Below are 112,614 nucleotides of genomic sequence, written 5' to 3'. Positions count from 1 at the left end.
TTCGAGCCAGACCTCCACGATGCACTGTTCCGTGAGCGAAGATTGATTCTTCAGGAAGGGCGCTTCTCCCGTGATGGCCGACGGGAGGTAGACCAGGCAGCGGCGAAGGAGCTTCTTGAGATCGTGTCGGAGGAGCGCCGCGATATCGTTCGTGACGCGCTCAAAAACTTATTCCCTCCCCTCGAATGGGCATATGGGGGGACGAACTATGCAGACAGCTTCCATCGCCGGTGGTTGATGGAGAAACGCGTATGCACATCGCGCTACTTTCCACGTTACTTTGAACTCCAGACAGCGGTCGGAGAAATGTCTGAGCGCCGTTTCGTTGATTTTCTCGATGCAACAGCGACAGAGGTGGAGCTCTCTGCGGCAATCGCTGCCATCGAAGCTGACGGCCTGCTGAATTCGCTCGTTGCAAGACTTCACGAATCCGTAGACCGATTACCGACCGATAATGCTGCTGTTCTGCTCCCGGGGATATTTGGACTTGCTGAAAAACTCGCAGGTACGAACAGCGGCACCTTCAACTCGTCATATGTGGCAGCATGGGGAACCACAAGTTGTTTTCTGAAACGGATTCCAGAGGATGTTCGAGGTGGTTTGGCTCTCGAAGCACTCCGTAAAACGAAAGCGCTATCCGTCGCCTCGATCCTGATCCATCTCAGCGATCCCACCAATCGGAATGAGGGCGAGAGTAGAACCTTCGAACCAGCGTTAGATCTCAACACAGTTGGGGCAATGAAGACTGAATGGCTGCGGTTGATAAGGATCCGCGCAGCAGACGGCGACGCGCTGATTGCAGAACCGGATCTCATATCCCAGCTCTATCGCTGGAAAGACTATACAGATTCAGTGAACGAACCACGAGAGTGGATGATGAAAGCAATTCAAACCGACCAGGGCTTCGCAACCATGGTCACACGCCTGATGAGCCGAGGTACGAGCCATACGTACGGTGATCGGGTCTCCACGCAGCACAACAGTTTCAACAAAGAGACAATTGACGACTTTATTGGCATTGATATGGCAAAGGCCAAGTGTGATGCGATTAATCCCGCCCATTACCCTGAGCACGAAGAGGCACTGCGAACGCTGCTTAGATATCTCGAAAAGTGGCTCGGATTGAGAGCAAACGACATTTTCGATTTCTAGATTGTTGGAACAGCAACAGCTCAAGCACGGAGTACTGCTGTAAATCTCTCACTTAAGCGGACCATGCGCTTTTAGATATCTGACCTAACGTGCCATAACGTCCGCAATGTCTGCTTATGGCATTAGCTGCCATAATACGGTCAAGCAACTCACAGAATATTTCTGTCTCGCAATAAAGGTGCCTTTTCTGCTTTGCGTTGACAGATTCGCCAGTGCCTGGTTTATTACAGTCAGGTACCCAGGCTTTGCGTTATTCAACGAGGCCGTAACGTTAACCCGTTTTTAGCATTCGTCGAAGTTCATGATCCATATATTCATCTACAGCATTGGCATCAATTCCACCGGCTTTATACCAGACACGGAGCTCTTTAATCGCCAGAGTTCCAAACCTCGCCCAGCCTATGAGGTTCGTTCTCAGGAGGAACTGAATCATTTCTCCTCCTGAACGAAGTGCCGCATCTCCTGCATCCATCAAACACAAGGTTCCATGCGCAACCAGCAACATTCGCCTGAGTTCAGGGTTATTTGCAGAAGGAATACATTCACCCCAGGCCTTCTTATGGTAGTAACGTTGTTTAACCGTCCAGGTGATCCGCACAAGTAGCTCAGTAATAAGCACAGGGATCGCCATCGCTAATCCATGCCGTAAGTCGTATCCTTTCTCAAAAACCTGGACGGCGACAGTCGCGAAAGACTGGCGATGCTGACCAAATTCACCCACGTTAATAAACTGAAGTAATGAAAAGAAAGGAATAGGGATACCGGAGCCTCTTCCTGCTGCACCGGAAGAGCCCGCCATATCAGAGAAAAGGTGGCCCAGCCAGTTTACGAAACCGCTGAATACCTTAGAGACAACGTTATTCCCTTTAAGCTCAAAAGTTTCGGTATCCACGGAAACCAACTTTCCATCGGCAACAAAATGTGCCGTGCTGGTAAATTGGTCAAGGATCGAGAAAAATAAACCGACCAAGTCCGGGGAGTGGGCGAGACTTTTAATATGGTGATTTGTTGTGCTCATCCTGAACAGACCGTCAACATCGCTGCCATGTCGATGGTCATAATTCACCTTGAATTTACCCTCAAGAAAACCGATAGCGCTTTTTGTCGGATTTTGTGCGTTTTTACCTCCCTTCCACCCAAATGCTGAGGCGAATTTCTCGACAGCACCGTCCACTGCATTATCTGCAAGCTGCGTTAGTTTTCCTTCACCAGGTGCGCCCACCAGAAAAATATCGATAAGCCCGCCAATAACGCCACAGGTGCCAGCGATCATGTAATCATATTTGTCGCAGCGGGCCGTCTTTAACGTAAAGTCTTCCTGAATGCGTTTCTCAAGGGCAATTCTCTGGGTTGGGGACATCAGGGCACTAAACGGATCGACTGTTAAATCGATATTGTGCTTATGGGCATAATGCGAGACGGACTGAGAATAGGTTTCCCAGTCCATATCGCTGGTGAACGCTATTGTTTCTATCATTGACAGTTTACTGATACTGGACGATGACGGAGTCAAACCGGATTCAAGGTAATCGCTGAATTCACTGGAGACCGTTGTGTGGATGTTCTCATCAAACGTGATACCTGAGCGTTCCAAAACATCATCCATAGCCAGAATCATTTCATCTAAAGCAGCATCGGTGTCAGTTTGCAAAGCGTTAAGCGCTTCCAGAGCGGTATCAAGGTCACCCAATTGACGCTCGCTTTGTTCAAGCTGGCGCTTCTGCACCAGCAAGGCCGATACCTGAGTATCCGGTTTTTTCATTATGAGAACAGCCCAGTCAGTTTGCCTTTGATAACGTCCCCCGCTCTGAAATACCCGATACCTTCAAAGATGGCGGAAAGTTTTTCTAATTGTTGAGTGGATGCGTTTTCTTTTATCTTAAGTTTTTTCACTTCAATGCTCTTACCATCGTGCTGCTCTTCAACAATACATTCTTCATAGAATGAAAGAACAATATCATGGAATTGTTTTTTGATGGGCTCGCGGGTCAGCGAACTGAGTTTGGCTTCATCAAGATATACAGGACACTTAAGTTTGAGTGCACTGTTTTGCATTTTATTAGATTTCTTATTCAATTCATCCGCCGCACCGGTCAGTACATTCATCATTTTTTGAAGTTTTTGAATTTTTTCTCCTTGACGATTATGCGCATCCAGAGCTTCATTAAACTTTCCAGAAATATAATTGAGGTCATTGATCAGGACAGACAAAGTAGATTGTGTTTGCTTGATGACTTCATTAAGCATGAGTTCCCGGCGCTTGGTTTTATCCAGTTCATTGGCACCCGTAAGATGACGAATCCCTTTATAGGCACCCACACCTAATAACACCGCAACACCGATACCTGTAGCCATACTTGAAAAACCCAACACGCCGCCAAGTCCAAGTGTTGCAAGGCCAGAAGTGATGCCGGCCGCGGACATACCGATGACAGAGCCAGAGAGATAGACAGCAGCGAGCGGCACACCTACCGCGCCTGCTTTTGCCGTAAGTTCTTTCATGCTGCGTTTCAGCGCATCGTCGGAAAAATCTTCCAGCAACAACTTAAAGTCTTGCTGAATAGCCATCACTGCGAGCTCTATTTCTTCATCAGTTACGCCCAGCAAGGGTTGCACTTGCTGAAGAAATGGAAAGTTTTTATATTCACCGTCATTAACACTCATGAAAATACTAATCAGATCTTTAACAAGAGAGATTTTTATTGATTTGTTATGGCCAGGTACGCATTCCTGGTCAATGATCGCAATTAATTCTTCAACCGGTATCAGACTGGATTCTGCCCCGATATAGCTACGCAACATAAATCGGGATTCTGTCGTTAACTCAAGTCGGGTCATCAATAAGAGAATTTCGGCAAACTCTTTTTTATCAACCTGATCGTCATCGGAGAATGCCATGTTCACAATGACTTTGACATAAGCCACTTTGAGCGCTTCTGACATTTCGGCAAGGGTGATGAGCTGATCTTCTTCTTCGAACTCGTCAAAGTCACTGATGGTATGCTCAAGAACGTCGCTCAGTTTTTTGTAGTCGCACTCCATCAAACTTTTGAGTTGTTTTACCTCGCCACTTTTTAGTCTGAGGAAAACAGACTCTGTTCGCTTCTCCTTACCTTTATCATTTACCGTAACATCTTCTTTATATTCTACTGCTTCAATATTGCTGTAGAACACGCCATAAGGACTTTCAAAAGTTTCTTTTATGACCAGTTTTTCACCCGTAAAAACGATACCATCTTTTGCACTGCCAAATACTGTATTGTCATAAATGGCCAGCACCGCATTTAAGTTATCTGCAACATTGAATGCTTTAGCGACGTTATTAAGTTTTTTTTCAGGAATTCCAGGTGCAACAAAAACATTTTTACTTACTAGAGGCAAATTTTCCTTAAGAAAGGCATTAACGTTACTCAAAACTTTCTCCTTATTCGTTGCAGTGGATCGACGAATAATCGACCCTGGATTATTTCAACGCGTGATTATCTCCACCTAGAGTGTCACATTTTGTCATTAGTGCATGGGTATATGACTGAAAATATAAAAAGGAGTATGTCATTGGGCAAGTAAATCATTCACGAAATGACTGACCCGCCCCGGTAGACGATCCTGCCCTATAGTTTGACCGTATCAGGACGGTAGTAAGGAACAGTCTTCCGGTTCCGTTTGACGCCAAAAACCGGGAGAGGTTTCTGTTCCGCATGATAAACGAACTGGAACACACTCCCGTCAGCCACGACTAAATGCCGTCGATGAGGAAATCTATTGCGGCCTTTACCTGAGTACGGTACTGCGACGCATCACAAAACACCGCACCCAGGGCCTGCACAGGGATACTTGCCAGCTCGTGCGTCATTACGGCGTATTCTTTGCCGTCCGTCAGCCTGACGACGGGGACAAGGCGATCCGGTCGGCGGCCTGCCGGGTACTTTTCAACCGGGAGCAACGGGATCACTATCCGACGATTTAACTGCCCAATAATATCGCTCGTGACATCGAGCAACAGCGGGTAAATGGCGCTTTTCCCGGTATTACCGTATACGGTGAATTGCATGGTTAAAACGTCCGGTATTCATCGCTGAAACACCCCTGCTCATCATGAAAACGATTTAATGCGTCGATGGCCTCCCTGTTCTCTTCCTGCCATTTTTTCGCTTCATGGTGGCGAAGCTCTGCATCCAGGGCGGTTGACAGGGTGGCACTCAGGTTAATCCCCGCTTCACGCGCCCGGACCAGTAAGGCACGCTCCACCGTCATGGTCACGCTCTGTGTGTTGCGTTGTTTCGCGGTCATGATTGCTCTCCTGCATGAGATACGTGCGTATTACACGGCACAATACACTTATCATAACACCAAAAACAGGCCCGGCTACCGTTGCCGTCCTGCAAACGTCACCGTCAGCCGTCATACCTGAGCCGTCGTTTACAGCAATCACCGGTGTAAAAACGCCGTTTGCGGGATGCACGGGCTCTTTGCCGCCCGCACCCGCAGCCTGAGAATATTCCGGGCATTGAATGCCCAGAATATTCTCAGGGAAATTGAAAACGCCGTCACGCTGCCTGTCCTGATATCAGGTTAACGCCACCTTCCTGTGCGGTGTCTTGGGCTTCAACTCAAACCGTATCCATCAGATAACGATGCGCTTTCGATGCCGCGCTGGCGGCTTTGAAAATATAGCGCTTGTCGTTCTTCAATGCTTTCAGCCAGGAAGCGATATAGCTTTCATGCTGAACCTCTCCGACGATCCCCAGATCCGCCATCAGGAATGCGCTTCCCAGCTCGGCGATCAACTCTTCAAACGCGTACCCCTCACTGCCAAACTTCCCTTTCATTTCACGGTTAAGACGCGCTCTTGCTCCGCTCCAGTGAACCAGCTCATGCAGGCCGGTGGCGTAGAAATTAGCAGCATCGGAAAAAAGGTGGCGCTCCGGCAACCAGACTTCATCCGTTAATGGCTTGAAAAAGGCATTTTGACCTTTCTCTACGATGCGGGCACCACTGCGGCGAAACAGGTTTTCAGCCTGCGGTAACGGTTCGATCGTCTCAGCGGGGCTAACAACCTCAGTAGTCAGGGGAAGGCCATCAATTTGTTCAACGTTAAACACGGTGAAGGTTTTCAGCATCGGGATAGCGTCGATTTCTCCTTCTTCGTTTTCTTTTTCCAGGGTTGTATAAAAAATGGCGGTCGTGCCGTGCTCGCCTTTGCGAACCTGCCCGCCCACTGCCTGTGACTGCTTGTAGGTCATCCAGCGTGGATCACCGAAGCCCTGTTCTGACGCACTGCACCACAACAGCATGATGTTCATTCCGCTATACGTGATACCGGTTGCGAAGTTGGAAGGCAAACCGGACATGCCTGGCACTCGCTGCCACGGACACGTCCAGGGCTTCACTCCGGCTTCCAGCGCGGTAATGATGCTGTCGGTGACAGTCTGATAAATATCGGTTTTGGTTTTGGAAAATTTCGTTTTTGAGGAGCCTGACTGCTCCAGCGGGGATACGCTGGTCGCCGCTGCGGTGTTAGGGACGCTAGTGTGGGTATGCAGGGAAATGGTCATGGTTTTTTCTCCGTCAGTGGTGTGATTTTCGTCTTCGTATCGCCTGACGGTTCGCTTTCCCGGCATCGTTCCGGCACGCAAGGGCGCAGAATGCGTGCCATTTACCCTTGCGGGACGGGTTGTGTTGGGAAACGATTAACCGGAAGCTGATACGGGAACGGAAAGCACGCGGGAGAAAAAACCACCCCTGCATAGCCGGGTGTAGCGCCCCTTAGGCCGCAGCGGTGAAATGGGTTTGAACTTGGGTTGGAATATTTTAAAAAACAGCTGATAGCGATCAGTAATGTTGTTAAAGGGAGATAGTGATCCTTAAATGACCATTTTGCTCAGATATTCATAAGAGGAGGTTATCCACGATTCCGTGTTGTTGAAATTAAGATTAATAATTCCCGATTACGCCACCGGTTGAATAGGATGTAAACAGTTTTCCATGAACCAAGTACCTAAAACATCCCGTTAATGACCTTGCGATGCTGAACATAATGGTGACCGACTTTTTGCGATCGTTAAGAGGAAAGCAAAGGTGAAATTAGTTCCCATGCGGCGTTGGGATTTTCGTAACGAACAATCAATGTATCCACATGAAAAATACACTAAAATATATTGCTGAACACAGTGTGGCAATGTCCGCATCTGGTGCAGAGTTGACTGTCAGATTCGATTGATCACAGTTCCGTTGTAGAGGCATAGCTGTTCGGCGCTGGACTCTGGTAACGTGCCGCCTCAGCCACGCCCCGTTACCAGTTAGCTCCCCTGCATCAAATTTTCTGGTAGCTGATTCCAGCAGCCCGGACTTTCGCTGTCGAAAAACTCTATGAGGACATGTGGTCCCAGATTATCTCTGATTAATTGGTTAACTCTGGTGCAATAAGCCTGATCCCCCCGAAAAACAGATACGGCGACGCGTTGTATTCTTGTTCTCGCCATGCGTTTTAGCAGATGTACGTCATGCTCACCCATCCCCCAACCTAAAATCACCAGATTTTCACGCGGTTCGGTGAGAATTTCACGGTAAACTGTTGAAAGATAATAGCTACTCTGAATAGAGCTAACCTTCTGCTCATACGTTCCTTCGCTGACAAATAGCGGAACAACTTCCTCGCTTTGCCAACTTTCCAGAATTGATTCGAGCAGGCCAGATCCTCGGATATGGATTTTATGTTCCTGTTCAACACGGTTTCGACATAGTATAAGGCTGCCGTGTGGATAAAAAACAAGTGTATTAGATTGTTCATTTCCAAGCATCCCTCTTAACCGTTGCCAGTCCTGCTCAAAAAGACCTCTGGTAAGAAAGCAGTCCTTAAATCGATGATGATCGTTGATATCCAGACCATATGTCATTGTCCAGTAAACGATCAGGTCATAATTAAGCGAAATAACCGTGTTGAATCTTTTCAGAAACTCGTAAATATATGGCAGTTGTTCATTCACTTCATCATGTTCAGGATGCACATCGCGTACAGCCTGAATAAGGCATTCGCGGATTCGGAGGTAGGCCTCATGGGTACGAGCATCCTCAATTTCTAAAGATTTATTGACGTTAGACGCCTGCCAGACGATACGCAGAATAAGTTCGAAATCTTTGGTTTTAAAAAAGTCAAACAGCCTACGGACATCTTCCGCCAGACTCTCTCTTTGCGTGACGTGTTCAAGCAGAGATCCATATGCAAAACGAGGACTGACGGCGATGCTTGCGCCGTTGCCCAGTAAAATAGTCCCATCGTATCGTTGCGCGAGTTCAGACCACTGCTGAATGGTAAATGACATTTTAGCTTTCCACTCCACTAGTGAATTCTTTTCCTTAAATGAAAAACATTTTACAGCGAAGGTTCTAACTGTTTGCGTTTTTTAGTGGCAGTTTCAACAACCTCATTCGCCGAAAGCGAAAATTATCTTTATTTTCAGTCATTAACCGAAATTAGGCATATAGCCCAGCCATTTACCCATATAGATATTATCTTCATGATTTTATAGACTATCCAGTTAAGAATATTCTTTTCAGGAAATTGAGCGATGCCCCCGATTCATCAATACTATTTTATGGTGAGGTCATGAGCGTTAAAGCCGTCACGAGCGACAATCATTTAATGGAACCTCACGAGGCGGGATTCAGTTTCTATGAGTTTTTCGCGGGCGGCGGTATGGCCAGGGCTGGGCTGGGAAAACAGTGGCAATGCCTGTTCGCCAACGATATGGACCCCATAAAAGCATCGACCTACATCGACAACTGGGGCGACGAACATTTCGACATACGCGATGTACGCGAAGTTGCCCCCGATGAACTGCCGCTCCACGCTGATTTAAGCTGGGCCTCATTTCCCTGCCAGGATTTATCGCTGGCCGGCAATGGCCTGGGAATTGGCGAAAGAGATTCCAGCGCGGATGAAACCACGCGTTCCGGCGCGGTATGGCCGTTTCTCGATTTAATAAGCAGGCTCGGTGAGGAAAACCGTAAGCCGCCGATTCTTGTTCTTGAAAATGTTCTCGGGTTGCTGACGCTGGATCAAGGGAGTCATTTCGCCGCGATATGCCATCAGTTAAGTAAAACGGGCTACCGATATGGCGCAATAATCATTGATGCAAAGCACTTTCTTCCACAGTCTAGGCCCCGCGTATTTCTTGTGGCGATTAGTCGCCATGTTTCCATTCCCGAATGTTTGGTTTCAGAAGAACCTTTGTCGCAATGGCATTCACCTTCGCTCCTTCGCGCCTGCGATGCGCTGGCGAAGGATGCTCGCAACGACTGGATCTGGTGGTCGCCTGGCAATATGCCAGACGCCAGAACGAAGGAGCTGGACGACTTAATCGATTTTGAAGACGAAAACGCGCTATGGCATTCTGTCGATGAAACACAACGGCTTATCAGTATGATGGCACCGGCGAACCTGGCGCGCCTGGCGAACGTGCAGGCATCTGGCGCGACAATAACAGGCAGCCTTTATTTACGCATGCGCAAAGAAAAAGGCGTTAACAGGCAACGGACTGAAATTACGTTCTCGGCCGTTCTTGGTTGCCTTAGAACGCCAAAAGGCGGGGCTTCTCGTCCTCGTATTATCGTTGTCAAGGGCAATCAGGTGAAAACGCGCTTGTTGTCGGTCAAAGAAGCGGCAGCGTTAATGGGGTTGCCGGATGATTTTATTCTCCCGGCGGCGTATCAGTCGGCGTTTAAAGTGATCGGTGACGGCCTCGCCGTTCCTTCCGTCCGTTTTCTGGCCGAACGTATTCTGGAGCCACTGGCTATGGCCGTCCGAATTAATACCCACCGGACGGAGGATATTCGCGAATGAACTGGACGTCGCCCGTTACGCCCGATGGCTGGGAAAGTAAACTGATCGATTATTTTCTCCGGTTCGGTGCCAACGGCGATGCGCAGGATATCCGCTGGTTTGAAGTTACGCCGGAGACGCTTGCGGCGGCATTCGCCGACAGCGGCGTTAGCGCGGATGAAATTGAAGAAGCGTTTCGAACCTGTATGTCAAAAATACGGGATCTGCCGCAGCGCCTTGAAGGCGGCATGATGGAAAAGTCGACTCGTCGATCGCCCGGATATTTTACTTATCTTGTCATGACCTTGCTTATTAGCAGTCAATTCGACGCACAGGAAGAACGTAATGATTTTCGTCTGAAGCTACAGAACTGGTTGCGAACCGGGCATAGCTTTCAGAACTTATCCGGCGTCAACGCGATGTGGGAGGCATTAGCCGAATGGCTTAACCAACGTATTCAGGAAGGCGAACCCTACAGGCGTCTTGTCCTGCCGCCGCGGGATGGCTGGGTTCAGATCGGTCACACCTTGCGGTTGGCATTCCCGAATAAAGCCGATCTGCGTCTGATGAGCGAATGTCTCGAAAGCTATCCGCAAGCCGCCGATAACCCACGCCAGTTAATCGAATACTTTCAGATTGTTATTCAAAGACAAGGCGTTTCTCATGCGATGAAGGAGGCTTTCGCCGAATTCAGAGACGCGTGGTTGTTGGGGCGCCGCGCGCTGTTCGATATGCCTTTCTGGCGCCTGCGTCAACGGGCGGTCGGGATATCGTCCTGTATAACGAAGCATCAGACCATCATTGATATGTATGTCGACTTCGACGGTTCGCGGTGTTATTTCAGTAATGCAGGCGAGAGAGACGAAAGCGTTTTTCATCCTACGTTATCCAAAGCCCTTAACGCCCGCGACGCCGGGAGCAGCGAAAATCTGGGGAAGGCGACGCAGGCCGGTTTACTATTTTTTTATGAGATCGGGCACGGGCGCTGGAGAGCGAAACCGTCTCCCGACGTATACTCGCAACGGTTTCATATCGCCTTATCCAGTAAACATTCCGTACAGATGAGCAAGCGCCTCAACGGTTATATTGCAGAGGACGATTGGATTTTAACGGCTCAGCCACTGAACCAAGTTTCAGCGATGGATATATTTCGCTCACTAAGGTCCTCTTTGGGTATTCAGGATGATGACGTTACGCGCCCTCAGCTATACGGTGGAATACGAGTACCTGGCGGATGGCTGGGATTACCAGCGTTTTTGCCTTCTGTTGAGTCAGATACGCGACGCTACAAAATATATTCATCCCGGAATGATGGAGCAGGAACCAACGTTTCTATAATAGATAGTCGTCTGATTTCTTCTGTGTCGCTTAGTGGTGAGTTCTTCATCGAGCCGATGCTTGAAGTGGGGGAAAAAACGCCGCCGTGGCGGCGTCGCGCGCGCTTTTTCACCCGCGCCGTACCGCACCCAACTTTAGGCGAAATCGCAAGATACCGGTTTGAACCTCTTTGTGACTGGTCGACGCCTTCACTAAAGGCACCGATGTTTAATTTCGAAGAACTGTTACAGTGGGAAGATAGCGAAGCATGTTGCGATCATCTTCTGGAGGCGATTTACGCCAGCGGAGCCAGCGGCTGGGAAGAAGCCGAGTTATTCGCGCTTCTCAGGCATGTGGCTGGCAGCATCAACGTATGGCATTTGATTCGTTGTTTACATCATGCGGGTCTGATCCAGCCACGCCTGCGCCCTGGCTGGAAAGGTCGGGCATGGACGCTGGTTAAACCTTCGTTGCTTCATATTTGCAACGGAGAAAATTCTCTGGTTATTGTGGAAGGCGCTGTCTGCGCCAGTCTGATGGATAATTTTCAAAAAGCGGTCACCGGGCTGGGCGGGGAAAGTTTCCGTCGTCGTGGCGTAAGCCTCTGGTCGCCCCCTGTATTTGGGGCCGTACTCGCTAATCCTGTTGCATTATCTCAGCGTCTGGGATGGCCGCTTATCGAAGCCCCATCGTCATCCGCTACAATACCGCTTTCACTGGTCACGACGGAACGCACCGCTGAACTATACGAGCCTGCGGCAGTCTGGAACTGGCGTTCAGGAAGATTCCAGCCGCATAGCCCCACGGATAAAGACGTGGCATTACTGTCGCTTCATATTCATCCAGGCGGGCGAGATCATGATATCTATCGGGTCGTTTCCGGGCGAAAAACGACGCATTATCTTTCCCGAACCGCCGCTATTATCGTCGCAGGCGCGAAAAACAGGGAACCCGTGTTTGAACGAGTTGCCAAAAACCATCTGCTATGTCTTATCAATGATTGCGGCCTACCCGATGCGCTGGCCGCGGGAATACGGCGTCACACGCTCAGAAACGGAGGTCCGGTGGATTCCGGCTACGCCTATCCTGTCGATGACGTCTCATTCCGCTGGCTGGAATCACTGCTTCCGGGGTGTTTCTATTCCCTCTCTCCAGACGGCGAGGGCGATATAAACCGCTTAGTTTCCGCTAGTCGCCATTCCGGCGGAAAAATACGTCCGATATGGCGAAACGGTCGGCTAACGCTGACGCAGGGATTATAAGGAAAATGAAAGATGAGCAAAATCCCTTGGTATCTTGGTCAATTTGATCGCAGAAATTATCAGTCTTTCCTTAAAGCCATCGCGCAGGAAACGCCTGACGGTTGGCGTACGATCGAGAACCCTAAGAAATTGTTCCCTCGTACGGGTGAAGTTGAGTTTAACGAGACTGACGCTTTGCCGCTTCGTAAGGGCGAATGGGCCGCTTTTCATGTTGGGCCCGGAATACGCAACAGAGCGCAGGCGAAACATGCTCGCCGTATTTATCCTTATTATGATTTATCTTCCGGCCAGTCGCTGCTGGAAGTGCGTCGCCAATTAAATTTCGATGGCATAACGACAGATGGCGAACCGGGATTATGGGCTATCCGTTTTGGGCCGGATGCTCTGATTCTTGCGAATCTGGCTGAGTCGAAATCAGGTTGTCTGATCCTGTCCAAAAGCCAGAACGTTTATGAATATGATTTCCATGAGGGTGGCGTGATTTCCGTATCCGGCATATCTGAAAGCGGAAAATCGTTTTATATGCCCGATGTCGATTCGTCACCTGCCCGAATACATGACTGGACGCCGGATAAGCAGTATATCGAAAACGTCATTCAACTCCTTTCCTGCGCTGATTCGACAGCCGCGATCGCTTCATGGCTTCGGGTGCATACAAATGAGCAAAACGGGAAATTAACTTCCGGCGTCGATGCTCTTCTGGCTGCCGCTCAAACGCTCCGGGCAGGAGAGCTAGCTAAGAAACTGGAGGAAGAGGATTCGCTGACTCGTCAGTTTACCGAAGCGATGTTGAAGAACCAGCATATCGCCCGCCTTCTCGACCATCAAATACAAAACATTGCGGAAGAAGAACGAGTCGCGTTGCGCGCCGAACAGCATAAGTCGCTCGATAAAGAGTTTTCTGCTGAACGCCTGCGACGTTGGGAATCTATTGAAGCGGAAATGGTCGTTTTTGAGAAGACAAGGAAAAGCGAGATCGAAGAGGAGATCGCACAATTACGGCAGCTCGAAGAAGAAAAATTACATTCTGATTTTGCAGAAAAGAAAACGGGTATAGAACAAACGCTCAAACAGGAAAAAGCGTATCTCGAAAGCGAAATTAGCTGTCTGAAAGACGCCAACGCTGATTTATGCGCTCAGAACGAAAACGAGCGTCAGATATTGGCAGCCCTGACCTGCGAGCGTGAAGCATTTTTGGCGTTTTTAACGGATGCTGAAGAACGTACCGCTCAGGCGCAAATTGAACTCAAAAAAATGGATATAGCTATTGCTGAAAAGGCGCGCCGCATGGCTTACTCAGCGATTCCTGAAGTACGCCTCCCGGCGCAAGCGAGAGTCGTATCCTGCGAAGAATTCGGTCACACCGTCAGAGAGAACAAGTTGCTGACACCTGACGGAAAGATACTCATGACGCAATTTCTGGCGTTAATGTTGGCAGGAGAATGTCCATTGTTATCTGGCCCTGAAACGCAGGACTTCCTTGCTGTTGCCGAATCGCTGATTTCTTCGGGCCGCTCCATCCGACAGATCGCCGATCCAACGATGATTTCCTGCGAAGATCTTTGGGTTCGTGCGGGAAATAATATGGCGACGCTGCTTTATCAGGGATTATTGTTGAGCGAGGCTTCTTGCCCCCGAACGATCCTCGCCGTCATTGAACGTGTCGAATGTTCCGCCGCGCGTTTCTGGTTGCCAGCGCTGAAAGACCGATTGCACGGCGGCGATTTGCCCCGACGCTTTCTGATTTGCGGCACCATTGAAAACGAAGATTGTGAAGAGACGGAGAAAATGAAGGAACAACATCTTCGCCTGCGGATGGAAAACGTCGTCATCCGGAATGCGATTGCGCTGTCCCCTTTACATCTTTCTTTAGAAAATCATAGCGAGCTGGATCCCGGCCCGGCATCGCAAGGTTCGCTCCCGGATAAACTTGCTATCGCGGATGAAATGTCAGCAGGACGTCTGGATCTGGTAAATACCCTACGGGCGATGAGAACGGCGCATGAAGCGGTGCCGTTCGATGATGAAAACAAAGCGCATCAGAAGTATTTAGTCGATTTATACGCCGATTTACAGAATAACGATCTATGTGCCCATTAAATGGCAGGAGAAGGAAATCATGTTAGACCCGATAGGCGGTTTTCGCCGCATTCAGGACTTCTTCATTTCGTATATAGAAACTAACTTCCGAATTGCCGATCCTTTCGTTACTGCCTCAAGACGCAATCTTTTGAATAGCAGTGGAGAATTTGCCGCGGAGCCCTACATTGAGCCTGTTTTACGGTATGAGTCTTCTGATAAAACGCTTGAAGCTCTGGCCGAGATGGACGGTGGGCCGCTGAATAGCTTGTCTCGCAAAGGCCGTAAGGCGTTCGCCGAACTAGCGTTATCCGGTCTGTTCGATTCGAAACCTGGTGATGAAGTCTGGCCGCGTCGTTCGGTCCATGCGCCGTATAGCCATCAGACTGAAATGCTTAAGCGCGGTATTCGTCCTGGTAGCCCGGGAATTGTGACATCGGGAACAGGTTCGGGAAAAACGGAAAGTTTTATGTTGCCTATACTGGCTGCACTATCGAATGAGGCTGTCAGCTGGGCCGCGCCTTGCGACGGTTATCTGCAAAATCGATGGTGGAACGGCGAAAAAACAAGCTGGATTTCTCGTCGCGAAGGAGAAAAACGTCAGGCGGCAGTCAGGGCGCTGGTGCTTTACCCGATGAACGCTCTGGTTGAAGATCAAATGGCGCGTTTACGTAAAACGTTGGATTCAGATGACGCGCGGCAGGTGATGGAGCATCACTTTGCCGGGAATCGAATTTTCTTTGGGCAATATACCAGCGCAACACCGATTACTGGCTATGCCAGCCATCCACGTCTTTCCGGAGTCAAATCGGAAAAAAGTCGCCGTGCTCGTAATCTTGAAAAATTACGTAAGGCGTTGAAGCGAATTGATAGCGATCAGCAGGCTGCGCGCGCATTCGACGAAAAAGAAAACCCTTCGGAAAAGACCCGATATATATTTCCTTCGACAGACGGCGGGGAAATGATGTCTCGCTGGGATATGCAGGCTGCCCCGCCTGACGTTCTCGTCACTAACGCCTCAATGCTAGGGGCAATGCTTTCGCGCGAAGTCGAAGACGGTATATTTGATGCTACGCGCGAATGGCTGATGAATAACAACGACGCGTACTTCTATCTGGTATTCGACGAGCTGCATTTAATGCGTGGTTCCGCTGGAACCGAAACCGCGATGTTGATTAAGTCGCTGATTATCAGACTTGGGCTTGACGACCCGAAACATCGCTACAAACTGCGTCTGCTGGCGTCTTCCGCATCGCTGCCGATGGATGGCGTGGATGGAGAGCAATCACGGAAATACCTACGCGATCTATTTGCGCCCTTCGGCACTTGCAGCGATTCTCTGGATCCCGGTAGCGATAAGCCTGATTTCTGGCGTAACTGCGTCATTCAGGGAAAACCTTATATACCATCGAAACCAGAAGGAAAAATCGCCGTGCGGCCTTTCGCCGCATTAATGCGGGTTGCCCTTGAGGGGCAGGGAAATGTCGTTCGCAATCTGAACATGACGAACGCGCTGAGTCAGGCTTTGTCTGATGTCTTCCTGGCTCTGGGCGTGAAAGCGCAAAATGATATGCAAGGCATTAAACAAGCGGCGGAAAAAGCGGCTGCGCTGTTGACCAACGCTTGTATAGAAGAAGGCAGCGAGTTGCCGCGAGCAATGTCTCCTGGACTTATCATTGATAAGATTTTTCTGAAGGAAGACCCGGCTAAACAAGATGAATTGGAATTAGCATTACGCGGGTTAATGCTGGTGCGCGCGCTGCCGGAATCCGGGATGGATTGCGAGAAACCCGCCAACGTCACACCAGCTTTTCGCGTGCATACATTCGTCAGAAATATTGAAGGTTTCTTCGCCTCCGTATCGCCGGGAGAGCAAAAGGCGAAATTCGCCGATTTTTGCCTCGAGCGAGGCCTGTCGCATGCACCATCAACACCAGACGGAAAACGTGGTCGCCGTTTGTTCGAAATGCTGTATTGTGAAGCGTGCGGCGAGTTACTGATCGGCGGTCAGAAGGGACAGAATCGCGGTAAAACCATCGAATTATTACCTTCGGCGACCAATCTGGAAAATCTTCCCGAACGCCCCGGCGCTGAATATTACGATGATATGACGTGGGATGAATTTGCGGTTTTCTGGCCTGTCGATATAGCCGATAAAATTCCGGCATGCTGCGAAAAAGGTTGGGATGCCTGGGATAAGGCGGCGCTTAATCCTGTTACAGGCATTGTGACGATTGAGCAGGAAATATCGCCGACAAATACTGACGTGGTTCGCGGGTATCTTTATTTCCAGAAAACAATTCCGGCTAAAAAAGGCGAGCTGACAAAGCAACCCTCCGCACAGCCTTTCTGCTGTCCTAACTGCGGCATTGACTATTCCAGCCGACCTGCCAGCAATCGTTCCAGAACGCCCATTCGCGCATTTCGTACCGGTGTGACTAAGTCATCCCAGCTTGTGGCGACAGAGTTATTTGAATTGCTGCATGCGATCGGTGCGGAAGCAAAGAGTATTGTTTTTTCCGATAGTCGACAGGATGCGGCATCGATGGCGCTGGAAATTGAACGTTTGCACTTGCGCGATCTGCGCAGGGAAATATTGGTCGCAGCAGCCAGAACGATGCTTAAAGAAGCAGAAAACAATTACATATCAGAAGATATTATTAAAGAGAAAATGAACAAAGCCATGCTGGCTAGTGATGGTGATGAATACGGTCGGCTATATGCTCTCAAAAAATATCAAGAGGGCATTGCCAATCTTTGTAAGTATAAACGCATAAAAATAGACAGACTATTAGAATCTGAAGGTGATTCAATCGGAAGAATTACATCTGAGCTGGTTGGGTTGGGAATATCACCCTATAAGTATCGTTCCAGTTCAGATGAGGACGATAGCAATGTTTGGCATGCTAATTTCACTAAAGAAGATGCGGCTATTAAATATAGCGAAAGACTTTCTTCTCATGAAAAAATGAAGATAAAAACAAAAATCTCCGGAGATCAATTTGAGCTGATAGATGACGTTATTTTTGCTAATACCTTCTTCGCGCTGGAAGAGACAGGTCTGGCATATCCATGCATATCAGATAAAGATGACTCACCAGAATTAGATGCATGGTTAAGGGTATTTTCAGGTGCCTATCGCGTTACGGATAATAAATATTTTGACTCTACACGTACCCGTGATTGGTATGAAGGAAGTCATGTCGAAAAAGAGAAAGTTAAGCGTGTCGCCAGAGTCTTATTCGGTGATAGCGGGTATCAAGATGGTTTAACGCGTATTTTAAATCAATTTTCTCTGCTTGAGCATAAGGCAGGACTAATCAATATCGGTAAGTTGTTCCTCAAAATCAGTAAACCAGGCGATGATTACTGGCAATGCGGAAAATGTGGGCGAATTCACTTACATTTAGGGTTTAAGAATTGTACTCGCTGCTTAACCCCACTCGACATTGAACCCAGCGGAGTTGTCGAAAAGCTGTGGAAGGAAAATTTTCTTGGTAAACGCATTGTACGTGGAGAGCAAGACGGAGTTAAACGTTTCAGGCTGAACGTCGAAGAATTGACGGGGCAGACGGATGATTTCTCCGATCGTCTACGTAAGTTCAAGGGGATTTTCGTCGATGAAATGAGTGAACTCGAAAAATTAGATGCGGAAATCGATATGCTTGCCGTTACCACAACGATGGAAGTCGGGATCGATATCGGTTCGCTTCAGTCGGTTTATCAGGCCAACATGCCGCCTCAGCGTTTTAATTACCAGCAGCGCGTTGGTCGTGCCGGACGACGCGGTCAGGCCTTTTCTTTCGTGATCACATTTTGTCGTGGACGTACTCATGATGCTTACTATTTCGCTCATCCTCATGCGATCACCGGAGATCCGCCGCCGCCGCCTTTTCTGGCGGTAGATCACAATGCCATTCCATTAAGACTTATGCGGAAAGTATGGCTTAGAGCTGCATTTAATCTTTTACGTGAAGAGGATCATAAAAACGGAACAACTTTCCCTGGAGATAAACTCGTTCCGCCTGATATTCATGGCGAATATGTTTCTACGCATGATTACTATCATAGCGATGAAACTAATTGGGCTGAACGATTGCTGGGAGCGTTGAAAGCAACTCAGAATATACATGATCGCTTTATTGAAGCAGCAACGTTCAATCCAGAGCAAAGACAACGTCTTTATTCCACATTAAATGCGGAAAAAATAATTGATGAAATCGCTGAATTGAACGCTTACGTCCCTGAAGAAGATATGGGACTTGCACGTTTCCTGGCCGAGCACGGTAAACTGCCGATGTATGGAATGCCGACTCGGGTGCGCAACCTTTATTTGGGATTGCGTAAAACAAAAGGTCTAAACGCTCAAGAAGAATACGAATGGTCGACGATGGATCGCGATCTTGATCTCGCAGTTTTCGAGTATGCTCCAGGCTCGGTATTGATTAAGGATAAGAAAAAGCATGAGGTAATAGGCTTTACAGGCAATTACCAAGAACCACAGGTCCAGAACAACCGAATATCGGATCTCTCGACAGTAGGCTCGTGGCAGGAGTCATGCAGCCATGTAGCAATTTGCCCGGCATGTGGTTCCGCCAAGCTAGAGTTACATAAACCTGACAACGACATTAATTGCGAGGATTGCCGCACGCCTATCAGTCCTGAAGAATTCAGGCTTTATATCACGCCAGCCGCTTTTCGTACGGATTTCAAACCCAAAGACGATATGGATAGTTTTATCCGCATGTCGTTGAAAACCACGGCAACAGTGTTGCATGAAGGCGTTCCAACAAAATGCGATTCTTTCACTGTGCAACGCGGCGAAGTGACCATTCTACGCCTCAACGATGGTCCCATTAACGGAGAAAAGGAAGGCGAACGATTTACTGTTGACTTGGTGAACGATCAAAAAGCGCCGATGCCCTTTTCTACTTATTGTCCGTCAGTTAAAGGCGAACAGGCAATCGATTCAGGCTGGCTGAAATCGCACAATAACCCGCGCTGGCAGTTTCGTGGCGAGAAAAAAAGTTTTGGCCTCGTATCAAGTAAAGAAACGGAATCTCTTCATCTCGAATTAACGAAATTCGATACTCGTCTTAATCTGGATATGGTTGCCAGATACGGCGAGTACATGAATTTGCCTACGCGTGCGGCGGCTATCAGCGCGTCCCAGATATTGACGCATAAGGCAGCGCTCTATCTGGATGTTTCGCCAGATGAATTCGAAATGCTTGAACCCCGACTGCATCTTGGTAAACCCATATTGCAAATCGCCGACGCGTTAATCAACGGTTCAGGATTATGCAGACGGCTTGCCGAACCAGCAAATGCTGACGGCTTACCTTTGATAGTCAAATTATTGCATGAGATTCTCGAAGAGAATAGCGGCTGGCCGATGGCTGATTTTCTGAAAAAGGATCACCCGACTCAATGCAAAACCGCATGTTACAAGTGCATACAGCGCTACGGCAACCGCAGGTATCACGGTTTGCTGGACTGGCGTTTAGGTATAGCCTACTTACGGGCGATGGTTATGCCCGAATTCGCATGTGGTCTGAACGCCGCCGACTGGAATCAGCCAGAGATGAAAGGATGGCTAGAAAGAGCGTTTGAGTTAGCGGAAGACGTCGAGGCTCTACGACCAGCAACAATCAAATTGTCAAAAGAGTATTCGTTACCTGTTCTTATCGAAATACAGGATGGGAAAGAGCTTTGGAGAGCGGCCGTAACGCATCCTTTATGGCAATGGAGAGATGACGAACGTGATGCCCTGATTGCCTCTTTTGGATTGGCTGGCGGGGAGTCGCCGCTACGATTCATTAATACATTTGAACTGGAAAGACGACCGTTGCGTGCGCTGGCGAACCTTAAACGGAGTTAAAATATCACAATAGCGTTTATTGTTACTGGTTGATGTTTTTAGCCGAAGGCGCTTTCAATGTGAAAGCGCTTTTAAACTACGCCATAACATAGCGAGGTTTTCTCATGGATACACTGACTCCGGCCAAACGAAGCTATGTTATGTCTAGGGTTAAAGGGAGAGATACCAGCCCGGAGCGAATCGTTAGACGCCTCGTCTACCATGCCGGATTTCGTTATCGCTTATGCGATCCGCGATTACCGGGCAAGCCAGACTTAGTGTTTTGGGGAAAACGTAAAGTTATCTTCGTGCATGGCTGCTTTTGGCATGGCCATGAGGGATGTCGGCGACATCGTATGCCAAAGTCAAATCAGGAATATTGGTTTGCTAAGTTGGAAAAAAACAAAGTCAGGGATTCTCTATATTTATCAAAGCTACACGAAATGGGCTGGCGGGCGTTGGTAGTGTGGGAGTGCGAACTTAAAGAGACGGATATCCTTCTGGAAAGATTGAAAACGTTTTTAAAAGAATGAATGGTGCTGCTTTAAACGCTTTTTCATGGGTTAAAATGGTGGTCATTCTGGTGGTCTTGACAGAACGGCAATTCAGGTTTAGCTTACTTATTAGCCAGTTACTGGCAAAGGCGATCCCAGTCAGAGGAGCCAAATTTAAGAAGCCTGCTTAGGGAACTAAGCAGGCTTCTTGCTTTTATCACGCCATCTCATCAATGGCGTTTTTATCCGATAGGCTCACCGTCAGGATTTACCCGCTGGAAGCGGACTGGGAGATTATATTGCCATCAGTTCAGTAAATCGCTCAGGAAACGCCTTGCGCGAGGGTGCTGCGGTGCGCTAAAGAATTGTTCCGGCTTGGCCTTTTCCAGAATTTCGCCCTGATCCATAAACCAGATGGTATCCGCCACATCGCGGGCAAAATGCATCTCATGCGTAACGCACATCATGGTCATGCCTTCCTGCGCCAGCGAACGCATCACGCTTAAGACCTCCCCCACCATTTCCGGATCCAGCGCCGATGTGGGTTCATCAAACAGCATCACCGGCGGCTTCATCGCCAACGCTCGGGCAATGGCGACTCGCTGCTGTTGCCCGCCGGAAAGCTGCGCCGGATAGGCGTTGGCTTTGTGCGACAATCCGACGCGCTCCAGCAATTCTCCGGCATGTTTGCGCGCTTCGGAACGTCTGGTACCCAGTACTTTCACTGGCGACATCATGATGTTGTCCATCACCGACACATGCGGGAATAGATTGAAGTTCTGGAAAACAAACCCAATACGCGTACGCAGCTGATTCAATCGCGTGCTGCTGCCGTGAATATCTACGCCATCAAACAGAATCTGCCCTTGCTCAATAGGCTCAAGACGGTTGACCGTGCGAATCAGCGTGGACTTACCTGAGCCGGACGGCCCGCACACCACCACCACTTCACCCACTTTGACTTCGGCGCTAAGATCGGTCAGCGCATGGTAGTCGCCGTACCACTTGTTGACCTGATTAAACAAAATCATCGGGATCATGATGTTTCCTTATTAAGATTGCGGTTGGCGAAGAAAAGGGAATTGTTCTGCGCATCGCCCTGCGGTGGTTGTTCGTTGAGTCTTTTGTTAGCAATATAGTTTTCGAGCTTATTCGCCAGCCACGTCAGGCTAAAACAGATGATGTAATAGCTTAGGGCGACAATAGCGAACACCTGAAACGGCTTGGTCAACAACTGATTACTAACCTGATTTGCCGCATAGGTCAGTTCCGGCACGTTAATGACATAGCCAAGCGTACTGTCTTTGATAATCGACACCAGTTGGCTCACCAGACTGGGCAGAGAATTGAAAAAAGCCTGCGGTAAAACCACCAGCCGCAGGGTTTTCAGGTAACTCATCCCCAGCGCCCGCGAAGCTTCGTACTGGCCGTGGGGCAGCGCCTGAATACCGCCGCGGACAATCTCGGCGATATATGCGCTTTCGTAGATAACCAGCGTGCAGAGCATGGTGGAAAAGCCGCTGATATTCTGCCCAATCAGCAGCGGTACGCAGAAGTAAGTCCAGAACACCACCATCATTAACGGAATACCACGCAGCGTGTAGACCCAGCAGGCGGCGGCCCAGCGTAACCCGCGCCACGGCGACAGGCGAGCCAGCCCCACCAGCACGCCAAGCGGAAAGGAGAGCGCCACCGCCAACAGCGAGATTAACAGCGTGCAAAGCACGCCGCCCAGCGGCCCGTTCGGGTATTGTCCCATCAGGAACAGCATGCTGTGGTCGTGCAAAATAGTTAAAACGTCAAACATAGCGATTACCTCGCATACACGCGTTGAAAATGACGCCCCAACAGCGCGCCCAGTCCCATCAACAACAGTGAAAATGCCAGATATCCCAGCGTTCCAATCACATAGGCTTCGAAGGTACGGAAGGTCTGATTTTCAATGTCGCGCGTGACGTAGGTCAGTTCGGTCACGCCGATGACCATCGCCAGGCTGGTGTTTTTAAACAGCAAAACGGTATGGTTAATCAGCGCAGGCAGCGCGTTGCGGATCCCCTGCGGCAAAATAACCGCCCCCATCGCCCGCATATAGCTCATTCCTAATGCCCGCGCGGCCTCATTCTGCCCGTCAGGTATGGCGCGCAGGCCGCTGCGGATATCTTCGGAGAAGTAGGCCGCCTGGCATAACCCCAATGCGAACATCGAGAAAAGAAACTCGGCATTGAACGCGTTGATCCAGCTCTGCACCGATTCCGGCAGCAGCGTCGGAATGGCGAAATACCACATCATCAATTGGATCAGCGTGGGCACATTACGGTGATAGGAGATGTAAGCCGCCACCAGCCGCGTAGCGAAGCGGTTTTCCGTCAGACGGACAACCAGCAGCAGTAGCGCGATAAACATGGCCAGCAGCCAGGCGCCCAGCGCCAGTTCCAGCGTAATAGTCGCGCCCTGCACGATCATCCCGCCATAATGGCCTGTTAACACAGCACTAAAATCGAGCGCCATAATGAGCCTCCTGTAAACCCGCTCAGACTACGCTTTCGCCGGGGCGCATCGTAGAAAGCCCGCCGGGAACCTGCAGCGTCGGCGTGATTTCTATATTGCCGATATTCACCGCCACCGGCGCGCTAACGGCAAAGGCCACGCAATCTGCAATGTCTTTTGCCTGAGGCAGCTCAAAGCCATCGATAAAACGCCTGCGGGCGTCCTCATGATCGCCGGACACGTTGCCAAAAATATCGGTCGCCACACGCCCCGGACAAATCTCCGTGATACGAACGCGTTTGCCGTAGCAGTCAACGCGCAGTTGTCGCGACAAGGCATGCACGCCCGCCTTGGTCGCGTGATACACCGAGTTGCCGTTAAAGTTATAAATAGCGGCGATGGAGGTGATGTTGATGACGTGGCCGCAGTCGCGCGCCACCATGCCCGGAACCAGCAGGCGACACAGATGCAGTACCGCGCGCAGGTTAACGTTCAACTGGGTTTCAATCACATCTTCACTGGCATTCAGAATGGAGCCGGGGTGCGAAACCCCGGCGTTATTCACCAGAATATCAACCTGCAAATCGCTGCACAGGCGGGTCAGCGCATCGAGGTCGGCCACGTCCAGCGCATGAGGAATGCAGCCGGTGCGATCGGCCAGCGCAACCAGTTGTTCCCGCCGGCGGGCAACCGCATGTACGGTGATGCCTTCCTGGCATAAACGTTCAACAATCGCTTCACCCATACCGGCGGACGCGCCAGTCACCAGTGCGACTTTGTAATCTGAAAATGGCATGTTGCCTCTCCTGTCATGACTGCGGTCATCAATGCCGCATCGTATTTATTGCGTATTTTTGACTCTATTCAGTTATGTCCCGGCGGTATAAGACATAAATGGTTTGAGGCGATAAGGGGGACTTATAATCCTGATGCCAGAGGGGCATGGTTTTGAATTTTCGCGATTTCCTGACCAAATCCCACGACGTCGCCATCGTTGACGACGAAGGAAATCAGCCGCCCTGACACCGGGCTTCGCACGGGTAAATAGAGGGCGCCTACCTTCACCATCGCCAGCAAATCGCGTGGGTTAACCGCTACGCCCGGCACAGCGAAATTGCCGTCAAGAAGAGGATGGCGCAGCAGCACTCGCCCCGGAGCAGGGGCGCATAGCGGCGTTAACGGCGGCATTAGGCAAGAAGGTTTCTCTGTCGCTGGAGGCGGCGCAATGCGGGGAGAGGCGGTGAGATGAACTGACCACGTTCTGCCCTTTAGCGCAACATGCGAAATTGACGTGGCGCGCAGACTGTGCGCCAGCTGCTGTAACACCTTAAGTGTGAGCGTTTTTTCCATATCCGGACCCGGTTACTGGCTAGTGTTTTCGGTGAATGTCTTCACTCTATCCCGTGTACGCTGCCGGCCAGTAAGAGGGTTTCGCTTTACGGTAATAAGGGAGACTTATTAACTCACCAGCGTTAAGGGACGGTTGTCCGGCGTGCGGTTCGACACCAGTGAAAGCAGAATGGATTTCACCGCTTCCGCCGGTTCCGAGAGCGGCAAATGGTCCGAGATGCAAAACGAGAGCGAGGCATGTACATCCGGTTCGATAATTTTCGCCATCCACGCATCGGATGCTTTCAGCATCGCGCGCGCAGCGGACTCCGGCATGATCGTGCAGCCCAGCCCCGCCGCCAGCGCCGCATTGAGCGTAGTTTGCGACTCGATTTCACAGGCGACCCGGTAATCCAGCCCTTCTTTAACAAAGGCGTCATCCACACATTTACGCATGATGTTGTAAATGCGCGGCACGAACAGGTCGTAGCGCGCCACATCGGCAAGCGCAATCTCTTTTACCGGCTTATCAAGGCCATTCGGGCAGACAAAATACAGGTGCTCCTTCATTAAAGGAATAAAGCGCAGCCCGTGGATCGCACGGTTATCGTAGATCACCGCCATATCCATCCTCCCGTTCATGATCAGCTCGCTTAAGGTAGTGCCGAAGTTTTCGTTGAAGTAGAGCACAATGCCAGGATGCTGGCGCTGCACCTCTTTCATCAGCGGAATAGCCAGCTGCTGCGCCGCCGTGCCGGGAGCAAGGCCCACGGAAACATTGCCGCACAGCTCCATTCCCGAACGGTCGATAGCGCTCTGCGCCTGCGCGCACTGGCGCAAAATCGCCTGGGCATGGGTATAAAGAATGTTGCCAGCGGTGGTTGGCGTTACCCCGCGCTTGGTACGGATCAGCAGTTGTTGATTCACCTCCCCTTCCAGCGTCGCCAGCTGCTGGCTGAGCGCGGGCTGAGCGATATGCAGAATATCCGCCGCCTGGGTTAAGCTGCCCACATCGACAATTTTGATGAAATATTTCAGGCGACGTAGATTCATGGCATTTCTCCAGTGATGGCTTTCTCATCAATTAAGCAATGGATGTGCCAGTTCTAATGATTGCGGAACCACACAGGCTACTTATGGTTTGATTAGCGCATAATCTGTGCAACTGCCGCCCAGGCCGCATTCCACCGTGAGCGCCCCGCACCGCTGCGGTGCAAACGGGCATGGCATTGCATCGTTGCAGTGTCTTACGGTGGTCTCCGTCATTGCTTTGTATTATGTCCCCACAACAAAGCGGTATTATCCGCCCGCCAGGCCGGTTCCCTATCCTCAGACATGCATCACCCTCCACCGTGCGCAAGCGCGGTTCCCGCTGAACCAACTGGAACACCTGTGATATGCCAGAAATTGCCGATCGACTTAAAAACATAGTCATTTCAGCGTCCGTTGCGATGACGCAAAAGGCGCGGGATCTCGCCGCGCAGGGTATTGATGTGGTTGGGCTCTCCACCGGAGAGCCGGACTTTCCCACCCCCATGCACGCGATTGAAGCGGCTCATGCCGCCGCCCTCGCCGGAGACACGCGCTACCCTCCCACCGACGGAACACCGGCGCTGCGGGCGGCTATCCAGCGCAAATTCAAACGCGACAACGGCCTGGATTACGACGTTAGTCAAATAATCACCGCCGGCGGCGCCCGACAGATAATCTTCAACGCCATGATGGCCACGCTTAACCCCGGCGATGAGGTGGTGATCCCCACGCCGTCGTGGATTAGCTATGCGGACATCGTAAAATTCGCCGGCGCCACGCCGATCCCCGTGCCCTGCCATGAAGAAAACGGCTTTAAGCCGCTGCCTGCGGATATCGCCGCGGCGATAACAGCCAAAACCAAATGGCTGTTGCTGAACTATCCCAGCAATCCCACCGGCTCCGTCGCCAGCCGCGAAGAATTGCAGGGCATCGCCGATGTGATGCTCGATAACCCGCACGTCTGGATCCTGACCGACGATATTTATGAGCACCTGATTTATGACGACTGCGTTTTCCTGACGCTGGCGCAGGTGGAACCGCGTCTGTACGACCGCGTGCTGACGGTAAATGGCGTGTCGAAAGCATATTCCATGACCGGCTGGCGTCTGGGCTTTTGCGGCGGTCCCGCGCCGCTTATCAAAGCGATGAGCAATGTGAACACCCAGAACTCAGGCGGCATTACGACGCTGGCGCAGGCGGCGGCCATCGCCGTGCTGGATGGCCCGCAGGATTTACTCAAAGAGCGCGCCGCCATTTACCGCGAGCGCCGCGATTTTGTGCTGGCGAAACTGGCCGCCATTCCGGGGCTGACGTGCCATAAGCCGCAGGGGGCGTTTTATCTGTTTGTGAATATCGCGGCGTTTATCGGAAAAACCAGCGCGGCCGGGCGACTGATTGCCAGCGATGCCGATTTTGTGATGGCATTAATTGAAGAGCAGCATGTGGTGACCGTTCAGGGCGCGGCCTACGGTATCAGCCCTTATCTTCGCCTCTCTTACGCCACCAGCATGGAGCGCCTGCAAACCGGTTGCGAGCGCCTCGCCGCGTTTTGCGAAGGATGCCGGTAAGCTTCACATTCCCTCCCCGGCGGCGCTGGCGCTGACCGGGGCTACACGAACGCTCCCTCCCACCCGACATTAAAATAAACCGCCGGTTGTTCCACAGGCGGCTTTGTTCCATTAACCGGTCACATACAGGAAAAATATTCTATTAATGGAATAAGGTCATTATCATCACTTTGCCACCATGCTCTATAAATAGGTTATAATTATTCAATATGACCTATTAATGAAACACGAGGTAAGTTATGGCAAAGCCGGCCACTCGAACATATTCTCGCTATAGCAGTGATGCGGCTCGATTACTTGGACTGATGATTCGCACTGCGCGCATTGAGCGCAAACTCACCGTCGAGGAACTCGCCGAGCGGGCAGGGGTATCCCGGGGGCTTGTCTATCGTGCCGAAGAAGGCGATATGGGGTGTACAATCGGCGCAGTATTTGAGCTTGCCACTATCATCGGAGTTCCGCTTTTTACGCCCGAGCACGCGGCAATGACAATGCATATAGCGAACGCAGAGAAAACCCTGTCACTTATGCCACGTGCAGTACATCGCTCCCGAAAAGAGATAAATGATGATTTCTGATAATAATGTCAGGCAGGCCTACGTATGGATCTGGTTGCCAGGCGCGACTCAACCTGTTGTTGCTGGCGTATTAAACCGCGACGGCAATCGGTTTATCTTCAATTACGGGCGTAGCTATCTGGAGCGTGAAGACGCAATATCTATCTATGGGCCAGAACTCCCTCTGGTTCGTGGCGCCATTTTACCGGGTCCGGACCTACAGCAAGCCAGCGCTCTACGCGATGCAGCGCCTGATGCATGGGGCCGACGTGTCATTCTCAACAGGCTGGTTGGTACCCAGAGCAAGGATGCCGATCCCGATAAACTGGACGAACTGACATACTTACTCGAATCTGGCTCTGACAGAATAGGCGGGCTCGATTTTCAATTATCAGCGACACAATATGTCCCACGAGCGGCCCAGAGCGCATCTCTTGAAGAGCTGATGCAAGCGGCGGCCATGGTTGAAAATGGTATCCCTCTCACGCCGGAACTGGACCTTGCGCTTTTTCATGGCAGTTCGCTTGGCGGAGCGCGACCAAAAGCAATGATCGAATCTGACGATCGTAAGTTCATCGCTAAATTCTCTTCTTCAACGGATACTTATAATGTAGTGAAGGCGGAATACATTGCCATGAAATTGGCGGTCAGAGCCGGTTTAAACGTCGCTTCTGTACGCTTTCGTCATACTGCAGGTAAGGATGTCATATTGGTCGAGCGATTTGATCGCATGAAGAAAGATATGGGATGGGAGCGTCGTCTGATGGTGTCGGCCCTGACTATTTTTGGTCTGGATGAAATGATGGCGAGATATGCAAGCTACGAGGATTTAACAGACATTATCCGCCAGCGCTTCGACGCGCCGAAGGAAACATTGCGCGAGCTATTCAATCGTCTGATTTTCAATATCATCTGTGGCAATACCGACGATCATGCCAGAAATCATGCAGCGTTCTGGAATGGCAAGACACTGAGTCTAACTCCTGCCTATGACATTTGCCCTCAGAGCCGTTCAGGTAATGAGGCGACGCAAGCGATGCTCATCGCAGGTGAAAACCGCATGAGTAATCTCTCTGTCTGTCTGAGAGCCGCACCCAAATTCCTGCTGAACGAACAGGAAGCCATCAGGATCATTATCCAGTGCATTGACGCTGTGCGCACAAACTGGACAGAGGTGTGTGACGAAGTTGCATTAAGCGAAGTAGACCGGCGCTTGTTCTGGGGGCGAATGTTCCTCAACCCGTTCATATTTGAAGGCACTCCTTCTGTCATCATGCAATTACGTAATCTGTCGGGCTGATCTTGCGGTTGAAACGGTATTGGCATGTCGGATAAGCGCCGCGCCTCCCCGACAAACCACCGACAGGGCTACTGCTGCAACACCTCCGCAGCCGGCGCCACCACCGCCCCGCAGGCTTCAATCTCACTGCGCACAATCTTCGCAAGCGTCAGCGAACCCGGCGTATCGCTATGAATCAGAATGGACCGGGCGCGCACGGCAAGCCGGTGCCCCTCAATGCTGGTGACCGTGCCTTCCTGCAGGAACTGCCGCACCCGACCGCGCACCGCCCCTTCTTCTTTAATGACCGCGCCGGGCTTGCCGCGCGGCACCAGACGCCCTGCCGCATCGCAGGCGCGGTCGGCCAGAAACAGCGTCAGGCTCCGCAGGCCCACGCTTTGGGCTGCACGCTCAATAATGGTATCCGCCTGACAAAAGATAATCAGAGCCGGATCAAGGTGAGAAATCGCCTGCATCACCTGCCGCGCCAGCGCCTCATCCCGATTAATCATATTGCCCATCGCCGCGTGAAAACTGACATGCGACACGCTCACGCCTTCGGTTCTGGCAATCGCCTGCAGCGCGCCGATCTGATAAATCACCTGCTGGCAAATCTCATCGGGGCTAAAGGCAATTTCTTTACGCCCGAACCCTAACCGGTCCGGCAAGCCAGGATGCGCGCCAATGCCCACGCCCCGGCGTTTTGCCAGCCGTACCATTTGCGTCATGATGGCCGGATCCCCCGCATGAAAACCGCAGGCGATATTCGCCGATGAAACCACTTGCATCAGGGCTTCGTCATCACACAGCTGATAGACGCCAAACCCTTCTCCCATATCGGAGTTCACATCTATTTTCATCATCTGTCGTTATCCGTTCACGCGGTCAAAGAACGCGAAAAATCACGCAGTTGCGCCAGCCAGCGTTCAATCGCCCGCCGCGCAACGATGGCCTGTTTCGCATCGCTTTGAATTAATTGAATCGACTGTCCGGCCTGTAGCTGTCCGAGCCGCCATAAATCTTCCTCAATCACGCAGGCGATTTTAGGGTATCCGCCTGCCGTATTGGCGTCGCTTAACTGAATGATCGGTTCCCCGGCGGGGGGAACCTGCACAATGCCGGGGATCAGCCCGTACGAGCGCATCTCAATGGTGCGCGAAGGGTAAATCGGTTCTCCGGAAAGCCGGTAGCCGGTACGGTTGCTTTGTCTGGAGATCTGCCAGGATTGCTGCCAGAAACGCGCATGATCGGCTGCGAACAGCGCATATTCGCCGGACGGAATCGCCCGCACCGCTACCACGCCATTGTTCGCCGCCGGGAACGCGTCGCGCAGCGCCAGTTCAGGCGGTTCGATGCCCAACCCGCCCTGCGGCAAGGTCGCCCGGCAAGCACCTGACGGCAAGGTGTCGCCGGCCCGCAGCGGACGCCCGTCAACGCCGCCGAACCCGCCACGCAGCGCCGTGCTGCGCGAACCTAACACCTCGGGAACCGCGATTCCGCCCGCCACGCAGAGGTAGCCGCGCGTGCCGGAACGCGGATAGCGCATCTCCAGCACCTGTCCTTTGGCAACCCGGCAACCCCACCAGGGCGGCAGGTCAACATCATCAAGCCGCGCACGGCAATCCGCCCCCGTTAGCGCAATCGCCGTATCTTGTTGAAAACGGATGCGAAAGGGAAACATCTGCACCTCAACGGCGGCGGCGTTATCGTCATTACCCAGAAGCGCATTGCCCGCCCGCAGCGCCAGCGGATCCATCACGCCGCTCACCGACACCCCAAGGTGGCGAAAGCCAAAGCGCCCCAAATCCTGCACCGTGTTCAGCGCACCCGTGCGCTCAATTTCAATCACAGCTCTATCCTTTCGGGTAAAAAACGGATGTTGTCGCCGGGCGCCATCAATGCGGGACTGGCCGCGTACGGGTCAAAGACTTCCAGCTCCGCATAGCCAATGGCGTTCCAGCCGTTGGGGCCGGTCAGCACCGATACGCCCGTCTGCGCCCCGCCAATAGTGACCGTGCCTTTTAGCATATTGAGCGACGGTACTTTTTTACGCGGCGTGGCGAGCAGCGGATCAAGGCCATGCAGATAACCGAAACCGGGGGCGCTGCCCAGCGCGACAACGGTGTACTGCCCCTGATAATGGCGGCGAATCACCTCGTTTTCGCCAAAACCGGTATGACGACAGACCGCTTCCAGATCGCTTGCCAGCGCGCCGCCGTAGTGAACCGGAATTTCAATCAACCGCCCCTGCGGGTGCACTTCCTGTGCCTGTCGCCAGTATTCACGCAGCCGCTGCGGGAAGGCATCCGCCTCTTCCGGGGTACGTTTGAGCAATACCAGTAAATTGGTGACGCCGGGAATCAGCGTTTCGACGTCGTCACAGTGAGAGAGCATTTGCGCCAGTGACCAGATGCGCCGTTGGGCGGCCAGGCTAAATGCGCCTGGCGCTTCCACCAGCCAGGCCCGGCTACCCATGGTCGAGAGGGTGACATCCGCCCCCAGAGAAACCGACGCGTGTTGCTCTAACCAGGCCATAACTTATTCCAGCGGTTCAAATTTCAGGTTCGACAGAGGCTGCACGCGCTCTTCGCGCACCATTTTGTATTCGGTGTTCGGCCCAATCCAGGTGTCCCAGATTTTGTCGATGGCGCCATTGTCATCCATGGTTTTCAGGCCGGTGTTGACGGCGGTAAGCAGCGCAGGTTCGTCGCGTTTCATACCCACGCCAATGGGTTCCAGCGCCATCGGTTCTTTGATCATCGCCAGTTCAATACCGTCTTTTTTCGCCTGCGAGATCATTTTGATGCCGGTCATCGTGTTGGTAACAAAGCCCACCGCCTTGTTTTGCTCAAGCGCGAGAAACGCGGAAGCCGCGTCCTGGAAGGTGACCGCTTTACCGCCTTTAATGTTGATCGACTGCTCAGAGGTAGTTCCTTTGGTCGCGCTGATGCGTTTTCCTTTGAAATACTCAAGGGGTTTATCTGCGTTCTCTTTTTTCACCAGCAGCATCTCTTTTGCCACGTAGTATGGGTCGCTGAACTGGATTTGGTTACCGCGTGTTTTCGTGTAGGCCAGGTTGGCGATCAGCACATCGGCGCGTCCGGTGGCAATCACCGCGATGCGGGCTTCTACCGATGTCGGCACCAGCGTCAGCTTCAGCCCCATTTGCTTCGCCAGCGCATTGCAGAGGTCAACATCCATTCCCACCAACTGACGTGTATTCGCATCCGGTGATGAAAAAGGCGGGACATCCGAATAAACCGCACATCTCAAATCCCCCCGGGCAGTCATGTCTGAAAGCAGGTCCGCCTTCGCCCCGACGCTGGCGAATACAAGTGGCAACGCCAGCGCGGCAGATAATTTTTTCACGGTCATGATGTTTCCCCCAAAGTATTAATTCGTTGAATACACGACTTTTATTACCAGACCCACCCAGTATGGCAGCCCGTATTCTCTGAAATATACGGGCTTTGCTTTCGACGGCATAAGAGGGAAACCGTGTTGCGAGATACACAATTTATATGACCAATATCACGCCGCATCGACAGCATCGGGTAATAAGAAAAGGTTATTCAGGCAGAGGGAAATTATCTTATCGACGCACGTTGCGGGCGTTCTAAGGTTAGGGCTCATCCACACCTGCATGTAGTAAAGGTAAGACCATGAATGCCAAACTTGGGATGTTGCTGAAAATAATGTCGGCGCTGTGCGCGACATTAATGCTGGCCTGCGTCAAAGGGCTAAACGGCGCCATACCCACCGGAGAAGTCATCTTTTTCCGCTCGTTCGTTGCGCTCTTTCCTCTGTTGCTGTGGCTGAAAATACAAGGCAGCGTCATCAACAGCATCAAAACCCACAATATCTTCGGCCATTTTATTCGCGGTTTCTCCGGTACCGGCGGCATGTATTTCAACTATCTGGCGCTGGTTTATATCTCGCTGGCCGACGCCACGGCCATCAGTTACGCCGCACCGTTATTTACCGTGCTTATGGCCGCGATGCTGCTGAAAGAGAAGGTGCGCTTTTATCGCTGGCTGGCGGTCCTGGTCGGCTTTAGCGGCATTGTGATTATGCTGTCGTCAAACCTCACGCTCGGTCACGCGTTACGGGCATCCGGCTTCACCCTTGACGACGCAGCGCTGGGGGCGGTATTTGCCCTGCTGGCCGCCGTCTGCTCCGCGACATCCAATGTGCAAATCCGCTTCTTGAATGGCGTCGAAACGCCGGGAGCGATCGTTTTTTATTTTTCGCTGATGACCACGTTGATTGGCCTCTCGACGGCCCTTTTGGGCTGGGCACGCCCTACCGGCTGGCAGTGGGCGCTGCTGATGGGCTGCGGTTTGTTTGGCGGGCTGGCGCAAATTCTGGTCACGCTCAGTCTGCGTTATGCCGATGCCTCGCTACTCGCGCCGTTTGATTACACGACGCTGGTATGGTCTATGGTGATTGGTTATTTGTTTCTCGACAGCTTGCCCGGACACGCCACGCTTCTCGGCGCGTCTATCGTCGTCATGGCCGGGGTCTTCACCATCTGGTGCGATCAGCGCCAGCGCAAAGGGCAGATAATCCGCTCGTTATCATGAACCATCGTCACGCAATACGCTTCATCCTCCGGTCCGGGTAAGCATCGCTCTACCTGGGCAAAATGATGGGCATTTAACTGGCTTCAGGGTACTTCATTGTCTGTATCCCGGTAATCCACACGACAGACTATTCAGGCATAGCCGCTGAAGAACAGCAATCAATCCAATTGGCCGTCTTCCGCCGCCTTGACCAGCGCATCAACCACGTGGCGTATTTTGGGCAGTAGCTGACGGCTTTTGGGCCATAGTGCGCTGATCGGCATTTCGCCGCCGGAATGACCAGCAAGAACCGCTTTCAACTCGCCGCGCTCCAGGTAATTACCGACCAGCCAAAGCGGCAACTGAGACAAACCACATCCGGCGAGCGTAGCGGCCAGCATCGCGTCACCGTCGGCAAATTCATGCGTAGGCGTTGGCGTATAGCGCGTTATTTGCCCGTTATTTTCCTTCAAAAGCCAGGAGATCGGCTGATTTCGGCGAAATCCCACCACACACTGGTGTTGACTCAGTTCATCCGCCGAGGTGGGTTCACCGTGATTAAGCAGATAATCCGGCGAAGCACAGATGACCAGTTTCTGGGTTGTTAGCCGTCTCGCCACCAGACCACTGCTGTCGGCGAGCTCGCCAATACGGATAAGCAGGTCAATACCTTCTTCGATCGGATCAACAAATCGCTCACTGAAGGTGACGGTCAGCGCCAGCTCAGGGTAGCTGCGGGTGATTTTAAGTAGCAGCGGAAGAATGCGCTGTCTGCCGAATGCGGCGGGTAAATCCATCTTGAGCCTGCCCGCAGGGCGGCAAATGTGAGACGTCAGCTCAGCTTCTGCCTGCTCAAGGGTATCTATTGCGCTCTGGCAACTGATCAGAAAGCGTTCGCCATCCGGCGTAAGGCTGAGACGGCGCGTGGATCGCTGGAACAGCTTCAGCCCAAGCCGATCCTCAAGGCGACTAACGCTCTTTCCCACCGCCGATTTGGTCAGGCCCAGCCGCTCAGCCGCTGCGGTAAAGCTCCCCTGCTGCGCAGTGGTAACAAACGCAGTAATACCGCCCAGATGATCGGTTGTACGCATACTCAATTTTCCGTTACGTGCCTCATACCCAGTCTGTGTGCATGCCTGATTGAAAGAGGACGCCGGCTGGTCCCAGGCTGAACCCGCATCACGGGATCCTTAACCTCTCACCGTGATTGTTGAATCTATGTCCACACAGAAGCGAATGAAACCCGATTTATCATGAAATAAAAACAATCATAGTTATTTCCGGATTTATTGTGATGCCCCGAAACGAAAAATCGTCAGGCTGAGACAGTGATAAGGCATGGCCGTCCCCGGTCATTTGCGGGCCAGGCCCCGATTGAATCAACAGCAGAGAACATGATGACGTCAGTAACAGGTTTTAAACACGTGGGTTTTATCACCCGCAAGAACGGTCAGAGCTTTGAAGAATTTGTGCAGCACTGGGATAAGATCCACACCGAAATTGCCCTGCGCCTGCCCGGCTTAAAAGGGTATGTGCTGAATCCTATCGATCGTGAAAAATACCCAGAGTCACCGGTAGACGGCTTTTCAGAACTGTGGTTTGACTCAATCGAAGCGGCTGTTGCCGCTTTCAATTCGCCTACCGGTAAAGAAGCTTTTGAGGATGTCCCGAATTTTGCCGATCACGTTGCCGTCACTTACATTACCGAAATTAAAAAACGCTGAAATACAAAGGATTTTTACCTGAAAGCGTTTGATGTAAGAGGCAAAGACGAAACCGAGCCATCAGAATGACTGAATTGAATACATCGTTTGCAAGCCGCTGTCGAAAGACAGCGGGTTACCCTCGCCCTCTCATCTATACCCGCCCGGTAAAAACGCCCACCAGCTCCGCATCCTGTTTCCCGGTTTATTGATGGCTGCAGTCAGCTACGGATCACCTCCAACCAACGGGTCACCGTTTCTGTCGTTTTTCTTTCCTGATCGCATTCAATGACCAGCGGTTTTTCTCGTTTGGCTCGCGATATATGGCCGCAGGCGCTATCCCGAACCTTCGACAAAAATAGCTAACCGGCCGTTTTCGCTACACGAGTGGTCAACGCAATTACCGCGCTGATCGCGGTAAACAAGGCGATAATCCAGGCCATCGTCCACGGCGTGCCGTCCCCTGACAGGGCAAGCAGCAAGGAGGAAATAATGCCGCTACCGTATTGTAGCGAGCCGATTAATGCCGACGCGGAACCCGCAATGTTTGGCACGGTATCAAGCGCGGCGGCGGTCGATGTTGCAGCGATAATCCCGTTCATCGCAAAGAAAACAAACACCGAAACCACAATCAGGATCATCCCGCCGATATTGAGTTTTGTGCCTAACGCAAGAACGAGTGAGGCGGCGGTGGCGATCAGCACGGCAAATTTAAGCAACTTCTCAAGCGGATAACGTTGAACCAAACGGCGGTTCACGATACTCATTCCCACCACGCCGACAATATTCAGCGCAAATAACCAGCCGTAATGTTGTGGATCGATACCGAAGTAAGTGATGTAGACAAAGGCTGACCCGGTAATAAAAGCGTAGGCGGCGACATAATAGGATGTCAGGCACAGGGTGAAACGCATAAAAGCGGTATTCGTCAGCAATGCATAATAGTTGTGAAAGGCGCTGGATAAAGAAGCCTTTACGCGTTTGTCTTCGGCTAACGTTTCAGGCAGCCAATATAATGAAATGAACATGAGCAGGCCAATCACCGCCAGCAGCCAGAAAATCGAGTGCCATGACGTCACTTTGATCAATTGCCCGCCGAGCAGCGGCCCGGCAATCGGCGCAATCGCCATAATGATGATTAGCGTAGAGAGCATTTGCGCGGCCCGGATACGGCTAAATAGATCGCGGATCATCGCACGAGCCAGCATCGGCCCAGTGCATGCACCCAGCGCCTGAAAGATACGCCAGAAAACAATCTGCGAAATAGTCGCTGAAAGTGCGCAGCCCACGGAGCCGATGATAAATAGCGCCATACCAATAAACAGCGGCGTCCGTCGCCCCCAGTGGTCGCTTAATGGCCCCCAAATCAGCTGTGCGATGCAAAAGCCGATTAAAAAGCCAGTAATGGTCAGTTCCACATCACCCTGTAAATCCTTCCCCATGATCGGCATGGCAGGCAGGTAAATATCTGTCGATAAAGAAGTAAACGCCATCAGGGCGCTAAGAATGGCAATAAAAAATAGCTCTGGGATTTTTTTCGATCGCATCTGGGGTTGAGTCATATCCGTCATGTAAGCGTAAATTCTTTGCGCTATATTACCGGCATTGAACCCGATGATAATCATACGCTACAGAATGGCTTTATGAATAAGACTCATGAATCAGGCATTACTGAGCAGCCCTGGCATCCAGGATAATAAAAGATGGCGCTATGACCACAAATTACAGGCCCAGTGAATTTAGAATTCCGAAACAAGGCCGCGGATCATAGCGCAATAATACTTAAACGGAGATTGACTGAACAATACCCCTCCACATCGAATAGATATATAAGGAGTATTTACTACCTCAACACGGCCCGCTACCAGCCGCAAACATTAGTTTCCTCGTCTGACTCGTAGCCTCGCACAATATTAATCAGTTCTTTGACGGCATCGGCGGCAATAGCCGGGTCTTTCAGTTCAGAAAGAGCAGCGAAATCTTTATCTACTGACACGCCATTATTTTGATTGGTAACGGTCAGCACAAAATCTTTACCCTTTTGACTTGTTTCCGACAGTTCGTCGATCAGCGCGGCAACCGCCTGAGCCGCGACGTCCGGCACATATAAAGACATGGGTTTCAAAAAAATCTTTTCTTTTTTTTCACTATTATCGCGATTAGCTATCGCTAAGGAATACCCTTTATTTTCGCTTTCCATTATTAACACCTCAGCCTTCGATCAAAATTTTTGGATCGACATAAAAATCAACGTTGAATAGCGTATCATCAGATAATGCTTCTATTCGGTGCCATTTTTCGGGCGGGAATACGCCAAACTGCCCGGCTTCTATCGTCAAGGTGTCAACAGGATCAGGGCTTGTCTCATCAGCGTAACCATAATAACGGATAGCCCCTTGCATCACGCATAAACGCGGGTAAACGCCCTGGCGGGTACCCGCATCCAGGTGTCGCTGCCAAATAGACGCAGGCGCAGTGTCCCTGGTCCAAAAAGGTGTTGTTCGTGTATGAACATAATTAGCAGGTATTACGATTCGTTGCATGTTTTAACCTCATTTTTCCCAGTTTAAAAGTGATGGGAGGATAAAGTCATATGATGCATATCATATACCTCTTTTTGGGTTTGTGGATTATTTTTTTCCGATCTATTTTTCACAGCAGCGCAACACGCATACCCCGTAAATACTCAATTGTGGTTATTGTTAAAGACAAGCTGGAAGAGTAGAAATGGACGCCATCTAAGCCTTCACATAATGGGTTCCATGCTGAAATGAAGAAGAATGTGAAATTAAGTTCATTTTATTACGGCTTCCCGGTTTTTCTTGTCACCACGACAGACAGCCGTAACGGAAATACCAATATCGCCCCCGTCTCCTCTTCGATCTCTCTTGGCGATAAAATTATTATCGGGGTCAGCAAAGGCAGCAAGACGCACAGCAACCTAATATCGGGGTCCGATGCGGTCATCAATATCCCTGATTCTACGCTTTGGGAAAAAGTGGAAGAAATCGGTAAGCTGACAGGTGGAGATACGTTATCTGAAAGCCAAATCAAATGGGGCGTTCAGGTATGTCACGATAAATTCGCCAGAACCGGGCTTCACATGGAAGAATCAGCCGGAATTGCACCACCGCGCGTAGTTGAATGCCCAATTCAGGCGGAATGCAAAACAGTAAGCACAACGGACAAAGGGCGTTTTATACTCGTTGAGCTTGATATTCTGAATATCTGGGTGGAAAGCCATCTATTGGGTCACAACGACACCATTGATTCGTCAAAATGGAAGCCGTTGATATATAACTTCCGCGAGTACGATACCACTGGCGATGCGCTAGGCTTTAATTTTAAATACGGTCACTAACCATGGCGCATTACCCCGACCAGACGCTATCAATGCCGCGCGCTGGTCGGGGATTTTCCGTCAGGAAATAAACTTCACGCCTTGCTTTAATACGATATCACACGCTTTGGCTTTGACTTTTTCCGCCAGCGGGGTATTGCCCAACGTACTCAGGTTTACCTGTTTCCCCTCCCCCGTATTCAGCAGGCCGGCCAACCCTTGCACATAATCGGTCTGTTTCTGCTGCTCCTGTTGCGAGCTCAGGCCCAGTTTATTCAGCAACTGGTTTTTGACATTTTCGGTGTTTGTCGCCGAAACCAGCTTCTGCTTCAGGCAATATTGCAGGATACCCGCCGCATTGTTCATGCTGCCGGCGCTCAACGACTGAGTTTCGCCATTAAGCAAGCCGGTCAGCCCACTCAGGTTGCCGGATGAAGCGCCGTTCTGGCTTAACTGGCTGGCAGCGCTGGAAAGGGAATCCTGCCAGCCGGCCGCCTGAACGTAACTCGCTGCCGTTATCAGAGCGGCCACACCCACGATGTTCACTGCACGTTTGATTAATGTCATAACACGCTTACTCTTTTGTGATCGAAAACTGCGATGCAGTATACCTTCGCAGCCATCAGGCACCATCCGATAAAACCGAAATCGCCCGCTGAAACAGCGCCATGATTATCCGATGCACGTTTTTCGCAATTCGGCACGCCAGCGCCGGTCCCATGCACATAATCGCGTCCCTTCATTACTGCACGGTGTTGCGCATTTCAATCGACTGAGAAATGGTGTGCAGTAAATCCGGTATGTCCATCTTAGGTAAAACCACCTCGATAAACGACAGGCGATGTTCTCCCTCAATGTCGGCCAGAACCTGAGCCAGTTGGTCTGGCGTACGGGTTTGCTTGATGAACACCTTGCCTTCATCGCAGCCAAGCGCCATCGGAAGCTGCGTCCAGTTCCAGGCCGCGATGTCGTTATAGCGCTGTTTCGGGCCGTGTATCGCCCGTTCGACGGTATAGCCCTGATTATTCAGCACAAATACCACCATGCTGAGTTCGTTGCGAATAATCGAACCGAGTTCCTGCACGGTAAGCTGGAGAGAGCCGTCGCCAATCAGCAGGATGACCCGGCGATCGGGTGAGGCGGTCTTGGCGCCAAGCGCGGCGGGCAACGTGTAGCCTATCGATCCCCATAACGGCTGGGCAATAAACTGGCACCCCTGCGGCAGCGTGAGCATCGCCGCCCCGAAGCAGGAGGTTCCCTGCTCGGCCACGATGATGTCGCCGGGGCGAATGAAATGCTGAATTTGCAGCCAGAACTCGCGTTGGTCCAGTCGGTTTTTCGCCTGCGGGGAAGGCAGCGCCGGCGGTGTAATAAAGCCGGGGTTCCAGCGGGCCGCTTGCGCCGCGGTGATCGTTTCCAGCGCGTCAATCGCCTTCAGCATCGGGACGGCAGGAAACGTCTGATGCCCTACCCGTGCGAACGTCGGCTGAATATCAATGTTTTTTTCCGCGGGAATTCGGTGGCTGAACCCGGCGGTAATGGTATCGACAAACAGAACGCCGACGCTGATGATGACGTCAGCGTCTTCAATGCGCGACCTGACGCTTTCACTGCTGCCGCCCCCGGCATACGTGCCGATAAAGCACGGATGCTGCTCATTCAGCGTGCCTTTTCCCATCAGCAAGGTTGAATGCGGTAACGGCACACGCTCCAGCCAGCGTTGTAAGGCAGCCGACGCGCCAAAGCGGTGCGCCAGAAAATCCGCGAGCAGCGAAACCGTCCCGGCGCGGTCCAGCAGCGCGGTTGCCGCCGCGATGAACGCGTTCAGCGAAGCCTCATCGCACCAGGGGTCCGGCAGAGCCAGTGGAGAGGGGCGATCGTCGGTTGGCGCCGCAGCCACGTCTAACGGCAAAAACAAATAGACCGGACGGCGAAGCCTGAGCGCGGCGCTAACAACCCGATCGATTTCTGCCGTAGCGTTGTCGACGGTCAGGCTGGCGCTGACTGCGGTGACTTCGGCCGCCATGCGCAGAAAGTGGCGGAAATCGCCATCCCCCAGCGTATGGTGCATGCGTTCGCCTTTTTGTTGCGACTGTTGTCTGGGCGCCGCCGCGATATGAATGACGGGAACGTATTCGGCATAGCTGCCGGCAATACCGTTAATCGCGCTCAATTCTCCAACGCCGAACGTCGTCAGTAATGCCGCGGCGGATTTGCAGCGGGCGTAGCCATCGGCGGCATAGGCGGCATTGAGTTCATTGGCGCAACCTACCCAGGAAATAGCGGGATGGCTGATGACATGATCAAGAAATTGCAAATTGTAGTCACCGGGAACGCCAAAAAGATGCTGAATACCACTCTGCGCCAGACGATCCAATAAATAATCGCCAATTGTATAGTTTCTATTCATCACGTTATCTTCTCCATGTTGTTCGTCCTGTTTACTGGAAAGTATTAACGATCAGATAAAAACTTCTCATATTTTTATTGCATGAGATGAATAAGACACGCTAAATATCGGATATTATGTCGTAAAAAATCATGACGGAAATTACTTTAACGTAAAAATACATAGCCACACGGAGTAGCATTTATGACCAAAGCGGTTAAACGCAGAGACTTATATATCACTAATCTTTACTGTTATCCCTCTACTAATTAGTCGCCACCCGGTTATTACCGCCGACTGGCAACGCTCCTCTTCCCCAGAGGAATAATGAATATTCACTGTTTATCTTTTATTTTCGATCAAACGGAACATAATATTCCACCTCAAAATAGTCTTTATCCATCCCGCCTTGCGCGTCTTTCCTGCAATGAATAACCTCCAGATCGCCGCCATTCATGCGGGTATAAGACCGGCCGGGTAAAATATGATGGTAGATCGTCTTCAAAAACGATGTATATTCCTCCACATCTCCGGAAAACAGAAAGCGCAAATAGCGCTCTGTCGCGGCCGGCATTTGCCTGTAATCATTATCAGCATCGACGCTATTGTACGGGTCGACGGCGCTAATATGGTATTCCATTCGCACATGGCGGTTAACCCGATTGGCATCCGGAATAAAGGTTGAAAAAGAATAGATCACCACCTCCGGTCCGCTATATCGACGACAGGTCTGTTCCCATAGTTTTATTCTTTGCGGAATATCGCTTGCCGAAATAAAGTCATCAATACTTTGGGTATGCTCAAAAAAGGAGGTGTTAGCCGGTCTGGCAGGTAAATCAACCACTTCGGGAATCGGCAGCCAGTCCACGCTAGCGTCTAATGACGGTTGCAGGCCGGTGAAATCCCAACGTAAAGCTTTACGATAATGCCCGGGCGACATCCCAAAATGTTTTTTAAAGGTACGGGTAAATGACTGTTGGGAATCAAAACAGTAACGTAGCGCCACGTCCTGAATGGTTTGATTGGTCAGCTTTAGCTCGACTGCCGCCCTGCTCAACCGCCGGCTGCGAATATACGACCCCAGCGAAACGCCGGTTTCTTTCTTGAATATGCGCTGCAAATGCCATTTGCTGTAGCCCGACTTCGCGGTGACGTCATTGATCATCAGCGGGCTTTCAAGATGACTCTCTATCCAGCCAATTAGATCGGCGGTAAATCTCATCATGGACGGCATCGTTGATAACATCATGGCAGAACCCCCTTGCTGAACATCAGAAACATCGAAACTCACGCCGATAACGAACCTGCACCGGCATTAATTCACCCATCGGCGGGCCGCGGACTAATGCCCGGCGGCGGCCGGCCCTGTTTTGGTAAACGGCGGTCTGGCGAACCAGATGATCACCACCAGCCCCATAAACCCCCAGCCCAGCAGATGGAAATAATCGATGGTGGACGCCATCCACGCCTGCTGCTGCACGGTTTTGTCCAACTGCGCCAGCGTGGTCTGACTGATGCCGCCCATCCGATTGAGGTAATCCACCGCCGCCGGGTTGTAGACGGAGACGCTTTCGCTCAGCACCGCGTGGTGATAGATCTCGCGATGCGACCAGATCCAGGTGGTGAGCGACGACGCAAAACTGCCGCCCAGCACGCGCAGAAAGGTCGCCAGCCCGGAACCTTCCGCCACATCCTTGCCGTGCAGGCTCGACAGCAAAATGGAGGTCAACGGCACAAAGAAGAACGCTACGCCAATCCCCATAAACAGCTGTACGCCGGCCACCGTCATGAAATCGACGTCGATGGTGAACTGGGCGCGCATCAGGCACGACAGCCCCATGATCACAAACGACAACGTGGCGAGCAGGCGTAAATCGACCCGGTTACCGTAACGGCCGATAATCGGCGTGAGCAGCATCGGCAACATGCCCATCGGCGCGGCCGCCAGTCCTGCCCAGGTCGAGGTGTATCCCATCCAGGTTTGCAGCCACTGGGGCAAAATCACATTGATGGCGAAAAACGCGGCGTAGCCGAACATCAGCGATAGTGTGCCGATAGTGAAATTCCGATCGGCAAACAGCCTCAGGTTGACCAGCGGGTCGCGCTCTCCCAGCTCCCAGAGCACAAAGGACACCAGCGCGATGGCGGAAATCACTGACATCGTCACGATATCCGAGGAGGCAAACCAGTCCAGGTCGTTGCCTTTATCCAGCACCACCTGCAGCAGGCCGACCCCGAGAACCAGCAGGCCGATGCCGACGTAATCGACGCGGGCGCGCTCCGTCGTGTCCTGCCAGTCGCGCAGTTGCGCCATCACCACCCCGGCGGCGAACAGGCCGATCGGCACGTTGATGTAAAAAATCCACGGCCAGGCGTAGTTGTCGGTGATCCACCCGCCGGTAATCGGGCCGACAATCGGCCCCACCACCGTCACCATCGCCAGTAACGCCAGCGCCATGTTGCGGCGCGATGGCGGGAAAATCATCAGCAGCAGCGTCTGGCACATGGGGTACATCGGCCCGGCGAAAAAGCCCTGCAAAGCCCGGAAAACAATCAGTTCCGTCATGCTGCGCGAGAAGCCGCACAGAAAAGAGGCCAGGCTGAACAGCAGCACCGAAACGACAAACAACCGCCGTTGACCGACGATACGCGCAAGCCAGCCGGTCAGCGGCAGAGAAATGGCGTTACACACGGCGAACGACGTAATCACCCAGGTGCTCTGATCCGAACTGACGCCGAGGTTGCCGGCAATCGTCGGCAGCGACACGTTGGCGATGGTGGAATCCAGCACCTGCATGAAGGTCGCCAGCGATATCGCCAGCGTCGCCAGCCCCGGATTCGGCGGCGTAAAGGCGGCTTTATCGTTCATCACCGCCGCCTTAGCCACGCGAGCTCGTCAACGGCTGACTGTTGTCGCGAAGAATTTTCGCCACCAGTTTATCGGCCTGCAGGAGCGGATCGTCGTACACATCGGTACGATAGCGCGGCGCACTGTTCGGCGCGGCCGGCAGCAGTTCGCCCTGGGTGTTGTGCAGATCCACGCTAGCCAGCATCGACAGGCCGATACGCAGCGGGCGCTGTTTCAATCCTTCCGGGTCCAGCGCGATGCGCACCGGCAGACGCTGCACGATCTTAATCCAGTTGCCGCTGGCGTTCTGCGCCGGCAGCAGCGAGAACGCACTGCCGGTGCCGATCCCCAGGCTCTGAATGGTGCCGTGGTATACCGTTTTGTCGCCATAGATATCCGCCGTCAGGGTCACCGGCTGCCCCAGCCGCATTTGCAGCATCTGGCTTTCCTTGAAATTGGCGTCCACCCATACCTGATCGAGCGGCACGATCGTCATCAGGGTCGCGCCGGAACTGACGCGCATCCCGACCTGAACCGCGCGTTTGGCGACATAGCCGCTGACCGGCGCGACGATGGCGCTGCGCGCCCAGTCCAGATATTTACTGCGCAGATCCGCCACCGCGTTTTTAATGTCGGGATGGTCGTCCAGCACGGTATTATCGACCATCGCCTGATTGGTGCGCAGCGCCTGTTCGGCCGCATCCAGCGCGCTGCGGGCGCTGTTGACCGCATCCTGATAATGCGCCAAATCCTCGGCGGAAATAGCGCCCTTCACCACCAGCCCTTTGCGGCGGTTATAGTCGCCAATCGCCTGTTGCAGCGCCACCTGTCTGGACGCGACCTGCGCCTGATAGTTATCAACGGTGCTATACAGGCCGCGCACCTGACGCACGGCGCTGGCCAACTGCGCTTCCGATTGCTGCAACGCGATGAGGGTATCGCTCGGGCTGAGTTGCACCAGCAACTGCCCTTTTTCCACATAGTCGCCGTCGTCCACGCTGACCTGGGTTACGGTACCGCCGACCTGCGGCGTCAGCGTGATCAGATTGCCGCCCACATAAGCATTGTCGGTGGTTTCGTAAAAACGCAGGTAAAGCTGGTAATAGGCCCCGCCGCCGGCCGCGGCCAGCAGCAACACCAGCAGCAGGATGGCGAATTGACGTTTACGGCGGCCGTTGCGCGGCGCCGATGGCGTGGAGGTGGTATCCATGAAAGTCGTGGCCTTTATTATTGTGGGTAGGTTAAGTGAGGCGAATAACGCGCTATCACGTCATCCGGCAACATCTTGATAAGCAGCCGCATCAGCTGCTCCGCTTCCTGATGAGTCAGGCGCGCAGTGGTTTGCGCCAGCACAATCCGCATCCCCTCCTGCTCGAAATGCTGGCAGATCGCCTGCCCTTTTTCGGTCAGCGCCAGAATCACCTGACGTTTGTCGTTGGGGTGAGGCTGCCGCAAAATCAGCTCCCGCTTCACCATCCGTTCAATCATGCGACTGAGCGCGCCGCCGTCCATCATCACGTTTTTACTCACATCCACCGGGCTGGTGAAGCCTTTATAGATACTGATCAACACCTTGAACTGGTGCGCGGTGATATCGCTGTCGGCAAAATAGTCATTCAGCAGGTTATCTTTGAACTGGTTTGCCAGGTGGATCAGCAAGCCAATCGGGTAAAGCGTGTCATTGACGGTATTGTTCATTACATAAAAACCTGACTAGGCATTAATTGAAATTGAAATTAATGCCTAGTCAGTGAAATGTCAATATCGATTCTTATTCACGCACATTCTTCCCACCGAAACGCCAACGCGGCGTGCCAAAGCGGCGATGCCCGGTCCGGTGATTTTCTGGCAGGGTGATTCTCTGGCAGGGTGATTCTCTGGCAGGGTAATTCTCTGACAAAGTGAGTCGTGGCGCTGCCGGCGTGCAGGCGTCATGCGGCCGACATAACGCCATCACGCGTTAGCGAAAGGTCATGACCGCTTGCAGCAGCGATGCTGAGTATGGATGGGAAACCGTGGATAAATCGTTAACGGCGCAGGTTTCAACGATTTCGCCCTCGCGGAAAAAAATCACGTTATTGCACAGGTACGCCGCCGCCTGTATATCATGCGTAATAAACAGGCAGGAAAGGTTAAACCGCTTTCTCAGGTCGATGAGCAGATCCAGAATCTGCACCTGCGAGGACACATCCAGCGCGCTGATGGCTTCATCCAGAATCAGCAGTTGCGGATGCGTCGCCACCGCCCGGCAAATACAGATGCGCTGAATCTGGCCGCCCGACAATTCATGGACATAACGCCCGCTGAATTCCGGCGCTAACCCGGCCAGTGCTAATAATTCGGTTATTCGGCGATCCCGCCCGGCCCGGCCGGTGGTTTTCTGCAGCAGCAGCGGTTCGGACAGCGCCTGATACACCGTCATCAGCGGATTAATCGACGACGTATAATCCTGAAACACGGCGCTAATGCGGCGCCTTCTGTTGTCGGGGGAAAAGACCGGCTCGCCCGCCAATAATATTGCCCCCCGGTCGGGCCGTTCCAGCCCGCTAATCAGGCGAGCCAGCGTACTTTTTCCGCCGCCGCTTTCGCCGATAACGCCGAGACAATCGCCGTGCTCAAGCGAGAACGAGACATTTTTTATCACCGTGCGTTTTCTTTTCGAGAAAAACTGTCCGCGGTTTTCCCAATAGCTTTTTTCAACCTGCCGAACCTCAAGCAACATGCGTCATTTCCCCATCATCTGATTGAAAGCCAGACTGAGTCGTCTGCGGGTATCAATCAGGCCGCGCGTATAATCCTGTTCGGGGTGGGCGAATACCCGTTCGGTTTCCCCCTGCTCAACGATCCGGCCGTCTTTCATCACCACCACATACTGCGCCAGCGCCCTGACCAGCGCCAGGTCATGAGAGGCGAACAGCATGGCGCTATGACTGCTTTTTTGAAGGCGGATAAACTGCTGCACGATGTGATACTGGGTAATGCCGTCAAGCGAGGTGGTCGGTTCATCCGCAATAATCAACGCCGGTTGCGACGCCAGCGCAATGGCGATCATCACGCGTTGCAGCATCCCGCCGGACAGCTGATGGGGATATTTAGCCAGTAATTCGGCCGCATCACGCAGCCCGACGTTTTCCAGCATCGCTTTCGCGCGGGCCCGGCGCTGCGCGCGCGTTAACGGGGTATGCCGTTTCAGGGTTTCATCAAGATGGTTGCCCACCGTATACAACGGATCAAACGCGCTGACGGCATCCTGCATGATCAGCGCGATCTGTTTGCCGCGAATGGTCAGCCACGCGTTGGACGAGAGCTGTTGCAAATCGCAACCGCGGAAAACCGTTTCGCCGCTGACGCGCAGCCAGGGCGGCAACAAGCCGAGCACGCTTCGGCATAACAGGCTTTTTCCACCCCCGCTCTCTCCCACGACAGCCGTACAGCAGCGTTCATGCAGCGTCAGGGTAATATCGTTGAGCAGGATGCGGCCTTTTCGCGTATCGGCAACCGAGAGCCGGTTAATCTCCAGCAATACCGGCGGCGTCATCGTGGTTCACGCTTCACAGCTTCTGCGCGGCTGACATAACCAGTGGGATCCAGCGCGTCGCGCAAAAAATCGCCGACCACATGACAGGCGGCGACCACCACGGCAATGGCGATGCCGGCGGGCAACATTTGTGTCGGGTGAGTCAGCATGACGTTTTTCGCCTCGCTGAGCATATTGCCCCATTCCGGCAGCGGCGGCTGAGCGCCCAGCCCCAGAAAAGAGAGCGCGGAAATCATCAGTATCACGCTGCCGATATCCGCGGAAGCCAGAATAACCAGGTCGGCGGCGGCGGCCGGCAATAAGTGCCTGCGCATGACATAGGCGGAAGGCGCGGCAATAACACGCGCGTAATTGACATAGTTTTTACTGCCGTACCGCAGCGTCATCCCTCTGACCATGCGCGCATACCAGGCCCATTTCGCCAGCACCACCGCCAGCAGGATATTTTGCATCCCCGGCCCGATAATCCCCACGATGGCGAAAATCATCACTTCGCCGGGAAAAGAGAGCATGGCGTCGCAAGCGCGCATCAAAAACCCGTCGATTCTGCCTTTGCAATAGCCGGCGATCAGGCCGACGATGGCGCCGGTCAGCACGGTCAACATCATGGCCGCTACGCTATAAAACACCGTGGTTCTTACGCCAAAGACCAGACGCGAAAACACACACCGGCCCAGATTATCCGTGCCGAGCGGATAGAGCAGGCTGGCGCCCTGATACTTATGCCTGACCGACGTCAACGCCGGATCATGCGGAGCGATATACGGCGCGAAGACACCGAAAATCAACACCGTCAGCAGCAGCAGACAACACAGCAAAGCCAGTCGATCCTGCGTTATTTTTTTTCCGATATTCCACGCCATGATTAGCGTTCACCCCTGATGCGCGGGTCAAGTTTGGCCTGCAACACGTCGGTCAAAAAATTAAACCCCAGGAACAGCAGCGCCATCAGCAACATGTAGGCTTGAATCATCGGATAGTCACGATTGAAGATGGCGGAAAGGCACAAGCGGCCGACGCCGGGCCAGGCAAAGATATTTTCGATCACCACCGTGCCGGCAATGAGTTTCGGAATGCTCATGCCTATCGCCACCAACGCCGCGTGCAGCGAGTTCACCAGCACATGTTTACCGATAATCAGCGGCGCAGGCAGCCCCCTCGCTCTGGCGTACAACACGTAGTTTTGCTGCAAATTACCGATCATGCTGCCCCTGATCAGGCGGATATAGGTGCCGATGTATCCCAGCATCAACGTGCATGACGGCAAAATGACCGATCGTTCTTCCTGCATACCGCCGACGGGAAACAGGTCCATGTTGACCGCCAGTCCCCACATCAACAGCAAACCAATCCAGTAATTGGGGATGGCGACCGTCAGGAAAACCACGCTGCGGACCCCTTTATCGAACGGGGTATTTTCGGTTACCGCGCAGGCGATGCCCAACGTCAGCGACAGCGTGACGATCATCAACAGCGACACCGCGGCCAGATACAGCGTGGCGGGCAGCGCCTGCATAAACTCATGCCACACCGGCTGTCGGGTGATGAACGAGGTGCCGAAATCAAGGTGCAGCACTTTCCAGAGCCATAATAAATAGCGCTGGAGAAAAGGCCGATCCAGCCCTAACTCATGACGCATCAGTTGCACCGCCGCGTCGGTCGGCACGATGTCATTCACGCGCAAGGCCACTTCGGCCGGGTCGGAAGGCACCAGATTCAGCAGCGAAAAAGCCAGAAACGACATCACCACGGCCAGCGGCGCCGTCATGAATAATCGTTTGATGAAATAAGCACGCATCAGATCCATTTTCCTCTGCATTGCCCCGGCGGGGATATCGCCCGGCGCTCAGAAATGCATGTTCTCAAAGGGAATCTCATACTGTGATGAGTTAAACGCCACCCCTTTCAGCCTGGGCGAATAGATGGCTTTGGTTCTTGAATAGGTCAGCGGGATATACACCGCTTCATCGGTCAGCAAGGTGAATAATTGTGCATAGCGATCCTGACGCTGTTTTTCATTCGGCGTCAGCAATATTTCGCCAATCAGGTTATCGATGTCCGGCTTGCGGCGTAATCCCTTCTGCGCCTGATAATCCGCATGGGCGGGAATACGAAACGACGAAATATACGAAGCCGGGTCGTAAGGCGTTCCCCATGACAACGAATATTGCAGGTCAAAGTCGCCCGATTTTTGACGGTCCAGAAAAGCCTGCTTTTCTTCTCCCAAAATAGTCAGCTGCACGCCGACTCGCTTCAGGTCATCCTGAATCAGCTCGGCAATTTCCCTTTCCGCCGCGTTATTGCGGTTATAGGACAGCATCAGCGCCAGCGCCTTGCCCTGCTTTTCCCGCACCGTTTTTCCCGCCGCCAGATGCCAGCCGGCCGCCTCCAGCAAGGTGCCTGCCTGCTGCGGATTAAACCGATAAACCGGCAAATCGATATCACAATAGGGCACACGGCGGGACAGCAGGGTATCGGCAACGCTCTCGCTATTGCCCATAATCCCGCCGGCGATCGCCGCTTTATCGATCGCGTACTGCAACGCCTGACGCACCGCTTTATCCCCGGTAATGGGACGAGCGCTATTCAGCGCCAGCGCGCGGGAGGCGACCGGCGGGCTCATCAACGTCTGGTATTTTCCCGAGGCCTGCAGCGCGGCGAAGCTGTCCATATCCAGCATATCGCCGTCGGCGCCGAAGATAAGCTGGACCGTTTCTTTTTGCAACGCCATCAGCATGGACTGCCGATCGGGCATCACGCGCCACACGACGCTATCAAGACGCGGCCGGGTTCCCCAGTAATCGGGGTTGGCGACAAACCGCGCGTATTGATTAGGTTTATGTTCCGCCAGCACCCAGGGGCCGGTTCCCACATAACCCGTTATCCCGTCTTTGGTTTTACCGCCGATAAACGCCCGGGGCGACACAAAACGAAACGGTCTGGTCAGCCCCAATTCGATTAGCGTCGGGTAATAAGGATGTTTAAGCGTGATGTCGACGCGGTAACGCTCCAGCGCGGTGACCTTATCGATCTGCTGCACCAGTTCAAGCCAGGCATGGCGCTGATAATTGTCCAGCACCGCGTTAATGTTCTGTTTGACGACATCGGCCGTCAGCGGCTCGCCATCGGTAAACCGAACATCGCGGCGTAAATTGAAAATATAGTGTTTGCCATCGGGAGATATCGTCCAGCTTTCCGCCAGCCAGGGTTTCACCCCGTCGGGGGTATTGATGACCAGCGATTCAAACACCATATTCTGGGCGGCCATTTCGCCGGCGTAGAGATGAGGATTAATATCACGAATATCTTTGGTGCTGGCGTACGCCAGTTGATTCTCAGTCGCGCCGGCGCACGCCGGGAATATGCCGGAGAACCAACACAGTATTAGCCCCACCAGCGTTATTGGCCGTATCCTAAACATCACCCTCACCCTGAAAATAAACAAGAAACGCCAACGCGCCTGCATCTTGAATTATGACGGGCATAGCCGTTTTATTTTTCCGCAACAACCATAAACATCGGCGTAGACGCGTAATTAATTTTCTCTTCGTCATCCCATAGGTTTTCGGCAATATTTTCATCGATGAAAACCTGATTAAAACCGCACGCCAGCAGGGTATGGCGATCCCACTCCGGGCGTATTTCCCGGCTCAACGGCAGCGCTCTGGCAATATTCTCCATCGCTACCGTGTCCGTGTTTGCATAGTGGTCATTAATCTTCAGACGGCGAGCATTCTGTCGATCGCGCAAATAGCCGTCACGCGCGTCGGCATTAAAAAGATGCGCGTACCAATTGGCATCGAAATTAATCAACCGACCGCCGGGCGCCAATACCCGCCGCCATTCCTGATAGGCGGCCAGCGGTTGTTTCAGATTCCAGGTGACATTGCGCGTCACCAGCACATCGAAATGATTATCGGGAAACGGCAACGTATGAACATCCGCCGTCGCTAATGTGATGTCGACGCCATAATAATCGGCATTATTTTTAGCCTGCGCCAGCATGGCGGGCGTGGCATCCACTGCGGTAACGCGATGCCCCGCCATCGCCAGCGTGACGGCGAAAAAACCCGGCCCGGTGCCGACGTCCAGTATCGTTAATACCGGCTTTTTCGGGGCGTGATGTAAAATAACGTTCTGCCATAACAGGCGTTTGCCGCCGGTTAATTCAGCGACATTAACATCGTTATATCCTTGCGCCCTTTTGCTCCAGTAATGCTTTACCTCATTGAGTAAACCATCACACGTAATATCATCCGTTAATAGTGTCACAACAGGTAGCCCTATTATTACGACAAGTGAATCTCACCCAGAAAAAGCTGCGACTGCGTTCCGCCTTTATTTAATTACGCCCTACGCGCAGAAAGAAATAGTACACCGTGAAAGAAAGGCATACCCGCCCCGCGTATGAACTTTTATAAAAATCTCATACTTCATTGAGGTAGATCATGAAAGCCAATACGCGCCAACGCCGGCAAATGCGACTGCCGGCGCGGCTAACGGCAATGATTTAGCGCCTATCCCAATAGGCTCTTATTGGGTGAGCGCGTCTGGCGCAATATCCATGTGGCGCAGCACGTCGCCCATGATGTGGCCGAAGACCGGGCCGGCGACCGACCCGCCGAAGTGTTTGCCGGCGTCGGGATGGTTGATCATCACCACCAGCGCCACCCGTGGCTGACTGGCCGGCGCCACCCCGGCGGTGTAGTTGACGTAACCGCCGTCGTATTTGCCGTCGGGCCCCATTTTCTCGGCCGTACCGGTTTTAATCGCCAGACGATAGCCGGGAACGGCGGCCGTTACCCCGCTGCCGCCGGGCAGAGCATCGCTCTCCATCATATGTACCACCGTCCTCGCCACATCCTCGTCGATCACCCGGGTGCCGAGCACCGGCGGCGTCACTTTGGTGATGGAAACCGGACGGAAGACGCCGAATGACCCAATCGTGGCGTACTCGCGCGCAATCTGCAGCGGCGTGACGCGCAGCCCGTAGCCGAATGAAAAGGTCGCGCGTTCAATGTCGGACCAGCGCTCACGATGCAACGGAAAATAGCCGCTGGTTTCACCCTCGATCCCCAATCCGCTGGCAACGCCGAGCCCAAAGCGATGATAGAGATCGACCAGCACGCTTGCCGGCATCGCCAGTGCGATATGCGACACCCCGATATCGCTGGATTTTTGCAAAATGCCGGTGATGGTCAGCCGGCTCCAGTGCCCGACGTCTTTAATCAGGTGTCCGTTGACCGGATAAGGCGTGGTGTCGATGACCGAGTCGGGCCGGATCAGATGACGTTGCAGCCCCGCCATCACCACCAGCGGTTTGACGGTCGACCCCGGCTCGAAGCTGTCCGACATCGCCACATTCCGCATGTTCTTCTGCGGCTCGCCTTCGTAATTATTGGGGTTGTAGGACGGATAGCTGGCCATACCGAGAATCTCCCCGGTGTTGACGTCAATCAGCACCGCGGCCCCGGAATCGGCCTTGTTCAGTTGCACGCCGTCACGCAGGTGCGAATAGAGAACGAACTGCAGATAACTGTCGATGCTCAGAGTCAGCGTCGGCGCCTGCTGCGCCGGATCGTCGGCCATCAGGCTGACCACGTTGCCGTAACGATCTTTGCGGTAAACCCGCAATCCCGGCTTGCCCAGCAGCAGCTTGTTGAAACTCCGTTCAATGCCGTCCAGCCCCTGCCCATCCAGCCCGACGATGCCGATAAGGTTGGATACCGCATCGCTCATCGGGTAGTAGCGGCTGGCATCGGCCGGGGTCGAGATGCCGCCGATATGCAATTGACGCACGTAATCGGCTATCCCAGCTTCGACCCGGCGTCCGATATAGAGAAAGTGACGGTGCGCATTCTCCTGAATCTTGTCTTTAATGGCGCTGAGCGGCAGCGATAACGCGGTAGATAGCGCGTTCCACTGCGCACCGGCCAGCGTCGGGTCGCTCTCCAGCACATGAATCGGATCGGCCACCACGTCATTGGAGGCCACGCTGACCGCCAGCGGATGACCGTTGCGATCGGTGATGCTGCCGCGCAGCGGTTGCATCACCAATTCACGTAGTGAACGCTGATTGGCTTCTTTCTCAAGTTGCAGGCTGGCCACTACCTGCAAATACCCGACGCGGGCCATCAACAGCACCAGGCAGACACTGATACCGACACACAATAAAACAAAGCGACCCTGAAAATAGGTCACACCCACACCTGTAGAATGTCTTTTGAGCATAAACCGCGCCAACTGAAATGAGGCTGTGTCCGCAGTGAAATCATCACCAACGATTGTCACGCCGCATTAGCGGACGCAGCCCAGAGTAAAAATACCGATTGATCGTGTGGCCGCACTATAAATGACATCGGCAAACGGTACAGAAGCAGGAAACATCCCTACGTAATTCATTAATCATTGAAATGAAAGATACAGATGAAAACAAACGCTGCCGGAAAAGCATACGCTGCCTCAACGCCGGACCCTCATAACCTCCCCTGTTCCCGGCGGCCCGGCTTGCCATGTTACGCTCCTGCATACCGCGTACTAACAATTGCTTTACTTATTAATCCTCACGGTTAAATAGCTACTATCTATCACAATATTCATGTAATTCGATTTCATCTCTGACCAGACGCTGACTAAGATGAATAGTGAATTTCAACCGAAGGACGCGAAGAACCTATCCCAATAGGCGTAATCGGCGCAGCCGGTTTGGATGCGGGAAGCCGCGCAGTACATGAGGATGTCGAGCACTGCCCGGATCCCAAATGGCAAGTAGCATTGCCTATTGCGATAGGTTCTATACCCAAAATAATTCGGGTTGCAGAAAGGCGGCAACCGAGTGAATCCCCGGGAGCTTACATAAGTAAGTGACCGGGGTGAGCGAGGGCAGCCAACGCACCTGCAACTTGAAGTATGACGGGTATAAACCACGGATTGGCGAACGAGAATTATCCGATGAAATTCAAATTATTGCGTTAGAAACTGACGCAGCACCCAATGCCAGCATTACGAGCAATTTCCTGTCCACAGCTCACTACCCGGCGGTTTTGTTCGGCCGGGTCGATGGGGACACATGAGCATGAGGTAGAGAACGCATGACAACTGAAAGCAAATGCCCATTCCATCACCAGAGTACGCCGGTTACCGCCAGCGGTAGCGGCACCGACAACCGGGACTGGTGGCCGAATCAACTGAATCTGAAAATCCTGCACCAGCACTCTTCCCTGTCCGACCCGCTGGATAAGGGCTTCAACTATGCCGAGGCGTTTGACAGCCTCGACCTCGATGCGGTTAAAAAAGACCTTCATGCCCTGATGACCGACTCGCAGGACTGGTGGCCGGCGGACTTCGGTCACTACGGTCCGTTGTTTATCCGTATGGCCTGGCACAGCGCCGGCACCTACCGAACCGGCGACGGCCGTGGCGGCGCCGGTGCGGGTCAGCAGCGTTTCGCACCGCTCAACAGCTGGCCCGATAACGTCAACCTCGACAAAGCGCGCCGCCTGCTGTGGCCGATCAAGCAGAAATACGGCCAGAAAATTTCGTGGGCCGACCTGATGATCCTCACCGGCAACGTGGCGCTGGAATCGATGGGATTCAAAACCTTCGGTTTTGCCGGCGGGCGTCCGGACGTGTGGGAACCGGAAGAAGATGTGTACTGGGGCTCGGAGACCACCTGGCTGGGCGGCGACAAGCGCTACTCCGGCGAGCGCAGTCTGGAAAACCCGCTGGCTGCGGTGCAAATGGGCCTGATTTACGTCAACCCGGAAGGCCCGAACGGCAACCCGGATCCGGTCGCCGCCGCCAAAGACATCCGCGAAACCTTCAGCCGCATGGCGATGAACGATGAAGAAACCGTGGCGCTGATCGCCGGCGGCCATACCTTCGGCAAGACCCACGGCGCGGGCGATGCTGCGCTGGTCGGCCCGGAACCGGAAGCGGCCGGCATTGAAGAACAAGGTCTGGGCTGGAAGAGCAAATTTGGCAGCGGCAAAGGCGGCGACACCATTTCCAGCGGCCTGGAAGTGACCTGGACGCAAACGCCGACCCAATGGAGCAACTACTTCTTCCAGAACCTGTTCGGCTACGAGTGGGAACTGACCAAAAGCCCGGCCGGCGCCCATCAGTGGCAACCGAAAGGCGGTGCGGGCGCCGGTGAAGTGCCGGACGCGCATGACCCGTCCAAACGCCATGTGCCTACCATGCTGACCACCGACCTGTCGCTGCGTTTCGACCCGGCGTACGAAAAAATTTCCCGTCGTTTCTACGAGAACCCGGAACAGTTTGCCGACGCGTTCGCCCGCGCCTGGTTCAAACTGACGCACCGCGACATGGGGCCGCGCGCCCGCTATCTCGGCCCGGACGTTCCGGCCGAAGAGCTGATCTGGCAGGACCCGATCCCGGCGGTTAACCACACCCTGATAAGCGAGCAGGACATCGCCACCCTGAAAGCCAGGGTGCTGGCTTCCGGTCTGAGCGTTTCCCAGTTGGTGTCGACCGCCTGGGCATCGGCGTCCACCTTCCGTGGCTCCGACAAACGCGGCGGCGCCAACGGCGCGCGCATTCGCCTCGCACCGCAGAAAGACTGGGCGGTCAACCAGCCGGACCAGTTGGCGAAGGTCCTGAGCACGCTGGAAAACATCCAGAACGAGTTCAACCGCGCCCAGTCCGACAACAAGCAAGTGTCGCTGGCCGACCTGATCGTGCTGGCCGGCGCCGTCGGGGTGGAACAAGCCGCGAAAGCCGCCGGTCATGCGGTCACCGTGCCTTTCACTCCGGGGCGGATGGATGCGTCGCAGCAACAAACCGACGTCGAGTCTTTCGCGGTGCTGGAACCGATCGCCGACGGCTTCCGCAACTACCTGAAAGGCCATTACAGCGTAGCGGCAGAAGCGCTGCTGGTGGATAAGGCGCAGTTGCTGACGCTGAGTGCGCCGGAAATGACGGTGCTGGTAGGCGGTCTGCGCGTACTGGGCGCCAATGTCGGCCAGGCATCGCACGGCGTATTCACCACTCAGCCCGGCGCGCTGACCAATGACTTCTTCGTGAACCTGCTGGACATGGGCACGACGTGGAAAGCGGCGGCAGGAACGGAAGGCGTGTTTGAAGGGCGCGATCGCGTTAGCGGCGACCTGAAGTGGACCGGCACCCGCGTCGATCTGATCTTCGGTTCCCACTCGCAACTGCGCGCGCTGGCCGAGGTCTACGGCAGTACGGACGCACAGGCGAAGTTTGTACACGACTTCGTCGCCGCCTGGACCAAAGTGATGAACCTCGATCGTTTCGATCTGGCGTAATCATCACCCCGCCCCGGCGTTTTTCGCGCCGGGGCGCACCAGACGACTATAGTCCGTGGCGACATCGCTAGTCCGTGGCGACATCGCTGGCTGGCAACGGCGCCAGCCAGAAACGACGCGCCGACATGCCCCTGAAACCAGCCCTGACCGTCCTGTTCCACCACGTTGGCTAATGCCGTTACTCCGCTTTCAATAAACATCGTCATTCCCTCACTCCATGCGGCAGGCATGTACCCCCAACATAATGTAACCGATTGATAGCGGCCGTCAGCGAGAAACCGCCTATAATTCACGATTCACGATTCACGATTCACGATTCACGATTCACGATTCACGATTCACGATTCACGCGTCGCACGACAGCCGGGTTATTCCGGCAGCGCCGACACCGTACTCCATTTTACCGAACTGATATTTTTTTCCAGACTGATGCGGCAAACGATAGCTTCAATATCTTTCTGCGACGAGGTTCTGGCGATAATTTCCGCGCTGACCTCCATTAAATTCTTATCCATATCCGAACTGCGTAATGAATGCAGATGCAGCGATACCAGATTAATCGCCTGTAATATCAGCGCACGGATAATAATTTCATCCTGCGAACCACAAATCGCTTCGACCCGATACCGGGTTTCCCGATCGGCTTCCGGCGGTTGTGGATGCTGATTCATGCGCTGAGCAAACTCACGCAATAATATATTGGCGCACAGAATAATCATGACTGCAATTACCGCCTCCCAATACAAACTTAATCCGCATAACAAACCAATCGCCGCCGAACACCATAATGTCGCCGCGGTATTCAGCCCCCGCACATTCATGCCGTCGCGCATAATCACCCCCGCGCCCAGAAAACCGATGCCGGAGACAACCTGGGCGGCAATTCGCCCGGCGCTCACCGGCTCAAACGACAGAGAGCAGAGAATAAAGGCGGCGGCGCCGGTGGCGACCAGCGCATTGGTGCGTAACCCCGCCATCCGCTGACGCCACTGACGTTCGGCGCCGATAATAGCGCCCAGCGCCATCGCCAACAGTAAGTTCAATGCAAAAATAGTCAGGTTCATGTTTATTCCCCCTGAAATTAAAATGCCACTAATGTTATTCGCCAAATCCGTTAACTCTCTGCGGATTCATGAAAAATCCATTAGAAATACAAACAAACATCATCAAAACCGTTCCAGCTGGGTATCATTAAGGTAATGCTTAGCGACAACCGCCATAAAATAAAACCATTCATAGCGATAAATCAGCCGGGAATAAGACTAAAAGCCATCCACTGCTATTTCAATTATGCAATCGTCTCACTGGAATATACTTTGGTATAGATGGCCTATACTTTTTAATCATGGACGCACCTTAGCGCTTATTATATTTTTCGCCATCATTCATCAGCGAATAAAACCGACCGATTGTTGTATTGCGACAGCGTACTGTAATGACCGTGCATTATTTCGGAAACATGACACGACATCTGCCGCAAGACATTTTTCCGGCTAATGCCTGACATTACCGCGAGGAAAATCATGCATCATCCACTTCAGAGCATTATGACTGACCAGGCCGCACGCCCTATCCGGCGGCATGCCGCGCCGTCCTACCGGGCGGACATGCTGTTTTTCACCCTGCTAGCGCTGGTGGCCGCACTGGTGGTGTACGGCATGGAACAAATGAGCCTGCCGCTCTCCATTCTGGATGCCAGCCCGGTCAGGCTCGATATCGCCCTGCTGCCCGAATACGCGCTACGCACCACCCTACGCATGTTCGTGGCGCTGGGGGTGTCGTTGCTGTTCACGCTGGTCATCGCCACGCTGGCCGCCAAGAGCCGCAAGGCCGAGATGGTGATCATCCCGGCGCTGGATATCCTGCAATCGGTGCCGGTGCTGGGGTTTCTGACCTTCACCGTTACCTTTTTCATGGGGCTGTTTCCCGGCCGCCAGTTAGGGGTGGAGTGCGCCGCCATCTTCGCCATTTTCACCAGTCAGGCCTGGAATATGGCGTTCAGTTTTTTCCAGTCGCTGCGTACCCTGCCCGGCGATCTGAGCGAAGTCAGCCAGCAATTCGGCTTCTCGCCCTGGCGGCGGTTTATCCGGCTGGAGTTGCCGTTCGCCACCCCCGGTCTGGTGTGGAACATGATGATGTCGATGTCCGGCGGCTGGTTCTTCGTGGTGGCGTCGGAAGCGATCACCGTCGGCAACACCACCGTCAGCCTGCCGGGGATCGGCTCCTGGCTGGCGCTGGCGATCGCACAGGAAAACCTGACCGCCATCGCCTGGGCGGTCGTCGCCATGACCGTGGTGATTGTGCTTTACGATCAACTGCTGTTCCGGCCGGTGGTGGCCTGGGCGGATAAGTTCCGTTTTGAGCAGACCGCCTCGCAAAAAAGACCGCGTTCCTGGGTCTACGACCTGATCCGCCGCACCCACATTTCAACGGCGATCGCCAGAGTAGTTAGCTGGCCGTTGCACGCGCTGGCGGCGTTGCGCTGGCCGCCGATGCCACGGTTTTTACGCCACACGCCCGGCCCCCGTTACAGCAAGATCACCGACCGGCTGTGGCTGGCGCTGGTGGTTATCGGCGTGCTGGCGGGCGTGGTGCAGTTGGTGCAATACATCGGCGCGTCGCTCGGCATGGCGGACGTCATCGCAGTGTTCGGCATGGGGCTGGCGACGCTGGCGCGGGTGGTGGTGCTGATCGCGCTGGCCAGCGTCATCTGGCTGCCGATCGGCGTGTGGATCGGTCTGCAGCCCAGCGTCGCCGAACGCCTGCAGCCGCTGGCGCAGTTTCTGGCCGCCTTTCCGGCCAACGTGCTGTTTCCATTCGCGGTCATCATTATTGCCGGCTTCAACCTCAATCCGGATATCTGGCTGTCGCCGCTGATGGTGCTGGGCACCCAGTGGTACATCCTGTTCAACGTGATCGCCGGCGCCGCCGCCCTGCCGACCGACCTGCTGGAAGCCGCGCGCATTTACGGTATCCGGCGCTGGCAGTGGTGGCGTCAGGTGGCGCTGCCCGGCATTTTTCCCTACTACGTGACGGGCGCGCTCACCGCTTCCGGCGGTTCCTGGAACGCCAGCATCGTGTCCGAATCCATTTCCTGGGGGAAACAGCATCTGGAAGCGACCGGCCTTGGCGCCTACATCGCCAACGCGACCACCGCGGCCGACTTTCCCCGGGTCGCGCTGGGCATCGCGGTGATGTCGGTATTTGTGATCGCCTTTAACCGCCTGCTGTGGCGCCCCCTGTACCAATTTGCCGAACGCCGTCTGCGTCTCGGGTAAGGAGAACCTCATGACTGCCCATCAACAACACTGCCTGGTGAAGGTGCAACACGTCCGGCATCTGTATGGCAAACCCGGGAGCGCCGAGCGGCTGGTGCTGGACGACGTCAACCTGACGTTGGACAACAACGAGATCGTCGGGCTGCTCGGCCGCTCAGGTTCCGGCAAGTCGACCCTGCTGCGTTCGATCGCCGGGCTGCTCACGCCGAGCGCCGGTCAGGTGGATTTTCCGCCGGGGCCGGACGGCAGGCCGACTACCGTCAGCATGGTGTTCCAGAGTTTCGCCCTGTTTCCCTGGCTGACGGTGCAGCAAAACGTCGAAGTCGGGCTGGAAGCGCAGAACGTGCCGGTGGAGCAGCGCCGTAAACGGGCGCTGGCGGCCATCGACCTGATCGGCCTCGACGGGTTTGAAAACGCCTATCCCAAGGAGTTATCCGGCGGGATGCGTCAGCGCGTCGGGCTGGCGCGCGCGCTGGTGGTGGACCCGGACATCCTGCTGATGGACGAGCCGTTTTCCGCGCTGGACGTGCTGACCGCCGAAACCCTGCGCACCGATCTGCTGGACCTGTGGGGCGAAGGCCGAATGCCGATCAAGTCCATCCTGATGGTGACGCACAATATCGAAGAAGCGGTGCTGATGTGCGATCGCATCATCCTGTTTTCCATCAACCCCGGCCGGGTGGCCTATGAAATCCGCGTCGACCTGCCGCAGCCGCGCAACCGCCAGGACCCGGCGTTTCGCGCGCTGGTTGAAGATATTTACGTTAAAATGACTTCAGATAACGGCGCAGGCGCCGCACGACAGGGGATTTTCCCCGGCGCCGGGCTGGGCATGGTGCTGCCGCTGGTGTCCACCAACTCGCTGGCCGGCCTGATCGAGGCGGTACACGCCGCGCCGTATGACGGCAAGGCCGACCTGCCCGAGCTGGCGAATGCGTTGCAGTACACCGCCGATGAACTGTTCCCGGTGGCGGAGATCCTGCAATTGCTGCGGTTCGCCGAGCTGCAGGGCGGCGACATTCGGCTGCTGCCCGCCGCCGGCCGCTACGCCGACGCCAGCGTGGATGAACGCAAACAGCTGTTCGCCCAGCATTTGCTCAATTACGTGCCGCTGGTCGCGCACATCCGACGGGTGCTGGACGAACGTTCGTCGCGCACCGCCCCAGCCCGCCGCTTTCGCGACGAACTGGAGGATTTCATGTCGGAAATCGACGCGGCGCGAACCCTGAATTCGGTCACGCAATGGGGACGTTACGCGGAACTGTTCGCCTATGACGAAACCCACGACCAGTTCAGTCTGGAAAACCCGTCGTAATCACGCGCCGCCGGCGGTGGGATCGACACAGAAAAGGGTCCTTGACGATGAGTGAGAAAACGCGCGTCGGCCACGCTGCCGCAACGCTGCGGGTGATTCCGCTGGTGCTGATGGCGGTGGGTATCGCGGTGGTGGATACCCTCACCAAGCTGGAGATCGCGGTGGGAGTGTTTCAGATCGCCATCGTGCTGCTGGCGGTGCGCGTTTTGACCCCGCGCGGCGTCACCGCCATCGCGGCGCTGTGCATCGTGCTGACGCTGCTTAGTTATAAGCTCAGCAAGCCCGACGGCAGCGAGTCCAGCCTGATCAACTGCGGCATCAGCCTGCTGGCGATCACGCTGTCGACCTATCTGGCGTTGAAAATGTCGGCCGCCATCAACGCGTTTCATGAAGCGCGCGCCCAGTTGGCGCAGATCTCCCGCGTTAATCTGATGGGCGAACTGACCGCGTCGATCGCCCATGAGGTTAACCAGCCGCTGGCCTCCATCGTCACCAGCGGCAACGCCTGCCTGCGCTGGCTCAACGCCACGCCGGCCAATCAGGCGCGCGCGGAACTGGCGGTACAGCGCATCATCAACGACGCCAACCGCGCCAGCGAAATTATCGCCCGCATCCGCGGATTCGCCAGCCGCACGCCCCCGCACAAGGCCTGGCTGAACATCACCGATACCATCGACGAAATGCTGCTGTTGATTCGCACCGAACTGATACAGCAGCGTATTTTGTTTAGCTTCAACGTGACGGAAGGGCTGCCGCCCATTCTGGCGGACAAGATCCAGATTCAGCAGGTGCTGATGAACCTGATCCTGAATGCGGTGGATGCCATCGACGCCGCCAATACCGAACAACGCGCGCTCTCGGTCACCGTGGACCGCGATAACAGCGGTGATATCCGCTTTGCGGTCTGCGATCATGGCGTCGGGTTTAAACCGGAAGAAAGCGAGCGGCTGTTCGACACCTTTTTCACCACCAAATCGACCGGCATGGGCATGGGCCTGACCATCAGCCGATCAATCATCGAAACCCACGGCGGCCGGATCTGGGCCAGCGCCAATACCGACGGCGGCGCCACCTTCTACTTCACCCTGCCGGGGACGGAAAAAAAGCGCCATGAACAACACCATTCTGAATGAACACGCGCCGATCGTGTATATCGTCGATGATGACGCATCGGTGCGGGCTGCGTTGGAAGACCTGCTGGCGTCGGTCGGGCTGGAGAGCCATGCGTTCGAGTCGCCGCAACAGTTTATCAGCGCGCCCCGCCCTGACCGGCCGGGCTGCCTGATTCTGGATGTACGGATGCCGGGCATGAGCGGGCTGGATTTTCAGGATGACATGCACCGCCACGGCATCACGCTGCCGGTGATTTTTATTACCGCCCACGGCGACATTCCGATGTCGGTGCGCGCCATGAAAGCGGGCGCGCTGGAATTTCTGACCAAACCGTTTCGCGAGCAGGACCTGCTCGACGCCATCCAGAAAGGGCTGGAGCGGGATGGCGAACAACGCCGTCAGGCCGATATTCAGGCCAGACTACAGGCGTGCCACGACAGCCTGACCGCCGGCGAACAGCAGGTGCTGGAACAGGTGGTGACCGGGCAGTTGAACAAGCAAATCGCCGCGCAACTGGGCGTCAGCGAGGTGACGGTGAAAGTGCGGCGTGCGGCGGTAATGCGCAAAATGAACGCCGACTCGCTGGCCGAGCTGGTGCGGCTGTACGATGCGTTGAAGAAGAACGCACAGGGGTGATTTGGCTTTATTGCTCGTCTGTCTTTATTTCGATAAACATCGTCCTGATTTGATAATACCAGCCACAGCGGAAGGCGCGATAATCAACGCCGTTATCCATTCACCTTCATCCGCTGGCAGACAATTTCATGCGTACGTTCATTACCCGTTTCTGGCATCAGGCCCGGGCGTTTTTACTGATTTATGCCTGTTTATACCTCGGTATCGGCGTGTCCGCCGTGTTGCCCATCACCCTGCCGGGCAGCATCATCGGCATGCTGATCCTGTTTCTGTTGTTGTCGTTGCAGATTATCCCGGCACAGTGGGTCAAACCGGGGTGCCATGTGCTGATCCGCTATATGGCGCTGTTGTTCGTGCCGATTGGCGTCGGCGTGATGCAGTATTTCGACCTGCTGCGCGCCCAGTTCGCGCCGGTAATCATTTCCTGCGCCGCCAGTACGCTGGTGGTGCTGATCACCGTAAGCAGCTGCTCGCATCTGATCCACGGGCGTAAACCGGCTCGCCATCAGGCCGATGCGGAAAAAGGAGCCGACCATGCTGCATGATATCGTCTGGTCGCTGCCGCTGACGCTGCTGGTGTTCTTTCTGGCGCGCCGCCTGTCCATGCGACTGAATACGCCGTTGTTAAACCCGTTGCTGGTTTCTATGGTGGTGCTGATCGCGTTTCTGCTGGTCAGCCACATCCCTTACGAACGCTATTTCCGGGGCAGTTCGGTGCTCAACAGCCTGCTACAACCGGCGGTGGTGGCGCTGGCGTTTCCGCTGTACGAACAACTGCACCAGATTCGCATGCGCTGGAAGTCGATCATCACCGTCTGCTTTCTCGGTAGCGTAGTGGCGATGGTCACCGGTACCTGGATTGCGCTGCGGCTGGGCGCGACGCCGGCGATTGCCGCCTCGATCCTGCCCAAATCGGTCACCACGCCGATCGCGATGGCGGTGGGCGGCAGCATCGGCGGCATCCCGGCCGTCAGCGCGGTGTGCGTGATCTTTGTCGGCATCCTCGGCGCGGTGTTCGGGCACACGCTGCTCAACGCGATGCGGATTCACACCAAAGCATCGCGCGGGCTGGCGATGGGCACCGCCTCGCACGCGCTCGGCACCGCCCGCTGCGCCGAACTGGATTATGAAGAAGGCGCGTTCAGTTCGCTGGCGCTGGTGATCTGCGGCATTATCACCTCGCTCATGGCGCCGTTGCTGTTTCCGCTGTTGGTCGCCCTCGCGCGCTAATCCGTACCGAAAAAAGTCGCGCAACCAGGCGGGCGACACGGGCGTTAATAGCGCGTCGGCGGCACGCCGAACATCTGACGGAATGCGAAGGTAAACGAGGCGGTGCTGGCATACCCCAGTTCCAGCGCCACCTGCGTCACGCTGCGGTTGTTCTTTAGCATCACCACCGACTCCAGCAGCCGCATGCGTTTCTTCCACTCGCTAAACGCCACCCCGGTTTCCTTTTTGAAACGGCGTGAAAAGGTGCGCACCGACATCCCGGTGCGCGCGGCCCATTCCTCAATGCCGTGAGCCGCATCCGGCGTCTGCTGAATATCGCGGCATACCCGCATCAGCGTGGCCGAATACGGCCACGACAGCGAAAACCCGGCATCCGGCAGCTGTCGCAGCAACGTGGTCAGCACCCGCACCAGCCTGGCGTCATCGCCGTCGTGGTCGTACTGTTCCGGCACATGCCCGGTGGCGTAGTGGATAAACTCACGGATGAAATCGCTGACCAGCACCACCTTGCAGCCGCTGTGGTCGATAGCCACGTAATCCGGCTCGATATACAGACTTTCCAGCAGTACGTCGCTGCTCGCCAGAACGCGGTGCGGCACATGCGCCGGAATCCAGACGCCGTACAGCACCGGTACGATCAGCGTCTTGCCTTCAATCTCCACCCGCATTCCCCCTTCCCGCGCATAGAGAAATTCGACAAACGGGTGCTGATGCAGCGCCACTTCCGTCTCCTTCGCCAGCGGGTAGGTGCGAAAGTAGACCGGCCGCGGCAGCGTGAGCAATACCGGTGCGGGCTGCCCGGCCACCGGCAAACGGGGGGGAGAAACAAACGAACGGGACATGACAGACTGGCCTCTACTCGATGAAGTTTGTCTCAATAGGGTAACGCAGGCCAGCCCAATTTGCCCGATAATCAGCATCTATTCAGCAGGCGCCAGCTTATGACCTGATGAACAAATTCTCTGTGATTGTACGATTTTTCAAACCAGAAAATGGATTGAGGAATAACTCATGGAAGCGACATTATTTTTATGTCACGGCCGTTCGCCGTTTTTAGTCACGCATTGTCCGTCTTTTGATGGAATACGTCATTTTGCCGACAGCAGCACGATGTCATCCGAAACAACAGTACCTCAGTAGTCATTAGCATTAGCGATAACCAATTGAATTTACTGTTAAGGGAGACATCATGAGTAATGTATGCATCGTTGATGATATCAGCGAGAAAAATGATTGGCGGCGTATTGCGCAGGAATTATTGAATCAGGCCGGCATTACCATTAACGGCGCCGAACCCTGGGATATTCAGGTTAACGATTCACGCTTTTTCAAACGAGTATTACAGCAGGGTTCTCTTGGTCTGGGCGAAAGTTACATGGAAGGCTGGTGGGACTGTCCGCGGCTCGATATGTTCTTTCACCGGATACTCACCGCCCGGCTGGATGAACAACGCCCGTCACGCTGGCGCGATCTGATGCGCATCGCACTGGCACGGTTGGTCAACCTGCAATCCCGCAAACGCGCCTGGCAGGTCGGCAAAGTGCACTACGACCTCGGCAACGACCTGTTCAGCCATATGCTCGACCCCTACATGCAATATTCATGCGGCTACTGGAAACAGGCCGACACGCTTGGCGACGCCCAGCAGGACAAACTGGCGCTGATTTGCGAAAAACTACAGCTCAAACCAGGCATGACGCTGCTGGATATCGGCTGCGGCTGGGGCGGACTGGCGGTGTACGCCGCCCAGCATTACGGCGTAACCGTACATGGCGTTACCATTTCCGCGGAGCAGAAAGCCTTTGTGGAAGCGCGCTGTTGCGGGCTGGATATCCATATTCTGTTGCAGGATTACCGCGATCTGCGCCAGCAGTACGACCGCATTGTCTCCGTCGGCATGTTTGAGCATGTGGGGCCGAAAAATTACGCTACATATTTTGAGGTGGCGGATAGGTGCCTGAAGCCGGACGGCCTGTTCCTGTTGCATACCATTGGCTCGAATAAAACCGCTCATAACGTTGACCCGTGGATTAATAAATACATTTTTCCCAACGGCTGCCTGCCATCCATTAAACAGATTGCCAACACCAGCGAACCCTATTTTGTGATGGAAGACTGGCACAACTTCGGCGCCGATTACGATAAAACCCTGATGGCCTGGCTGGCTCGTTTTACCGAAGCCTGGCCGCAACTGGCTGCCGATTATTCGCCCGCATTCCGGCGTATGTTTAGTTATTACCTGACCGCCTGCGCCGGCGCTTTTCGGGCCAGAAACATTCAGCTATGGCAAGTCCTCTTTAGCCGGGGCGTCACGCACGGGTTGTGCGTACCGCGCTGAGTGTTCAGGCCGCAGGTGCGGGCCAGTGAACTCATGACGATAAGCACCATACTTATTTTTAAACCGCTTGTTTAAACCGATACGTCGTTAACCCATACAAACTGGAAGCTAAAACAACATGAACGTTAATTTCTTTGTCACCTGCATCGGCGATGCGCTCAAATCGCGCATGGCGCGTGACAGCGTGCTGCTGCTGGAACAGCTCGGCTGTCGCGTTAACTTTCCCGAGCGGCAAGGCTGCTGCGGGCAGCCTGCCATCAACAGCGGGTATATCCGCGACGCGCTGCCGGGCATGAAAACGCTGATTGCCACGCTGGAAGAGAACGATGACCCGATTATTTCGCCCGCCGGGTCCTGCACCAACGCCATCCGCCATTATGCCGACTGGCTGACTGAAGAGCCGGAGTGGGCCCGCCGCGCCGAACGGGTCGCCGGCCGGATGGTCGACCTCACCTCATTTATCGTCAACCGGCTCGGCGTCACCGATGTCGGCGCCCGCCTGCCGGGCAAGGCGGTCTATCACCCCTCCTGCAGCCTGTTTCGCAAAATGGGCGTGCGCGAAGAACCGCTGACGCTGCTGCGTCAGGTGCGCGGTCTGGAACTGTTGCCGTTTCATGCGCAGGAAACCTGCTGCGGCTTCGGCGGCACTTTTTCCGTCAAAATGGCGGAGATCTCCGGTGAAATGGTGAAAGAAAAGGTGGCGCACATCATGGAAGCCAAACCGGACTACCTGATCGGCGCCGATGTCAGTTGCCTTATCAATATCGGCGGACGACTGCGGCGTGAAGGGCACGCCGTTCAGGTATTGCATATCGCCGAAGTGCTGATGAGCCGTTAAGGAGACGCCATGTACCTCAAAACCAGCAACCTGCCGTTTCGCGAGCGTATCCGTCAGCAGATCGACGACCCTATCATGCGTCAGGCGGTCGCCAACGCGCAGGAACGCATCGGCGCCAACCGCCAGAAAATGGTCGATGAACTGGGCCAGTGGGATGTCTGGCGCACGCGGGCGGCGCAGATTCGCGCCCACGTGCTCGATAATCTCGATGCCTACCTGTACCAGCTGTCGGAACAGGTGACCGCCAACGGCGGCAAGGTCTTTTTTGCCGCAACGCGCGAAGACGCCACCCGGTATATTCTGCAGGTGACGCAAGCCAAACAGGCCCGCAAAGTGGTGAAATCCAAGTCCATGGTGACCGAGGAAATCGGCATGAACGCCGTGCTGCAGGACGCCGGGATCGAGGTGGTGGAAACCGATCTGGGCGAGTACATCCTGCAACTGGACAAAGACGCGCCCTCCCACGTAGTGGTGCCCGCCATCCACAAGGATCGCCATCAAATTCAGCGCGTACTGCAACAGCGGCTGGGCTACGACGGCCCGGAAACGCCGGAAGCGATGACGCGCGTTATTCGCCAGAAAATCCGTGCAGACTTCCTCAGCGCCGAGGTAGGGATCACCGGCTGCAACTTCGCCGTAGCGGAAACCGGCACCGTCAGTCTGGTGAGCAACGAAGGCAACGCCCGGCTATGCACCACCCTGCCCCGCACCCACATCGCCGTCATGGGAATGGAGCGCATTGTGCCCACCTTTGACGAGCTGGACGTGATCCTCACCATGCTGGCGCGCAGCGCGGTCGGCGCCCGGCTGACCGGCTACAACACCTGGCTGACCGGCCCCAAAGGCAGCGGCGACGTTGACGGCCCGGAGGAGTTTCATCTGGTGATCGTCGACAACGGCCGCTCGCAGGTGCTGGGCTCGCCGTTCCACGACATTCTGCGTTGCATCCGCTGCGGCGCCTGCATCAACACCTGTCCCGCCTACCGCCATATCGGCGGCCACGGCTACGGCTCTATCTATCCCGGCCCGGTCGGCGCGGTGCTGTCGCCATTGCTGGGCGGGTATGAGGATTTCAAACACCTGCCTTACGCCTGCTCGCTGTGCACCGCCTGCGACGACGTCTGCCCGGTGCGTATTCCGCTGTCCTCGCTGATCCTGCAACACCGGCGCGTACTGGCGGAACAGGGCATGACGCCCGCCGCCGAGCGCCGCACCGTTCGGTTGTTCAACTACGCCAACCGCCATCCGGGGATGTGGAAAGTCGGCATGGTGGCGGGCGCGCACGCCGCGCGCTGGCTTATTCGCGACGGCAAGATGCCGTTTAACATCGGCGCCATCAGCGAATGGACCGCCGCCCGCGACCTGCCGGACGCCGACGGCGAAAGCTTCCGCAGTTGGTTCAAACAGCATCAGCGCCAGACCAAGGAGAAACGCTAATGGAAAACCGCGACGCCTTTCTATCGACCCTGGCCCGCCAGCTCGGCCGCGAGCCACGCCAAACGCCGCCGCCGTTGCCGCCGCTGGACAACGACCCGGCCCGCACCCGCCTGACCGAACTGACGCCGCAACAACGCTGCGACGCCTTTATCGACTACGCCGGCAACGTGATGCAGGCGCATTGTGAGCTGACCCCGCAGGCAGAGGTGGCGCAGGCCGCCGGGCGGCTGTGCCAGCGTTATGGCGGCGCGCCGGTGCTGGTCAGCGGCGACGCGCGTCTGGCGGAGCTGGGCGTAACCGACCACCTGCGGCAGCTGTATCAGGCGCAGTGTTGGGACCCGACGGCCGGCGAGGAAAATCTGCGGCTGGCGACGCAGGCCCGCATCGGCGTGGTGTACGCCGAGTACGGGCTGACCGAATCCGGCGGCGTAGTGTTATTCTCCACACCGCAACAAGGGCGCGCCATCAGCCTGCTGCCGGAGTCCACGCTGTTTATTGTGCGCAAAAGCTGCCTGCTGCCGCGCGTGGCGCAACTGGCGCAGCATCTGCGCCGGCGGGCGCAACAGGGCGAACCGCTACCGTCGTGCATCAACCTGATCGCCGGCCCCAGTTCTACCGCCGATATCGAACTGATCAAGGTAGTGGGGGTACACGGGCCGCTGAATGCGGCGTACCTGATTATTGAAGACTGCTGATAACCGCGCCGCGTGACTCATCAGGCTGACCGCGAAGGGGTATGCGAGATTCACCTCCCCATTATTGCCCCCTCTAACGAGGGGGCAAGGTCAGATTTACTCCAGCCCCAGCCGCGCGTTAAGCCGGTCGATCTGCTCACGCCATTGCGCCTGCAGCGCTGGTTTCTGGTGTTTTGCCTTACGCGCCAGATCCTCGGCCAGCCGGTTTTCCAACTCAACCAGTTGCGCCAGCAGCACGTCTGCCGCATCGCCATGCTCCGGCTGCGCCGCTAACGGTTGCGCCGAACGTACCGCCGCGTCTTCGGGCTGTGCGCCCAGACGCTGATAGACCTGATCCAGGTCGTGCCACTCGCTCAACTCGCCCTGCTCAACCAGCCAGAAACGGTTGCAACTTTGGCTAATCAGCGCCCGATCGTGCGTCACCAGCAGCACGCCGCCGCCAAAGGTTTGCAGCGTGTCGGCCAACGCTTCTTTGCCCTCCATGTCCAGATGGTTGGTCGGCTCGTCCAGCATCAGCAACCCGTAGCGCGCCAGCGACAGCCCGACGAACAGTAGCCGGGCGCGTTCGCCGCCGCTCAGGGTCGCGACCGTCTGCTGATGGCGCGACCACGGAAAGCCGGCGCTAATCAGCGCCATCTTGCGGTCCTGCGCCAGCGGAGCGAACGGCGCCAGCGCATCAAACAGCGTATCGTCGTCACGCAGTTGATGCAGCGTCTGGTCGTAATACCCCAGCCGAACGCGCGGGTGCAGGCGAATCGCCTCGTCCGTCGTCGGCTGCTGGTACTGCCGCCACAGCAGACGCAGCAACGATGACTTACCACAGCCGTTGCGGCCGATAATCGCCACCCGGTCGCCGCTTTTCACCCGCTGCAACGGCAGGGTAAACAGCGGCGGGCACGCCGCCGCCGGGCTCACCGCCAACGCCGTCATTTCCAGCAGGCGATCGGCGGCCAGCGCTTCGCCGTGTAGCGCCAGCCGCCACTGGCTGCCGGCGGTCAGCTCGGTCTGCTCATCCTTCAGCCGTTCGATGTGCTTTTCCATCTGCTTGGCTTTGCGCGCCAGATCTTCGTTATCGTAGACCTTGCCCCAGATGGCCAGCCGTTTGGCGCTGGCGGTAACACGGTCGATTTCCTTCTGTTCCGCTTTGTGGCGCAACGCATCGCTGCGATCGCGCTCCGTCAGCGCCGCCCGGGCGGCGCTACAGGGCAGCGCAAAGTAATGCAACTGCCGGTCGCGCAGGATATAGCTGCCGTTGGTGACGTTATCCAGCAGTTGGCTGTCGTGGGAAACCAGCACAAAGCTGCCGCTCCAATGTTGCAGGGACTGCTCCAGCCACAGCAGCGTCGGCAAATCCAGATGGTTGCTCGGCTCGTCCAGCAATAGCAGGTCCGGCGAGGTGATCAATGCCCGCGCCAGCAGCAGCCGGGTGTGCTGGCCGCCGCTCAGGGTGCCGGCGCAAAGCAGCCAGTCCCGTTCGCCGAATCCCATCTCCGCCAGCAAGGCTTCGGCCCGCCAGCGATCGCTGGCGCGTTCAGCCTCGGGCAGACGGGCCAGCACCGCCTCCAGCATCGTCAGCGGATGCAACGCCGCCGGCAGATGCTGCTCAACGCGCGCCAACAGGCAATGATGGGCTTGCGTTACGCTACCGCGAGCCGGCGTCAACGTGCCGTCCAGCAGTTTTAGCAGCGTGCTTTTGCCGCAGCCGTTATGGCCGATAAGACCGAGACGGTCGCCTTTGTTCAGGGTAAAAGAAACGTCGTTCAGCAGAGTGCCGAAAGGAGTATCCACGCTCAGGGCGTGTACTGTCAGTAAAGTGCTCATTGCTTACTCAAGAGTTATAGGCATAAAAATGCCTCGTCAACACATCGCTGACGATAACCCGGTAAGCCCGAGGGAAGGAGAAATGCGGTTTGCTTCGCTCAAGCCACCGTTATCGCAGCACGATATCGATAACGCTTGAGCAGCGGCGATCGCCAAAAGGATGTGAAGTGTTAAACATTTCACAGCGCAGCATGATGGTCCTCCTTATGTTTATCCGTAGGTTAATCGATGACCGGATTGTAGCGGCAACGGGCGGGCTTCGCCACCCGTCAGACGCCGTTCCCGCACGTTATTTCGTCACCAGCATCACCAGCGCCACGCCCACCAGCACCAGACAGAACGCCAGCCGCAATACCGCCACCGGCAACTTATGCGCCAGCGCCACGCCCCACGACACGCTCAGAATGCCGCCTACCGCCAGCGGGATGCCGGTCGCCCAGTCGACATTGCCGGCCTGGGTGTAAGACACCAACGCCGCCAGCGCGCCGGGCACCACCAGCGCCAGCGCGATGCCCTGCGCCTGCGTTTGGGTGAAACCGAACAGCGTCACCAGCGCCGGCACCACCACCAGCCCGCCGCCGACGGTGAAAATGCCGGACATAAAGCCGCTCGCCACGCCGAGCGCCGGCAGGTAGCGCTTGGACAATACCGAGGTCGGCGTACGGCTGCGCTGGCTGTTGATCCACTGCCAGATGTAATACGCCGCCAGCACCAGCAGGAAAATGGCGAACGCCTTTTGCAAATTATCCACCTGAATGGCCGAGGCGATATGCGCGGCGAGATAGGCCGACACCGTGGCGAAGGCGCACAGCATCAGCGTCATGCGGGTATCGATCTTATTGCGCTGCCGGTAGCGCAGAAAACCGATTAGCACGTTCGGGGTAATCATGATCAGCGCCGTTCCCTGCGCCAGGTGCTGGTTCATGCCAAACAGCATCCCCAGCACCGGAATGGCGATCAGCCCGCCGCCAATTCCCAGCATCCCGCCGCACACCCCAAGTCCCATCCCCAGAATCAAACACAACACCACATTAGTCATCAGCAAACTGGTCATAAACAGCAACTACATCCTGTTACATCGTTTTTAGAAATCATGAGTTGAATAAAACGCGTCTTCTATGATCAAACCACGTCATGGCGGAGATATTCCGCCATTTCGATCAGATTCAGGTCAGGGTCGCGCAGATAAACCGAGCGGATTTTCCCGGTCGCGCCGGTGCGCTCCACCGGCCCTTCGATAATCGGCCAGTTGCAGCGCTGCAAATGCGCCATCACCTGCTCCAGCGGCTCGCTGGCGATAAAACAGAGATCCAGCGCGCCGGGCGCCGGCACATGAGCGTGCGGCGCAAACTCCGCTCCGCTGATGTGGACATTGATTTTCTGCCGCCCGAAGCAAAACGCGATGCGGCCGTTGCCGAAGGTTTCCTGCCGCAGTTGCAGCACCTGAGTATAAAAATGCTGCGTCGCCGCCAGATCCACGCAGGTCAGCACAATATGGTCAATATGACTAATCAACAACGCGTTTCCTGTAATTGAGACAATAGGATGACATCCTAGGCGCAGGCGACCCTTTTGATAATTCCTCAATCGTCAATCACCCTTTCCTGACAGGAAAGGGTCGCCGGTGTGCTACGCTGTGATGCCTGTGCTTTCGAGGACCGTCGCCTTCCCATGATCAATCCCGCGCATTTTGACCTGCAGTCATTACGCCTGTTTTTGCAGGTCGCCAAAATCGGCAGCCTGACCAAGACCGCCGAAGCCTTCCACATGACGCTGTCGGCCCTGAGCAAACGCATGGCGGAACTGGAGCGCACCGTCGATTGCACGCTGTTCATCCGGATGCCGCGCGGTCTGGCGCTGACGGCGGCGGGAAAAGAGCTGGTACACCATGCCCGTCAGGTGCTGAGCAGCGTGGAGCGCATGGCCGGCGAGATGCAGGATTACGCCGCCGGCGTGCGCGGGCATGTGCACATCTGGGCCAACACCTCGGCCATCATCGAATTTCTGCCGCAGGATCTGGCGCATTTCCTGCAGCGCCATCCGCTGGTGCGCATCAATCTGGAAGAAAAACTGAGCGAAACCGTAGTGACGGCGCTGCTCACCGGGCAGGCCGATCTCGGCATTTTCGCCGATAATGTGCCTTCCCCCGGCGTGGAAAAGATCCCGTACCGGGAAGACCAGTTAGTGGTGCTGGTGTCGCCCCGCCATCCGCTGGCCGAACAGCGGGAAATCACCTTTGCCGACACCTTGCCGTACGATTTCGTCGGTCTTAACAACGGCAGTTCGCTGCTGAAACTGTTGCAGGACACCGCCGAAGAGCACGGAAAAATGCTGCGTCTGCGCATTCAGGTCAGCAGCTTTGACGGCGTGTGCCGCATGATCGAAGCCGGGCTGGGCATCAGCATCCTGCCCGAAGGCGCGATCCGTCCGGAAATCCTCGGCGTGGGGCTGCACGCGATCCGTCTGACCGATAGCTGGGCCACCCGCAAGCTGTGGCTGGGCATCAAGTCAGGCGCCACGCTGCAGCCCGAAGCCGCCAATTTGCTGGCGCACCTGCGCCAGCCGGTTTGATCCAAACCGGCGGTCAGTCGGCTGCCACGTCGGTATAAAAATCCGCGATCGCCCGCCACATCGCCACCGGGTTGGCGTACATCGGGAAATGGCCGCACTGGGAAATTTCCGCCAGCCGCACGCCGTGGCGCGCGATGTGGTCCAGATAAGACAGCGCCGTGGCCTGGCTGAAAGCCGGCGCGTCGCTGCCGTCAGACCGTCCCTGATGGCCCGTTAACCGATTGTCCGTTAATCGATTGTCCGTTAATCGATTGTCCACTAACCGATTGTTCACCGATCGATTGCTCACCGAGCGGTTGTCCACTAATCGATGGCCCACTAATCGATGACCCACTAATCGATGGCCCGCCGGACGACAGTCCGCTGATGCGGCCGGCCGCCGGCCAGCGCAGCTCGAACAACGCGCCGCCGGATGGCGCGGGACGGCAGCTCGCCTGACCGCCGTGCGCCTGAGCAATCGCCTGCACCACCGCCAGCCCCAGCCCGCTGCCTTTGCTGTTGCCCGCGCGCGACTGTTCGCCGCGCTGGAACGCCTCAAAAATCTGTTCGGCTAACTGTGGGTCGATGCCGGGGCCGCCGTCTTCGACGCTCAGGAACGCCCGCCCGCCATCCACGCCCGCCCGGACGCATAACCGGCCGGGGTCGGCATGTTTCTGCGCATTCTCCAGCAACGCCAGCAGCGCCTGACGAATCCGCACCGGGTCGCACTGCACCATCTGGTCTTCCAGCGCCAGCGACAGGGTAAATCCGTCGCCCTGCAGCGCGGGTTCGAACGCGCTCACCACCGCCGTCACCTCGTCAGACAGGCGGGTTCGCGTCCAGCGCAGCTCCAGATGACCGCTTTCCGCCAGCCCCACCACCCGCAAATCCTCAATCAGCCGCCCCAGCCCTTCCACCTGCGTCAGCAAGTTGCGGAACAGCCCGATGTCAGGTTCGAACACGCCTTCGGTCAACCCCTGCAACCGGCCGCGCAAAATGGTGACCGGCGTGCGCAGTTCGTGCGCGATGGCCGCATTCCAGAACGCCCGCTCCTGCGCCATGCGCTCCAGCCGCTCCGCCATGGTATTAAAGTCACGCACCAGCAACGCCGCTTCGCCCAGCGAATAATCGTCGGTTTCAGCGCGCGCGTTCAGCTCGCCTTCGGCGATTTGGCGCAGGCTGTGCGCCACCGAATTCAACGGCACCAGAATGCGGCGCGCCAGCCGGATAGCCAACACCACCGCGATAACCAGCGCCAGCAGCGTGGTGCCCACCATCCAGAACCATTCCATCGTCGTCGGCATCAACTGATCGTTCAGCGACAGACTTTCCGGCGAAATAGCCAGCATCAGCGAATAGAAGATGTAGGAACCAACCACCATCAGCAGGGTGACGGACAACGCCAGCAGCGTCATGGAACGCACAATCTGGCGGCTCAGGCTGCCCATCGGCTTCATGTCGCCTCCCCCAGCCGGTAACCGACGCCGCGCACGCTGGACGGTACGCCGGTCAACCCCAGCCGCTCCAGTTTCTTACGCAATTTGCTGATGTGGCTGTCCACCGTACGCTCCAGCGAATCCCCTTCCGGCAGGCAGGAAACCAGCAGTTCCTCACGGCTGAAAACCCGGCGCGGCGCGCGCGCCATATGGGCGATCAGCCGGAATTCGGTCAGCGTCAGCTCCAGCGGCTGGGCGACGCCATTGAATTCCACCACCACCTCGTGGTTTTCCAGATCGATCTGAAAGATGCCGGTGCGCAGGAAGCGCTGCGGCTGACGCTCGGCGCGCAGGCCGGCGCGGCGCAGCACCGCCTGTACCCGCGCCACCACTTCGGCGGGGTTGAACGGCTTGACCACGTAATCGTCGGCGCCAATCCGCAAGCCCGTCAGCTTGTCGATATCCTGATCCAGCGCGGTCAGCATGATCACCGGGGTATCGCCGCGAAGACGAATCCCCGCCAGCACTTGCCAGCCATCAACCTGCGGCATCTGCACATCCAGCAGCACCAGATCCGGTTTCATGGAGAGATGGAGCTCCAGCGCTTTGTGTCCATCGGCGGCATGGAGGGTGCGTAAACCACTGCGTGTCAGGTAAGCCCGGAGAATATCGGCGATTTCTGGCTCATCTTCGGCGATAAGCACCAATCCATGAGTATCGTCAGCCATCGGCATGGATTGTGTATGAACGGTCATCGGTCAGCTCATAATAAAAAAATGCAGGTCCTCCATCATATCTCCATCTTTCCCCAACGGAAACCGCACACAGCGGGCGCACACTCCCGCAGTCTGGCCTCCCTATGGCCGGTAAACAGGGATTACGAAGTGATATGAACACCAAGAAACCGTATCAATACCCGGCCGCCTGCATTTTGTCGGCCCTGCTTCTGGCAACGCCCGGTCAGGCGGAGCCGAACGGCGGAAACGCCCGTCTACCCGTTTCACTGAAACAACTGTGTCGCCACGGCGTGATACTGGCGCTGGTCGGCATGCTGCTGACCGGCTGCGATCAAGCCGACGTAGCGGTCGAACCGCCGCCGGCGCAGGTCACCGTACTGACCGCCACGCCCGCGCCCATCACCCTGACCGACGATCTGCCCGGCAGGGTCGCCGCGGTGCGAACGGCGGAAATCCGCCCGCAGGTAGGCGGCATCATCCAACGCCGGTTGTTTGAACAGGGCGCCGAGATCCGCGCCGGACAGCCGCTGTTCCAGATTAACCCCGCGCCGTTCAAAGCCGACGTCGATACCGCCGGCGCGGCGCTGCAACGCGCCCAGTCGGTGCTGAACCGAGCGCAAATTCAGGTCACCCGTCTCAAGCCGCTGCTCAGCACCGGCGCCATCAGCCAACAGACCTACGACGATGCGATAGCCCAGCGCGACCAGGCCGCCGCCGATGTGGCGCAGGCCCGCGCCACGCTGGCGCGCCGCCAGTTGGACCTGACCTTCGCCACCGTCGAGTCCCCGATTGCCGGCCGCATCGATCAGGCGCTGATCACCGAAGGCGCGCTGGTCAGCACCAACGACAGCAATCCGCTGGCGCGGGTCCAGCAGATCGATCAGGTGTATGTCGATGTGCGGCAACCGGCCTCTTCGCTGGAACGACTGCGGGAGATGCTGATCAGCCGCGACCGCGGCGGCGACGGCGTACCGGCGGTGATCCTGCGCAGCGACGGCCAGCCTTACCCGATGTCGGCGCGCATTCTGTTTTCCGGCGTAAATGTGGACGCCGGCACCGGCGACGTGCTGCTGCGCATTCTGGTGGACAACCCGCAGCGGCAACTGCTGCCGGGCATGTTCGTCCGCGCCCGCGTCCCGCTCGGTCACCACGCCGACGCCCTGCTGGTGCCGCAACAGGCGGTAACGCGCAACGCCGGCGAGGCCAAAATCTGGGTCATTGATGAGCGGAACAAGGCGCATGCCGTCGCGGTCGAGCTGGGCGAGTTGGTCAACCGGCAGTATCGCATCCGCGCCGGACTCAGCGCCGGCCAACAGGTGGTGATCGAAGGCGGGGAAAGACTGAGCGACGGCGCCTGGGTGACGACCCAGCACTGGAAAAAGGTGCCGTCCGCCACTGATGTGGCGTCACGCTAACCGCAAAGGAGCCATGCACCATGCCGCAATTTTTTATCCATCGCCCGGTATTTGCCTGGGTGATCGCCCTGTTCATCGTGTTGCTGGGAACCATCGCCATTCCCCAGTTGCCGATCGCCCGTTACCCGTCGGTGGCGCCGCCGACGGTGTCCATCACCGCCTCTTACCCCGGCGCGACGCCCCAAACCATGAATGATGCGGTGGTTGGGCTGATCGAACGTGAACTGTCCAGCGTCAAAAACCTGCTCTATTTCGAGTCGTCGGTAGACACCTCCGGCTCGGCGCAGATCAGCATCACCTTCAAACCGGGCACCGACCCGGAGCTGGCGCAGGTGGACGTGCAAAACCGCATCAAATCGGTCGAACCCCGACTGCCGCAGACCGTCAGGCAAAACGGGTTGCAGGTGGAGTCCGCCTCATCGGGCTTTCTGCTGCTGGTCAGCCTGACCTCCGAGAACGGGCGCTTCGATCAGGTGGCGCTGAGCGACTACATGGCGCGTAACGTGGTCGAGGAACTGCGCCGGGTCGACGGCGTCGGGCGCGTCCAGCTGTTCGGCGCCGAACAGGCGATGCGCATCTGGGTCGATCCGAACAAGCTGTTGTCCTACGGCCTGACCATGAACGACCTGTCGACCGCCATCACCCAGCAGAACGCGCAAATCGCCCCCGGACGGGTCGGCGACGCGCCCTCTCTGCCGGGACAGCGGGTAACCATTCCGCTGACGGTGCAAGGGCAGTTGGAAACCCCGGAGCAATTCGCCGCCATCGTGCTGCGCGCCCGGGAAGACGGCTCGCGGGTGGTGCTGGCCGACGTGGCGCGCGTCGAACTGGGCGCGCAATCCTACGGCTTTTCCGTGCGTGAAAACGGCAGAGACGCCACCGCCGCCGCCGTCCAACTGGCGCCGGGCGCGAATGCGGTGCGTACCGCCGCCGCGATCGCGCAGCGTATGGCCGAGCTGAAACCGTCAATGCCCGCCGGGATGGGCTATTCGCTGCCGTTCAACACCGCGCCGTTCGTCAAAATCTCCATCGAGCAGGTGGTCAGAACGCTGGCCGAAGCAATGGTGCTGGTGTTTCTGGTGATGTACCTGTTTCTGCAAAACGTGCGTTATACCCTGATCCCGGCGATTGTCGCGCCTATCGCCCTGCTCGGCACCTTCACGGTGATGCTGGCGGCCGGTTTCTCCATCAACGTGCTGACGATGTTCGGCATGGTGCTGGCGATCGGCATCATCGTGGATGACGCCATCGTGGTGGTGGAAAACGTTGAACGGCTGATGGCGCAGGAACGGCTGTCGCCCAAAGCGGCGACTATCCGGGCGATGAAGGAGATCACCGGCGCGATTGTCGGCATCACGCTGGTGCTGTCGGCCGTATTTATCCCGATGGCGTTCGCCAGCGGCTCGGTGGGGGTCATCTACCGGCAGTTTACCCTGTCGATGGCGGTATCGATCCTGTTCTCGGCGTTTCTGGCGCTGACGCTGACGCCCGCGCTGTGCGCCACGCTGCTGACGCCGGTTGCCGACGGTCATCATGAGAAACGCGGCTTTTTCGGCGGCTTTAACCGCCGCTTCGAACAGCTGACGCAGCATTACGCCGCCGGCACCCGCGCGCTGTTGCGCCGTTCCGGCAGCATGTTGCTGCTGTTTGCCGCGCTGACCGGCGCGCTGGCGTGGATCTTCCGGGAATTACCGTCCGACTTTCTGCCGGAAGAGGATCAGGGGTACTTCATGACCTCGATCCAGTTGCCGTCGGACGCCACCGAAGCGCGTACGCTGAACGTGGTCAAAAGCTACGAACAGCACATCGCCTCGCGCCCCGGCATCGCGTCCAACATGTCGATTCTCGGCTTCGGCTTCTCCGGCTCCGGCCCCAACGCGGCGATGGCATTCACCACGCTGAAAGACTGGTCGGCACGCGGCGGCGCCACCGCGCAGGGCGAAGTGGCACAGGCTCAGCAGGCGATGTCGCAGATTCGTGAAGGTACCGCCATGATACTGATGCCGCCCGCGATTGATGAACTGGGCACCTCATCGGGCTTTACCCTGCGCCTGCAGGACCGCGCCGGTCAGGGTTACAACGCGCTCAAGGCGGCGGAAGCCAGGCTGCTGACGCTGGCGGCGCAGAGCCACATTGTCGCCGGCGTCTACCCGGATGGCCTGCCGCCCGGCAGCACGGTGCGGCTGAATATCGATCGCCAAAAAGCGGAAGCGCTCGGCGTGTCGTTCAGTACGCTCAGCGATACGCTGTCCGCCGCCATCGGCTCACTGTACGTGAACGACTTCCCGAACGCCGGCCGCATGCAGCAGGTGATCATTCAGGCCGACGCGCCGGCGCGTATGCAACTGGACGATGTGCTCAGGCTGTATGTGCGCAACACCGCCGGCGGCATGGTAGCGCTGAAAGAAGTGGTGACGCCGGTCTGGAGCGACACCCCGCTGCAACTGACGCGCTATCAGGGTTTCCTGGCGGCCAGAATCTCCGGCAGCGCCGCGCCGGGCGTATCCAGCGGCAAGGCGATGGCGGAGATGGAACGGCTGGCGGCGCAGCTGCCGCCCGGCTTCACCGTGGAATGGACCGGGCAGTCGCTGCAGGAACGGCAATCCGCCGCGCAGGCGCCGATGTTGCTGCTGCTGTCGATGGTGGTGGTATTTCTGGTGCTGGCGGCGCTGTATGAAAGCTGGTCGATTCCGCTGTCGGTAATGCTGGTGGTGCCGCTGGGGCTGCTCGGCGCGGTGCTGGCGGTCATCCTGCGCGATATGCCGAACGATGTGTTCTTCAAGGTAGGGCTGATTACCGTCATCGGGCTGTCGGCCAAGAACGCCATCCTGATCGTCGAGTTCGCCAGACAGCTGCGCCAACAGGGGCATGAGCTGGTCGACGCCGCGGTGACGGCGGCGCGCCTGCGTCTGCGCCCGATCCTGATGACCTCGCTGGCGTTTGCGCTGGGGGTGGTGCCGCTGATGGTAGCGTCAGGCGCCAGCGCGGAAACCCAGCACGCCATCGGCACCGGCGTATTCGGCGGTATGGTCAGCGCCACCGTGCTGGCGGTGTTCTTCGTGCCGGTGTTCTTCGTGGCGGTCATGGGCGTGCAGGAACGCTACGACCGCTGGCGCAAAGCCCACCGGGCCATGAAAACGCCGACGGCGTCGGACGAAGGCTAATCCACAGCGGCGACGGTGGTCTGTCGGCACAACCGGCAGACCTCCACGTTGGCGATGACACGAAAAACGGGGCATCGGTTTTTCTCCCCCAACCGTATGCCCCACCGCGCTGACAAGGTGACGGAAAGAAATCATGCATAAAGAAACCATGCATAAAGAAATAACGGATAAACAACTATCAGGTAAAGCATGCACCGTTAAACATCATTTAATCTGCATAAATAATTCGGGCGGCAGGAAGGCAACAACGCGGCTTGCCGTGCCCCCATTAAAGCGCAAAGCTCATGGATGGACGCGGAATAAAACCAATACGCCTGCAACTTGAAGTATGACGGGTATATATTAATTTTATAAAGGATAACAACATGTCGCATAATACACGTTCCCCGCTTCGTCGAAATCATTTACGCTGTGATTCCTTTGCCCTGACGCTGAACTGAAAAAATCATGGATAAATTTTTTCGTCTGCCACGCTGGCTGTCCATTACCTGTGCCATCGCGTTCACCCTGCTCAGTTTTCTGCTCTATCAGAACTATTACAAAATACGGGAAGAGAAAGTCACTATTCCTACCCCGACGCAACCGCTGAACGCCATTCTGGCGATGCCGGCCACGCTGCCGCCCGGCCAAAAGCCGGGGGTGGTGATTTTCGTGCACGGCGACGGGCCGATTGAAGCGACCCACGGCGGTTTTTATCGCCCGATGTGGGAAGCGATCGCCAAAGCGGGCTACGCCAGCCTGTCGTGGAACAAACCCGGCGTTGGCGGCGCGCCGGGCAACTGGCTGCTGCAAAATATGGACGACCGCGCCAACGAGGTGATGGCCGCTATTCGCTGGGTGCAAGCCAACCCGCAACTGGACGGCACGCGCATCGGTTTGTGGGGCGCCAGCCAGGGCGGCTGGGTGTTGCCCAAGGTCGCGCGCCTCGACCCGGCGGTCTGTTTCATGATTGCCGTTTCCCCCGCCATCAACTGGCTACAGCAGGGGCAATACAACACCATCGCCAGCATGAAGGACCAGCACGCGTCCGCGCCGGCGATTGAACAGGCGGTATCGCGCAATGCGATCATTCTGCGTTATTTGCAGCAGGGAAAAACGCTGGCGCAATATCAGCAGGATATGCCGGGAAAAATTGATTTAACGCCGGATCGCTGGACGTTCATTCAGAAAAACTTTCAGGCCGACGCCACCGACGACCTGAAAAATATACACACCAACGTATTATTAATGCTGGGCGGCAAAGATATTAACGTGGACGTTAATAACACCCGCAACACTTATCAGGCGTTATTAACACGACCGGGACAGCTGACGGTAAAATATTACCCGCCGTCAACCCATAATATGGTCGACAAATCGGTAGAAGCGTCGCTGATAAAATCCTGGACGCTGGGATTATTTTTCCCGCGTCAGATTTTCACCGCCGGTTATCTCGCCGATCAAACCCGTTTTATTGCCGATACCCACTGCCCGCAATAATAAGGGCTGAGGCAATAAAGACTGAGGCGCAATAGCGCCTCAGATTGCTGACAAACCGCTTAAGTAAAAACGGATGACAAGGCCGGGTTGCCACTATCAATACCAGCGAAAAATACGCTTGCCGACCGCGAAGCTGACCAGCCCGATCGCCGACAGCACGGCGGCGGCCGGCAACACGGCGACCACACCCGCGCCTTCGATGAACACCCGGCGCATCATGTTCGCCAGCATGGTCAGCGGCAACAGGTCGATGAGAGCGGCGCCGGGAAAATTCTTGTAGCTGAAGAAAATGCCGGATACCAGCACCTGCACCAGAATGATCACTTCCAGCAAGCCGTTGGCTGTCTGCGCTTTTTTGGCGCGCGACGCCGCCAGCACCGCTATTCCCGAGAAACAGAGATTACCGGCCAGATTCAGCAGCAGGAACGCGCCAAACTGCCCCTGAATGCTGACATCGAAATAGATTTTGGCGAACCAGTAGATAATCAGGATCTCGATAAAATTGATAATGAAGCAGGATAGGATGTGCGCCAGCAGGAACATGGACGGACTCATCGGCGTGATGCACATCTGCCGCGTCACCCGCGTGATGCGTTTCTCCACCAGCGCCCAGCCGACGGCGATCAGACAAGTCTCCATGATGGCCATCGCCAGTAATCCCGGCACCAGAAAATCGATGTACCGCAAGCCGGGGGTATCCAGCACCGACAGATTCTGCGCCACCGCCTGGCCGAATGCCTGTTCCGATTCATTCAGCAGGTAGTAGGTCAGCATCGCTTCGCTATTCTGCGGATCGAGATAATACAGACGGCGTTGCGTCTGGTCCTTATCCGTCAGCGTTTCCACGATAATCTGAATATCGCCGCGCTTGAGCGCCAGAATGATGTCGTTGTAATCCTGATAGTAATTAACGGTGTACTTGATTTTGACCGTATTCTCCCGCTTCACCTCCGCCCGGTTGACGATCGAGGCGATTTCATGCGGTTTTTCCGCCAGCGTTTGCCCCCAGGCGCGGATCTGCGCCTGTTGCCCGGCATCCTTCGGCAACAGGATGCCGATATGCCGTTCCGGAATGTCCTGCATCGAGAACGACACCCCCAGCAGCCACACCAGCAGCAGTGGAAACCCGAACGACCAGAACAGAATCTGGGGTTCGCGGAAGTACTGCCGAAACTGCGTCAGCATCAACGAAAACAGTGCATTATTCATGGAACCCCCTGCCCGCCAGCGTCATGAAAAGGTCATCCAACGTTTTTTTCCGCACCACCAGTTCGATGATGTCGGTACGCGCTTCGCTCGCTATCGCCAGTAAATCGCCGAGAAACTGGGTGGCGTTAAAGGTCAGCAAATTGATGCGATGCGTCGTGGCGTCATAGTGGTAACGCAGCACTTTGGGGTGCTGATGCAACGTCTGTAAGCGTTCCGGATGCGAGGCCCGGCATTCAATCACCTCACCCACGCAGTGTTTCCTGAGCAGTTCGTCCATAGTGCCGTGGGTGAGAATCTCCCCCTGATTCATGATGCAAATGCGGTCGCACAGGTATTCCGCTTCCTCCATGTAATGCGTGGTCAGAATCATGGTGGCGTTATTCTCTTTGTTCAGTTTTCGCAAAATATCCCAGGTATCATGGCGAATACGCGGGTCCAACCCGGTGGTCGGTTCGTCCAGGATCATGATTTCCGGTTCATTGAGAATGGCGACCCCCAGCGCCAGCCGCTGGCGCTCGCCGCCGGACAGCCCTTCCACATAAGTTTTACGTTTTGCCGTCAGTTCCACCATTTCCATCACCTCTTTCATGCGCTGGCGGGAACAACGGTAAAAACTGGCGAACAGCGACAGGGTTTCTTCCACTTTCAGCTTGTTGATGAACAGGGTTTCCTGCAGTACGCCGCTCAGGCGGTGGCGCAGCCAGTCTTTGTCCCTGCTCCAGCTCTTGCCCAAAATCCTGACCTTGCCGCTGTCCGGCTGTTTCAACCCTTCAAGAATTTCCACCAGCGTGGTTTTGCCCGCGCCATTCGGCCCCAGCAGGCCGAGAAACTCGCCGCGGTAGACATCCAGCGAAACCCCCTTTAGCGCCTGATGGTCCTTGTAGGTTTTCACCACCTGATCAAACTCGATCACTTTCTCTTTCTGTTTCATATCCATTGAATGTCCGGCTCATTTAACCAAGGGAAGAGAGCTGTTGACGGAGCAACTGTAAAAAACGATCCATGCCGTCCTGATTAAAACAGCAGCACGTGATGTGCAGTTTTAACTGCCGGTCGGCCCCGCGGGTAATGTAGATATTGATGGTGTCGCTTTCCCAGCGGGTGGCGATGTCGGCGTCGGTAAAATAGTCCGACTCCCGGCAGTGGCGGATAGCCAGGGTTGCCGACTGCGCCTGCGGCGCGTCGGTCTTGAAGGCATCCTGCAACACGTTGATGTTGATCAGCGGGTCGGCCACGCCTTTGGCCCGCCACGCCGGATCGCGCGCCCACCACCAGCGGGGCGGTTTGGGCTCCATGAACAGGAAATCCGCCAGAAAGCGCGGATAGAGCCGGGCCTTGCGGGCGATGCCGCAATAAAGACGGCTCAACCATTCGATGCCGGTCACCAAAAAGCGGGGGCTGTGCGACCAGCGCTGGCGGGCCAGAATGCCGATCGGCAGGCTCCACGAGTGCATATGCTCATAGGCTTGCAGCACATTCTGCCGCACCTGCTCCAGCAGAGCGGCGAGATCCGGCTGGCGGCTAAAATCCATCGGCACCGGCATGGCGCGCAGCTGCGGCGCCATCAATGTCTCGGACCCCGGCTGATTGCGCCCTTCCAGCACCGAATTGAGGGCAAAACGCGACTCGCCGCTCAACTGATTCACCACCTGCCCGACGATCGCCAGCAACACCATCTGCACGCTCATGCGGTGCTGGCGCGCCAGCTGCTTTATGCGTTCCATATCGCTGTCTGCCAGCGGGATATCGCACTGGTGATCGATCAATTCCCGCTGGTTGATCAACGACAGCGGAAAGTGGGCGTAGCGATAGCCCGCCAGATGCTGACGCCAGAACGCCAGCTCGGCCTGCAGCGCCTCGTCGCTTTGCACACGCTCCTGCGCCACCCACTGCTCAATCGGCGTCGCGTCCTGATTATCGTGCGGGGTGCGGCCGGCGTTCAGCGCCGAGTAAACCTGCCATAATTGCTGCTCAAACAGGTGAAAGGCGCCGCCATCGGCAATGATGTGCGGCATACTCAGCAGCAACAGGTAGCGTTGCGGCTGCAACTGGAACAGTTGCGCCCGCAGATGGGGCGGCTTGTCCAGCGCGAACGGCTGCGCCATAAACCTTGCCGAAATGTCTGAAACACGCCGACGGCGTTCCTCTTCGCCGCACCCATCCAGCTTGATCACCGACAGGTCAAAACCGTGGAACGCCCGGCATTGTTGCACCGGCGTCCAGTGGCTGAAGGCCATACGCAAACTGCTGTGACGGTGGATCAGGCAGTTCAGCGCTTTTTCCAGCAGTTCCGGCTGCAGGTCGCCTTCAATCAGAATACCGGACTGATTGTTGGCGGTGTCCCCCAGCGTCATCGCCACAAACCAGAAGCAGTGCTGGGCATACACCAGCGGCACCGCCGCCCCTGAGGCCGCCGCGTTCACGACATGCTCCGATGACGCCGAAAACGAATTCAGGCTACTCATACGCTCGCCTCCAGCGCCGGTTGGGCCGGTTCCTGACGCAATCGCGCCTGCCCGGCCAGTTTGGCGATGGTGGGATAGTCATAGATAAAGCCCACCGGGAACGCCACCTTCAGCTGTTGCTTGATCTGGGCGATGATTTGCACCGCCATCAGCGAATGGCCGTTCAGTTCGAAGAAGTCATCGTCAACGCCAATCGGCCCCAGCCCCATTTTTTCCTGCCAGATGCGGGCAATGGTCTGCTCGATGTGGTCACGGGGCGCCAGATAGGCGTTGCTGAGCGGCGGACGCGGGTACAGGCTGGTTTCCTGCCCGGTTTCCTCCGCCGGCGCGTCGTCCTCAGCCGGGGTATCGGCGTCAGGCAGCGGCAGCCCGCGCGTCGATATCACATACTGCGGCGCCTGACGAACCAGCAGCCGGGCCAGCAGTTCGCAGCCCTCTTGCGGCCGGATGCCGTGACGGATCACGGCCTCGGTGTCGCCGCTGTTCCATTTTTTCAGGCTGTCCACCGCCATCCCGACTTCCTGCCAGGAGTCCCAGCCGATGGAAAGGTAACGGGTGTTCGTCCTGCGACGACTGCGGGCGGTGGCCCAGGCATCCTGATAGGCGTTGGCGGAACAGTAGGCGACCTGGCCCATCGGGCCGACCGCCGCCGCCAGCGACGAACACTGCACAAAAAAATCGAGCGGGCGGCGCTGGAAGTAGCGCTCCAGCACCAGCGTGCCCCACACCTTGGCCTTGAACACCGCCAGCGAATCCGCCGGGGTACGCTGCTGAATCAGGCGGCCATCCGCCACCCCGGCGCAGTGAAACACACCATGAATCGCGCCGTGGGCATGAGTGACCGCTTTCAGCGCCTGGGTCACCTGACGGGCGTTACCCAGATCGGCGGCGATCACCGTTACCGTGCCGCCCAACTGCTGAATTTTCTGTAGCTGCCTGATTTTCAGCGATTTCTCATTACTGTCGTCGTGTTCGTCCAGCCATTGCTGCCAGCGCGACTGTGGCGGTACGTCGCCGCGCCCCAGCAGGATGACGTGCGCCCGGTAGTGCTGCGCCAGCCACTGCGCCACCGTCATGCCGATGCCGCCGAAACCGCCGGTCAGCAGATAACGGCCGTGAGTCAGCACCGGCAGTTGCGCCTCGTCCGCCGGTTCGGCCACCACCTGCTCCAGACTCGGGATATAGCGGACCCCGCCTCGCAACGCGACAAACTGCTCGTCGCCCGGCGCGCCCAGCTCCGCCAGCAACGGCGCCAGATTGCGGTCAAATGCCGGCGCAAACAGCACGCGCGACGGCGCATCGATGTCGATGCTGCGGCACACCACTTGCTCGAACTCTTTTTCCAGCACCCGGCAAGGCCCCACCAGCAGCGAACGCGCCGGGTCGCAACGATCCGTCGGCGTCACCGCATGCAGCCCATTGGACACCACATGCAGCAACAGCGGCGTCTGGCGCTCGGCGCCGGCAAACTGGCGAGCAATGCTCAGCAGGGTTTCGTAGTGACCGATGGCGGTATGCACCGGCAACGTCCGGCGCGACACCGGCCAGCACAGGATCAGGTGATCCAGCGGGAATTTCTGCTTCTCCAGCGAGGACGCCAGCGCCGCCAAATCCTGCGGCGCGTTGGGTTCGATCACCCAATTCAGCGGATTTTTACGGCTAAAGCGTTTGCCCGCCGTTACCCGGCACACCCGCGCGCCCTGCTGTTCCAGTTGCCCGGCCAGCCGTTCCGCCATCCCGGTTTTATCCATGAACAGCACGATGCCGCGACCGCGCCAGGTCACGCGCGGCGCGGCGTTGAGCGGTTTCTGATGCCAGCAAGGCTGGCTGGCCCACTGCTCCAGCGGCAGGCGCTGACCGGCCGGAGCGGCCTGCGACGACAGCGTTGTCGCCGGTGCGGCAAGCCGGGACAGATCGTACACCTGACGCTGGAAGGCATAGCCCGGCAACGGGATACGGCAACGGGACTGGTGGCGGTAGAACGCGCGCCAGTCCGGCTTGACGTCCCACTGCCACAGTTGCCCCAGCGCGCTCAGCAACTGGCGATAATCGTTCTCGCGGTGGCGAAAATCGGGCTGCATGCCCAGCACGCGGCTATCCGAGCGCTCGCCGTCCAGTTGCAGCATCGCCAGTCCGGTCAGCGCCTTGCCGGGGCCGACTTCCAGTAGCAGCGACGGGCTGTAACCCAGCAGGCTGGCGATCCCTTCGCTGAAGGCGACCGGTTCGCGCAGCTGGCGCACCCAGTAATCCGGGTCGGTCGCCTGCTCATCGCTCACCCAGTCGCCCGTCAGGCAGGAGATAAACGGCAGCTGCGGCGCCTGCAGGGTCACGCTGTCGAATGCGCGCCGGAATGCTTCCAGACAGCCGTCCATCATCGGGCTGTGGAAGGCGTGGGAGGTATGCAGCCGTTTGGTTTCAACCCCGTGCGCTTCCATGCGCTGCGCCATGCGGTCGATAGCCTCGGCCGGGCCGGACACCACGCAAAACCCCGGCGCATTGCTGGCCGCAAGCGTTACGCCGTCAATCAGCGCCTCACGCGCCTGCGCCGCCGGCATCGAGAGCGCCAGCATCGTGCCGGGCGGCATGGCGTTCATCAGTTCGCCGCGACGGCTCACCAGCGTCAGCGCATCCTCCAGGCTAAACACCCCGGCCAGACACGCCGCCACGTATTCGCCGATACTGTGCCCGATGCAGGCGGTCGGCACGATCCCCCAGTCCATCAACTGGCGACTCAGGGCGTATTCGACGACGAACAGCGCCGGTTGGGTAAAGCGGGTCTGGTACAGCGGTGAACCCTGGTCCTGCACGTCGGCCTCAAACAACAACGGGCGAATATCCAGCCCCAGCAACGGATGCAGCAAGGCAGCGCAGCGGTCCACCGTTTCACGGAATACCGGCGCCTGCTGATAAACCCCAGCCATCATGCCGGGGTACTGCGAACCCTGCCCGCTGAACATGAACACCAACGCCTTTTTCTCTTTGCCGACCTTAACCGTTGCCGGGCTGGCCTGCACCAGCAGCGACAGCGCCTGCTCACGGCCTTCCACCGCCAGACTGTAGCGATAAGGCAGATCGCTACGCCCCTGCTGGAGCGTATAAGCGGCATCGGCCAGCGATGCCTGCGGCGTGGAGGCGAACCAGTAATGAAAACGGGCGATGTTGTCGCGCAATGCGGTCGGCGTATGGCCGGAAAAGCATAGCAATTGCGTCTGCGGCGCGGGCCCGGACGAACCGACAAAGCGCGACTCCTCCAGAATGACGTGGGCGTTGGTGCCGCCGATGCCGAACGCGCTCACCCCGGCGCGGCGCACCTCGTCGCTATGCCAGTCTTTGCCTTCGGTCGGGATATAGAACTGGGTGCCGTCCAGCACGACTTCCGGGTTAAGACGGGTAAAGCTGATGGCGGGCGGAATATAGCCGTAGCGCAGCATCTGCGCCGCCTTGATGACCCCGGTCACGCCCGCCGCCGAATCGAGATGGCCGATATTGGCTTTCACCGACGCCACCGCGCAGCTTTGCGGCACCGGGTGGTCAATCTGGTACGCCTCCTTGAGCGCCTTGACCTCGATCGGGTCGCCCAGATGGGTGCCGGTGCCATGCGCCTCGATATAGCCGATGCTGCTGGCCGGCACGTCCGCCGCCAGCAGCGCCCGTTGCAGGGCATCCACCTGCCCGGCCACCGACGGCGCGCTGAAACCCAGCTTACGCGAACCGTCGTTGCTGATGGCCGAACCTTTGATGATCGCCGTAATGGTGTCTCCGCTATCCAGCGCATCCTGCAACCGCTTGATAACCACCGTCGCCGCGCCATCGCCGCCAATCATGCCGCTGGCGTCGGCGTCGAACGGGCGGCAATGACCGTCGTGCGACAGGATTCCGCTGTCGCCGAACCGGTAGCCGCCTTTATCCGGCATGCCGATATGCACCCCTCCCGCCAGCGCCATATCGCATTCGCCCATCAGCAACGCCTGACACGCGAAGTGCAGCGACACCAGCGAGCTGGCGCAGGCCGCGCCGATGGTCATCGTCGGGCCGTGCAGATTCAGCTTGTACGCCACGCGGGTGGAGACAAAATCGCGGTTGTTGCCGTTTTGCAGATCCGACAACGACACACGGCGCAGCACGTCAGGCCGGTCCAGCAGGCAATGGATCAGGTAACTGCTCTCGGCGCTGCTGGCATAGACGCCGATTTGCCCGTCGAACTTGTCCGGCGCGTAACCGGCGTTTTCCAGCGCATGCCAGCACACTTCCAGAAATACCCGCTGTTGCGGGTCAATCGCTTCCGCTTCCCGCGGCGAATAGCCAAAAAACGCCGCATCAAACGCGCAGGGTTGCGCCAGGTCCGCCGCCCGCGCCAGATAATCCTCCTGCTGACGCAGCGCCGCAGGAACGGCGGCGGCGTCCAGCTCGTCATCGCTCAGGGTGCGGATCGACTCCACCCCCTCCACCAGATTCCGCCAGAATTGCGCCACATCGTCAGCGCCGGGGAATACCCCGGCCATACCGATAATCGCCAGTTCATAACCGTGGGTTGATTGCACCATCTCCATTTACCCCATGCTCCTTTTGGCCTGCAACGCGGACAAACGACGCCGTCCTTCCTGAATACTGCTTTCCACCTGCTGGCGATCGCGCGTTTGCGCCGCCTTGTTGCCCCGGATGTGCTGCACCAGTTGTTCGATGGTGGTGAAGTTCAGCAGGTCCAGCACGCTCAGTTGCGGGAAGCCGATGGCTACCAGCTTGAGGTGCACCCGCGCCAGCAGCAGCGAGTCGCCGCCCAGATCAAAGAAGTTCTCCTGCTGATCCGGCAGCGGGATGGACAGCACCTCCGCCCACACCGCCTGAATCGTCCCGACCAGCGGGTCGCTCTGCGGTTTCAGGGTGACGGGCGCCTGCAGGCTCTGTTTCAGGCTCGTCACGTCCAGCTTGCCGTTCATGGTCAGCGGCAGCGAATCGACAAAGCTAAACCGGCCCGGCACCATGTAACGCGGCAGACGCTCCAGCAGGAAGGTACGCAGCGCGTGGCTGTCGGGCTGGCTGTCCGCCAGTCGAACCACACAGGCGACGATTTGCTTTTTGGGTCCATCGCTCACCACCACGGCGGCGGCGCGTTCGATGCCGGGGTGCTGGCACAGCACCGACTCGATTTCCCCCAGTTCGATGCGATAACCGCGGATCTTGTTCTGGTTATCCAGACGACCGAGGTATTCGATGTTGCCGTCTTCAAGCCAGCGGCCGCGATCGCCGGTTTTGTACAGGCGACGGCCGGGTTGCTGCGGATGCGCCACAAACAACCGGTCGTACAGTTCGCGCTGATTGAGGTAGTCGAGCGCCAGACCATCGCCGCCGATGTACAGTTCGCCCGGCGTGCCCACCGGCACCGGCTGCATGAAGCGGTCCAGAATCAGCACCTCGTTGCCGGGGTTGGGGCGACCGATAGGAATGCCCTGCGCGTCGTTCACCGCGTCGGCCCGGTAGCGATAGCAGGTGGTGAAGGTGGTGTTTTCCGTCGGACCGTAGCCGTTCACCAGCTCCAGCTGCGGGTACAGCGCCTGGATGCGCGCCGCGTGGCTGGCGGACATCGCCTCGCCGCCGCTGAGCAACTGCCTGACGCCCTGCAACGCCTGCGGTTGTTCATCCACCAACAGGTTGAACAGCGACGTCGTCAGGAACAGGCATTCCACCTCGTGCTGCTGAATCAACTGCGATAACCGGGGAATGTCCACGCCGTCATGCGGGTAGATGACGATGGCGCCGCCGTTGAGCAATGGCCCCCACATCTCCAGCGTAGAGGCGTCGAAACTCACCGCCGCCAGCATCAGAAAACGCTGGTACGGCTCCAGCTCGACATAATCCACTTCCCTGACCAGCCGCAGAATGCCGCGCTGACCAATCAGCACCCCTTTCGCCTTGCCGGTGGAGCCGGAGGTGTACATCACGTAGGCAGGCAGCGCGTTATCCGCCGAAACCGGCAGCGCGGTGTGCGGCATCGACAGCCAGGGACCCTGTTCCCCAAGATACAGCACCGGCACCGGCGTCTGCTGCACCTGCGCCTCGTCGCCCTGGCGGGCCAGCATCAGTACGCAGTTGGCGTCCTGCAGTTGTTCATGACGCCGGGCGAGCGGGTCTTCCTTGTTAAGCGGCACGTACACCGCCTCCAGCTTGGTCAGCGCCAGAATCGCCGCCACCAGCTCGATGCTGCGCCCCAGCCACAGCCCGACGCGATCGCCTTTTTTCACCCCCTGCCGCGCCAGCCAGTGCGCCAGTTGCGTGGTGTGGCCGTCCAGTTGGCGGTAGCTCAGCCGCCGCTCGTCCAGAATCACCGCGGTGGCATCCGGTTGACGCGCCACCTGTTCGGCGAACAGCGCCGCCAGCGTATCCGTTCCCTGATAGCCCGGTTTGCCGTGGCTGAACGCCGCCACCTGCGCCCGTTGCGCATCGGTCAGGAACGACTGACGCGTATGAATGGCCTGCTCGTCGCTCACCATCGCCCGGAACACCGCCCGGTAGCAATCCGCCATATGCCGTACCTGTTCATGGCTGAGCAGGTTTTCGTTGTAGTCCAACTGGATGGAGACCTGATTACTGACCAGCGACGAGGTGAGCGTGTAGTGCTGGAAATGCACATTGAGCGCAAAGTGGGTGCCTTCGTGCACCGCATCGCTATTGAGGTTACTGGCGACTTCAAACCCCAGCTCCGGCAACAGGCGTTCGTAGACATGGAAATCCATGTAGTTGAACAGCACTTCGTCCAGCAGCGGCTGCGGGCCGAATTGCCGCTGGATGTCCGCCAGCGGGAAACTGCGGTACGGCATCATGCCGCTCTCGTTGGCGAAAGTCTGACGGATCAATTCCCCCCAGCTGTTCTCGGTTAATTGCTGCCGGAACGGCAGGATGTTGAGGAACAGGCCGTAGAGTTGGTCGCCGCCTTTGGCCTCCGGACGGCCGTTGGTGGGGATACCGGTCAACACGTCGTTTTCGCCGCTGAACAGGCTCATCACCTTGAGGTGAGCGCTCAGCAACACGCTTTTCATCGGTACCGCCAGGTTGGCCATCAACCGGCGGATGCCTTTATAGACCTCCGCGTCCAGCGTCAGCGATATCGAGCGCAGGCGCGGCGGTATGTCCGCGTACCCCTGAGCGCCCGCCTTACGCGGCAGTTTCAGCAAGGTGCAGTCCGCCAGCTTCTCTTGCCACCACTGCTGTTGGAGCGGGTCGTTGATCAGCCGTTGTTCCTGAGCGATGAAATCGCGGTATTCGATGCCGGTTTTCGCGTCCGGCAGCCAGTCTTTGACGCCGGTCAGCGCCGCATAGCGGTTAAAAATCTCGACAATCAGCGAATGGTAGCTCCAGCCGTCGTACACCGGGTGACACTCGGTGAGCGTGAACTGAAAACTGGTGTCGTCGCGCAGGTAGATGAAGAAACGCAGCAACGTGGGGTTGAGCAGGTCGAACGGCGTGACCCGCTCCGACTCCAGCAACGCCTTGATGCGGGCTTCCTGTTCGTCGGCGCTGAGGTGGCGCAAATCTTCAAACACGATCGGCAGTTCGGCATGCCGCAGCACCAGTTGCAGCGGCTGGCTGTAGTTTTCCAGATCGAACGCGGTGCGCAACACGTCATGACGCGCCACCGCTTCCTGCACCGACTGACGGAACGCCTGCTGATCGAACGGCCGCGACAGCCGCAGATGCGAGGTGCCGGTGCAGTGGTAGACGTTGGCGTCCGGCGTCAGTTGCATGTGGTAGAACATCCCCGCCTGCATACGGCTCAGCGGATAGGCGTCCACCACCTCATCCGGCAACCGCGCCCGATCCTGCGCCGAAATCAGGCTGAACGGCTCGGTGCGCGCTACGCCGCCGCGCTGCCCGGACAGCGTTTGCTCAATCAGCGTCGCCAGTTCGGCGATGGTCTGATGCTGGAACAGGTCCACCAGCGACAGGTTCCAGTCCAGATCGTTGGCGCGCCCCACCAGTTGCACCCCGCGCAGCGAGTCGCCCCCCAGCGCGAAGAAATTGTCATGCACGCCGATGGCGTCGAGTTGCAGCGCCTGACGCCACAGATCGACCAACCGACGCTCCACCTCGGTGCGCGCCGCCACGAATTCGCTGGCGAGCTGCGGCCGGTCCTGTTGCAGCGCCAGCAGCGCCGCCCGGTCGATTTTACCGTTGGTGGTCAACGGCAGCGTCTCCAGGAAGTGAAACACCGACGGCAGCATGTAATCCGGCAGCGTTTCCTTCAATCCGGCGCGCAGCATTTCCGTGGTGCACGACTCGTCACTGACCACGTACGCCGCCAGCCGGGTCTGCTGCTGTTCGTCGCGCTGCGCCAGCACAATGGCCTGCTCCACCTGCGGCAGCCGTTTGAGGGTGGTTTCGATTTCGCCCAGCTCGATACGAAAACCACGAATCTTCACCTGATGGTCGCTACGACCGAGGTATTCCAGCGAGCCGTCGGCATGGAAGCGGGCCAGATCGCCGCTGCGGTAGACCCGCTCGCCGCGTTGGTGCTGTGGTAATGGATCTTGAGACAACGAGTCTGGCGGGAAAATATCCCGCAGCGGGATAAAGCGCTCCGCGGTCAGCTCCGGCCGGTGCAGATAGCCTCTGGCCACCCCGGCGCCGCCCACGTACATTTCGCCAATCGCGCCGAGCGGCACCAGGTTCCGCTGAGCGTCCAGCAGATAGATGCGCAGGTCATCCAGCGCCACGCCGATCGGGCTTTTGCCGCCCTGTTGCGCATCGGTCTGGGTAATTTTGCGCCAGGTGACGTGCACCGTGGTTTCGGTGATGCCGTACATGTTGATGATTTCAGGCTGGTCATCGCCGTATTTGTCGAACCACGCCCGCAGCGACGCCGGCTCCAGCGCCTCGCCCCCCAACACGATGTAGCGCAGGCTATCGCATCGTCCCGGCGCCTGGCTATCGGCGGCGATCAGTTGATAGAGCGCGGACGGTGTTTGGTTGAGCACCGTGACGCGCTCATCGTCCAGCCACTGGCGAAAACGCGCCGGCGTGCGGGTCACCCAATAGGGCACCACGCTCAGCCGGGCGCCATACAACAGGGCGCCCCAGATTTCCCACACCGAAAAGTCGAACGCGCAGGAGTGAAATAACGTCCACACATCCGCTTCGCTGAACTGGAAATGGCGTTCGCTGGCGCTGAACAGCCGCAGCACGTTTGCGTGCGGGATCTCCACCCCTTTCGGATTGCCGGTAGAGCCGGAGGTGTAAATGATATACGCCAGGTCGTCCGGCGTGACGGCGACCTCCGGGTTGGTTTCCGGCATGGTGGCAATCAGCCCGGCTTCGTTGTCGAGGCTGATGAAATCGGCGTCGCTCCCGGCGAACAGATGGCGGAACGGCTCGCCGCCAATTACCCAGTTCAGCCCGGCGTCCTGCACGTAGTAATGAATACGCGCCTGAGCGTGGCTGCTGTCGATCGGCACGTAGGTCATGCCAGCCTTGAGGATGGCCAGAATCGCCACCAGCGTGTTGTCGTCCCTTTCCAGACAGAGGCCGACCCGCGACGGATGCTCCCCCGGCTGCGCTTTCATCTTCAGCAGATAGTGGGCCAGTTGGTTGGCGCGCTGGTTAAGTTGCCGGTAACTGACGCGCAAACCGTTTTCGCCGCTGAGCGCCACCGCCTGCGGGCGGCGCGCCGCCTGCCGTTCAAACTGCTGATGCAGCGTGGCGGTGACCGGGTGGCGCTCGCGCTCGCGCTGCCAGTCATTCAACAACAGCGCCTTTTCCTCCGGCGTCACGCACTGGTAGGCGCGCAGTGGCGCCTCGGGCTGCGCGACGATCTCCGACAGCAGGAACATGAAATTACGACTGAGACGCGCGATGGTGTCGTCGTCAAACAGGTCGGTGCTGTACTCGAAGGTGCCCAGCAGTTCATCGCCCTGTTTTTCCATCGATAACGTCAGATCGTATTTGGCATGCTCGCCCAGCGTTACCCGCGGCTGACTGTCGATGCCGTCAAACCGCCACTGGCTTTGCTCGTATTCGTCAAACGAGAACATGATCTGAAACAACGGCGAATAGCTGAGGTCGCGCGGCGGGTTGATCGCCTCCACCAGTCGGTCGAAGCTCACCTGCTGGTGCTCCAGCCCGGCCAGCACCGTCTCGAAAACCTGCTGCTGCAACTGGTCGAAACGCTGCTCCCGGTCAAGGTCAATGCGGTAGACCAGCGTATTGACGAAAAAGCCCACCACGTTTTCCAGCGCCAGTTGGCCGCGACCGGCCACCGGCGTACCGACAGCCAGATCGGTCTGGCCGCTGTAGCGGTGCAGCAGCAGATAAAATGCGCTGAGCAGGGTGGAATAGAGCGTGTTGTTGCGCTGCCGCGCCAGCTGCGCCAGTTTCCGGCTCAGCTCCCCAGGCAGACGAAAGCCGAGGGTTTTGCCGCGGGTGCTGATGCGCGCCGGGCGGGCGTGGTCGGTGGGAAAGGCAATCGGCTCAATGCCGCGCAGCCGTTCCGTCCACCAGCGCAGCGACTGTCGATAGCTCTCCTGCGCCATCTCCTCCTGTTGCCAGGCGGTGTAATCGATGTACTGGATATCCAGCTCCGGGCGGGTCAGGGCCTCGCCGCGGCGGGCGGCGTTGTAGCCTTCCGCCAGCTCCCGGCTGATGATGCCCGCCGACCAACCGTCGGAGATGATGTGGTGCAGCACCATCAGCAACAGATAGCGCTGTTCGCCGCAATCAAACAGCGTAAAGCGCGCCAGCGGCCCCTGATGCAGGTCGATATTCTTGTCCCGCTCGGCGGCCACCCGCTGTTGCTGCTGCGCGTCATCGCAATCCGACACGTCCACCCAGTCGACCGGCAGCGCGCAGTGCTGATGGCAACGCTGCCACAAGACGTCCTGTTCAAAGGCGAAATCGGTGCGGAATGACTCATGGCGCGCCGCCAGCCAGTCGACCGATTGCTGTAGCGCCGCCCGGTCCAGCGGCCCGTTCAATTCCAGCAAGGTCGGAATATGGTAGTTGGCCGATTGCGGTTCCAGTTGTTGCAGTAACCATAATCTCTTCTGCGCCAAAGATGCAGGGTGTTGAAAAAAGGTCTCTTGCATGTTTTGCCTCCGTGCTTCTTTGTTTACACCGCGGTGGATGAGGAATCTGAGCGCCGCACGCGGGCGACGCGTTTAATAGCCGAGGTCACCGTTCCCGGTGCGGTATCGGCCGCGTTAATTTTTTCAGCCAGTTGCTGAATGGTCTGGTACTGGAGCAGGTCGGTCAGCGAAACCCGCAGCGCCAGCTGTTGCTCAATACGGGCGGCAATACGCAACGCATGCAGCGAATGGCCGCCCAGCGCAAAGAAGTTCTGATCGCAACCGATGCGGTCGTGTTTCAGCACCTCGCGCCAGATATCGCGCAGCGAGTGCTCCAGCGGGGTTTGCGGCGCCGCGCCCTCGCTCTGCGTATCCAACTGCGGCGCCGGCAGCGCACGATAGTCCACCTTCCCGTTGGCGGTTTGCGGCATCGTCGCCAGCACCTGGATAGAACCGGGCACCATGTGGGTCGGCAAGCGGCTCGCCAGGAACTGACGCAATGCCGGTTCGTCGACCTCCGCGCCCTCGCGCAACGCTACCCACGCCGCCAGCGCCTCCCGCTGCGGCAGGTACTGCACGGCGCTGAGCATCACCTGCGGGTGCAGCAACAGCTGCGCCTCGATTTCGCCCGGCTCGATGCGGTAGCCGCGCAGCTTGATCTGTCGATCGCAGCGACCCAGATAGTGCAGCGTGCCGGCGGTATCGGCGCAGACGCGGTCGCCGGTGCGGTAAAACCGCGCCCGCCCGTTCGGCGTGGTCAGTTCCAGAAACCGCTCATCGGTCAGCGAGGCGCGATTCCAGTAGCCGCGCGCCACCCCGGCGCCGCCGATATACAGCTCCCCGGCCGCGCCCTGCGGCACCGGTTGCTGCTGCTCGTCCAGAATCAGCAGTTGGGTGTTGCCGATGGGCAGACCAATCGCCACGCTGCCGCCGTGCTGTAGCTCCCGCGCCGTGACGCGGTGTACGCAGCAGCCCACCACGGTTTCCGTCGGGCCGTACTCGTTGAAAATAGGGCTGTCGGGCGCATCATCGAGCCAACGCCGCACCGCCGCGCTGTTCAGCGCCTCGCCGCCGACCACCAGCGCCGACACGCGACGCTTGTCGTCCGCCGTCAGCTGGTTTTCCAGCAGGTTGAGGTGCACCGGCGTGATTTTGAGCAGCACCCGTTCGCCGCTGGCGCGGATCGCCTGCTGTAGCGCGGCGATGTCGCCATCCTCGCGGATGATGTGGATGCAGCCGCCGGCCAGCAACGGCAGGTACAGGCTGGTGAGGGTGGCGTCAAAACTGATGGAGGAATGGAACAGACTGTCGGTGTCCGCATCAATCCGATAGCGCGCTATCGCGTCCTGCAGATAGTTGCCCAGGCTGGCATGGTCGATCATCACCCCCTTCGGCGTACCGGTAGAGCCGGAGGTGTAGATGATGTAGGCCAGCGTATCGGCCGGCGATTCGCCGGGCAGCGTCACCGCCATCTCATCGGCGCACGGGCACTGCGCCGCGTCCAGTACCGTTATCGATGCCGGCGGCGTCAGGCGTGCGCGCAGCGTGGCGTCGGTGATCAGCGCCCGGCCATCGCAATCCTGCAACAGCCAGTTGACGCGCTCGTCCGGCCACTGGCTATCCACCGGGATGTAGCACGCGCCCAGCCGGTTTACCGCCAGAATGGCGCTCAGGTAGTCGATGCTGCGCGGCAGCCAGACCACCACGCGATCGCCGGCGCGCACCCCGGCGTGATGCAGCCGCATCGCCAGCTGTTCGGCGCGTTGGCGCAACTGCCGGTAGTTCAGTTGCGTTTCGCCATCCACAACCGCGATGGCATACGGCGCGTACTGCACCTGTTCGACAAACCGCGCATAGACATTCGATGCGCCGACATGCTGGGCTGGGCCTTGCCACTGGCTCAGCAACCGGGCGCGTTGCGCGTCGGTCAACGCCGACACCTCGGCAAGCGTGGCGGCGGCGTCAAGCTGCGTCAGGATACGCAGCAACCCCTCCGCCAGTTGCCGCACGGTGGTTTCTTCGTACAGACCGTCGTCATACACCAGTTGGCCGTGCAGGCGCTCATGCAGCGACGCCACCAGCGTCAGCGCATAGTTGGTGCTTTCATGCGCGTCGGCAAACCGGAACAGCCGGGCTTCCTGCTCGCCCGCGCCGGGGTAGTTTTCGAACACCAGCAGCGTATCGAACAGGGCGTCGCTGCTGTTCAGGCCGGCGGCGGACTTGATATCCGTCAGCGCCACATCGCCATGACGCTCGTTCTGACGCTGTTGCTGCTGCACGTCACGCAGCCAGTCGCTGACCGGCCGGTCGGCGGGCAAGTCAATCACGGTGGGCACGGTATTGATCAGCAATCCGGCCATCTGATCCATGCCTGCCAGCGCGGCGTGACGCCCGGAGATGGTCATGCCGAACAAGACCGTTTCACCGCCGACGCAGGCCTGCAACAAGCGCGCCCAGGCGCCCTGCACCAGCGTGCTGACAGTAAGCTGTTCGCGCCGGGCGAAGTCCGACAGCCGCCGCGTGGTTGCTTCGTCCAGCGTGAACGGCAGCACCTGCTTGCGTTCGCTGGCCTGCCGCAGCGGCAGACCGAGCGGCAGCGGCGTGCGGCTCATCCGCCGGGCTTGCGTCTCCCAGTAAGCATCCCGTTGCGGATTGCGCTGACGGATCTGCCGCACATAGCGACGGAATGAGGGCGGCGGCGGCAATACCGCGTCCGGGTTGTCCCAGCAGCGGGCCACTGCGTCCATCACCACCCGGACTGACCAGCCATCCAGAATGGCGTGATGATGACTGACCAGCAGTTGCTGGCCTGCCTGTCCGATGTCGATCAGCGTCAGACGCAGCAACGGCCCCTGTTGCAGGTCGAAACGGCGAGCGCGGTCGGCGTCCAGCACCTGCCGGCGGGCATCCGCACGGTTGAGCATCACCGTGTTCCAGTCCATCGGCAGATGACGGCGCACCACCTGCAACGGCTCGCTGCCGCTGTGCAGTTCAAACGTGGTGCGCAGCGCCGGGTAGTGCTGTATGACCCGTTGCCAGGCCTGCCGCAGCGCGGCGATATCCGCGCCGGCCGGCAGATCGAAACAGATCTGCTCATGGTAGGCATCGCTGGTCAGCGAGTGGAACAGCATCCCCTCCTGCATCGGCGTCAGCGGATAGATATCCTCAATGTCGCCGATGCGTTGCTGCAACGTATCCAGCGCGTCGGCGCTCAGCTCCGCCAGCGGGAAATCCGACGGCGTCCAATGGGTTGCGGTTTGCTGCCGGCAGTGCTGCGACAATTGCCGCACCCAGGTCAGCATCCGCTCGGCCAGTTGCCGGATGGTCGCGTCCCGATAGCACTGGCTGTTCCACGTCCACTCCAGATGCAGCTTGCCGTCCAGCACGTAGCTGTCGACCTCCAGCGGCCAGACCCGCGGGCTGTGCGGCGCATAGCGATTCGCCAAATCGAGCCGCGCTTCCCCCTGAAACGGCGGGGCGTCAAACCCCTGGGTAAACAGACCGAGGTAGTTAAAACAGATATCCGCCGCGTCATGCACCTGCGACGCCGCCGCCAGCCGAATCCCATAGCCGGCGCCGCGATGCGGCACCTGACGAACGGCTTCTTTCACCTGACGAATCGTCCAGCCGGTATCATCCGGCCGATCCAGCTCGATATGCAGCGGATAGATGGCGGTGAACCAGCCCACGGTGCGGCTGACATCCAGCGCCTCGTGCAGCCGTTCGCGCCCATGTCCTTCGGTATCGATGCGCAGGCGAGACTGCCCGCTCCACTCATGCAACGTCAGCGCCAGCGCCGTCAGCAGCAGGTCGCCGGGATTGGTGCGATAAGCGGCATGGGTATGCTGGACCAGCGCCGTGGTGGTGCTCTCCGGCAGGCTCAGCGCCAGCTTACGGGCATCTTCCCCACGGCCGGGCGTCGCCTGCGGCGCGCTATCGCACGGCAACCGCACCTCGCTCAGCGCCGGATAGCACTGCCAGAAGGCGTCTTCCTGCTGTGCCGCTTCGCTGCGCGCATACTGATGCAAATGCTGCGACCAGCGCGGCAGCGACGCGGTTTTCGCCACCGCCGCCAGCGCGTGCCCCTGCGCCAACCGCTGGTAGACCTGGCTCAGGTCGTCGGTAATGATGCGCCAGGAAACCCCGTCCACCAGCAAATGATGCGCGACGAATAGCAACCAGACGCCCTGCGGCGCACGGTACAATAGGGTTTTGAACAACGGCCCTTGCGCGATATCCAGCCCTTCCTGCGCGGCGGCGGCGGCGGCGTCCAGTTGTCCGGCGTCATCCAGCGACACCAGTTCCAGTTCCACCTGCTCGACCGGTTCGCCTATCACCGCCTGCGCGCCGTCAAAACGCGCGCGCAGACCATCGTGTTGATTCACCAGCCAGATGAGCGCCGTTTGCAGATGCGCCGGCGCCGCGTCATCGCGCAGCCGCCACAACATCGACTGGTTGTAGTGATGCGGATGCTCGGCGTGATGAGCAAAGAACCAGCGCTGCACCGGCAGCAGATCGTAAGCGCCGGTCACCGGCGCGGTATCGGCGACCATCGTCTGCCGGGGCATAAGGATCTCCGCCAGCGCGGCGATGGTCGGCGCGTCGAACAGCATATCCACCGACAACGCCAGCCCGGCTTCCCGCGCCCGGAACACGATTTGCAGGCTGAGGATCGAGTCGCCGCCCAACGCAAAGAAGTCATCATGGGTGGAGATATCGTCACGCCCCAGCACCTGCTGCCAGATTGCCAGCAACTGCTGTTCCAGCGCCGATGTCGGCGCCTGATGCCGCTCACGCGCCGCCTGCTGCCACGGCAGATTTTGCAGTTGCTGACGATGCACCTTGCCGTTGCCGGTCAGCGGCAAGGACGCCAGCCATTGCCACTGGGTCGGGCGCATGAAGCGCGGCAAACGCCCGGCGACCTCGCCGCGGATGGCGGCCTGCTGCGTGCGATCGCCCACCAGCCAGGCCACCAGATGCAGCCGCCCTTCTACCTCGCGGATAGCGACGGCCGCCTGAGCGACCCCGGCGCAGGCGCTCAGTTGCGCTTCCACCTCTTCCAGTTCAATGCGGTAGCCGTTCAGCTTGACCTGATTGTCGTTGCGCCCCAGAAAACAGAGGTTGCCGTCCGGCAGGTAACAGGCGCGATCGCCGGTGCGGTAGAGCCGCGCCGCCGGGTCGGCGCTGAATGGATCGGGGATAAAGCGCTGTTCGGTGAGGTCGGGCCGCTGGTAATAGCCCAGCGCCACCCCGTCGCCGCCGATGTACAATTCGCCGGGCGCGCCGAACGGCACCAGTTGGCGCTGTGCATCCAGCAGATACAGCCGGGTGTTGGCGATAGGCCGGCCGATCGGCACCGCGCCGTCGTCGCCGGTCTCACCGGCGGCGAAGGTATGGATACAGCAACCCACCGTGGCCTCCGTCGGGCCATACTCGTTGACGATCAGCACCTGCGGCGCGTGCTGCTGCCAAAAGCGCAACGCGCTGGCGGACAGGCTTTCGCCCCCCACCACCAGCATCGCGGCATGGCCTGCCGCCCCGGCGGGCAGTTGCTGGCTGAGCAGTTCCAGATGCGCCGGGGTAATCTTGACCATCGTCAGCCCCGGCGTACGCTGCCACAGTTCGACCAGCGCGCCGATATCATCCTCGTCCGGCAGGATATGCAGCGTCTGACCGCACAGCAGCGGCAGGAACAGGCTGGTCAGGGTCGCGTCAAAAGAAATGGAGGCGTGCAGCGTGCTGCCCTGACCGCCGTGACGACCGTAGTCGCGGCAGGCATGGTCCAGATAGTGCCGCAGCCCGCGATGCGGGATCATCACCCCCTTCGGCACGCCGGTGGAGCCGGAGGTAAACAGGATATAGCACAGCTGTTCGCCGTCGATGTCCAACAGCGGGTTCGTCGCGTCGTCGTCGGGCGGCAAGGCGGCCACATCCAGCACCACCGCTTGCGGCAATGTCAGGGCGGCGATGTCCACGTCATCCTGCGTCAGCACCGCCTGAACTTCCGCGGTCTGCATCATCAGGCTGGCGCGATCCGCCGGATAGCGCACGTCCACCGGCACCCAGGCGGCGCCGCTTTTCATCACCCCGAGAATGGCCGCCGCCAGCGCCGGTGAACGCGGCAGGTATACCGCCACCCGGCTGCCGACGCCGAATCCCTGTCGCAACAGCGCGTGGGCGATGCGGTTGGCCTGCTGGTTAAGCTGCTGGTAACTGATGGCGTGATCGCCGACGCGTAGCGCCACCGCCGTCGGCCGCAACGCCGCCTGCCGTTCGAACTGCTGATGCACCCAGGGCGCGTCAACGGCCTGCGCGGTATCATTGAGGGTATCGCGCAGCAGCGCCTGCTCGGAAGGCGGCAGCATCGGCAACCGGCCGATGGTGTGCGACGGCGTATCGATCAGCTGTTGCAACACGGTGAGGTAATGGTCGGCCAGCGAGCGAATACGGGCGGCGTTAAAACAGGCGACGCGATACTCCAGCACCAGATGTAATTGCCGCTCGTCTTCCCGCACAAAGCAGGTCAGGTCGAATTTCGCCTGCGGCGTGTCGATCGGCTGATTATCTATCGCCAACCCGGTCGGTTTATCCTGCGCGGCGTTATAGACAAACATGACCTGGAACAGCGGCGAAGATGGGCGCTCGCCCGCCGGCAACACGGCATCCACCACCCGGTCGAACGGCACATCCTTATTGGCCAGCGCCCGCGCGCAAACCTGTGCGCTGGCATCCATGAACTGCTCCAGCGTCTGTTCGCCGTCCACCGTCTGGCGAATCGCCACCGTGTTGAGCAACAGACCGATGGTGGACTGGAGCGACGGCCAGTCGCGCAACGTCACCGGGGTGCCGACCACCACATCCTGCTCGCCGCTGTGGCGATGCAACAGGATCTGAAACGCCGCCAGCAGCAGATTGAACAACGTGGTGTCGCGCTGTTTCGCCAGATGACGCAACGCGCCGGCGAGTTCCGGCGGCATAGCGACGGTGACGTACCCCGCGGTACGTTGGCTATCGCCCGCCAGCGCGGCCGGCGTCAGATTGAGCGCGGGCGGCAGCACGGCGAACTGTTGCTGCCAATAGCGCAGTTGCGACTGCCAGTGCCGCTGTACGTCTTCCCGCCGCTCCCAGGCGGTGTATTGCAGGTAGTTCACCGCCGCCGGGGCGGTCGGCTGCTGTTGATACAGCGCCAGCAGGCGCTCATCCAGCAGGCCCATCGACTGTTCATCCGCCAGAATATGATGCAGCACTAGCACCAGCGCGACCTCGCCCTGCGCCGACTCCACCAGCGTCAGCCGGTAAAGCGGGCCGTCCAGCATCTCGAACGGCTGGGCCAGTAACTGTTCGGCGTACTGTTGCAGCGCATCGCGCCACGCCGACCGGTCGCCCGGCGACCAGCGTTCATGGGCGCACACCAGCGGCTCATCCGACAGATACTGCTCCGCCACGCCCTGTTGCAGCCGTAACCGGGTATTGAGTACCGGCGCCTGTATCCACAGCTGCTGTAGGCTGTGCAGCAGCCGTGACGCCTCGACCGGCTGGCTGAAGGTTTTGATCTGCCCGATCAGGTAGCTGTTATCCCCCGCCACCTGCTGGGACAGGAACCACATCCGCTGCTGGGCGCTGCTCAGCGGCAGCGAGGCCGGCGCCGGTTCAGCCAGCAGCAGGCTCTCGCGCTCCTGCCGCGACGCATTGGCGGCCAACTGCATCGGGGTGCGCCAGGTGAAGATATCGCTGACCCGCAGGTTGATATGGTGTCGTTCGGCCAGCCAGGCCACCGCTTTGGCCGCCAGCAGCGAATGGCCGCCGGCAGCGAAGAACGAGGTATCGCGCCCGATGGCGTCATGTCCCAGCAGTTCGCGCCAGACGTCGATGATCGCCTGCTCGGCATCATTGGCGGCGGGCGTTACCGCCGGGGCATCGCGCTGTTCCGGCAACGGGAAGCGGTTACGGTCGATCTTGCCGTTGGGCAGATGCGGGAAGGCGGTCATCAACACGTAGCAGGACGGGCACATGAACGACGGCAGCCGCGCCGACAGCGAATCCGCCAGCGCCGACAGGTCCGGCTCCCGGCCGTCGTCGTGCAGCACATAGGCGATGATAGCGCTGGCCGCCAGATAATCCGGCCGCACCATCACCACCGCCTCTTTTACCGCCGGGTGCTGGCGCAGGGCGGACTCAATCTCGCCCAGTTCGACTCTGAAACCACGAATCTTGATCTGATGGTCGATTCGCCCCAGATAATCGAGGGTGCCGTCTTCGCGGTAGCAGGCCAGATCGCCGGTACGGTACAACCTGGCGCCCGCTTTGTCGCTCAGCGGGTGGACGATGAACCGGCTGGCGGTCTGCTCAGGCTGGTTGATGTACCCGTCCGATACCCCGATACCGCCGATGCACAGCTCGCCCGCCACGCCGATCGGCATCGGCTGGTGGAATTCGTCCAGAATCCACACTTCGGTGTTCGACATCGGGCTGCCGATGTGGATGCGCCCCTCATCCGGGTACAATTCGGCGTTGGTGACGCAGACGGTGGCTTCCGTCGGACCGTAGGAATTGAGAAAGCGGCGGCCGCGGCCCCATTTGCGCAGCAGATCAACGCCGCACGCCTCGCCGGCGACAATCAGCACTTTCAACGCCGGCAACGGCGCGTATGGCAAGGCCGCCAGCGCCGACGCGGGTAATGTGACATAAGAGATGTTCAGACGGGTCAACTGCTCCAGCAGGTCCGGACCGGGCATCAACGCCAGACGCGGCGCCATCACCAGCGTCGCGCCGTGGCACAGCGCCATGCTGATCTCCCAGACCGAAGAGTCAAAGCTGGTGGAGGCAAATTGCAGCACCCGCTCGCCCGCGCCGATGTCCATCAGCACCGGGAACTCCAGCGCCAGATTGCACACGCCGTGATGGCGGATCGGCACGCCCTTGGGCTGGCCGGTCGACCCCGAGGTGTAGATGATGTAGGCGGTATTGTAGACGCCGCAACGGTTGATCAGGTTATCGACCGGCTGCTGCGGCAACACCGGCTCCAGATCGTCCAGCAACAGGCGCCGGCAGGGAACATCCTGATAATGTTCCACGAATTTTCGCTGGGTCAGCAGCAGATGCAGCCCGGCGTCTTCGATCACGTAGCGGCTGCGATTCAGCGGATAATCCGGGTCAATCGGCACATAGGCGCCCCCCGCTTTCATCACCGCCAGTATCGCCACCATCAGCCACGGCGAACGTTCCAGACTAATGCCGACCGTGACTTCCGCCCCCACGCCCTGCGCCACCAGCAGGTGAGCCAGCTGATTGGCGCGCTGATTGAGTTCCTGATAGCTTAACGTCTGCGACCCGAACTCCACCGCGATCAGCGCCGGCGTCCGCTGCGCCTGTTGTTCGATCAACTGATGCCAGCAGAGCTGATCGTCAAACGATCTGGCGGTCTGATTCCAGTGCAGCAGTTGCCGGTGGTCGGCGTCGGTCAGCAGCGGCAACGCCCCCAGCGCGCTTTCCGGCTGCTCCAGAAACGACTCGATAAAACGGCAGAAACTGGCGGCCAGCCGCGCGACCGTCGCCGGCGCCAGACGGTCGCTGGCGTATTCAAAGCTGCCGTGGATACGCTGTCCCTCCGGCCACATTTCCAGCGTCAGCTCATATTTCGCGGTCGGCATCGGATACGGATGCAGCGGGCTAACGCTGGCCGCGCCGATGCGTTGTTCCGCCTGCGCCGCCTCGCGCCAGACAAAAAACGCCTGAAACAGCGGCGATATGCCCGGCGTACGCGCTTCCTCGCGCAGCGCAGGCAGCAGATTGAACGGTAGCGGGTGCTGTAACGCCTCGACAAAGCGGCTTCTGACCTGCTCCAGCAGCACCGCGAACGGGTGGCGTTTATCCACCTGATGGCGCATCGCCATCACGGAAAACAGCAAGCCGAACGGATTGTCCTGCGCAACCTGATGATGGCGCGACACCGGGGTGCCCAGCAGGATGTCGCTCTGACGGCAGTAACGCGACAGAAACGCGCTGTACAGCGTCATCAGACACAGATAAGGGGTGACGCGATACTGGCGGGAGACGTTCAGCAGCGCCGTACTCTGCAATGACGACAGGCTGAACGGTACGTGACCGCCGTGATAATGCTGCACCGGCTGCGCCGGATAATCGTAAGGCAGTTGCAGCAGCGGCAACGGGCCGGTCAGTTGCTGCCGCCAGTAGTCGTGCGCCTGCTTCCCGGCGTCGCTGTGCAGCCAGCGATACTGCTGGCGGGCATACCCATACTGGCCGTCCTGCTCTGGCGCCACCGCGTCCGCCTGACCGCCGGCCATCAACCGGCGATAGTGATGCAACACCCACTGCCACAAACGCTGCACCGAGTCCTCATCGGCGATGATGTGGTGCATCACCACGCAGATGTGGTAGTGCTGCTCGCGCAGTTGCAGGCACCCGACCCGCAGCAACGGCGCCTGAAACGCGGCAAACGGCCGCACCGCCGCCTCCGCCAGCCAGCGTTCGGCGGCGTCGCCGCTCTGCGCCGACAGGTCGACGAATTCCAGACGCAGTGCGGCTGACGGCTCCACCCGCGCCTGCGGTTCGCCATCCTGCGCGAAAAAGGTGGTGCGCAGCGCGTCGAACCGTTGCAGCGCCAGTTGCCACACCCGTTCCAGCACCGCCAGGTTGAGCGGCCCCTGCCACGGCGCGTGGTAGGCCATGTTGTAGACCGCACTGTCAGGCTGGCTCTGCTGGATCAACCACAATCCCTGTTGTTCGACGCTGAGCGTGACGGATGCCTCGTGGTCGGCCTGCAGGTCCGGAGCCGGTTCACGCAGCGCGGCGGCGCACTGCGCCAGCGTAGCGCCCTGATACAGGTCCCTGAACGCCAGCTCCAGCCCCATTTCTTCGCGCACCCGGGCGATCATGCGGATAGCCTGCAGCGAGCTGCCGTTGAGTTGGAAGAAATCCTCATCCCGGCTGATGGCGTCCAGTTGCAGCACCGATTGCCAAATCGCCGCCAGCGCGCGCTCACGCTCGTCTTGCGGCGCCGCGCCGGTCAGGGTGCGGGCCGCCGCCAGCGGATACAGCGCCTGTAACGCTTTGCGGTCCACTTTGCCGTTCGGCAAACGCGGAAACAGATCGAGAATATGCAGATGGGCCGGGACCCAGGTGGCCGGCAGATAATGCGCTAACCAGTCCCGCAACGCCTCCTGGCGCAGGTCGCTTTGCGGCTGCGCCGCCACAAATGCCTGTAGCCGCGCGCCCTGCGGGGTTGTCGCCACCATCACCAGCGCCTGACGCACCTGTTCGTGACGTTCCAGAACGCCTTCGATTTCACCGGTTTCCACCCGCTGGCCGTCAATCTTGATTTGCGTATCGTTGCGGCCGGCCAAAATCAGGTTGCCGTCGGCGTCGATCATGCCGAGGTCGCCGGTGCGGTAAGCGCTTTCCCCGTTGTTAAGGGTGATAAAGCTACGGTTATCCCCCTCCAGATAGCCGGCGCTGAGCCAGGGAGTAACAATCAACACCTCCCCCACGACGCCTTGACTGAGCGGCTGCAACTGTTTGTTGACGATGAGCAGCCGGGTATCGTCGATAGGCTGGCCGACCGGCAGCACGGCGCGATCCACATCCGCGGGCGAGACCGGATAGCACACCTTCGCCAGCGTGGATTCGGTCGGGCCGTAGAAATTGAATAACCGGGTATCCGGCAGGCCGCAGTCGGCGAAACGCCGCACCAGCGCCCCCTTGAGCATCTCCCCGGCCAGCGCGACGCAGCGCACCTGCGCCAGCGCCTGCGACGCCGCCGGGCTTTCCAGCAGCACCTGAAACAGCGACGGAATCAGATGCATTACGCTGATCCGCTGCTCGCGGATCCAGTTCAGCAGTCGCGGCGCGTCATAAATCAGCTCGGACGACGGCGGCAGACACAGGGTGGCGCCGTTGAGCAACGGCAGAAACAGATCGCGCAGGAACGGGTCGAACATCTGAGGCGTCAGTTGGCTGACGCGATCCTGCGATGTCACGGCCAGCGCCCGGCTTTCCCAGTGAATAAAGTGCAACAGGCTCTCGTCCCGCCCCAGCACCGCCTTCGGGGTGCCGGTCGAGCCGGAGGTAAAATAGACATAAGCATGAGGCTGCTCAATCGGCTGTTTCAGGTAACCGTGCGGCAACTGCTCCGGTACGCCGTCCTCATCCACCAGCACCACCCGGCGTTCCCCTCCCAGCGCCGCCACTTTGGGCAGGTGGCGGCGACTGGTGATCAACGTGGCGTCGGGAAAGCGCCCGGCCAGCAGCGCCAGCCGTTTTTCCGGCAGTTGCGGCGACAGCGGCACAAATGTGCGCCCGGCATGACGGACAGCCAGCACCGCAGTCACCAGATTCACGTCCTGCCCCAGCAGGGTCAGGACAAACGGGTGGTCTTCGCCCTGTTCCAGAATGCCCTGACCCAGGGTGGCGACATGTTCCATCAGTTGCTGATAGGTCAACTGACGCTCCCCCTGCACCACCGCCAGATGCTGTGGAAACCGGGTAACGATATTTTCAAACTCGACAGAAATAGCCATGAGCAGCCCCTGCAACACTCACCAGATAGAAGACGTTATTGTCTGAACTCGAATTGATCCGCATCCTTCAGGAAGGGGAACCGTTCTCTGACGCCGTGCAGGTGCTCGCGCGACAGGGTGACGGTGAATACCGCTTCCTGCGGCTCCCCGTTCAACAGGGTTTCCCCCAGCGGATCCACCAGCATGGTGTTGCCGCTGTAGTTCAGTTGGTTACCGTCCTGACCGACGCGATTGACGCCGATCACGTAGCTCTGGTTTTCGATGGCGCGGGCCGGCAGCAGGGTTTGCCAGTGGTGGGAACGACCGGCCGGCCAGTTGGCGATATAAATGGCGGCGTCGTATTTGCCGTTCAGGTTGCGCGACCAGGCCGGGAAACGCAGGTCATAGCAAATGAACAGCGCAATACGCCAGCCGTTGTGGTCGACAATGCTCTGTACTTCGCCGGCGGTGTACTCCTGATGCTCGCCCGCATAGGTAAACAGATGCCGCTTGTCGTAGTACTGCACACACTCTTCGGTGACCCACAGCAGCCGGTTGTAGTAATGACCGTCGTTTTCGATGATCACGCTGCCGACTATCGCCGCCTGATATTCGGCGGCCAGTTTCTGCATCCAGTCCCGGGTCTTCCCTTCCATGCGCTCGGCAATGCTTTTGGGCTTCATGCTGAATCCGGTGGTGAACATTTCCGGCAGCACGATCACGTCGCTGCCCTGGCACTGCTTCAGCAATTTTTCCACCCGGCGACGATTAGCCGCCGCCTGCTCCCACACGATGTCCATCTGGACCAGCGACAGTGTCAAATCCTTCATATTTATCTTTCCTCCATAAAATGACTGGGCGCGCAACTAACGCAGGTCGGCATCGAACAGTTGTTCAAGGAAACTGCTCTGGCGGGTGTGCTCGACAATCGTCGCCCGCACGCGCTGCTGTTCGGGCGGCACGATAAATCCTTCCTCAATCAGGTAATTGAAATAGCGGAACAGCAATGTGTGGTCGCAGGCGGCGCAGACAATGCCGCTGCCCGCCAGCCACTGCCGGGTCAGCCGGGTGGCGTATTTGGCCTTTTCGGTGATATCGCCGCTGCTGTAAAACAGCGCCATCAGGTCGGTGAACGAGGAACGATAGGGTTTGCCGTCGCGCAACATGCGGTTTTGCGTCAGGGCTTCGAAGTAGTCTTCGTTGATGACCACGTCCAGTTGGTAACCGAATTCCCGCAGCGCGATCACGATATCGTCGTAGGTGATCGGTTCCGGGTTGGTCAGATTGAGGGTTTTGCCGTGAAAGTCATCGCTGTGCAGGCTGGCGTACAGCGCCGCCTTTGCCACATAGTCTACCGGCGTGATGTCGAAATCTTCCGAAGAACGAAAGGTCAGGCCGGTTTCCACCAGCGATTTGATCATCTCGTAATAGATACCTTTGACGCGGGTTTCGTTAAGCGGATAACGGCCGCTGGCGCTGTCGCCCCAAATATTGCCGGGGCGCACGATAGCCCAGCGCAACCCGCGCTCTCCCGCCTGATGCACCGCCTTTTCCGCTTCGTATTTTGAACGCTCGTAGTCCATGTCGCGGTAGTTCTGCCCGAAATCGAGGTCGGTTTCCTGCAGTTCGAATCCGTCCTGATACAGCTTGTCGCCCACCACGCTGAAGCTGGAGGCGTACAGCAGCGGAATGTCGCCGCCGAGGCAAAAATCAATCACCTGCTGGGTGCCTTTTACATTGACCGGCTGCAGTTTGCCGTAGGACGCCACCAGGCTGACGTTGGCCGCACAGTGCAGCACCCGATCCGTCGTGGCCTGCAGCCGCTGATAATCCTGCGCGTTCAGCCCCAGTTGCGTCTGCGCGACATCCCCCAACACCGGAATCAGCCGCTCCAGTTGCCCGGCGCTGGTCCGCTCGACGTCATAGGAAAACAGGACGCTTTCCAACCGCGCTCTGGCCTGCGCTACCGAGTCCGCGCGCACCAGACAAAACACATTGGCTGACGTGGCGGTCAGGATTTCGAGTAATAACCGCCCGCCCAGCACACCGGTCGCCCCGGTGAGAAACAGGTTTTTTACCGCTGGCGCGACCCCTGTTGATACGCTCCCTGCTGACATAAATGACCTCCCGTTATTCCCATCAAAAAAAGCCGTCAAAACACGCGCATGACATACGCATAACTGTGGTTTGTGGTTGTATGACGCCGGCCTATAGCGTCCCGACCCGCATCCCGCCGTCCAGTGGGATCACCGTGGAGTTGAGGTAGTTGGTCTTGCAACTGGCCAGAAACCCCACCACTTCGGCGACGTCGTCCGGCGTGCCCCAACGCCCGACCGGCACAATGCTGCGGATGATCTTGTCTTCCTCCGGCGAGCCAATCATGTGCGGGTCGACAAACTTCGCCAGCATCTCGGTGCGGCAGATACCGGGAGCAATGGCGGTGACGCTGATATTCATCGGCCCCAGCTCTCGCGCCCAGGACTCGGTGGCGGAGATCAGCCCGGCTTTGGAGGCGGCATAGGCTGAACCGCCCGCCGCGCCCCAGATGCCGGCAACCGAGGCGATGTTGATGATGCGCCCGTACTTCAGGCGCGCCATGTAACGTGCGAACACTTCGGTGCAGTTGAAGGCGCCGGTCAGGTTCACCGCCATCACCTTTTCGGTATCGCGCAGACCGCGGGCCGACAGGCAGTAACTGCGCTCGATCACCCCGGCGTTGTTGACCAGCGCCGTGATGGTTGATCCCAGTTGCCCGGCGATGGTTTGCGCCGCGGCGTTGACCGAATCAAACTGCGTGACATCCATCGTGAACCGGTGCAGCCCCTCGGGCTGCCCCAGTTGTTGGTGAAGTTGCTCCAGCCGTGATGCGCTGATGTCCGTCGCCGCTACCTGATAACCGATATCCAGCAAGGTGCGGGTGATGGCCGCGCCAAAGCCGCCGGCCGCGCCGGTGATAACCGCGACCTGCTGGCTCATGCTTCC

General features: G+C 57.4%; 78 protein-coding genes and 2 pseudogenes (1 of these 80 running past the window's edge). 28 read left to right on the top strand and 52 right to left on the bottom strand.

Annotated elements, in window-relative coordinates:
• Positions 1–1,152, top strand: a pseudogene (locus tag DXXMK7_RS07240) (NTPase); the annotation flags it as partial.
• Positions 1,153–1,423: 271 nt separating this feature from the next.
• Here the strand turns inward: DXXMK7_RS07240 and DXXMK7_RS07235 are convergent.
• From DXXMK7_RS07235 to DXXMK7_RS07210, 6 genes are all read right to left on the bottom strand, one after another.
• The gene (locus tag DXXMK7_RS07235; protein ID WP_038918490.1) at positions 1,424–2,914 is read right to left on the bottom strand and encodes a hypothetical protein; all 1,491 of its coding nucleotides are present in this window, start codon (positions 2,912–2,914) and stop codon (positions 1,424–1,426) included.
• A complete protein-coding gene (locus DXXMK7_RS07230) occupies positions 2,914–4,566 on the bottom strand; it encodes a hypothetical protein (protein WP_038918489.1) in 1,653 nt (550 codons plus the stop codon). Before DXXMK7_RS07230 ends, DXXMK7_RS07235 begins: the two co-directional genes overlap by 1 nt.
• Positions 4,567–4,888: 322 nt before the next feature.
• Positions 4,889–5,203 carry a CcdB family protein gene (locus DXXMK7_RS07225; protein WP_038900914.1) on the bottom strand — a complete coding sequence of 105 codons (315 nt, stop codon included), beginning with the start codon at positions 5,201–5,203 and terminating at the stop codon, positions 4,889–4,891.
• A 2-nt stretch (positions 5,204–5,205) separates the two neighbouring features.
• Positions 5,206–5,442, bottom strand: a complete 237-nt coding sequence (locus DXXMK7_RS07220; RefSeq protein WP_038918488.1) for a type II toxin-antitoxin system CcdA family antitoxin — start codon at positions 5,440–5,442, stop codon at positions 5,206–5,208.
• 320 nt (positions 5,443–5,762) lie between these two features.
• The gene (locus DXXMK7_RS07215) at positions 5,763–6,707 is read right to left on the bottom strand and encodes an ArdC family protein (RefSeq protein WP_038918487.1); all 945 of its coding nucleotides are present in this window, start codon (positions 6,705–6,707) and stop codon (positions 5,763–5,765) included.
• Between the two features lie 744 nt (positions 6,708–7,451).
• A complete protein-coding gene (locus DXXMK7_RS07210) occupies positions 7,452–8,474 on the bottom strand; it encodes a DUF4917 family protein (RefSeq protein ID WP_038920880.1) in 1,023 nt (340 codons plus the stop codon).
• Positions 8,475–8,758: 284 nt separating this feature from the next.
• Between DXXMK7_RS07210 and DXXMK7_RS07205 the strand changes: the two genes are divergently transcribed.
• From DXXMK7_RS07205 to DXXMK7_RS07185, 5 genes are all read left to right on the top strand, one after another.
• On the top strand, positions 8,759–9,994 hold the full coding sequence (locus DXXMK7_RS07205) for a DNA cytosine methyltransferase (RefSeq protein ID WP_038918486.1): 1,236 nt from the start codon (positions 8,759–8,761) through the stop codon (positions 9,992–9,994).
• Positions 9,991–12,552, top strand: coding sequence for a hypothetical protein (locus DXXMK7_RS07200; protein WP_038918484.1), 2,562 nt, complete (start codon positions 9,991–9,993; stop codon positions 12,550–12,552). The genes DXXMK7_RS07205 and DXXMK7_RS07200 overlap by 4 nt, the downstream gene beginning before the upstream one ends.
• Positions 12,553–12,564: 12 nt before the next feature.
• On the top strand, positions 12,565–14,652 hold the full coding sequence (locus DXXMK7_RS07195; protein ID WP_038918483.1) for a hypothetical protein: 2,088 nt from the start codon (positions 12,565–12,567) through the stop codon (positions 14,650–14,652).
• A gap of 19 nt (positions 14,653–14,671) precedes the next feature.
• On the top strand, positions 14,672–20,512 hold the full coding sequence (locus DXXMK7_RS07190) for a DEAD/DEAH box helicase (protein ID WP_038918482.1): 5,841 nt from the start codon (positions 14,672–14,674) through the stop codon (positions 20,510–20,512).
• Between the two features lie 104 nt (positions 20,513–20,616).
• On the top strand, positions 20,617–21,024 hold the full coding sequence (locus DXXMK7_RS07185; RefSeq protein ID WP_038918481.1) for a very short patch repair endonuclease: 408 nt from the start codon (positions 20,617–20,619) through the stop codon (positions 21,022–21,024).
• Positions 21,025–21,290: 266 nt separating this feature from the next.
• Here DXXMK7_RS07185 and DXXMK7_RS07180 read toward each other — a convergent pair whose 3' ends face one another.
• From DXXMK7_RS07180 to nac, 6 genes are all read right to left on the bottom strand, one after another.
• Positions 21,291–22,025 carry an amino acid ABC transporter ATP-binding protein gene (locus tag DXXMK7_RS07180; RefSeq protein ID WP_038660262.1) on the bottom strand — a complete coding sequence of 245 codons (735 nt, stop codon included), beginning with the start codon at positions 22,023–22,025 and terminating at the stop codon, positions 21,291–21,293.
• Complete coding sequence (locus tag DXXMK7_RS07175) at positions 22,022–22,792, bottom strand: amino acid ABC transporter permease (protein WP_038918480.1); 771 nt, start codon at positions 22,790–22,792, stop codon at positions 22,022–22,024. The genes DXXMK7_RS07180 and DXXMK7_RS07175 overlap by 4 nt, the downstream gene beginning before the upstream one ends.
• Positions 22,793–22,797: 5 nt before the next feature.
• The gene (locus DXXMK7_RS07170) at positions 22,798–23,493 is read right to left on the bottom strand and encodes an amino acid ABC transporter permease (protein ID WP_038918479.1); all 696 of its coding nucleotides are present in this window, start codon (positions 23,491–23,493) and stop codon (positions 22,798–22,800) included.
• 22 nt (positions 23,494–23,515) lie between these two features.
• Entirely contained in the window at positions 23,516–24,268 is a 753-nt protein-coding gene (locus DXXMK7_RS07165) for an SDR family oxidoreductase (protein WP_038918478.1), read from the bottom strand.
• Positions 24,269–24,390: 122 nt separating this feature from the next.
• A complete protein-coding gene (locus tag DXXMK7_RS21735) occupies positions 24,391–24,822 on the bottom strand; it encodes an acetyl-CoA carboxylase (protein ID WP_071605184.1) in 432 nt (143 codons plus the stop codon).
• A 108-nt stretch (positions 24,823–24,930) separates the two neighbouring features.
• Positions 24,931–25,854, bottom strand: a complete 924-nt coding sequence (gene nac / locus DXXMK7_RS07160; protein ID WP_038918477.1) for a nitrogen assimilation transcriptional regulator NAC — start codon at positions 25,852–25,854, stop codon at positions 24,931–24,933.
• A 344-nt stretch (positions 25,855–26,198) separates the two neighbouring features.
• Between nac and DXXMK7_RS07155 the strand changes: the two genes are divergently transcribed.
• The 3 genes from DXXMK7_RS07155 to DXXMK7_RS07145 all read left to right on the top strand — a co-directional run bounded on the left by DXXMK7_RS07155 (position 26,199) and on the right by DXXMK7_RS07145 (position 29,258).
• Complete coding sequence (locus DXXMK7_RS07155) at positions 26,199–27,401, top strand: pyridoxal phosphate-dependent aminotransferase (protein ID WP_038918475.1); 1,203 nt, start codon at positions 26,199–26,201, stop codon at positions 27,399–27,401.
• A 239-nt stretch (positions 27,402–27,640) separates the two neighbouring features.
• Positions 27,641–27,979: a helix-turn-helix domain-containing protein gene (locus DXXMK7_RS07150; RefSeq protein WP_038918474.1), complete on the top strand. Its 339-nt coding sequence runs from the start codon at positions 27,641–27,643 to the stop codon at positions 27,977–27,979.
• Positions 27,969–29,258 (top strand): type II toxin-antitoxin system HipA family toxin, encoded by a 1,290-nt coding sequence (locus DXXMK7_RS07145; protein WP_038920879.1) that lies wholly within the window; start codon positions 27,969–27,971, stop codon positions 29,256–29,258. The genes DXXMK7_RS07150 and DXXMK7_RS07145 overlap by 11 nt, the downstream gene beginning before the upstream one ends.
• A 68-nt stretch (positions 29,259–29,326) precedes the next feature.
• Here DXXMK7_RS07145 and DXXMK7_RS07140 read toward each other — a convergent pair whose 3' ends face one another.
• Genes DXXMK7_RS07140 through DXXMK7_RS07125 form a run of 4 tightly spaced genes read right to left on the bottom strand, consistent with a single transcriptional unit; the run spans position 29,327 to position 32,612 of the window.
• On the bottom strand, positions 29,327–30,097 hold the full coding sequence (locus DXXMK7_RS07140) for a 5-oxoprolinase subunit PxpA (RefSeq protein WP_038668683.1): 771 nt from the start codon (positions 30,095–30,097) through the stop codon (positions 29,327–29,329).
• Positions 30,098–30,114: 17 nt separating this feature from the next.
• Positions 30,115–31,086, bottom strand: coding sequence for a biotin-dependent carboxyltransferase family protein (locus tag DXXMK7_RS07135; protein ID WP_038918473.1), 972 nt, complete (start codon positions 31,084–31,086; stop codon positions 30,115–30,117).
• The gene (pxpB, locus tag DXXMK7_RS07130) at positions 31,083–31,772 is read right to left on the bottom strand and encodes a 5-oxoprolinase subunit PxpB (protein ID WP_038918472.1); all 690 of its coding nucleotides are present in this window, start codon (positions 31,770–31,772) and stop codon (positions 31,083–31,085) included. The genes DXXMK7_RS07135 and pxpB overlap by 4 nt, the downstream gene beginning before the upstream one ends.
• Before the next feature lie 3 nt (positions 31,773–31,775).
• Complete coding sequence (locus DXXMK7_RS07125) at positions 31,776–32,612, bottom strand: transporter substrate-binding domain-containing protein (RefSeq protein WP_038918471.1); 837 nt, start codon at positions 32,610–32,612, stop codon at positions 31,776–31,778.
• Between the two features lie 287 nt (positions 32,613–32,899).
• Between DXXMK7_RS07125 and DXXMK7_RS07120 the strand changes: the two genes are divergently transcribed.
• Positions 32,900–33,820, top strand: coding sequence for a DMT family transporter (locus tag DXXMK7_RS07120; RefSeq protein WP_038918470.1), 921 nt, complete (start codon positions 32,900–32,902; stop codon positions 33,818–33,820).
• A 158-nt stretch (positions 33,821–33,978) separates the two neighbouring features.
• Here the strand turns inward: DXXMK7_RS07120 and DXXMK7_RS07115 are convergent, their stop codons facing one another.
• On the bottom strand, positions 33,979–34,890 hold the full coding sequence (locus tag DXXMK7_RS07115; protein WP_038918469.1) for a LysR family transcriptional regulator: 912 nt from the start codon (positions 34,888–34,890) through the stop codon (positions 33,979–33,981).
• Between the two features lie 306 nt (positions 34,891–35,196).
• Between DXXMK7_RS07115 and DXXMK7_RS07110 the strand changes: the two genes are divergently transcribed.
• The gene (locus DXXMK7_RS07110; protein WP_038920877.1) at positions 35,197–35,523 is read left to right on the top strand and encodes an EthD family reductase; all 327 of its coding nucleotides are present in this window, start codon (positions 35,197–35,199) and stop codon (positions 35,521–35,523) included.
• 200 nt (positions 35,524–35,723) lie between these two features.
• On the opposite strand, the pseudogene DXXMK7_RS23020 reads toward DXXMK7_RS07110, so the two are convergent.
• The 4 genes and pseudogenes from DXXMK7_RS23020 to DXXMK7_RS21730 all read right to left on the bottom strand — a co-directional run.
• Positions 35,724–35,822 (bottom strand): annotated as a pseudogene (locus DXXMK7_RS23020) (flavodoxin); the annotation flags it as partial.
• A 42-nt stretch (positions 35,823–35,864) separates the two neighbouring features.
• On the bottom strand, positions 35,865–37,064 hold the full coding sequence (locus DXXMK7_RS07105; protein WP_049842690.1) for a multidrug effflux MFS transporter: 1,200 nt from the start codon (positions 37,062–37,064) through the stop codon (positions 35,865–35,867).
• 299 nt (positions 37,065–37,363) lie between these two features.
• Complete coding sequence (locus DXXMK7_RS07100; RefSeq protein WP_038918468.1) at positions 37,364–37,702, bottom strand: DUF1869 domain-containing protein; 339 nt, start codon at positions 37,700–37,702, stop codon at positions 37,364–37,366.
• 10 nt (positions 37,703–37,712) lie between these two features.
• Entirely contained in the window at positions 37,713–38,045 is a 333-nt protein-coding gene (locus DXXMK7_RS21730; RefSeq protein WP_071605183.1) for a DUF1971 domain-containing protein, read from the bottom strand.
• A 227-nt stretch (positions 38,046–38,272) separates the two neighbouring features.
• Here DXXMK7_RS21730 and DXXMK7_RS07095 point away from each other — a divergent pair, with 227 nt between their 5' ends.
• A complete protein-coding gene (locus tag DXXMK7_RS07095) occupies positions 38,273–38,863 on the top strand; it encodes a flavin reductase family protein (protein WP_038918466.1) in 591 nt (196 codons plus the stop codon).
• 60 nt (positions 38,864–38,923) lie between these two features.
• On the opposite strand, the gene DXXMK7_RS07090 is transcribed toward DXXMK7_RS07095, so the two are convergent.
• The 13 genes from DXXMK7_RS07090 to ftsI form a co-directional block, all read right to left on the bottom strand.
• Positions 38,924–39,409, bottom strand: a complete 486-nt coding sequence (locus DXXMK7_RS07090; RefSeq protein WP_038918465.1) for a DUF2501 domain-containing protein — start codon at positions 39,407–39,409, stop codon at positions 38,924–38,926.
• A gap of 175 nt (positions 39,410–39,584) precedes the next feature.
• Positions 39,585–41,252, bottom strand: a complete 1,668-nt coding sequence (locus tag DXXMK7_RS07085) for an alpha-keto acid decarboxylase family protein (protein WP_038918463.1) — start codon at positions 41,250–41,252, stop codon at positions 39,585–39,587.
• Positions 41,253–41,580: 328 nt separating this feature from the next.
• Positions 41,581–42,480, bottom strand: coding sequence for a helix-turn-helix domain-containing protein (locus DXXMK7_RS21350; RefSeq protein WP_049842687.1), 900 nt, complete (start codon positions 42,478–42,480; stop codon positions 41,581–41,583).
• Between the two features lie 93 nt (positions 42,481–42,573).
• Positions 42,574–44,100, bottom strand: coding sequence for a DHA2 family efflux MFS transporter permease subunit (locus DXXMK7_RS07075; RefSeq protein ID WP_038918462.1), 1,527 nt, complete (start codon positions 44,098–44,100; stop codon positions 42,574–42,576).
• Between the two features lie 10 nt (positions 44,101–44,110).
• Positions 44,111–45,289: an efflux RND transporter periplasmic adaptor subunit gene (locus tag DXXMK7_RS07070; RefSeq protein WP_038918461.1), complete on the bottom strand. Its 1,179-nt coding sequence runs from the start codon at positions 45,287–45,289 to the stop codon at positions 44,111–44,113.
• Positions 45,290–45,306: 17 nt separating this feature from the next.
• Positions 45,307–45,777, bottom strand: a complete 471-nt coding sequence (locus DXXMK7_RS07065) for a MarR family transcriptional regulator (protein WP_038918460.1) — start codon at positions 45,775–45,777, stop codon at positions 45,307–45,309.
• Between the two features lie 262 nt (positions 45,778–46,039).
• Positions 46,040–46,801, bottom strand: a complete 762-nt coding sequence (locus DXXMK7_RS07060) for an ABC transporter ATP-binding protein (RefSeq protein ID WP_038918459.1) — start codon at positions 46,799–46,801, stop codon at positions 46,040–46,042.
• A gap of 3 nt (positions 46,802–46,804) precedes the next feature.
• On the bottom strand, positions 46,805–47,617 hold the full coding sequence (locus DXXMK7_RS07055; RefSeq protein WP_038918458.1) for an ABC transporter ATP-binding protein: 813 nt from the start codon (positions 47,615–47,617) through the stop codon (positions 46,805–46,807).
• Positions 47,614–48,480 (bottom strand): nickel/cobalt ABC transporter permease, encoded by an 867-nt coding sequence (opp1C, locus tag DXXMK7_RS07050; RefSeq protein WP_038918456.1) that lies wholly within the window; start codon positions 48,478–48,480, stop codon positions 47,614–47,616. The genes DXXMK7_RS07055 and opp1C overlap by 4 nt, the downstream gene beginning before the upstream one ends.
• Positions 48,481–48,482: 2 nt before the next feature.
• Entirely contained in the window at positions 48,483–49,415 is a 933-nt protein-coding gene (opp1B, locus tag DXXMK7_RS07045; protein ID WP_038920873.1) for a nickel/cobalt ABC transporter permease, read from the bottom strand.
• A 48-nt stretch (positions 49,416–49,463) separates the two neighbouring features.
• Positions 49,464–51,038: a nickel ABC transporter substrate-binding protein gene (gene nikA, locus DXXMK7_RS07040; RefSeq protein WP_193745942.1), complete on the bottom strand. Its 1,575-nt coding sequence runs from the start codon at positions 51,036–51,038 to the stop codon at positions 49,464–49,466.
• Between the two features lie 71 nt (positions 51,039–51,109).
• A complete protein-coding gene (locus DXXMK7_RS07035; protein WP_038918455.1) occupies positions 51,110–51,889 on the bottom strand; it encodes a class I SAM-dependent methyltransferase in 780 nt (259 codons plus the stop codon).
• Between the two features lie 261 nt (positions 51,890–52,150).
• Complete coding sequence (gene ftsI, locus DXXMK7_RS07030) at positions 52,151–53,848, bottom strand: peptidoglycan glycosyltransferase FtsI (protein ID WP_049842689.1); 1,698 nt, start codon at positions 53,846–53,848, stop codon at positions 52,151–52,153.
• An 860-nt stretch (positions 53,849–54,708) separates the two neighbouring features.
• Here ftsI and katG point away from each other — a divergent pair.
• A complete protein-coding gene (katG, locus tag DXXMK7_RS07025) occupies positions 54,709–56,910 on the top strand; it encodes a catalase/peroxidase HPI (RefSeq protein ID WP_038918454.1) in 2,202 nt (733 codons plus the stop codon).
• 368 nt (positions 56,911–57,278) lie between these two features.
• Here the strand turns inward: katG and DXXMK7_RS07020 are convergent, their stop codons facing one another.
• Positions 57,279–57,974 (bottom strand): MgtC family protein, encoded by a 696-nt coding sequence (locus DXXMK7_RS07020; protein ID WP_038918453.1) that lies wholly within the window; start codon positions 57,972–57,974, stop codon positions 57,279–57,281.
• Positions 57,975–58,433: 459 nt separating this feature from the next.
• Between DXXMK7_RS07020 and DXXMK7_RS07015 the strand changes: the two genes are divergently transcribed.
• From DXXMK7_RS07015 to DXXMK7_RS06990, 6 genes are all read left to right on the top strand, one after another.
• Positions 58,434–60,188 carry an ABC transporter permease subunit gene (locus DXXMK7_RS07015; protein WP_038918452.1) on the top strand — a complete coding sequence of 585 codons (1,755 nt, stop codon included), beginning with the start codon at positions 58,434–58,436 and terminating at the stop codon, positions 60,186–60,188.
• Positions 60,189–60,198: 10 nt separating this feature from the next.
• A complete protein-coding gene (locus tag DXXMK7_RS07010) occupies positions 60,199–61,503 on the top strand; it encodes an AAA-associated domain-containing protein (RefSeq protein WP_038918451.1) in 1,305 nt (434 codons plus the stop codon).
• Between the two features lie 47 nt (positions 61,504–61,550).
• Positions 61,551–62,636: a sensor histidine kinase gene (locus tag DXXMK7_RS07005; protein WP_038918450.1), complete on the top strand. Its 1,086-nt coding sequence runs from the start codon at positions 61,551–61,553 to the stop codon at positions 62,634–62,636.
• Positions 62,614–63,252 (top strand): response regulator transcription factor, encoded by a 639-nt coding sequence (locus tag DXXMK7_RS07000; protein WP_038918449.1) that lies wholly within the window; start codon positions 62,614–62,616, stop codon positions 63,250–63,252. The genes DXXMK7_RS07005 and DXXMK7_RS07000 overlap by 23 nt, the downstream gene beginning before the upstream one ends.
• Before the next feature lie 128 nt (positions 63,253–63,380).
• A complete protein-coding gene (locus tag DXXMK7_RS06995; protein ID WP_038660347.1) occupies positions 63,381–63,797 on the top strand; it encodes a CidA/LrgA family protein in 417 nt (138 codons plus the stop codon).
• Entirely contained in the window at positions 63,787–64,482 is a 696-nt protein-coding gene (locus DXXMK7_RS06990) for a CidB/LrgB family autolysis modulator (protein ID WP_038660350.1), read from the top strand. Before DXXMK7_RS06995 ends, DXXMK7_RS06990 begins: the two co-directional genes overlap by 11 nt.
• Positions 64,483–64,526: 44 nt before the next feature.
• Here the strand turns inward: DXXMK7_RS06990 and DXXMK7_RS06985 are convergent, their stop codons facing one another.
• A complete protein-coding gene (locus tag DXXMK7_RS06985) occupies positions 64,527–65,324 on the bottom strand; it encodes an AraC family transcriptional regulator (RefSeq protein ID WP_038918448.1) in 798 nt (265 codons plus the stop codon).
• Positions 65,325–65,671: 347 nt separating this feature from the next.
• Between DXXMK7_RS06985 and cfa the strand changes: the two genes are divergently transcribed.
• The 4 genes from cfa (at position 65,672) to DXXMK7_RS06965 (ending at position 69,790) form a co-directional block, all read left to right on the top strand.
• Complete coding sequence (cfa, locus tag DXXMK7_RS06980; protein WP_038918447.1) at positions 65,672–66,820, top strand: cyclopropane fatty acyl phospholipid synthase; 1,149 nt, start codon at positions 65,672–65,674, stop codon at positions 66,818–66,820.
• Positions 66,821–66,938: 118 nt separating this feature from the next.
• Complete coding sequence (locus DXXMK7_RS06975) at positions 66,939–67,658, top strand: (Fe-S)-binding protein (RefSeq protein ID WP_038918446.1); 720 nt, start codon at positions 66,939–66,941, stop codon at positions 67,656–67,658.
• 9 nt (positions 67,659–67,667) lie between these two features.
• Positions 67,668–69,095 (top strand): LutB/LldF family L-lactate oxidation iron-sulfur protein, encoded by a 1,428-nt coding sequence (locus DXXMK7_RS06970; protein ID WP_038918445.1) that lies wholly within the window; start codon positions 67,668–67,670, stop codon positions 69,093–69,095.
• Positions 69,095–69,790: a lactate utilization protein C gene (locus tag DXXMK7_RS06965; protein WP_038918443.1), complete on the top strand. Its 696-nt coding sequence runs from the start codon at positions 69,095–69,097 to the stop codon at positions 69,788–69,790. Before DXXMK7_RS06970 ends, DXXMK7_RS06965 begins: the two co-directional genes overlap by 1 nt.
• A gap of 96 nt (positions 69,791–69,886) precedes the next feature.
• Here DXXMK7_RS06965 and DXXMK7_RS06960 read toward each other — a convergent pair whose 3' ends face one another.
• The 3 genes from DXXMK7_RS06960 to DXXMK7_RS06950 all read right to left on the bottom strand — a co-directional run bounded on the left by DXXMK7_RS06960 (position 69,887) and on the right by DXXMK7_RS06950 (position 73,126).
• Complete coding sequence (locus DXXMK7_RS06960; protein WP_038918442.1) at positions 69,887–71,611, bottom strand: ABC-F family ATP-binding cassette domain-containing protein; 1,725 nt, start codon at positions 71,609–71,611, stop codon at positions 69,887–69,889.
• 289 nt (positions 71,612–71,900) lie between these two features.
• Complete coding sequence (locus DXXMK7_RS06955) at positions 71,901–72,665, bottom strand: sulfite exporter TauE/SafE family protein (protein ID WP_038668700.1); 765 nt, start codon at positions 72,663–72,665, stop codon at positions 71,901–71,903.
• Between the two features lie 68 nt (positions 72,666–72,733).
• A complete protein-coding gene (locus tag DXXMK7_RS06950; protein WP_038920870.1) occupies positions 72,734–73,126 on the bottom strand; it encodes a VOC family protein in 393 nt (130 codons plus the stop codon).
• A 156-nt stretch (positions 73,127–73,282) separates the two neighbouring features.
• On the opposite strand from DXXMK7_RS06950, the gene DXXMK7_RS06945 reads away from it, so the two are divergent.
• Complete coding sequence (locus tag DXXMK7_RS06945; RefSeq protein WP_038918441.1) at positions 73,283–74,182, top strand: LysR family transcriptional regulator; 900 nt, start codon at positions 73,283–73,285, stop codon at positions 74,180–74,182.
• A 13-nt stretch (positions 74,183–74,195) separates the two neighbouring features.
• Here the strand turns inward: DXXMK7_RS06945 and DXXMK7_RS22900 are convergent, their stop codons facing one another.
• The 3 genes from DXXMK7_RS22900 to DXXMK7_RS06935 are packed head-to-tail and all read right to left on the bottom strand — an operon-like array spanning position 74,196 to position 76,352.
• Positions 74,196–74,441 carry a hypothetical protein gene (locus tag DXXMK7_RS22900; protein WP_071605181.1) on the bottom strand — a complete coding sequence of 82 codons (246 nt, stop codon included), beginning with the start codon at positions 74,439–74,441 and terminating at the stop codon, positions 74,196–74,198.
• A complete protein-coding gene (locus DXXMK7_RS06940; RefSeq protein ID WP_231348850.1) occupies positions 74,374–75,618 on the bottom strand; it encodes an ATP-binding protein in 1,245 nt (414 codons plus the stop codon). The genes DXXMK7_RS22900 and DXXMK7_RS06940 overlap by 68 nt, the downstream gene beginning before the upstream one ends.
• Entirely contained in the window at positions 75,615–76,352 is a 738-nt protein-coding gene (locus DXXMK7_RS06935) for a response regulator (protein ID WP_049842686.1), read from the bottom strand. Before DXXMK7_RS06935 ends, DXXMK7_RS06940 begins: the two co-directional genes overlap by 4 nt.
• A gap of 134 nt (positions 76,353–76,486) precedes the next feature.
• On the opposite strand from DXXMK7_RS06935, the gene DXXMK7_RS06930 reads away from it, so the two are divergent.
• From DXXMK7_RS06930 to DXXMK7_RS06920, 4 genes are all read left to right on the top strand, one after another.
• Positions 76,487–77,749, top strand: a complete 1,263-nt coding sequence (locus tag DXXMK7_RS06930) for an efflux RND transporter periplasmic adaptor subunit (protein WP_071605180.1) — start codon at positions 76,487–76,489, stop codon at positions 77,747–77,749.
• 20 nt (positions 77,750–77,769) lie between these two features.
• Positions 77,770–80,913, top strand: coding sequence for an efflux RND transporter permease subunit (locus tag DXXMK7_RS06925; protein WP_038918440.1), 3,144 nt, complete (start codon positions 77,770–77,772; stop codon positions 80,911–80,913).
• 133 nt (positions 80,914–81,046) lie between these two features.
• The gene (locus DXXMK7_RS22555) at positions 81,047–81,238 is read left to right on the top strand and encodes a hypothetical protein (protein ID WP_127350735.1); all 192 of its coding nucleotides are present in this window, start codon (positions 81,047–81,049) and stop codon (positions 81,236–81,238) included.
• Positions 81,239–81,360: 122 nt separating this feature from the next.
• On the top strand, positions 81,361–82,392 hold the full coding sequence (locus DXXMK7_RS06920) for a S9 family peptidase (RefSeq protein ID WP_038918438.1): 1,032 nt from the start codon (positions 81,361–81,363) through the stop codon (positions 82,390–82,392).
• A gap of 96 nt (positions 82,393–82,488) precedes the next feature.
• Here the strand turns inward: DXXMK7_RS06920 and DXXMK7_RS06915 are convergent, their stop codons facing one another.
• The 10 genes from DXXMK7_RS06915 to DXXMK7_RS06870 all read right to left on the bottom strand — a co-directional run.
• Positions 82,489–83,601 carry an ABC transporter permease gene (locus DXXMK7_RS06915; RefSeq protein ID WP_038918437.1) on the bottom strand — a complete coding sequence of 371 codons (1,113 nt, stop codon included), beginning with the start codon at positions 83,599–83,601 and terminating at the stop codon, positions 82,489–82,491.
• On the bottom strand, positions 83,594–84,538 hold the full coding sequence (locus DXXMK7_RS06910) for an ABC transporter ATP-binding protein (protein WP_038918436.1): 945 nt from the start codon (positions 84,536–84,538) through the stop codon (positions 83,594–83,596). Before DXXMK7_RS06910 ends, DXXMK7_RS06915 begins: the two co-directional genes overlap by 8 nt.
• A 16-nt stretch (positions 84,539–84,554) precedes the next feature.
• Complete coding sequence (locus DXXMK7_RS06905) at positions 84,555–86,066, bottom strand: condensation domain-containing protein (protein ID WP_049842685.1); 1,512 nt, start codon at positions 86,064–86,066, stop codon at positions 84,555–84,557.
• Positions 86,063–90,616 carry a beta-ketoacyl synthase N-terminal-like domain-containing protein gene (locus DXXMK7_RS06900; RefSeq protein ID WP_038918435.1) on the bottom strand — a complete coding sequence of 1,518 codons (4,554 nt, stop codon included), beginning with the start codon at positions 90,614–90,616 and terminating at the stop codon, positions 86,063–86,065. Before DXXMK7_RS06900 ends, DXXMK7_RS06905 begins: the two co-directional genes overlap by 4 nt.
• The gene (locus DXXMK7_RS06895) at positions 90,617–97,138 is read right to left on the bottom strand and encodes a non-ribosomal peptide synthetase (RefSeq protein WP_038918434.1); all 6,522 of its coding nucleotides are present in this window, start codon (positions 97,136–97,138) and stop codon (positions 90,617–90,619) included.
• A gap of 23 nt (positions 97,139–97,161) precedes the next feature.
• A complete protein-coding gene (locus DXXMK7_RS06890) occupies positions 97,162–109,653 on the bottom strand; it encodes a non-ribosomal peptide synthetase (RefSeq protein ID WP_038918433.1) in 12,492 nt (4,163 codons plus the stop codon).
• 35 nt (positions 109,654–109,688) lie between these two features.
• Positions 109,689–110,462, bottom strand: coding sequence for an amidohydrolase (locus tag DXXMK7_RS06885; RefSeq protein WP_038918432.1), 774 nt, complete (start codon positions 110,460–110,462; stop codon positions 109,689–109,691).
• Positions 110,463–110,498: 36 nt separating this feature from the next.
• Positions 110,499–111,749: a thioester reductase domain-containing protein gene (locus tag DXXMK7_RS06880; protein WP_049842684.1), complete on the bottom strand. Its 1,251-nt coding sequence runs from the start codon at positions 111,747–111,749 to the stop codon at positions 110,499–110,501.
• Between the two features lie 91 nt (positions 111,750–111,840).
• Positions 111,841–112,608 carry an SDR family NAD(P)-dependent oxidoreductase gene (locus DXXMK7_RS06875; RefSeq protein WP_038660411.1) on the bottom strand — a complete coding sequence of 256 codons (768 nt, stop codon included), beginning with the start codon at positions 112,606–112,608 and terminating at the stop codon, positions 111,841–111,843.
• Positions 112,605–112,614, bottom strand: the 3' end of a protein-coding gene (locus tag DXXMK7_RS06870; protein WP_038918430.1) for a PfaD family polyunsaturated fatty acid/polyketide biosynthesis protein. It continues 2,999 nt past the right edge of the window; only the last 10 of its 3,009 coding nucleotides appear in the window; its start codon lies off the right edge, out of view; its stop codon occupies positions 112,605–112,607. Before DXXMK7_RS06870 ends, DXXMK7_RS06875 begins: the two co-directional genes overlap by 4 nt.

Source organism: Dickeya sp. MK7 (assembly GCF_000406305.1).
GTDB classification, from domain to species: Bacteria; Pseudomonadota; Gammaproteobacteria; order Enterobacterales; family Enterobacteriaceae; genus Dickeya; species Dickeya fangzhongdai.
This window is presented reverse-complemented; position numbering and strand designations above follow the sequence as displayed.

What these genes read in the sequence shown, in the direction of transcription:
- DXXMK7_RS07235 (WP_038918490.1), bottom strand. Translation starts at nt 2,914, where the DNA reads ATGAAAAAACCGGATACTCAGGTATCGGCCTTGCTGGTGCAGAAGCGC.
- DXXMK7_RS07225 (WP_038900914.1), bottom strand. Translation starts at nt 5,203, where the DNA reads ATGCAATTCACCGTATACGGTAATACCGGGAAAAGCGCCATTTACCCG.
- DXXMK7_RS07220 (WP_038918488.1), bottom strand. Translation starts at nt 5,442, where the DNA reads ATGACCGCGAAACAACGCAACACACAGAGCGTGACCATGACGGTGGAG.
- DXXMK7_RS07215 (WP_038918487.1), bottom strand. Translation starts at nt 6,707, where the DNA reads ATGACCATTTCCCTGCATACCCACACTAGCGTCCCTAACACCGCAGCG.
- DXXMK7_RS07210 (WP_038920880.1), bottom strand. Translation starts at nt 8,474, where the DNA reads ATGTCATTTACCATTCAGCAGTGGTCTGAACTCGCGCAACGATACGAT.
- DXXMK7_RS07205 (WP_038918486.1), top strand. Translation starts at nt 8,759, where the DNA reads ATGAGCGTTAAAGCCGTCACGAGCGACAATCATTTAATGGAACCTCAC.
- DXXMK7_RS07200 (WP_038918484.1), top strand. Translation starts at nt 9,991, where the DNA reads ATGAACTGGACGTCGCCCGTTACGCCCGATGGCTGGGAAAGTAAACTG.
- DXXMK7_RS07195 (WP_038918483.1), top strand. Translation starts at nt 12,565, where the DNA reads ATGAGCAAAATCCCTTGGTATCTTGGTCAATTTGATCGCAGAAATTAT.
- DXXMK7_RS07190 (WP_038918482.1), top strand. Translation starts at nt 14,672, where the DNA reads ATGTTAGACCCGATAGGCGGTTTTCGCCGCATTCAGGACTTCTTCATT.
- DXXMK7_RS07185 (WP_038918481.1), top strand. Translation starts at nt 20,617, where the DNA reads ATGGATACACTGACTCCGGCCAAACGAAGCTATGTTATGTCTAGGGTT.
- DXXMK7_RS07180 (WP_038660262.1), bottom strand. Translation starts at nt 22,025, where the DNA reads ATGATCCCGATGATTTTGTTTAATCAGGTCAACAAGTGGTACGGCGAC.
- DXXMK7_RS07175 (WP_038918480.1), bottom strand. Translation starts at nt 22,792, where the DNA reads ATGTTTGACGTTTTAACTATTTTGCACGACCACAGCATGCTGTTCCTG.
- DXXMK7_RS07170 (WP_038918479.1), bottom strand. Translation starts at nt 23,493, where the DNA reads ATGGCGCTCGATTTTAGTGCTGTGTTAACAGGCCATTATGGCGGGATG.
- DXXMK7_RS07165 (WP_038918478.1), bottom strand. Translation starts at nt 24,268, where the DNA reads ATGCCATTTTCAGATTACAAAGTCGCACTGGTGACTGGCGCGTCCGCC.
- DXXMK7_RS21735 (WP_071605184.1), bottom strand. Translation starts at nt 24,822, where the DNA reads ATGGAAAAAACGCTCACACTTAAGGTGTTACAGCAGCTGGCGCACAGT.
- nac (WP_038918477.1), bottom strand. Translation starts at nt 25,854, where the DNA reads ATGAATCTACGTCGCCTGAAATATTTCATCAAAATTGTCGATGTGGGC.
- DXXMK7_RS07155 (WP_038918475.1), top strand. Translation starts at nt 26,199, where the DNA reads ATGCCAGAAATTGCCGATCGACTTAAAAACATAGTCATTTCAGCGTCC.
- DXXMK7_RS07150 (WP_038918474.1), top strand. Translation starts at nt 27,641, where the DNA reads ATGGCAAAGCCGGCCACTCGAACATATTCTCGCTATAGCAGTGATGCG.
- DXXMK7_RS07145 (WP_038920879.1), top strand. Translation starts at nt 27,969, where the DNA reads ATGATTTCTGATAATAATGTCAGGCAGGCCTACGTATGGATCTGGTTG.
- DXXMK7_RS07140 (WP_038668683.1), bottom strand. Translation starts at nt 30,097, where the DNA reads ATGAAAATAGATGTGAACTCCGATATGGGAGAAGGGTTTGGCGTCTAT.
- pxpB (WP_038918472.1), bottom strand. Translation starts at nt 31,772, where the DNA reads ATGGCCTGGTTAGAGCAACACGCGTCGGTTTCTCTGGGGGCGGATGTC.
- DXXMK7_RS07125 (WP_038918471.1), bottom strand. Translation starts at nt 32,612, where the DNA reads ATGACCGTGAAAAAATTATCTGCCGCGCTGGCGTTGCCACTTGTATTC.
- DXXMK7_RS07120 (WP_038918470.1), top strand. Translation starts at nt 32,900, where the DNA reads ATGAATGCCAAACTTGGGATGTTGCTGAAAATAATGTCGGCGCTGTGC.
- DXXMK7_RS07115 (WP_038918469.1), bottom strand. Translation starts at nt 34,890, where the DNA reads ATGCGTACAACCGATCATCTGGGCGGTATTACTGCGTTTGTTACCACT.
- DXXMK7_RS07110 (WP_038920877.1), top strand. Translation starts at nt 35,197, where the DNA reads ATGACGTCAGTAACAGGTTTTAAACACGTGGGTTTTATCACCCGCAAG.
- DXXMK7_RS07105 (WP_049842690.1), bottom strand. Translation starts at nt 37,064, where the DNA reads ATGACTCAACCCCAGATGCGATCGAAAAAAATCCCAGAGCTATTTTTT.
- DXXMK7_RS07100 (WP_038918468.1), bottom strand. Translation starts at nt 37,702, where the DNA reads ATGGAAAGCGAAAATAAAGGGTATTCCTTAGCGATAGCTAATCGCGAT.
- DXXMK7_RS21730 (WP_071605183.1), bottom strand. Translation starts at nt 38,045, where the DNA reads ATGCAACGAATCGTAATACCTGCTAATTATGTTCATACACGAACAACA.
- DXXMK7_RS07095 (WP_038918466.1), top strand. Translation starts at nt 38,273, where the DNA reads ATGAAGAAGAATGTGAAATTAAGTTCATTTTATTACGGCTTCCCGGTT.
- DXXMK7_RS07090 (WP_038918465.1), bottom strand. Translation starts at nt 39,409, where the DNA reads ATGACATTAATCAAACGTGCAGTGAACATCGTGGGTGTGGCCGCTCTG.
- DXXMK7_RS07085 (WP_038918463.1), bottom strand. Translation starts at nt 41,252, where the DNA reads ATGAATAGAAACTATACAATTGGCGATTATTTATTGGATCGTCTGGCG.
- DXXMK7_RS21350 (WP_049842687.1), bottom strand. Translation starts at nt 42,480, where the DNA reads ATGATGTTATCAACGATGCCGTCCATGATGAGATTTACCGCCGATCTA.
- DXXMK7_RS07075 (WP_038918462.1), bottom strand. Translation starts at nt 44,100, where the DNA reads ATGAACGATAAAGCCGCCTTTACGCCGCCGAATCCGGGGCTGGCGACG.
- DXXMK7_RS07070 (WP_038918461.1), bottom strand. Translation starts at nt 45,289, where the DNA reads ATGGATACCACCTCCACGCCATCGGCGCCGCGCAACGGCCGCCGTAAA.
- DXXMK7_RS07065 (WP_038918460.1), bottom strand. Translation starts at nt 45,777, where the DNA reads ATGAACAATACCGTCAATGACACGCTTTACCCGATTGGCTTGCTGATC.
- DXXMK7_RS07060 (WP_038918459.1), bottom strand. Translation starts at nt 46,801, where the DNA reads ATGTTGCTTGAGGTTCGGCAGGTTGAAAAAAGCTATTGGGAAAACCGC.
- DXXMK7_RS07055 (WP_038918458.1), bottom strand. Translation starts at nt 47,617, where the DNA reads ATGACGCCGCCGGTATTGCTGGAGATTAACCGGCTCTCGGTTGCCGAT.
- opp1C (WP_038918456.1), bottom strand. Translation starts at nt 48,480, where the DNA reads ATGGCGTGGAATATCGGAAAAAAAATAACGCAGGATCGACTGGCTTTG.
- opp1B (WP_038920873.1), bottom strand. Translation starts at nt 49,415, where the DNA reads ATGCGTGCTTATTTCATCAAACGATTATTCATGACGGCGCCGCTGGCC.
- nikA (WP_193745942.1), bottom strand. Translation starts at nt 51,038, where the DNA reads ATGTTTAGGATACGGCCAATAACGCTGGTGGGGCTAATACTGTGTTGG.
- ftsI (WP_049842689.1), bottom strand. Translation starts at nt 53,848, where the DNA reads ATGCTCAAAAGACATTCTACAGGTGTGGGTGTGACCTATTTTCAGGGT.
- katG (WP_038918454.1), top strand. Translation starts at nt 54,709, where the DNA reads ATGACAACTGAAAGCAAATGCCCATTCCATCACCAGAGTACGCCGGTT.
- DXXMK7_RS07020 (WP_038918453.1), bottom strand. Translation starts at nt 57,974, where the DNA reads ATGAACCTGACTATTTTTGCATTGAACTTACTGTTGGCGATGGCGCTG.
- DXXMK7_RS07015 (WP_038918452.1), top strand. Translation starts at nt 58,434, where the DNA reads ATGCATCATCCACTTCAGAGCATTATGACTGACCAGGCCGCACGCCCT.
- DXXMK7_RS07010 (WP_038918451.1), top strand. Translation starts at nt 60,199, where the DNA reads ATGACTGCCCATCAACAACACTGCCTGGTGAAGGTGCAACACGTCCGG.
- DXXMK7_RS07005 (WP_038918450.1), top strand. Translation starts at nt 61,551, where the DNA reads ATGAGTGAGAAAACGCGCGTCGGCCACGCTGCCGCAACGCTGCGGGTG.
- DXXMK7_RS07000 (WP_038918449.1), top strand. Translation starts at nt 62,614, where the DNA reads ATGAACAACACCATTCTGAATGAACACGCGCCGATCGTGTATATCGTC.
- DXXMK7_RS06995 (WP_038660347.1), top strand. Translation starts at nt 63,381, where the DNA reads ATGCGTACGTTCATTACCCGTTTCTGGCATCAGGCCCGGGCGTTTTTA.
- DXXMK7_RS06990 (WP_038660350.1), top strand. Translation starts at nt 63,787, where the DNA reads ATGCTGCATGATATCGTCTGGTCGCTGCCGCTGACGCTGCTGGTGTTC.
- DXXMK7_RS06985 (WP_038918448.1), bottom strand. Translation starts at nt 65,324, where the DNA reads ATGTCCCGTTCGTTTGTTTCTCCCCCCCGTTTGCCGGTGGCCGGGCAG.
- cfa (WP_038918447.1), top strand. Translation starts at nt 65,672, where the DNA reads ATGAGTAATGTATGCATCGTTGATGATATCAGCGAGAAAAATGATTGG.
- DXXMK7_RS06975 (WP_038918446.1), top strand. Translation starts at nt 66,939, where the DNA reads ATGAACGTTAATTTCTTTGTCACCTGCATCGGCGATGCGCTCAAATCG.
- DXXMK7_RS06970 (WP_038918445.1), top strand. Translation starts at nt 67,668, where the DNA reads ATGTACCTCAAAACCAGCAACCTGCCGTTTCGCGAGCGTATCCGTCAG.
- DXXMK7_RS06965 (WP_038918443.1), top strand. Translation starts at nt 69,095, where the DNA reads ATGGAAAACCGCGACGCCTTTCTATCGACCCTGGCCCGCCAGCTCGGC.
- DXXMK7_RS06960 (WP_038918442.1), bottom strand. Translation starts at nt 71,611, where the DNA reads ATGAGCACTTTACTGACAGTACACGCCCTGAGCGTGGATACTCCTTTC.
- DXXMK7_RS06955 (WP_038668700.1), bottom strand. Translation starts at nt 72,665, where the DNA reads ATGACCAGTTTGCTGATGACTAATGTGGTGTTGTGTTTGATTCTGGGG.
- DXXMK7_RS06945 (WP_038918441.1), top strand. Translation starts at nt 73,283, where the DNA reads ATGATCAATCCCGCGCATTTTGACCTGCAGTCATTACGCCTGTTTTTG.
- DXXMK7_RS06940 (WP_231348850.1), bottom strand. Translation starts at nt 75,618, where the DNA reads ATGAAGCCGATGGGCAGCCTGAGCCGCCAGATTGTGCGTTCCATGACG.
- DXXMK7_RS06935 (WP_049842686.1), bottom strand. Translation starts at nt 76,352, where the DNA reads ATGACCGTTCATACACAATCCATGCCGATGGCTGACGATACTCATGGA.
- DXXMK7_RS06930 (WP_071605180.1), top strand. Translation starts at nt 76,487, where the DNA reads ATGAACACCAAGAAACCGTATCAATACCCGGCCGCCTGCATTTTGTCG.
- DXXMK7_RS06925 (WP_038918440.1), top strand. Translation starts at nt 77,770, where the DNA reads ATGCCGCAATTTTTTATCCATCGCCCGGTATTTGCCTGGGTGATCGCC.
- DXXMK7_RS22555 (WP_127350735.1), top strand. Translation starts at nt 81,047, where the DNA reads ATGCATAAAGAAACCATGCATAAAGAAATAACGGATAAACAACTATCA.
- DXXMK7_RS06920 (WP_038918438.1), top strand. Translation starts at nt 81,361, where the DNA reads ATGGATAAATTTTTTCGTCTGCCACGCTGGCTGTCCATTACCTGTGCC.
- DXXMK7_RS06915 (WP_038918437.1), bottom strand. Translation starts at nt 83,601, where the DNA reads ATGAATAATGCACTGTTTTCGTTGATGCTGACGCAGTTTCGGCAGTAC.
- DXXMK7_RS06910 (WP_038918436.1), bottom strand. Translation starts at nt 84,538, where the DNA reads ATGGATATGAAACAGAAAGAGAAAGTGATCGAGTTTGATCAGGTGGTG.
- DXXMK7_RS06905 (WP_049842685.1), bottom strand. Translation starts at nt 86,066, where the DNA reads ATGAGTAGCCTGAATTCGTTTTCGGCGTCATCGGAGCATGTCGTGAAC.
- DXXMK7_RS06900 (WP_038918435.1), bottom strand. Translation starts at nt 90,616, where the DNA reads ATGGAGATGGTGCAATCAACCCACGGTTATGAACTGGCGATTATCGGT.
- DXXMK7_RS06895 (WP_038918434.1), bottom strand. Translation starts at nt 97,138, where the DNA reads ATGCAAGAGACCTTTTTTCAACACCCTGCATCTTTGGCGCAGAAGAGA.
- DXXMK7_RS06890 (WP_038918433.1), bottom strand. Translation starts at nt 109,653, where the DNA reads ATGGCTATTTCTGTCGAGTTTGAAAATATCGTTACCCGGTTTCCACAG.
- DXXMK7_RS06885 (WP_038918432.1), bottom strand. Translation starts at nt 110,462, where the DNA reads ATGAAGGATTTGACACTGTCGCTGGTCCAGATGGACATCGTGTGGGAG.
- DXXMK7_RS06880 (WP_049842684.1), bottom strand. Translation starts at nt 111,749, where the DNA reads ATGTCAGCAGGGAGCGTATCAACAGGGGTCGCGCCAGCGGTAAAAAAC.
- DXXMK7_RS06875 (WP_038660411.1), bottom strand. Translation starts at nt 112,608, where the DNA reads ATGAGCCAGCAGGTCGCGGTTATCACCGGCGCGGCCGGCGGCTTTGGC.